Source organism: uncultured Ruminococcus sp. (genome assembly GCF_934476685.1).
In the GTDB taxonomy this organism is placed as follows: Bacteria; Bacillota; Clostridia; order Oscillospirales; family Ruminococcaceae; genus Hominimerdicola.
In genome coordinates this window covers 1-115343 of record NZ_CAKSNX010000005.1, presented here as the reverse complement: position 1 = coordinate 115343, position 115343 = coordinate 1, and the positions used below count along the sequence as shown (strand labels likewise).

Annotated in this window: 116 protein-coding genes, 1 other RNA gene, 1 pseudogene, 1 riboswitch and 1 other annotated feature (1 of these 120 running past the window's edge); of the genes and pseudogenes, 88 read left to right on the top strand and 30 right to left on the bottom strand. The window is 45.4% G+C overall.

Features of this window, described 5'->3' with window-relative positions; genetic code table 11:
• Positions 1-244, bottom strand: the start of a protein-coding gene (locus tag Q0E19_RS07245) for a class I SAM-dependent DNA methyltransferase (protein ID WP_294408505.1). 1262 nt of this gene lie to the left of the window's left edge; the window shows 244 of its 1506 coding nt (coding positions 1-244); its start codon is at positions 242-244; the stop codon falls past the left edge of the window.
• Positions 245-723: 479 nt separating this feature from the next.
• Here Q0E19_RS07245 and Q0E19_RS07240 point away from each other — a divergent pair, with 479 nt between their 5' ends.
• From Q0E19_RS07240 to Q0E19_RS07225, 4 genes are all read left to right on the top strand, one after another.
• Positions 724-951 carry an AAA family ATPase gene (locus Q0E19_RS07240; protein ID WP_294408504.1) on the top strand — a complete coding sequence of 76 codons (228 nt, stop codon included), beginning with the start codon at positions 724-726 and terminating at the stop codon, positions 949-951.
• Between the two features lie 45 nt (positions 952-996).
• Positions 997-1725: a hypothetical protein gene (locus Q0E19_RS07235; protein ID WP_294408503.1), complete on the top strand. Its 729-nt coding sequence runs from the start codon at positions 997-999 to the stop codon at positions 1723-1725.
• Between the two features lie 826 nt (positions 1726-2551).
• The gene (locus tag Q0E19_RS07230) at positions 2552-2716 is read left to right on the top strand and encodes an AAA family ATPase (RefSeq protein ID WP_365904810.1); all 165 of its coding nucleotides are present in this window, start codon (positions 2552-2554) and stop codon (positions 2714-2716) included.
• Positions 2717-2911: 195 nt separating this feature from the next.
• Entirely contained in the window at positions 2912-3451 is a 540-nt protein-coding gene (locus tag Q0E19_RS07225; RefSeq protein WP_294408502.1) for a stage V sporulation T C-terminal domain-containing protein, read from the top strand.
• Positions 3452-3520: 69 nt separating this feature from the next.
• Here Q0E19_RS07225 and Q0E19_RS07220 read toward each other — a convergent pair whose 3' ends face one another.
• Complete coding sequence (locus tag Q0E19_RS07220) at positions 3521-3964, bottom strand: thioesterase family protein (RefSeq protein ID WP_294408500.1); 444 nt, start codon at positions 3962-3964, stop codon at positions 3521-3523.
• A 285-nt stretch (positions 3965-4249) separates the two neighbouring features.
• On the opposite strand from Q0E19_RS07220, the gene Q0E19_RS07215 reads away from it, so the two are divergent.
• The 9 genes from Q0E19_RS07215 (at position 4250) to Q0E19_RS07175 (ending at position 20126) form a co-directional block, all read left to right on the top strand.
• Entirely contained in the window at positions 4250-6817 is a 2568-nt protein-coding gene (locus Q0E19_RS07215; RefSeq protein WP_294408499.1) for a right-handed parallel beta-helix repeat-containing protein, read from the top strand.
• A gap of 376 nt (positions 6818-7193) precedes the next feature.
• Positions 7194-7385, top strand: coding sequence for a hypothetical protein (locus Q0E19_RS07210; RefSeq protein WP_294408497.1), 192 nt, complete (start codon positions 7194-7196; stop codon positions 7383-7385).
• Positions 7386-7387: 2 nt separating this feature from the next.
• Complete coding sequence (lepB, locus tag Q0E19_RS07205; protein ID WP_294408496.1) at positions 7388-8005, top strand: signal peptidase I; 618 nt, start codon at positions 7388-7390, stop codon at positions 8003-8005.
• Positions 8006-8089: 84 nt separating this feature from the next.
• The gene (locus tag Q0E19_RS07200; RefSeq protein ID WP_294408495.1) at positions 8090-14416 is read left to right on the top strand and encodes a Cna B-type domain-containing protein; all 6327 of its coding nucleotides are present in this window, start codon (positions 8090-8092) and stop codon (positions 14414-14416) included.
• A 20-nt stretch (positions 14417-14436) separates the two neighbouring features.
• Complete coding sequence (locus Q0E19_RS07195; RefSeq protein WP_294408494.1) at positions 14437-15990, top strand: isopeptide-forming domain-containing fimbrial protein; 1554 nt, start codon at positions 14437-14439, stop codon at positions 15988-15990.
• Positions 15991-16149: 159 nt separating this feature from the next.
• Positions 16150-17106: a class C sortase gene (locus Q0E19_RS07190; protein ID WP_294408493.1), complete on the top strand. Its 957-nt coding sequence runs from the start codon at positions 16150-16152 to the stop codon at positions 17104-17106.
• The gene (locus tag Q0E19_RS07185; protein ID WP_294408491.1) at positions 17081-18085 is read left to right on the top strand and encodes a Cna B-type domain-containing protein; all 1005 of its coding nucleotides are present in this window, start codon (positions 17081-17083) and stop codon (positions 18083-18085) included. Before Q0E19_RS07190 ends, Q0E19_RS07185 begins: the two co-directional genes overlap by 26 nt.
• 35 nt (positions 18086-18120) lie before the next feature.
• The gene (locus tag Q0E19_RS07180) at positions 18121-18759 is read left to right on the top strand and encodes a sortase (protein ID WP_294408490.1); all 639 of its coding nucleotides are present in this window, start codon (positions 18121-18123) and stop codon (positions 18757-18759) included.
• Between the two features lie 191 nt (positions 18760-18950).
• On the top strand, positions 18951-20126 hold the full coding sequence (locus Q0E19_RS07175; RefSeq protein WP_294408488.1) for a glycosidase: 1176 nt from the start codon (positions 18951-18953) through the stop codon (positions 20124-20126).
• 182 nt (positions 20127-20308) lie between these two features.
• Here the strand turns inward: Q0E19_RS07175 and thiE are convergent, their stop codons facing one another.
• From thiE to Q0E19_RS07135, 8 genes are all read right to left on the bottom strand, one after another.
• On the bottom strand, positions 20309-20965 hold the full coding sequence (thiE, locus tag Q0E19_RS07170; protein WP_294408487.1) for a thiamine phosphate synthase: 657 nt from the start codon (positions 20963-20965) through the stop codon (positions 20309-20311).
• Positions 20965-21435 (bottom strand): GNAT family N-acetyltransferase, encoded by a 471-nt coding sequence (locus Q0E19_RS07165; protein ID WP_294408485.1) that lies wholly within the window; start codon positions 21433-21435, stop codon positions 20965-20967. Before Q0E19_RS07165 ends, thiE begins: the two co-directional genes overlap by 1 nt.
• Positions 21432-22229, bottom strand: coding sequence for a hydroxyethylthiazole kinase (thiM, locus tag Q0E19_RS07160; RefSeq protein WP_294408484.1), 798 nt, complete (start codon positions 22227-22229; stop codon positions 21432-21434). Before thiM ends, Q0E19_RS07165 begins: the two co-directional genes overlap by 4 nt.
• Before the next feature lie 72 nt (positions 22230-22301).
• The gene (gene thiW / locus Q0E19_RS07155) at positions 22302-22841 is read right to left on the bottom strand and encodes an energy coupling factor transporter S component ThiW (protein ID WP_294408482.1); all 540 of its coding nucleotides are present in this window, start codon (positions 22839-22841) and stop codon (positions 22302-22304) included.
• Positions 22842-23820: 979 nt separating this feature from the next.
• Complete coding sequence (gene thiC / locus Q0E19_RS07150) at positions 23821-25134, bottom strand: phosphomethylpyrimidine synthase ThiC (RefSeq protein ID WP_294408480.1); 1314 nt, start codon at positions 25132-25134, stop codon at positions 23821-23823.
• Positions 25135-25152: 18 nt separating this feature from the next.
• Positions 25153-25965, bottom strand: a complete 813-nt coding sequence (gene thiD / locus Q0E19_RS07145) for a bifunctional hydroxymethylpyrimidine kinase/phosphomethylpyrimidine kinase (protein ID WP_294408479.1) — start codon at positions 25963-25965, stop codon at positions 25153-25155.
• A gap of 60 nt (positions 25966-26025) precedes the next feature.
• Positions 26026-26132: riboswitch (TPP riboswitch) on the bottom strand.
• Between the two features lie 139 nt (positions 26133-26271).
• The gene (locus Q0E19_RS07140) at positions 26272-28680 is read right to left on the bottom strand and encodes a glycogen/starch/alpha-glucan phosphorylase (RefSeq protein ID WP_294408478.1); all 2409 of its coding nucleotides are present in this window, start codon (positions 28678-28680) and stop codon (positions 26272-26274) included.
• A gap of 455 nt (positions 28681-29135) precedes the next feature.
• On the bottom strand, positions 29136-31043 hold the full coding sequence (locus Q0E19_RS07135) for a leucine-rich repeat domain-containing protein (RefSeq protein WP_294408477.1): 1908 nt from the start codon (positions 31041-31043) through the stop codon (positions 29136-29138).
• A gap of 331 nt (positions 31044-31374) precedes the next feature.
• Here Q0E19_RS07135 and Q0E19_RS07130 point away from each other — a divergent pair, with 331 nt between their 5' ends.
• From Q0E19_RS07130 to Q0E19_RS07090, 9 genes are all read left to right on the top strand, one after another.
• Entirely contained in the window at positions 31375-31875 is a 501-nt protein-coding gene (locus tag Q0E19_RS07130) for a terminase small subunit (protein ID WP_294408475.1), read from the top strand.
• 3 nt (positions 31876-31878) lie between these two features.
• Entirely contained in the window at positions 31879-33216 is a 1338-nt protein-coding gene (locus Q0E19_RS07125; protein ID WP_294408474.1) for a PBSX family phage terminase large subunit, read from the top strand.
• A gap of 5 nt (positions 33217-33221) precedes the next feature.
• Positions 33222-34400: a serine/threonine protein phosphatase gene (locus Q0E19_RS07120; protein WP_294408472.1), complete on the top strand. Its 1179-nt coding sequence runs from the start codon at positions 33222-33224 to the stop codon at positions 34398-34400.
• Between the two features lie 39 nt (positions 34401-34439).
• Positions 34440-35336, top strand: coding sequence for a hypothetical protein (locus tag Q0E19_RS07115; RefSeq protein ID WP_294408470.1), 897 nt, complete (start codon positions 34440-34442; stop codon positions 35334-35336).
• Positions 35337-35451: 115 nt separating this feature from the next.
• Positions 35452-36438, top strand: coding sequence for a hypothetical protein (locus tag Q0E19_RS07110; protein ID WP_294408469.1), 987 nt, complete (start codon positions 35452-35454; stop codon positions 36436-36438).
• A 628-nt stretch (positions 36439-37066) separates the two neighbouring features.
• Positions 37067-37447 (top strand): hypothetical protein, encoded by a 381-nt coding sequence (locus Q0E19_RS07105; protein WP_294408468.1) that lies wholly within the window; start codon positions 37067-37069, stop codon positions 37445-37447.
• Positions 37447-37854, top strand: a complete 408-nt coding sequence (locus Q0E19_RS07100; RefSeq protein WP_294408467.1) for a hypothetical protein — start codon at positions 37447-37449, stop codon at positions 37852-37854. The genes Q0E19_RS07105 and Q0E19_RS07100 overlap by 1 nt, the downstream gene beginning before the upstream one ends.
• The gene (locus Q0E19_RS07095; RefSeq protein ID WP_294408465.1) at positions 37851-38216 is read left to right on the top strand and encodes a hypothetical protein; all 366 of its coding nucleotides are present in this window, start codon (positions 37851-37853) and stop codon (positions 38214-38216) included. Before Q0E19_RS07100 ends, Q0E19_RS07095 begins: the two co-directional genes overlap by 4 nt.
• A complete protein-coding gene (locus Q0E19_RS07090) occupies positions 38217-39164 on the top strand; it encodes a hypothetical protein (RefSeq protein WP_294408463.1) in 948 nt (315 codons plus the stop codon).
• 81 nt (positions 39165-39245) lie between these two features.
• Here Q0E19_RS07090 and Q0E19_RS07085 read toward each other — a convergent pair whose 3' ends face one another.
• The 4 genes from Q0E19_RS07085 to Q0E19_RS07070 form a co-directional block, all read right to left on the bottom strand.
• Entirely contained in the window at positions 39246-40130 is an 885-nt protein-coding gene (locus Q0E19_RS07085; RefSeq protein WP_294408461.1) for a carbohydrate ABC transporter permease, read from the bottom strand.
• Between the two features lie 15 nt (positions 40131-40145).
• Positions 40146-41093 carry a sugar ABC transporter permease gene (locus Q0E19_RS07080; RefSeq protein WP_294408460.1) on the bottom strand — a complete coding sequence of 316 codons (948 nt, stop codon included), beginning with the start codon at positions 41091-41093 and terminating at the stop codon, positions 40146-40148.
• Positions 41094-41237: 144 nt separating this feature from the next.
• A complete protein-coding gene (locus tag Q0E19_RS07075; protein ID WP_294408459.1) occupies positions 41238-42659 on the bottom strand; it encodes a carbohydrate ABC transporter substrate-binding protein in 1422 nt (473 codons plus the stop codon).
• Positions 42660-42724: 65 nt separating this feature from the next.
• Positions 42725-43735, bottom strand: a complete 1011-nt coding sequence (locus Q0E19_RS07070; RefSeq protein ID WP_294408457.1) for a LacI family DNA-binding transcriptional regulator — start codon at positions 43733-43735, stop codon at positions 42725-42727.
• Positions 43736-44576: 841 nt separating this feature from the next.
• Here Q0E19_RS07070 and Q0E19_RS07065 point away from each other — a divergent pair.
• Positions 44577-44789 (top strand): hypothetical protein, encoded by a 213-nt coding sequence (locus tag Q0E19_RS07065; RefSeq protein ID WP_294408456.1) that lies wholly within the window; start codon positions 44577-44579, stop codon positions 44787-44789.
• Positions 44790-44882: 93 nt separating this feature from the next.
• Here Q0E19_RS07065 and Q0E19_RS07060 read toward each other — a convergent pair whose 3' ends face one another.
• The gene (locus Q0E19_RS07060; protein WP_294408454.1) at positions 44883-46385 is read right to left on the bottom strand and encodes a hypothetical protein; all 1503 of its coding nucleotides are present in this window, start codon (positions 46383-46385) and stop codon (positions 44883-44885) included.
• Between the two features lie 444 nt (positions 46386-46829).
• On the opposite strand from Q0E19_RS07060, the gene hpt reads away from it, so the two are divergent.
• The 4 genes from hpt (at position 46830) to rnpB (ending at position 50291) form a co-directional block, all read left to right on the top strand.
• Positions 46830-47387, top strand: coding sequence for a hypoxanthine phosphoribosyltransferase (gene hpt, locus Q0E19_RS07055; RefSeq protein WP_294408453.1), 558 nt, complete (start codon positions 46830-46832; stop codon positions 47385-47387).
• 35 nt (positions 47388-47422) lie between these two features.
• Positions 47423-48787, top strand: coding sequence for an NCS2 family permease (locus tag Q0E19_RS07050; protein WP_294408452.1), 1365 nt, complete (start codon positions 47423-47425; stop codon positions 48785-48787).
• A gap of 37 nt (positions 48788-48824) precedes the next feature.
• Complete coding sequence (locus tag Q0E19_RS07045; RefSeq protein ID WP_294408450.1) at positions 48825-49250, top strand: N-acetyltransferase; 426 nt, start codon at positions 48825-48827, stop codon at positions 49248-49250.
• A 694-nt stretch (positions 49251-49944) separates the two neighbouring features.
• Positions 49945-50291: RNase P RNA component class A (gene rnpB, locus Q0E19_RS07040), an RNA gene on the top strand.
• Positions 50292-50362: 71 nt separating this feature from the next.
• Here the strand turns inward: rnpB and Q0E19_RS07035 are convergent.
• Positions 50363-51346, bottom strand: coding sequence for a YegS/Rv2252/BmrU family lipid kinase (locus Q0E19_RS07035; protein ID WP_294408448.1), 984 nt, complete (start codon positions 51344-51346; stop codon positions 50363-50365).
• A gap of 150 nt (positions 51347-51496) precedes the next feature.
• A complete protein-coding gene (locus Q0E19_RS07030) occupies positions 51497-51961 on the bottom strand; it encodes a DUF4830 domain-containing protein (RefSeq protein ID WP_294408447.1) in 465 nt (154 codons plus the stop codon).
• A gap of 840 nt (positions 51962-52801) precedes the next feature.
• Between Q0E19_RS07030 and Q0E19_RS07025 the strand changes: the two genes are divergently transcribed.
• From Q0E19_RS07025 to Q0E19_RS06940, 18 genes are all read left to right on the top strand, one after another.
• Positions 52802-53539, top strand: coding sequence for a P-loop NTPase (locus tag Q0E19_RS07025; protein WP_294408445.1), 738 nt, complete (start codon positions 52802-52804; stop codon positions 53537-53539).
• A 37-nt stretch (positions 53540-53576) separates the two neighbouring features.
• On the top strand, positions 53577-53984 hold the full coding sequence (mgsA, locus tag Q0E19_RS07020; protein ID WP_294408443.1) for a methylglyoxal synthase: 408 nt from the start codon (positions 53577-53579) through the stop codon (positions 53982-53984).
• 41 nt (positions 53985-54025) lie between these two features.
• Positions 54026-54333: a binding site (T-box leader), on the top strand.
• A 19-nt stretch (positions 54334-54352) separates the two neighbouring features.
• Positions 54353-54976, top strand: coding sequence for a YdcF family protein (locus tag Q0E19_RS07015; protein ID WP_294408442.1), 624 nt, complete (start codon positions 54353-54355; stop codon positions 54974-54976).
• 17 nt (positions 54977-54993) lie between these two features.
• The gene (gene hisS, locus Q0E19_RS07010; protein WP_294408440.1) at positions 54994-56322 is read left to right on the top strand and encodes a histidine--tRNA ligase; all 1329 of its coding nucleotides are present in this window, start codon (positions 54994-54996) and stop codon (positions 56320-56322) included.
• Positions 56323-56326: 4 nt separating this feature from the next.
• Positions 56327-56668 (top strand): hypothetical protein, encoded by a 342-nt coding sequence (locus Q0E19_RS07005; protein WP_294408438.1) that lies wholly within the window; start codon positions 56327-56329, stop codon positions 56666-56668.
• The gene (locus Q0E19_RS07000; RefSeq protein WP_294408436.1) at positions 56668-57225 is read left to right on the top strand and encodes a hypothetical protein; all 558 of its coding nucleotides are present in this window, start codon (positions 56668-56670) and stop codon (positions 57223-57225) included. Before Q0E19_RS07005 ends, Q0E19_RS07000 begins: the two co-directional genes overlap by 1 nt.
• 79 nt (positions 57226-57304) lie before the next feature.
• Positions 57305-59068 (top strand): aspartate--tRNA ligase, encoded by a 1764-nt coding sequence (gene aspS / locus Q0E19_RS06995; RefSeq protein WP_294408539.1) that lies wholly within the window; start codon positions 57305-57307, stop codon positions 59066-59068.
• 89 nt (positions 59069-59157) lie between these two features.
• The gene (locus Q0E19_RS06990; protein WP_294408435.1) at positions 59158-59691 is read left to right on the top strand and encodes a GNAT family N-acetyltransferase; all 534 of its coding nucleotides are present in this window, start codon (positions 59158-59160) and stop codon (positions 59689-59691) included.
• A 438-nt stretch (positions 59692-60129) separates the two neighbouring features.
• Positions 60130-61491, top strand: a complete 1362-nt coding sequence (locus Q0E19_RS06985) for an MATE family efflux transporter (protein ID WP_294408433.1) — start codon at positions 60130-60132, stop codon at positions 61489-61491.
• 1 nt (position 61492) lies between these two features.
• Positions 61493-62230: a 16S rRNA pseudouridine(516) synthase gene (locus tag Q0E19_RS06980; RefSeq protein WP_294408431.1), complete on the top strand. Its 738-nt coding sequence runs from the start codon at positions 61493-61495 to the stop codon at positions 62228-62230.
• A 188-nt stretch (positions 62231-62418) separates the two neighbouring features.
• Positions 62419-63561 (top strand): sn-glycerol-3-phosphate ABC transporter ATP-binding protein UgpC, encoded by a 1143-nt coding sequence (gene ugpC, locus Q0E19_RS06975; protein WP_294408430.1) that lies wholly within the window; start codon positions 62419-62421, stop codon positions 63559-63561.
• 110 nt (positions 63562-63671) lie between these two features.
• Positions 63672-64925 (top strand): SGNH/GDSL hydrolase family protein, encoded by a 1254-nt coding sequence (locus tag Q0E19_RS06970; RefSeq protein WP_294408428.1) that lies wholly within the window; start codon positions 63672-63674, stop codon positions 64923-64925.
• 914 nt (positions 64926-65839) lie between these two features.
• Positions 65840-67171 carry a 30S ribosomal protein S12 methylthiotransferase RimO gene (rimO, locus tag Q0E19_RS06965; RefSeq protein ID WP_294408427.1) on the top strand — a complete coding sequence of 444 codons (1332 nt, stop codon included), beginning with the start codon at positions 65840-65842 and terminating at the stop codon, positions 67169-67171.
• A gap of 18 nt (positions 67172-67189) precedes the next feature.
• Positions 67190-67768, top strand: a complete 579-nt coding sequence (gene pgsA, locus Q0E19_RS06960) for a CDP-diacylglycerol--glycerol-3-phosphate 3-phosphatidyltransferase (RefSeq protein ID WP_294408425.1) — start codon at positions 67190-67192, stop codon at positions 67766-67768.
• A gap of 352 nt (positions 67769-68120) precedes the next feature.
• Complete coding sequence (locus Q0E19_RS06955) at positions 68121-69284, top strand: acyltransferase (protein WP_294408423.1); 1164 nt, start codon at positions 68121-68123, stop codon at positions 69282-69284.
• Positions 69256-69945: a serine O-acetyltransferase gene (cysE, locus tag Q0E19_RS06950; RefSeq protein WP_294408421.1), complete on the top strand. Its 690-nt coding sequence runs from the start codon at positions 69256-69258 to the stop codon at positions 69943-69945. The genes Q0E19_RS06955 and cysE overlap by 29 nt, the downstream gene beginning before the upstream one ends.
• A 25-nt stretch (positions 69946-69970) precedes the next feature.
• Positions 69971-71392 carry a cysteine--tRNA ligase gene (cysS, locus tag Q0E19_RS06945; protein ID WP_294408420.1) on the top strand — a complete coding sequence of 474 codons (1422 nt, stop codon included), beginning with the start codon at positions 69971-69973 and terminating at the stop codon, positions 71390-71392.
• 74 nt (positions 71393-71466) lie between these two features.
• Positions 71467-72327, top strand: a complete 861-nt coding sequence (locus tag Q0E19_RS06940) for a peptidylprolyl isomerase (RefSeq protein WP_294408418.1) — start codon at positions 71467-71469, stop codon at positions 72325-72327.
• 78 nt (positions 72328-72405) lie between these two features.
• On the opposite strand, the gene Q0E19_RS06935 is transcribed toward Q0E19_RS06940, so the two are convergent.
• Both Q0E19_RS06935 and Q0E19_RS06930 read right to left on the bottom strand, forming a co-directional pair.
• Complete coding sequence (locus Q0E19_RS06935; protein ID WP_294408417.1) at positions 72406-74481, bottom strand: glycoside hydrolase family 3 C-terminal domain-containing protein; 2076 nt, start codon at positions 74479-74481, stop codon at positions 72406-72408.
• Between the two features lie 22 nt (positions 74482-74503).
• Positions 74504-75571 carry an asparaginase domain-containing protein gene (locus tag Q0E19_RS06930; protein WP_294408415.1) on the bottom strand — a complete coding sequence of 356 codons (1068 nt, stop codon included), beginning with the start codon at positions 75569-75571 and terminating at the stop codon, positions 74504-74506.
• 356 nt (positions 75572-75927) lie between these two features.
• On the opposite strand from Q0E19_RS06930, the gene Q0E19_RS06925 reads away from it, so the two are divergent.
• Entirely contained in the window at positions 75928-77232 is a 1305-nt protein-coding gene (locus Q0E19_RS06925; protein ID WP_294408414.1) for an alpha-amylase family glycosyl hydrolase, read from the top strand.
• A gap of 320 nt (positions 77233-77552) precedes the next feature.
• Here the strand turns inward: Q0E19_RS06925 and Q0E19_RS06920 are convergent, their stop codons facing one another.
• Positions 77553-79205, bottom strand: a complete 1653-nt coding sequence (locus tag Q0E19_RS06920) for a GGDEF domain-containing phosphodiesterase (RefSeq protein ID WP_294408413.1) — start codon at positions 79203-79205, stop codon at positions 77553-77555.
• Between the two features lie 446 nt (positions 79206-79651).
• On the opposite strand from Q0E19_RS06920, the gene Q0E19_RS06915 reads away from it, so the two are divergent.
• Both Q0E19_RS06915 and Q0E19_RS06910 read left to right on the top strand, forming a co-directional pair.
• The gene (locus tag Q0E19_RS06915; RefSeq protein WP_294408411.1) at positions 79652-80290 is read left to right on the top strand and encodes a phosphoribosylanthranilate isomerase; all 639 of its coding nucleotides are present in this window, start codon (positions 79652-79654) and stop codon (positions 80288-80290) included.
• 307 nt (positions 80291-80597) lie between these two features.
• Positions 80598-81866, top strand: coding sequence for a hypothetical protein (locus Q0E19_RS06910; protein ID WP_294408410.1), 1269 nt, complete (start codon positions 80598-80600; stop codon positions 81864-81866).
• A gap of 151 nt (positions 81867-82017) precedes the next feature.
• On the opposite strand, the gene Q0E19_RS06905 is transcribed toward Q0E19_RS06910, so the two are convergent.
• The 5 genes from Q0E19_RS06905 to Q0E19_RS06885 all read right to left on the bottom strand — a co-directional run bounded on the left by Q0E19_RS06905 (position 82018) and on the right by Q0E19_RS06885 (position 87064).
• Complete coding sequence (locus tag Q0E19_RS06905) at positions 82018-82401, bottom strand: cupin domain-containing protein (RefSeq protein WP_294408408.1); 384 nt, start codon at positions 82399-82401, stop codon at positions 82018-82020.
• A 41-nt stretch (positions 82402-82442) separates the two neighbouring features.
• Complete coding sequence (locus tag Q0E19_RS06900) at positions 82443-84194, bottom strand: 1-deoxy-D-xylulose-5-phosphate synthase (RefSeq protein WP_294408407.1); 1752 nt, start codon at positions 84192-84194, stop codon at positions 82443-82445.
• 185 nt (positions 84195-84379) lie between these two features.
• Entirely contained in the window at positions 84380-85498 is a 1119-nt protein-coding gene (locus Q0E19_RS06895) for a hypothetical protein (RefSeq protein ID WP_294408406.1), read from the bottom strand.
• A 152-nt stretch (positions 85499-85650) separates the two neighbouring features.
• A complete protein-coding gene (locus Q0E19_RS06890) occupies positions 85651-86493 on the bottom strand; it encodes a hypothetical protein (protein WP_294408404.1) in 843 nt (280 codons plus the stop codon).
• A 112-nt stretch (positions 86494-86605) separates the two neighbouring features.
• Positions 86606-87064: an MmcQ/YjbR family DNA-binding protein gene (locus Q0E19_RS06885; protein ID WP_294408402.1), complete on the bottom strand. Its 459-nt coding sequence runs from the start codon at positions 87062-87064 to the stop codon at positions 86606-86608.
• A 198-nt stretch (positions 87065-87262) separates the two neighbouring features.
• Between Q0E19_RS06885 and Q0E19_RS06880 the strand changes: the two genes are divergently transcribed.
• From Q0E19_RS06880 to Q0E19_RS06870, 3 genes and pseudogenes are all read left to right on the top strand, one after another.
• Positions 87263-87520: a spore coat associated protein CotJA gene (locus Q0E19_RS06880; protein WP_294408401.1), complete on the top strand. Its 258-nt coding sequence runs from the start codon at positions 87263-87265 to the stop codon at positions 87518-87520.
• Positions 87504-87767: a spore coat protein CotJB gene (locus Q0E19_RS06875; protein ID WP_294408399.1), complete on the top strand. Its 264-nt coding sequence runs from the start codon at positions 87504-87506 to the stop codon at positions 87765-87767. Before Q0E19_RS06880 ends, Q0E19_RS06875 begins: the two co-directional genes overlap by 17 nt.
• A pseudogene (locus tag Q0E19_RS06870) lies at positions 87767-87865 on the top strand (manganese catalase family protein); the annotation flags it as partial. The gene Q0E19_RS06875 and the pseudogene Q0E19_RS06870, both read left to right, overlap by 1 nt.
• A gap of 15 nt (positions 87866-87880) precedes the next feature.
• Here the strand turns inward: Q0E19_RS06870 and Q0E19_RS06865 are convergent.
• The 4 genes from Q0E19_RS06865 to Q0E19_RS06850 all read right to left on the bottom strand — a co-directional run bounded on the left by Q0E19_RS06865 (position 87881) and on the right by Q0E19_RS06850 (position 92355).
• Positions 87881-89350 carry a recombinase family protein gene (locus Q0E19_RS06865; RefSeq protein WP_294408398.1) on the bottom strand — a complete coding sequence of 490 codons (1470 nt, stop codon included), beginning with the start codon at positions 89348-89350 and terminating at the stop codon, positions 87881-87883.
• A complete protein-coding gene (locus Q0E19_RS06860; RefSeq protein WP_294408396.1) occupies positions 89347-90282 on the bottom strand; it encodes an Abi family protein in 936 nt (311 codons plus the stop codon). Before Q0E19_RS06860 ends, Q0E19_RS06865 begins: the two co-directional genes overlap by 4 nt.
• A gap of 198 nt (positions 90283-90480) precedes the next feature.
• On the bottom strand, positions 90481-91551 hold the full coding sequence (locus Q0E19_RS06855) for a zinc ribbon domain-containing protein (RefSeq protein ID WP_294408395.1): 1071 nt from the start codon (positions 91549-91551) through the stop codon (positions 90481-90483).
• Between the two features lie 162 nt (positions 91552-91713).
• The gene (locus Q0E19_RS06850) at positions 91714-92355 is read right to left on the bottom strand and encodes a S24 family peptidase (protein ID WP_294408394.1); all 642 of its coding nucleotides are present in this window, start codon (positions 92353-92355) and stop codon (positions 91714-91716) included.
• 171 nt (positions 92356-92526) lie between these two features.
• Between Q0E19_RS06850 and Q0E19_RS06845 the strand changes: the two genes are divergently transcribed.
• Both Q0E19_RS06845 and Q0E19_RS06840 read left to right on the top strand, forming a co-directional pair.
• Complete coding sequence (locus tag Q0E19_RS06845) at positions 92527-92739, top strand: helix-turn-helix transcriptional regulator (RefSeq protein WP_294408393.1); 213 nt, start codon at positions 92527-92529, stop codon at positions 92737-92739.
• A 47-nt stretch (positions 92740-92786) separates the two neighbouring features.
• Positions 92787-92939 (top strand): hypothetical protein, encoded by a 153-nt coding sequence (locus Q0E19_RS06840; RefSeq protein ID WP_294408392.1) that lies wholly within the window; start codon positions 92787-92789, stop codon positions 92937-92939.
• A 19-nt stretch (positions 92940-92958) separates the two neighbouring features.
• Here the strand turns inward: Q0E19_RS06840 and Q0E19_RS06835 are convergent, their stop codons facing one another.
• Positions 92959-93546 carry a hypothetical protein gene (locus tag Q0E19_RS06835; protein ID WP_294408391.1) on the bottom strand — a complete coding sequence of 196 codons (588 nt, stop codon included), beginning with the start codon at positions 93544-93546 and terminating at the stop codon, positions 92959-92961.
• Between the two features lie 46 nt (positions 93547-93592).
• Between Q0E19_RS06835 and Q0E19_RS06830 the strand changes: the two genes are divergently transcribed.
• The 35 genes from Q0E19_RS06830 to Q0E19_RS06660 all read left to right on the top strand — a co-directional run.
• Positions 93593-93808, top strand: coding sequence for a hypothetical protein (locus tag Q0E19_RS06830; protein ID WP_294408390.1), 216 nt, complete (start codon positions 93593-93595; stop codon positions 93806-93808).
• Positions 93809-93858: 50 nt separating this feature from the next.
• Positions 93859-94095, top strand: coding sequence for a hypothetical protein (locus Q0E19_RS06825; protein ID WP_294408389.1), 237 nt, complete (start codon positions 93859-93861; stop codon positions 94093-94095).
• A gap of 4 nt (positions 94096-94099) precedes the next feature.
• Positions 94100-94225: a hypothetical protein gene (locus tag Q0E19_RS06820; protein ID WP_294408388.1), complete on the top strand. Its 126-nt coding sequence runs from the start codon at positions 94100-94102 to the stop codon at positions 94223-94225.
• Positions 94212-94487, top strand: coding sequence for a hypothetical protein (locus Q0E19_RS06815; protein ID WP_294408387.1), 276 nt, complete (start codon positions 94212-94214; stop codon positions 94485-94487). Before Q0E19_RS06820 ends, Q0E19_RS06815 begins: the two co-directional genes overlap by 14 nt.
• Positions 94488-94499: 12 nt before the next feature.
• On the top strand, positions 94500-94853 hold the full coding sequence (locus Q0E19_RS06810; protein ID WP_294408386.1) for a hypothetical protein: 354 nt from the start codon (positions 94500-94502) through the stop codon (positions 94851-94853).
• 1 nt (position 94854) lies between these two features.
• A complete protein-coding gene (locus tag Q0E19_RS06805; RefSeq protein WP_294408385.1) occupies positions 94855-96819 on the top strand; it encodes an ATP-binding protein in 1965 nt (654 codons plus the stop codon).
• Complete coding sequence (locus Q0E19_RS06800; RefSeq protein ID WP_294408384.1) at positions 96820-97626, top strand: recombinase RecT; 807 nt, start codon at positions 96820-96822, stop codon at positions 97624-97626.
• Positions 97626-98312: an MBL fold metallo-hydrolase gene (locus Q0E19_RS06795; protein WP_294408383.1), complete on the top strand. Its 687-nt coding sequence runs from the start codon at positions 97626-97628 to the stop codon at positions 98310-98312. Before Q0E19_RS06800 ends, Q0E19_RS06795 begins: the two co-directional genes overlap by 1 nt.
• Positions 98306-98524, top strand: a complete 219-nt coding sequence (locus tag Q0E19_RS06790; protein ID WP_294408382.1) for a hypothetical protein — start codon at positions 98306-98308, stop codon at positions 98522-98524. The genes Q0E19_RS06795 and Q0E19_RS06790 overlap by 7 nt, the downstream gene beginning before the upstream one ends.
• On the top strand, positions 98484-98978 hold the full coding sequence (locus Q0E19_RS06785) for a single-stranded DNA-binding protein (protein ID WP_294408381.1): 495 nt from the start codon (positions 98484-98486) through the stop codon (positions 98976-98978). Before Q0E19_RS06790 ends, Q0E19_RS06785 begins: the two co-directional genes overlap by 41 nt.
• 47 nt (positions 98979-99025) lie before the next feature.
• Positions 99026-99805 (top strand): DUF4373 domain-containing protein, encoded by a 780-nt coding sequence (locus Q0E19_RS06780; protein ID WP_294408380.1) that lies wholly within the window; start codon positions 99026-99028, stop codon positions 99803-99805.
• Between the two features lie 4 nt (positions 99806-99809).
• Positions 99810-100220 carry a hypothetical protein gene (locus tag Q0E19_RS06775; RefSeq protein WP_294408379.1) on the top strand — a complete coding sequence of 137 codons (411 nt, stop codon included), beginning with the start codon at positions 99810-99812 and terminating at the stop codon, positions 100218-100220.
• 17 nt (positions 100221-100237) lie between these two features.
• Complete coding sequence (locus tag Q0E19_RS06770; RefSeq protein ID WP_294408378.1) at positions 100238-100603, top strand: hypothetical protein; 366 nt, start codon at positions 100238-100240, stop codon at positions 100601-100603.
• Positions 100604-100614: 11 nt separating this feature from the next.
• On the top strand, positions 100615-100896 hold the full coding sequence (locus Q0E19_RS06765) for a DUF3850 domain-containing protein (protein WP_294408377.1): 282 nt from the start codon (positions 100615-100617) through the stop codon (positions 100894-100896).
• Positions 100896-101213, top strand: a complete 318-nt coding sequence (locus tag Q0E19_RS06760) for a hypothetical protein (RefSeq protein WP_294408375.1) — start codon at positions 100896-100898, stop codon at positions 101211-101213. The genes Q0E19_RS06765 and Q0E19_RS06760 overlap by 1 nt, the downstream gene beginning before the upstream one ends.
• On the top strand, positions 101210-101668 hold the full coding sequence (locus tag Q0E19_RS06755; protein WP_294408373.1) for a hypothetical protein: 459 nt from the start codon (positions 101210-101212) through the stop codon (positions 101666-101668). The genes Q0E19_RS06760 and Q0E19_RS06755 overlap by 4 nt, the downstream gene beginning before the upstream one ends.
• Positions 101669-102019: 351 nt before the next feature.
• Positions 102020-102304 (top strand): hypothetical protein, encoded by a 285-nt coding sequence (locus Q0E19_RS06750; protein ID WP_294408371.1) that lies wholly within the window; start codon positions 102020-102022, stop codon positions 102302-102304.
• An 86-nt stretch (positions 102305-102390) separates the two neighbouring features.
• The gene (locus tag Q0E19_RS06745; RefSeq protein ID WP_294408369.1) at positions 102391-102831 is read left to right on the top strand and encodes a hypothetical protein; all 441 of its coding nucleotides are present in this window, start codon (positions 102391-102393) and stop codon (positions 102829-102831) included.
• Complete coding sequence (locus Q0E19_RS06740) at positions 102828-104117, top strand: PBSX family phage terminase large subunit (protein ID WP_294408368.1); 1290 nt, start codon at positions 102828-102830, stop codon at positions 104115-104117. Before Q0E19_RS06745 ends, Q0E19_RS06740 begins: the two co-directional genes overlap by 4 nt.
• Positions 104118-104141: 24 nt before the next feature.
• Positions 104142-105494: a phage portal protein gene (locus Q0E19_RS06735; RefSeq protein WP_294408367.1), complete on the top strand. Its 1353-nt coding sequence runs from the start codon at positions 104142-104144 to the stop codon at positions 105492-105494.
• Positions 105481-107031 carry a minor capsid protein gene (locus tag Q0E19_RS06730; RefSeq protein WP_294408365.1) on the top strand — a complete coding sequence of 517 codons (1551 nt, stop codon included), beginning with the start codon at positions 105481-105483 and terminating at the stop codon, positions 107029-107031. The genes Q0E19_RS06735 and Q0E19_RS06730 overlap by 14 nt, the downstream gene beginning before the upstream one ends.
• A 1-nt stretch (position 107032) precedes the next feature.
• The gene (locus Q0E19_RS06725; protein WP_294408363.1) at positions 107033-107287 is read left to right on the top strand and encodes a hypothetical protein; all 255 of its coding nucleotides are present in this window, start codon (positions 107033-107035) and stop codon (positions 107285-107287) included.
• A 32-nt stretch (positions 107288-107319) separates the two neighbouring features.
• Positions 107320-107454 carry a hypothetical protein gene (locus tag Q0E19_RS06720; protein ID WP_294408361.1) on the top strand — a complete coding sequence of 45 codons (135 nt, stop codon included), beginning with the start codon at positions 107320-107322 and terminating at the stop codon, positions 107452-107454.
• A 126-nt stretch (positions 107455-107580) separates the two neighbouring features.
• Positions 107581-108183, top strand: coding sequence for a DUF4355 domain-containing protein (locus tag Q0E19_RS06715; RefSeq protein ID WP_294408359.1), 603 nt, complete (start codon positions 107581-107583; stop codon positions 108181-108183).
• A gap of 21 nt (positions 108184-108204) precedes the next feature.
• Positions 108205-109203, top strand: a complete 999-nt coding sequence (locus Q0E19_RS06710) for a major capsid protein (RefSeq protein WP_294408357.1) — start codon at positions 108205-108207, stop codon at positions 109201-109203.
• Between the two features lie 16 nt (positions 109204-109219).
• A complete protein-coding gene (locus Q0E19_RS06705; protein ID WP_294408355.1) occupies positions 109220-109537 on the top strand; it encodes a phage head-tail connector protein in 318 nt (105 codons plus the stop codon).
• The gene (locus Q0E19_RS06700) at positions 109518-109844 is read left to right on the top strand and encodes a hypothetical protein (RefSeq protein WP_294408353.1); all 327 of its coding nucleotides are present in this window, start codon (positions 109518-109520) and stop codon (positions 109842-109844) included. Before Q0E19_RS06705 ends, Q0E19_RS06700 begins: the two co-directional genes overlap by 20 nt.
• A gap of 4 nt (positions 109845-109848) precedes the next feature.
• Complete coding sequence (locus Q0E19_RS06695) at positions 109849-110280, top strand: HK97-gp10 family putative phage morphogenesis protein (RefSeq protein ID WP_294408352.1); 432 nt, start codon at positions 109849-109851, stop codon at positions 110278-110280.
• Complete coding sequence (locus Q0E19_RS06690) at positions 110281-110649, top strand: hypothetical protein (RefSeq protein ID WP_294408350.1); 369 nt, start codon at positions 110281-110283, stop codon at positions 110647-110649. It begins immediately after the preceding gene.
• A 4-nt stretch (positions 110650-110653) separates the two neighbouring features.
• Positions 110654-111094 (top strand): hypothetical protein, encoded by a 441-nt coding sequence (locus Q0E19_RS06685; protein WP_294408349.1) that lies wholly within the window; start codon positions 110654-110656, stop codon positions 111092-111094.
• Positions 111095-111113: 19 nt separating this feature from the next.
• The gene (locus Q0E19_RS06680) at positions 111114-111470 is read left to right on the top strand and encodes a DUF6096 family protein (protein WP_294408347.1); all 357 of its coding nucleotides are present in this window, start codon (positions 111114-111116) and stop codon (positions 111468-111470) included.
• 98 nt (positions 111471-111568) lie between these two features.
• Positions 111569-111799 (top strand): hypothetical protein, encoded by a 231-nt coding sequence (locus Q0E19_RS06675; RefSeq protein WP_294408346.1) that lies wholly within the window; start codon positions 111569-111571, stop codon positions 111797-111799.
• On the top strand, positions 111796-114645 hold the full coding sequence (locus Q0E19_RS06670) for a hypothetical protein (protein WP_294408344.1): 2850 nt from the start codon (positions 111796-111798) through the stop codon (positions 114643-114645). Before Q0E19_RS06675 ends, Q0E19_RS06670 begins: the two co-directional genes overlap by 4 nt.
• 12 nt (positions 114646-114657) lie before the next feature.
• Positions 114658-115020: a hypothetical protein gene (locus Q0E19_RS06665; protein WP_294408341.1), complete on the top strand. Its 363-nt coding sequence runs from the start codon at positions 114658-114660 to the stop codon at positions 115018-115020.
• Between the two features lie 12 nt (positions 115021-115032).
• Positions 115033-115343 (top strand): hypothetical protein (locus tag Q0E19_RS06660; protein ID WP_294408339.1); only part of this gene is annotated, 311 nt, incomplete at its 3' end.

The window sequence follows — 115343 nt, the reverse complement described above, 5'->3', positions numbered from 1 at the left end:
GTGCATCTTCAGGCACGAAGAAAATATTCTCCTCAGCATAAGCATCTTTATCATCTTCAAAACCGTCGCCCTCATCCACTAGCTGCTGGTATCTTTTTTCAAAAGCACTTGAGATATATCTCAAAAAAATCAGTCCTACGATTACTTTCCTGTATTCAGCCGCTGGAATATGTCCCCATAATACGCAAGCAGCATCCCAAATCTGTTTTTCAAAGCCAATATTGGCATTATTCTTTTCGGCCATAGCATTCACCTCATCAAATCTATAATAACGGAAAGGCATTATTTGTCATATTATATCACATTTTGTGCAATCAGTCAAGTTAAAATGCGGAATTTCCGAACTTTTTGCAAAAATCGAACAAAAAATCTACCAGCATAATAAAGCTATACATAAATAGTCTTCAACTAAAACAATATAAATTTTATTTTTCTGTTCTAAATTTTATTTTTCAGTTCTAAATACATTGACAAACCTACCATTATGTGTTACAATGTACCAGTAATAATTAGTATAATAAGTGTGCCTACCACATACATAAAAACATAATCAAACACTTAGAGCTATAAGCTCGTACATATTATCAGGCACGATTTAAAACAACGGGATCACTATATCCTGTTGCCGAATCGTGAATCTGAAATATGTGCGAGCTTTTTTTGTTTGTATAAATTACATATATAATAACGGCAACTTGAAAACAGAATAGGAGGAATGATAATTTGAAAAAACTTAGCACAAGATCCTGTGAGGAGATCATGACCACTGTGTATAAGCCTGTTGAGTTCGTTGTGGACGGCTTGATCGCACAAGGTTTGTATATCTTAGCAGGAGCACCAAAAGTCGGAAAATCGTGGTTGGCACTTGATATGTGCTTGTCAATAGCGAAAGGAGAAAATGTTTTAAGTCAGAAAACATTGCAGGGCACAGCATTGTATTTGTGCTTATAGGATAGCTACGTTCGTATTCAAAATCGCTTGTATGAAATAACTGATGTGCCGACTGAAAATTTATACTTCTCTGTTATGTATGAGTCAATAGGCAACGGACTTGAAGAGCAAATCGAAAGTTTTAAAATCGAACATTGCGATCTGAAGATCGTGTTCATTGACACTCTGCAAATGGTTCGCAGCGATACTGATTCAAGCTATGGTTCAGATTACAAAGAGCTGTCTATGCTGAAAGCACTTGCGGACAAGCTTGAAATCGCAATAATAGTTGTACATCACACCAGAAAATGCAAGGATACCGACCCATTCAATATGATCTCAGGAAGTACAGGAATCAGCGGTTGTGTTGACGGAAGTTTGGTGCTTATTGAAAACAAGCGTGGCAGTCGCATTGCTAAATTGTTCTGTGTTGGACGTGATATTGAAAACGCAGAAATTAATTTGCAGTTCGATAGTGATTTGAAAAAGTGGGTCGTTACCGATGAGCCGACCGCTCCAAAAAGTAAGGACAACATTTTTCTTGCAGCGTTGTATGTTTATCTTCAAAGTCAAATTGATTTTGTTGGTACGGCTTCGGAATTAGTAACTGCTTTAAAAACTGTATCTGATGAAAGATTTTATCCCAACAGAGTTACAAGAGATTTTGTTCAAAACGGCTATACTCTCAGGAAATATGGGATTAATTTTCAGTACAAGAGAACTAGAAACGGCAGGCTGATAATTCTTCATTACGACCGTGAGCGTGACAGTAGTGACAGTAAAAACACTAACTAAGTTACTGTCAACAAGCTGATTCAAAAAGCCTGAAAACCTTGTTAAATCTTGATTTGCAGAGTGTGACGGTAAAATTCAAATAAAAGTTTTACTGTCAACCCAAATCAGCAAACGTGTGGCGATCTGTGGGCTTTAGTTTTCAATCGGGTAAGTTTAGCAAAGCCAAAGGGAAAACCCACACAAGCGATTTGTGAGCCGGTGTGGGCGATAGAATCAACCAAAATAAATTGTCAAAGCGAATAATCAGTTTGAGGCCTTCGGCAATCTGCACAAATACCCGATATGCAGAAATTAAAGTAAACCGAATTATTCTCTTGCAAGTTAAAGTTTCGGGGTCGCAGCCCCCGAAACACTCACAGCGGACGAGCAAAGCTCGCCGCAAAAGTGCCGAAAATACACAGTTTTTGCAAAGCCTTTGTGCATATTTTTTATGGGGTCAAGATACGGCTTTCAAAGGAAAATAGGGGTCGCAAGTTACAGAAATCACGCTCAAAGGGGCGTAAATACGAACTTTGCAATAGAAGTCACAGGGCAGTCAATCAAAAGCACAGACAATAAAACCATATAGAAACGAGGCGATAAAGCAAAATGTGCAAATTGATTAACACTATACAAAAAGGGCAAAAATCGTAATAAGGAGTGTTGCTTTTGCAGATAATCAAGAACGAGAAATCAGGCATCGCTCAGATCTGGCTGAGCAATGCTGAACAACATGAGAGAATTATGAATACTACGTTTTAAGTGACAGTATCTAAAAGTGAGCCCAAAAATTCAAATAGGCTCTTAACAAGTGTTCTAATGCTATAATAGAACTGTATATAATCCAATAGAAATTTTAATCAACAGGTTTATCGCACAAGGTCTGTATATCTTAGCAGGAGCACCAAAGGTCGGCAAATCGTGGCTGGCACTTGATATGTGCTTGTCAATATCAAAAGGAGAAAGTGTTTTGGTCAAAAAACATTGCAGGGTACGGCGTTGTATGTTTTAAGATGAAAAACTTATGACCAAGTATATTTTAACTGTAAAATACTCGAACGTTTATCAAAATATGTATAAGCACTTGCTCTAACTTTAAGCTGATTCATAGATGTAACTCCAAACGAAAACTTACCATATTTGCATAATAAAATTTTTTTTGCAAATAATATTACTGCAATTTTGAATTTAATTTGGAGGTATAAATATGAAAGCAACAGGAATTGTCCGCAGGATCGACGATCTCGGCAGGGTAGTTATCCCAAAGGAGATCCGCCGCACCATGCGTATTCGTGAGGGCGACCCCCTTGAGATCTACACAAACCCCGACGGCGAGGTCATTTTTAAAAAGTATTCGCCTATCAACGAGCTTTCCGACGGCGCTTTGCAGGCTGCCGAGGTCATATCAAAGCTGGGCGGCGCACCTGCCGTCATATTCGATAAGGACCATGTCGTGGCGGTTTCGGGCGCTCCGAAAAAGGAGTATTCCCAGCGCAGGATATCTCCCGCACTGGAGGAAATGCTTGAAAGCAGAAAAAATTATGAGTATACCGATACAGCCGAGCGTGTCCGTCCGGTCGAGGGACTTACCGCCTGCGCACTTACTATCTCGCCTATTATTTCCAATGGGGATATCTCAGGCGCAGTTGCGTTTATGGCGGCGGACGATTCTCAGCACGTTTCCGAAAACCAGTCTATGCTCTGCAAAGCGGCAGCAATGTTCCTCGGCAAACAGATCGAAGAATAAAGCATTAAAATCGAAAAAACAGGGCGGTATATTTTCACCGCCCTGTTATTGTTTCTCACCCTGCTGAGCTTATCCTTTTTTATCTTCATTTTCATCCGAACTGACCGCAGCAAGCAGCTTTTCGTATATGTCTGGATAGCTGCGCTTTAATCTCACAGGCTTCAGATCTGCGCTTGTGAAACAATGTGACGTGTGCGCAACGCAGGAAATTTGCCCTGTGGTGACATTGAATATCTCATAGTCAAGCTCAAAGGCGCAGCCGTTGAACTTCACCAGTCTGCACCTTACTTCAAATTCATCTCCGAACCTGACAGGAAATTTGTAGTGCGTTTCCACCGACAGAACAGGTGATACAATGCCCCTCTTCTCTATCTCGCAGAATGGACAGCCTATCTGTCCCAGAAAATCCACCCTCGCTTCCTCCAGCCAGCGTACATAGTTTGAGTGGTGAACAATATCCATTCGGTCTGTTTCGTAGTAGTATGCCTTTCGTCTGTATGGTACTGTATCCATTTTTTATCATTCCTTTTTATTTTTATGTATTTATACTATTATAATAGTATAACACTTGTGTGTACCAAAATGCCAATGTTTTGTACTATTGTTTACACTTTTTTCACATTTTCTCTGCGTCAGTATAAACAGCGGAAAATCTTAAGATAGTATCTTTTTAGTTGACATCGCCGCCGAGATTTGTTATAATTAATTTGTGTAAAAATTATATATAGAAATATAAAAATAAATATTAAAATTTCATTGGAGCAAAAAAGGTAAAGACAACGAAAGGACAGATGAGTTTTGATTAAATTGAAACGCACTTTGCTTTCAGCTGCTGCTGCGCTATTTTTAGCCTGCACATTCCTGTCAGTAAGGTGCTTTGCTTTTGATTATTCCAAAATAACAGGCTCTACCGCCACAGGTGCAAATATTTCGGGATATTCTACTGCAATAGAAGTCAACGTCAAGGATTTTGGCGCAGACAGTTCAGGCAAAAAGGACTCCTATCAGGCTATACAGGACGCACTTTATTATGCCGTCGATAATGCCAGCGATACGGTCCAGCTCAAAGTTGTGATACCGGAGGGTACATATCTGATAAAACGTCCTCTGAAAATATACTCAAATACCTGGCTGTATATGAAAGGCGCAACTATCGTCCGTGGCTATTCAAAAGGCTTTATGTTCAAAAATGCCCTCCAGAACCCGTCGGGCGGATATAACGGTGAAAGAAATATCATTATCGAGGGCGGCTGCTTTGACGGCAATACAGATTCAAATTCAACAGCCTTTTCAAACGTCCGCCTCGGTCATATAAATAACCTGTGGATAAAGGACGTTGAGTTCAGGGATAACTATAACGGTCATCTTCTTGAAATAGGCGGCGCAAAGAACGTTACTATCGAGAACTGCTCCTTCCATGAGTATTACGGCGAAAAGCAGAAGGAAGCTATCCAGCTCGATACAATGAACAACAGCAACGTTTTCGTCCATTTTGCACCATTTGACGATACAAACTGCGAAAATGTTGTTATAAGGAATAATAAGTTCTATGACCTTATGCGTGGCTTTGGCTCACATTCCGCAACTATCGGCGTGTACTATAAAAATATACTTATCTCAGGCAATACCTTTGATAATATCACCGACTGCGCTATGATCCTGCAAAACTATAAAAACTGCCTTATCGAAAATAATACTATCACAAATACAGGCAGCGGAATAGATTTCAAGAATATGACAGAGTTTGAGTATGTCGGCTATAACCCGCCTGTGGCAGGCTATGACGGCATATATGACAGACTTAACAATAATGCCAATACTATTATAAGAAAAAATACTATAAAGACCCGTGTCACAAGCTATGTTCCCCAGCCTTTTGCTATCCAGCTCTACGGTAAAAAGCTTCAGGCAAGCATCTACCCCGATTTCGACTATAAGGTCGAGGGAGTAAAGATAAGCGACAACGATATAACTACCGTCGGCACAGCAATACTTCTTAACGATACCAAAGGCATACAGATAAGCTCAAATAATATCAGCTATGACGGCTCAGGATATCATTTCGATGCCGACCTCGTGGTGCTGCGTGGCTCGTCCGATTGTTCTGTCATAAAGAATAAAATAAACGGCGGACCTCAGAGCGCAATTTATACAGGCACAAGCACAAATATTACAGTAAAGGAAAATACCTGCTCTTCACCTGGAGCGTCTGGAGTTTTCGTTTCCCTCAGCTCAAATAAGATAAAGGTCACCTCCAATAAAATAACCTCACCGTCGGGCAACGGCATAAAGGTAACGAAAGATGCCTCCGCCGACCTTGAAAGCAACGTTATAGAAAACTCAGCCGCAAGAGGTATAATCTTTACCTCAGGTTCGGGCAGCGCAAAGAAAAATACCATAACAGGCTCGGCAAAGGACGGCATTATGGTAGAGGGCGAAGTGGAAGTCACCGTCAGCGGGAATACAGTCAGCGGCGGCGAACAGTGGGGACTTCACGCAAAGGATAAGGGCGTAGCCGTTGTAAGCGGCAATAACTATTCGGATAATAAATCGGGCAGCCTTACAGTTTCGGGCGGAGGAAATATCGCCGCCGCAGCGACCGAAAAGCTTACCGCCGATGAAGTTTATCAGGAGCATATCCAGCTTTCATGGACTCCTGTATCCGAGGCGGACAGCTATGTGATAGAAAGAAAGCTCCGTGATTCGGAGGAGGACTTCTATCAGATCGCAGAGGTTTACAGCGCAAGCTATGTTGACCTCGGTCTGACAATGAAAACAAGATATGAGTACAGAGTAAAAGGCATAATAGATGCAAACGGTACAAAGTGTTCGGGCAAAAATTCAGCCGTCCTCGATGTCAGAACAAAAGCGTCTATCGAAACTGCCACAGTCGACTTAACTCCAGTTATGAGATACAGCGGCAGAGAGATAGTGCAGAATTTCAGCCTTACCCTTGACGGCGATGTGCTTATCCCCGAAATAGACTATAAAACACGCTATTCAAACAATACCTCTGTCGGCACAGCCTCAGTCATAGTCACAGGCTGCGGTCAGTTCTGCGGAATAAAGGAGTTTACCTTTGAGATAAGCTTTTCCGACGGCGCATATGAAAGCGTCTATGCCGCAAATTCCTCACCTCTCAGAACAGGGGACAGCATAGTTTCCGAAAGCTCCTCCGCACAGGTGAAGATATTTACCGAGAGCAGTTTCGGCAAAAATGTGAAGAGCCAGAATATCCAGCCGCCTGAAAGCGGTTCAGCCGTTCAGAGATCAATGCTCGAAAGCAAGAAGAAAAGCGGTATGCTTATCCGTTCAAGACGTGTTTCGGGTTCAGCTCAGGGCAGGACATATGGTCTGTGGGTGTAAGTACAGTCCATTATTAGGCTTATCATTTTTTACAAAATGTTCACAAATCAAAAGCGTAAATTGTTTATCAGAGTAAACAAAATAATAAAGCCGGACATGATGTTCATATGTCCGGCTTTTGTTGTAAGATCGAAAACGTTTTGCCTGCGTAAATAGGCGGATTTTGAAATGCGCATTTTTGCGGTTATTGAAAACTTATGTTGATAGTGCTTATTAACAGTAATATATCTTTTTGTTAAAACTTCACATTTTACTGTGCTAAAGTGGGGTATTATGGAAGGAGGAAGGGTTAAAACTATTGACAATCAGAAAAGATAATGCTATAATGTTCATAAATTCAGTACAGTTTAAGTGAAAATAAATTTTGGAGCAGATTATGACTGAAAAGGAATTGCACAGACTTTCCAAAAGCGAGCTTTTAGAACTTATGCTCGCCGTAAGAAAGGAATATGACGAGCTGAAAAAAGAGAATGATGAGCTTAAAGAGAAATTAGCCGATAAAGAGGCACTGCTCAGCAGACTCGATTCCATAGAAAAGAAAGTCGCTGCCCTTGTCGGAGGTGTCTGACAGTGAGCGGCAAGAATTCAAAAATAACAACTGACAGCAAAATAGAAAAAGCATATGAACTGCCTCAGACCGAAGTGCTGGAAAGTGCGGTAAAGAAAATAAAAAGCCGCCGTGAGTATTTCAGGATCCTGAGAAGTACGGTGGCTTCTCTTATGGTAGTGGCAGCCGCAGCGGTTATCATATCAATGCTGTTTCTGCCTGTACTCAGGGTAACGGGTACAAGTATGACGCCGACCTTGCAGAATGACGAGCTTGTGGTGTGCCGCAAGCGTGGCAGCTTTGAAAAAGGCGACGTTATCGCATTCTATTATAATAATAAAATACTGCTGAAGCGTGTTATCGCCGTGGCAGGGGATATAGTGGATATAAAGGAAGACGGTACAGTGCTTGTGAACGGCAAGGAAATAGACGAGCCGTATGTAGACGAAAAAGCGCTGGGCGAGTGTGATATCACTCTCCCGTATCAAGTACCTGACGAAAGGGTGTTCGTTATGGGCGACCACCGCTCAACTTCCGTTGACAGCCGTACAAAGCGTATAGGCTGCGTGGCGGAGGAATCCGTGGTGGGACGTGTCGTTCTGCGTATATCACCGCTGAAAGAACTCGGCTGGATAAAATAACAGCAAATTTGTAACAGTATTGAAAGTATAAAACTAGAATTATGAATATATCGGATAAAATCTGTCCGAAGGGAGGAAACTGTTTTGCAGAATTTTGGAACTAAAGTTCAGCAATACTTGAAAGAAGATACGAAAAAGCGGCGGAGCAGAGTATGCGCCTTGCTGCTTGCGGCAGTTGTGGCTGTATCGGTGTTTGCCAGCCTCATTATGCCTGCTATAAGTGCCACGAGCGGAAGTGACGTTGTGGCGACCTCGTCAGAGCCCGTCGATTATGATTCAAAGACTTTTGTAGAGGTATTTAACCCGTCCAGCGTTGAGATAAAGGATGGAGAAAACTATCCCGGCACAGGTACAGGCGCTGACGAAACAAGACGTGTAAACCTCGGCATAAATTTTGAGTTTCCTAAAGGTGAGCTTAATTCAAGATTTATTTACTGTAAGCTTGGAGATAACGTTTCAATACCTGAGGGCGGACTTCCCGAAAACGACTGGGGCGAAATAAAGGATAATGAGAGCGGCTGGTCAGACCCGGACGAAACAGATCCGGATCAGCAAAAAGTTTCGGGTTATTATAAGATAATCAATATCAACGGCGAGAACTACATACTTATCGAATTCAAGGAAAAGTATGCTGCGAAGAACAATACTACTCTTATCAAGGGTCAGATCGAGTTCGAGGCTGATGTAAAGCGTAATGACGATGACCTTGATGAAACAGCAAAAGTTGTTATTGGTGATAAGACCCTCGTAGTCGATAAGTTTACTCCTCTTAAAGCGAATATGACTAAGGACGGCAAGGACCTCCAAGACGGAAATGTTGAGTGGACTTTAAAAGTCACTAACCCAAGAAGTGAAGTCCTTGACGAGATCACAGATACGGCCTTTGATGAAAATACAACGGTAACAGTAGATCCTGCCGATGCAGGTAGCTATGATCCCGCTTCAAAGAAGTTTATCTTTGCTGATGATTACAAGGGAAAAGAAATAACTATCAAGTATACATCGGCTTATCCGAAGGACGATCCTAACTTCTTTATGGACGGCAAGATAAAGAATAATGCTTCTCTTAAAAAGAAAAATGACAGCACTACGATCGATCAACAGAAAGAGCTGTATGTTTCAACAGGCGGTATAAAGAAAACAGGCAGCGTCGATTATAAAACAGGCGTAGTTACATGGACTATCGAGATAGAAAATAAATGCGGCGTAGACCTTAAGGATTATATCCTCAAAGATGAAGAGTTCAAGAACGCTATCGGCAGTATCACAATAAAAGATGATGGCGGTAATACTCTCTCCTATACAAAGGACGCTGATAACAGACTTACTATCGGCGAAAGCACAACTGCCTCAAAGCTGACCGTAGAGTATAAGACTCAGATGGATATTACTAAGGACTATATAAATGAAGTCCGTCTTCAGAAACCAGGTTCTCCTGAGAACAGCTGGGAAGGCAAGTATAGCAACTGTACAGTAAAGAAAGCCTATACTGTTGATAAGAACGCAAATGTAAATCAGGCAAGCGGAGTTTTCAGCTGGACTATCAACATCACAAGAAATGACAGCAGCCAGCCTCTACCGGGCGAAACAGTAACAGATAATATGTTCCAGTACGCAGGCGGCAAGGTAACTGTTGAGATCGGCGGAAAGACATATGACGTTACAGTAAATGCAGACGGCACGATAACTCTTCCTGATGCTGATACAGCAGGTGATTATTCCAGCGTAAAGATAACATACAACACCAATGCCTCAGACTATAATATCACAGAAGCAGAAAAGCAGAATGGTGTGAATGTAAAGAATACCGCAGGCATCAACGGCTATACAGATTATGCAAGCCCTTATTATAAGGTAAAAAATGAAATAAGCAAATATTACGATACAAATTCTGTAACACAGGCAAACGGCAAGGTAACATATAACTGGACAGTTGATCTGAAACAGTATAACGGTCAGTTCAAGGGTCAGACCCTCAACGATACAATGACCGCAGCTGATTCATCAAACAACAGCCTGTCACATACTATCGTAAACGGCAGCTTTAACCTTTATTATGATACAGACGGCGGAGAGAACTATTCAAATGTCCTCGATGACAGCCTGTATACAATAACAGTTTCCGCTGACGGCACACACTATGAGATAAAATTTGCCAATGATGCCGCTCTCGATAAGATAAGCAATATCAGAGTTACATATTCATCTCAGATAGATGTTTCTTCCCTTAACGCAGGCGACAAGGTAACATTTAATAACAAGGCTGAATATAACGGCAAAACAGGCGAGCCGGAGGCAAGTAAGAGAACATATAACGTCAAGGACGAGGGACAAGCTCCTTACGTTAAAATGGATCCTGCTACCGACTCGACAGAAACAACTATAAAGGATCTTGACGAGCTTACGACCGTTGAGTATAACGGCAAAACATATTATAAGTTCGACTGGAAAGTCAAGATCAATGAAAACGGCGAGTATAAAGCGGATGTAAATATAGTCCTTAAAGATACTCTTCCTGACGGAATGATACTCTATGAGGATTCAAGCGCACTGAAATTTACCAGCAACGGCGGTGCGTCCCAAGAGCTGACAAAGTATTCAGACAGATGGGGTGCATATTATACTTACTCCACCGACGATAATACAGTACAGTTTACTGTAAAGAATAACCAGCAGTATGTTACAGTGCTCTATTACAGCACACTCGCTGAGGTAAGCGCAGTAAAGGATCATATCAATAAGTACGGCAGCATAACATTCTCCAACTCTGTAAAGGACACTTCTGGTAAATATCCTGAAAGCTCACAGACACAGACCGTTAAGGAGAAAAACCTTACAAAGTCCTCATGGACGAAGAAGGAAGGCTGTGAGATAACCTATACTGTCGATGTAAACCCGAAGGGTCAGAACCTTTCAAACGGCGACACAATAAACCTCACAGATAAGATCACCTGCGGCAATACTGCTACAATAAAAGTCAAGGACGCAAATGGTAAAATAGTCGAAAAGACCGTAAATATCAACGGTAATGCGGCGGTCGATATGACGCTTATGACCGTTTCCGTTATCGACGCAGAAACGGGAAATGAGCTTTCGCCGAACGAGTACAGCTATCAGCTGACAGATGCAGAACCGACTACTGTTCAGTATCCGTGTACAAACACATTAGTGGGATATAACAAGTATAATTCTAAGGCAATATTCGTTCAGTTCAATATTAAGCCGAAAGCAGGCGCAGGCGGAGCAAGCGGAGATCTTGTTCTTAAAGTTCCTGACTCACTTCCTGACGGAGTTATCACAGGATATAGGATACTTTCGAGATGTGAAAAGGCAGACGGCAATTATCAGGATACAGGCACAGTTGTTAACTGGACAGAAGTAAAAGCCGATGATCATATCAGAAACATAACCATTCCGCTGACAGTGGACAATAATACTTATGAAACTGATAATAAGTATTATTATGTTGAATTCAGATACAGAAGTGATGACGGCAAAAGCGGCTCAAATACAGCAGACGTTATCGTTCCTACTGACAGCAACCTTTCTCTCATTGCAGATACACCTGTCTTTGAGAAAACCGAAAAGGAATATGTAAAGAAACTTGATATTACCGTACCTGACGAAAGACATCTCAAGATAGTCTACAAGTACAAAGGTCGCCCAGCCTCCAGCGAAGATTCAAAGAACGAAAGCTTCATTGTCGATTTGCTGAACAATGTTGCCTTTGAAACAGGCGCAACCTTTGAACAGGAAGATGCGGATAATAAGACGAATTTCGAGCTTATCGACCAGACAAAGGGTTCATCTACATATGTTGCACCTCTTAAAGTCGAAAAGGTCGACGGCGGAAACTACGTCGTAAAGCTTTCTGCAAAGTTCGAGCTTTATAAGTTTGCAAATACAGGCACAGAGGAAAATCCGAAGTACAAGTGGGTACCTGCGGTCAAGTTTGAACCAAGCTCCGACGGCGAACAGACAGTCGTAACTTGGGGAAATGCAGGCGACAGCGCAGCATCTTTCAATACTACCGATTCCGCAAATATCGGACTCCAGCTTGAACCTGCCGTAAAGGACGGCGAAACCGAAAAGGGCTGGCTCTACTATGTAAAGGAGATCGAAGCTCCGAACGGCTATCAGCTTGATGAAACCCCGATCTACTTCTCCTATCGTGTAAGACCTGAAGCATCTGCTCTCCCTTCTGGATTTACCGAGAGCAGCTATCAGTTCATCGAAAACGGAAATACTTTCAGAATAACAAACCTTCTGCAAAATATCTCTATTACAGCGAAAAAGATCTGGAGCGACGGTGATGCGAACCACGCTAACGATAAGGTAACATTCACCCTTTACAGATCTTTCACCAAAAAGACTGACGGCCTCCCGTCTGACGCAGAGGAATTCGACAAGAAAACTATCACAGCCAACAATGATTGGTCATACCTCTGGCAAAACCTCGCAGGCTGTGCAAGGGATTCAAACAACGTTTGGAAACCTTACTACTACTACGTTGTTGAAACGCACTATGACGTTGAAAACAACAAGACCTATGAATCCGTATATCAGGGCAACGCAGCCAGCAGAGACGGCGAGATCACAGTTTCAAACGCAGCTGATCTGACTATCGAAAAGCTGTGGCGTGACGAACTGGGTAAGGAGCTTGACGATAAGGATATCCCGCAAGATAGCCTCAAAGTTGAGATCTACCGCTCACTCACCGCACCGAACAGCCCGAACAGAGTGAATAACGATAAGGGGATCCCGCAGGACTGCACAACACCTTATGATACTATCACTTTGAAAAAATCGGAGAACTGGGTAAAAACTATCGAGAACCTCGATAAAAAGGATGCCGACGGAAATCCGTACTATTATTACATCGTAGAAAAGGATATCCCAGACGGATTCAGCGTTTCCTATACCTATTCAAATGATGCCTCCTATACAGGCAAGGATACGATAACGAACCGAAAAGTTCCTGTCAATATCAGCAAAGTTGACGTTAAGCTGCAAAAAGCCTGGTCTGACGGTGACAGCGTGAACCATTCGGGCGACACAGTAAAGTTCAATATCTACCGCTCAACAAATCTCAGCGACGTTCCTCAGAACTTCAACAGATTTGACGGAACACTTCCGACTGGCTCAAAGGTCAAGTTTGAAGTAGTTGATAAGGACGGAAATGCAGTCGCAGCTGACGGAACATTTGATACCGAGTATACTGTTGAGGGCTCTGCATCATTTGACTTTGCACTTGAATATGCATGGTTTAAGGGCTATGAAGGAAAGGTCACACTTGTAAAGAGTGACGGCACAAAACTTGCCGAAATTGAGTGTACAAACAAGAATGGCGATACTCTGACATGGAATCCGTCAAGCAGTGATTATGTAAGCGTTACAGATTATACGGAGTCATCTGATTGGCAGTATCCAAGCTTTAAACTGAACCTTACAAATATTAATGAAGATATCATAGTCAAAGTGCTTATCGAAGCTAACAGCAGTTCAAAGTACAAAATAACAGGCACAACAGCATCAAGCAGCGGCTCAGGTTCAACATCAGGCGGTACATCTGCCGAACTTTGGAGCGGCAGCAGTAACATCTCATCATGGGGCAGCACACAGGTGGTAAGCACCACTAAAGACGGCGGCTCTGTTGATGCGTCACAGTTCACGGACGGCGGTTATTTCTACGTTGAGCATACGGGAGATATCCAGCTTATACTTAAGGGTACAGCCAATGGTGCTTGGGACGATACAAACGTACTTAACTGGTGCAAGGTCGAGCCGACAGAAACTGGCACAGCCGCTAACGGCAATACATACAGCAAGTTCAGCTATGCTGATTGTATGAGTGCATTCCAGAATTATGACTTCGCCGATTATCTCTATAAAGTGTATGTCGGCGCTAAGGATAATTCAGCAACAGTTTACAGCGTTCAGTATGTATCAGCAAGCTCAGGTTCAGGTTCGTCAGGTTCAACATCATCTGATATCACCCTAAAACCTAGCGCAAACCCCGATACAAATAATGCTGACCTCCTCTACAACACCATAACCCTCACAGGCAGCGACAACTGGTCAAAGACCTTGACCCTCGAACAGAATGACGCCAAGGGCAATACATGGTACTATTGGATCGAAGAGGTAAGCTATAATAATCAGCCTGTGGACAAGTCATCATATAGGGTTTATTACAGGTATAACGGCGATGTTAATTCGCTGTATATAAACGCATCTGCCGACGATCAGTATGTGCAGGTGTACAACAACGTTCAGAAGAACACAGGCTTCCTGCCTGAAACAGGAGGCAGCGGAACACTTCCGTTCACAGTCGCAGGCGCTGCTGTATCGATTTCAGCAGCAGTAATGTTAGTTATTGATCGCCGCAAAAAAGGCGAACATAATAAATAATCAGAAAGGGAAAGATTAGTATGAAAAAAATGAAAAGAACAGCAGCTATTGCAGCTGCAGCAGTAATGGCAGTTTCAGCTATGGTAGCAACAGCAACAATTACAGGATCAGCTTCAGCAACTACAGCTAAATCAACTGTAAGCATCGAGAATGCAAAGGCTAGACATACCTACTATGCATATCAGGTGTTTAAGGGTACATCTTCAAACGGTATCCTTTCAAACGTAACATGGGGCGATTCTATCGACACGAGCAAGCTTGGCGACCTCGTTGCTGATATTCAGGCTGACGCAGACCTCAACGCTCTGACAGGTGCTTCTGCTCTTACAGCTTCAAGCAGTGCTCAGGATTTTGCTGATGTTTTTTCAAACATCACAAACGGCAAGTCAACAACTGATTACACAGTAGCTGATAAGCTCGCAGCTATCCTCTCAAATTATATGTCTACATCATATGCAGATGTTGACACACATGGCGGAACAACTGCTTCATTTGATGTAGAGAATGGTTATTACCTCTTCGTTGATACATCATATGATTCATTCACAACACTCAGCAAGCACATTCTTGCAGTAGAGGGCGACACAAATATAACACTCAAGCAGGGTGAAGTTTCCCTCGAAAAGAAGGTAAAGGACGTTAACGATACAACAGGCGTAACTTCTGACTGGCAGGATGCAGCTGATATGGATATCGGCGATAAGGTAGAGTTCAAGCTCACAGGTACACTTCCTCAGGACTATGCAGTTTATGACTCATATCAGTACAAGTTCACAGATACATTCAGCGACGGTCTTACTTTTGATGAAACTTCAGTAGAAGTAACAGCCGGCACAGTAACAGTAGATCCAGCTACGTATACGATCACAAAGACAGCTAACGGCTTTGAGCTTAAGTTTACTAACCTTAAGACAGCTGTTCCTAGTCTTACAAGTGCTGATAAAGTAGTTGTTACATATAAGGCTACTCTCAATGATAAGGCTGTTATCGGTGCAACTGGTAACACAAACAAGGCTAACCTTGAGTATTCAAACAATCCTAACAAGGGTGGTTCAGGCACAGCTAAGACACTTGACGATCAGGTAATTGTATTCACATACAAGACTATCGTAAACAAGGTTGACGAGAACGGTGATCCACTTGAGGGCGCTAACTTTACTCTTTCTAAAAATGTAAATGGAAGCTGGGTCGCAGTTAAGGAGATCACAGATCTTGATAAGGACGCATTCGAGTTCACAGGTCTTGATGCAGGCGAATACAAGCTTGAAGAAACAAAGACACCAACTCCTGAGTACAACAAGATCGACGATATCTACTTCACTATCACAGCTGACTATGAAGTACTTGCTGATGCTCCACAGTTCAATGATCTTTCTGCAACTGTAACAGGCGGCAATGCAAGTTTCAACGCAAATGCGACAGACGGAATACTCACAACTGACGTAGAGAACAAGAAGGGTTCACAGCTTCCTGAAACAGGCGGAATCGGTACTAAGATCTTCTACGCAACAGGTGCATCTATCGCCCTCGGCGCAGGCGTTCTTCTTATCACAAAGAAAAGAAAGAAGGATTAATAAAATCCTTCTTTGAAGGACTAATGTCTTTCTTTAAAGGACTAATCCTATCTTTGACTGACTAACGTCTATCAAAAAAACAAACTGATATCGTATCAGAAAAAATAACCTTTATATCTGCCGGCAGAACCCCTGTCGGCAGGCATTAGGGAGGACTCCATGAGGAAAAAAAGCGGTAAATTATCTACAATTTTATTGGTCTTTCTTTTGCTGGTGGGGCTCTCCGTAATGTTTTATCCTATGTTCAGTAACTGGTGGAACTCGAAAACCCAAAGCCGAGCCGTCGCAACCTATCAGAAAGCGGCGAACGACCTCTCCGATGAGGAGAACGAACGGCTGCTTGAACGTGCAAGAGAGTATAACGAGCAGATCGCAAAGCTGGATTTCCCTTTCGTCGAATATGACGAAGTACCCGACTACGATAAAATACTCGATATCACAGGTACAGGCATTATGGGATATATTTCTATCCCCCAGATAAGAGTTCAGCTGCCGATATATCACGGAACAAGCGAAAGCGTTCTGAATATCGCAGTGGGACATCTTCAAGGCTCAACTCTCCCCGTAGGCGGAAAAAGCACACATTCCGTTATCTCCGCCCACAGAGGACTTCCCTCAGCGGAGCTGTTCAGCAACCTCGACCAGCTTACAGAGGGCGATGAGTTCACTATAACAGTGCTGAAAGAGGTCTATACCTATGAGGTGGATCAGATCTCGATCGTGCTGCCAAACCAAATGGATAAGCTGAACATTGTCGATGGTGAAGACTATGTTACCCTCACCACCTGCACCCCGTATGGAGTAAATTCCCACAGACTTCTCGTCCGTGGACACAGGATCGAAAACCCTGAGGCTGTGGCAAAGTCCAAGATCACAGCCGACGCAGTGCAGCTCGATTCACTTTCAGTAGTGCCGTTCATAGCAGTGCCTATGTTCGTTGCCCTGCTCGTATGGTGGTTCGTCGGTGCGAAGAAAAAGCCTTTCCCACATGACGATCCAATGTCACTGCTTGCAAAGCAGGAAAAAGAACACGAAGATAAAAGTAAAAATGAAGAAAATGCAAAATCTCAGAAAAAGGAGGGCAAAAAAGATGAATGTCAGGACCGCAAAAATTAGCGGCGCATTGCTTTGCGTTATCGCAATGCTGATGTGTATGATAAATTCTTTTGCCATATCGGCTGACGCAGCTGATTGTAATGTCAATATAGTCTGCAAACGGCAGGACGCTCCTATCGCCAATGCCGAGTGGAGAATATATAAGGTGGGGGAGGAGAGTGCAAACGGTGAGTATAAGCTCACAGGTCAGTTTGCAGATTACCCTGTTTCCCTTAAAAATCTCACCGAGGCTTCCGATATGCAGGCGGTGGCAAATACCCTCGAAAATTATGCCGAGCTTGACGGGCTTACCCCAGTGGCAACAGGCGTGACCGATGAAAATGGCGAAACTACCGTTAAAACAGACGGCGCAGGACTTTACCTTATCATAGGCAAAAGATTTGTTTCCGATGAAATGAAGTTTATCCCGTCACCAATGATAATAAAGCTTACCGATGAGCAGATCGCCGACGGCGAGATAACAGTTTACCCTAAGTACACTATCGAGGCTTTCCCCGATGAGGATACAGCCGAGTACGGCGTGAGAAAAACATGGGATATGTTGGGTCAGTTCGATAAGTTCAAGCCAACCTCTATCACAGTCGGCATCTATCGTGATAACGAGCTTGTTGACACCGTTACCCTTGATGAGTCCAACAACTGGGAGCATTACTGGATAGGCGAAACAAAGTATGACTGGCGTGTAAAGGAGATAGATATCCCCGAAAACTTCACAGTCATCTATGAGAACAACAATACTCTCTATCAGATCGACAATACTTATACCATAACATGGAATGACGGCGACAGCAGCAGTAATACCGACAGCAGTTCGTCAACACCTGACAGCAGTTCAGAAAACAGCAGTTCGCCAAGCAGCGACAGCAAAGGCGGAAAACTTCCGCAGACAGGTTCACTCTGGTGGCCTGTACCTGTCCTCGCAGGCTGCGGAATCGTACTCCTTGCAGCAGGCTGGAGAGTAAGCAGAAAAAATAAGTAAAATAGGTAAAAATAATTTGCGAAAGCGAGAAAATAATGACTAAGAAAAACGCAAAAGGCCGTTTTTTGATAGTTCTGGGGGCAGTGCTGATAGTAGTGGCATTGTCCCTTACCTTTTATAACTTCTATCACGAAAACGAAAGTCTTGGAAAAATGAATACCGCCCTGACGCAGCTTGAAAAGGAGATACCCTCAACTCCGCAGAACGACAGCTCGCCCTTTGATGTTTTCGATAACAGCAGCACCGCCGAGGAGGAAGAGGACGATTCTATCGAGCTTGACGGGAATATCTATATGGGTATGATAACCCTCCCCACCCTCGGTCAGCAGTTTCCCGTTATAAAAGGCTGGAATTATCAGGATATGAATGTCGCCCCCTGCCGCTATGACGGCACAAGAGCAAGACGTGACCTTATCATATGCGCCCATAACTATGCAGGCTTTTTCGATAAGCTGGATCAGCTTTCCACAGGCGACGAGGTCATCTTCACCGATATTCACGGCAGAACTTTCCACTACACAGTTTCCTATGGCGAGCTTATAAACGGCTGGGACGTTGACTCGATGTATAAAGGCGCAAGACAGGATTGGGATCTGACTTTGTTCACCTGTACATGGAGCGGATACAGCCGTGTCACGATCCGCTGTACCCTTGATGAGAATAATGACCGGTAAGCATAAATGTAGATTAATGTACAAAAAATAGCTGTAAATTTGTGCATATCACAAAATTTTTTATGTAAACGTTACACCGAACAAATGTTTCTTGAAATTGTATAGCCGATATAGTATACTTGAATAGTGATTTGTTAAGACAATAATGCACAGCTGTGTGCTTTGATCCAACATTATGAAAGGGTGCTGTTATGACAATTTTTGAAACAAATAAGGCTCGTGAGGAGCAGAAGTACGAAGCTCTCCTCGCTAAGAAAAATAAGATATCCGAAAGATATAACGGTGTTTACGACAGATATGAAAATCCTGTCCTGACCGCCGACCACGCTCCGCTCATCTGGAGATATGATTTTAACCCCGAAACAAACCCATATTTTATGGAAAGACTGGGCATAAACGCAGTCCTCAATTCGGGCGCTATCTACCTCAATGGCAAGTATTACCTCGTAGCAAGAGTTGAAGGTGCAGACAGAAAGTCATTTTTCGCCGTTGCCGAGAGCGAAAGCCCTGTTGACGGATTCCGTTTCTGGGATTTCCCTGTTCAGCTCCCTGATACAGAGCCGGAGGAAACCAACGTTTACGATATGAGATTGACTCAGCACGAGGACGGCTGGATCTACGGCGTTTTCTGTTCCGAAAGCAAGGACAAGTCTACAAACGACCTCTCCGCTGCTATCGCACAGGCAGGTATCGTAAGAACAAAGGACCTCAAAACTTGGGAAAGACTTCCTAACCTCAAGTCCGCATCACCTCAGCAGAGAAACGTTGTTCTCCACCCTGAGTTCGTTGACGGCAAGTACGCTTTCTATACCCGTCCGCAGGACGATTTCATTCAGACAGGTTCAGGCGGAGGAGTTTGCTTTGGTCTTTGCGAGGATATCACAAACCCTGTTATCTGCACAGAAGAAGTTGTGGTTTCTCCTAGACTTTACCACACTATCACAGAGTCAAAGAACGGCGCAGGCGCAGTTCCGATCAAAACTCCAAAGGGCTGGATACATATTGCTCACGGCGTAAGAAATACCGCCGCTGGTCTGAGATACGTTATCTACGTTTTCGCAACCGACCTCAACGATCCTAAGAAGCTTATCGCCTCACCTTCAGGACTTTTCATCGCACCTCACGGCGAGGAAAGAGTGGGCGACGTATCAAACGTTTGCTTTACAAACGGCGCAGTTGTCCGTGAAAACGGCGACGTTTATATCTACTATGCGTCCTCCGATACAAGAGTTCACGTTGCGTCAACAACTATCGACAAGCTTATGGACTATACTTTCAATACACCGTCCGATCCGCTGCGTTCAGTTGACTGCGTAAAGCAGAGATGCGAGCTTATCAGTAAGAACCTCGAATTCCTCGGCAAATAAACGAATGTAGGGGCGACCTGCGGTCGGCGGCTGCTTATTAACTGCTATTTATCGGATACATTATAATTCGATATGGCAGCACATCATATTTACTACATCGCTTGAAAAATTTTTCACATAATAAAAACTACGGTCACCGAAAATGACCGTAGTTTTTTTGTGTCCATGTGTCCATATGAAAATTATGATCCGCAGGCAAGTATCTTCCTGCGCAGTTCCTCAGCCGCAAGCCTTACGTCCGCCTGCGCCACCACAGCCGAAACAACCGCAAAGCCGTTTATTCCGCTGCCCTCGAAGTCCGCAAGCCTGTCTGCCTTTATGCCGCCGATAGCAACTATCGGTATTTCCACCGAACCCCTTATCTCACGCAGAAGTTCCTGCGAAACGGGTCTTGTGTTGGCCTTTGTGGAAGTTGCGTACATTGCGCCAACGCCGAGATAGTCCGCTCCGTCCGCCTGCGCCTTTACAGCCTCATCTACCCTCGCCGCAGATACGCCGATAATAAGATCTTCACCGGCAAAACGTCTTACCTCATCGCATGGCAGATCACTCTGACCAAGATGCACTCCGTCCGCACCAGCCAGCATAGCAATGTCAAAACGATCGTTTATTATGAGCGGCACTCCGTAATGCTCCGTAATAAGCTTTACCCTCTTCGCCAGCGCAAGAAAATCCCTCGAACTTGTGTCCTTTTCTCTCAGCTGAACCACCGAACAGCCGCCGTCAAGCGCCTGCGTTACAGATTCTTCAATAGTGCTGCTGCTCATAAGCTGCCTGTCGGTGCATAAATACAGGGTATAATCTACCTTGCTTTTGTCAAATCTTGCCGTTTTATCCATTATAATATGATCTCCATTCCCGTCTTGTATGGCACAAGACCAACTTTCTGATAGAACTTCATAGCCGAGCTGTTGCATTCCCATACGTTCAGCGTAACATTGTAACAGCCGCTTTCCTTCGCAAACTTCTTAACAGCCTCGTACAGCAGAGTTCCAACGTGCTGTCCACGGCAGTTTTCGTCCACGCACAGATCGTCAATGTAAAGTGTCTTTATGTCCGTAAGTACGTTGTCATTTTTATGCTCCTGAAAAATGCAGAAAGCATATCCCTGCATAACGTCATCATCATTCGCCGCCGCAAGGATAGGTCTTGTGCTGTCCTTCAGCATCTCTTTAAGCTGCTCGTCATTGTATTTCTTTGCGCCCTCTTTAAAAAGATCAGGTCTGCCCTGCTGATGAACACGCTCTACCTGATACAGCAGACTGTTTATCTGCGGAATATCCTTTTCCTGTGCCATTCTTACTTTCATAGCTTTACCTCCCATATTTTGTCGGCTTTGAGCCTGCCGATTATTTGTTCTCTGCTTATCTGCGACATCATATCCATAAGCTTCACTCTGAATGTGCCTGTGCCGCAAAATCCCTTAGCAGCAATTTCGCCGCATATATCCATTAAACTCACACCGCATAATGCGGCGGTCAAGCCGTCCGTAACAGTGGAAAATGCCCCGATGAGCGCTCCTGTCATACAGCCTGTCCCAGTGACTTTCGACAAAAGGGGAGTGCCGTTCTCAATGCGGTATGTACACATTCCGTCCGAAATGTAGTCACATTCCCCCGTCACAACGCCTACCGAATTTGTTCCCCTCGCCGCAAGAAGTGCAGTTTCCTGCGGATCGTTGGAGTAGCATTGTGCCACATAGCTCATCTCGTTGAGATTTCCCTTTATGACAGTGAATTTCACCCGCCCAAGCAAGGCCTCAAATGTGAGCCGTCTGTACTCAGAGCCTTTCACACCCACAGGGTCGAGTATGCATGGGATCCCCGCTTTGTTAGCCGCAACTCCCGAACTGAACATAGCGTTTTTTCTGTCCTCGGATAACGTTCCCATATTTATAACAAGAGCGGCAGCCTGCGAAGTTATCTCCCTGCTTTCCGCAGGTGACTGCGCCATGCAAGGCTTTGCCCCCACCGCAAGCAGAGCGTTTGCGCAGTCGTTCTGAGCCACCGTGTTCATTATGCAATGCACCAAAGGCGACGGTTCAGCATTTCTTAACCGCTCGATATTCCCCCATAAAACCTCACTTGAAAACTCCGCTGCCATTGAAAAAATCTCCTTATCTGCACTAAAGGCGACCACGCAGGCCGCCTTGATCTCTGTAAATATTATATCACATTAGTTTTTTGCTGTCAACGGCTTGCTTTCAGAGGTTTTCAGCCCTAAAAATCCGTCAAAGACCTTAGCCTTTTTCAGTGCCGTAACAATAACTATCGCAAGCACAGTTCCTCCTGCACAGCTGACAAAAAACGGAACAATGTACATAGTCAGCGCAGCCACAGACGAACCCACAAGATATTTAGCCACAGGATAAGCAAGCAGTCCGCCCAAAACAGAAGTTCCGAACAGCTCGCCAACGTATGCCGCAGGCAGCTTTCTGCTGTACTTGTAAAGCATTGCCCCCACAAATGCACCTACCATCGAACCGGGGAACGCAAGCAGAGAGCCTATCCCCAGCAGATTTCTAAGCAGCGAAGCGGCAAAAGCTATCCCCACGCCCCAAGCAGGGCCAAGAAAAACCGCCGCAATAATGTTCACAAGATGCTGAACAGGAGCGCATTTAGAAGCCCCGATAGGGAAAGAGATCAGCGAACCTGCCACAGCCAAAGCGCAAAGCACCGCCGCAAAAGTCAGTTTGTGAATATTAACATTTTTCACAGTATCACTCCAATATAAATTCCGCAAAGCGTTCGCCCTGCCGAACAAAATAATAAACAGCATAAAAGTAAGGTATAGAAAAAAGTGCGTAATTTCGGACTATCAAAGCAAACATAACTGTCAATAGCGGTTGTATCTGCATAGCTTTGAAGAGTCATAAAAGACATTACCCAATTTGTTTTGAGATAGTGCAAAAAGTTTGCAGGCAACCACAAGTCGTTCATACGCAAATTTTCCAAAACCGAGATATGACCTTATCTAAAGTTGAGTTTGGTATAAGCAGGCGACCACAGGTCGCCCCTACGCAATTTTCCAAAACCGAGATAAGACCTTATCAAAGTCATTTTCAGTAAAAGCCATATCTTGGTTTCTTCCGAGCACAAAAGTAAAAGCCCCGACAGCAGACAGCGAGCTTGCGAGTGTCCCGAATTACCCCGTCTGGGAAGACCCGCCCGAGAACGTGCAAGGGGCAAGCCCTTGCAGGGGAGTTTGTGCGGTAGGCAAGTAAGGGGCAGCCCTCTATCGCAGGGCATGCCTAAGTCAACTGCCGTAGGTGTTGACTTTTCACCCTGTGCGGAGCTCCTCCGATGGGGATTTCGCTCCTGCGGGAGCGACAAAGGGGCGCTGCCCCCTTTGAGCCTCTGAAAGCCCTTTTGGAAAAGGGCTTTAGCCTAAAACTTGCTTTGTGCATTTGATAGTTTGCGGGTGCTTTTGCTTTGTTTGGTGTTTAAAGTTTTATGCAAACTTTTAAAGCAGAGATAAGAGTTTAGCGAAGTTAGTTTTGGTGTAAACTGGCGACCACAGGTCGCCCCTACACAATTTTTCCAAAGCCGAGATAAAACCTTATCAAAGTCGGTTTTAGTAAAAGCCATATCTCCGTTTCTTCCGAGTGCAAAAGTAAAAGCCCCAACAGCAGACAGCGAGCTTGTCGAGCGTCCCGAACCGAGCCGCCCGCCCGAGGGCGCCCGTCCGGCGAGGACTATTTTTCAGTGCAGAATTTTACTTCTTTGCCTTCTAGGATCATGTTTGTCGTCCTTACAGCACACATCTTTCCGCACATTGAGCAGGTGTGCCTGTCAGCAGGAGGTGTCTGCTCGAAAAATCTTCTCGCCTTTTCTCCGTCAAGCGCTATGTCAAACATCTCGTCCCAGTCAAGCTTGTGACGTGCAGCAGCCATGGCATTGTCCCTGTCCATTGCGTGCGGTATTCCCTTTGCAATGTCAGCTGCGTGTGCTGCGATCTTGCTTGCCATGATTCCTTCCTTAACATCATCAACGTCAGGCAGCCTGAGATGTTCAGCAGGCGTTACATAACACAGGAAATCTGCACCGTTAGCCGCAGCAATAGCTCCGCCGATAGCAGATGTGATGTGATCGTATCCCGGCGCAATGTCTGTTACCAAAGGTCCAAGTACATAGAATGGTGCGTTGTGGCAGATCTTCTTTTCAAGCTTCATGTTGGCTGCGATCTCGTTCATTGCCATGTGTCCCGGACCTTCTACCATTACCTGTACGTCCTTCTCCCATGCCCTCTTTGTCAGATTGCCAAGCTCGATAAGCTCTGAGATCTGTCCTGCGTCAGTTGCGTCAGCAAGACAGCCGGGACGAAGTGCGTCGCCAAGTGAGATAGTAACATCGTATTCTCTGAGAATTTCAAGTACATCATCGTAGAACTCGAAGAATGGGTTCTCGTTTCCTGTCATCATCATCCATGCGAAAAGAAGTGAACCGCCTCTTGAAACGATGTTCATCTTTCTGCCCTCACGTCTGAATGCCTCCACAGCACGTCTGTTTATGCCTGCGTGAATGGTCATAAAGTCAACGCCTTCTTCTGCGTGCGCCCTTACTACCTTGAGGAAATCCTCTGCGGAGATCTCCAGCAGATCCTTGTCAAGATAACCGATAGCATCATACATAGGTACTGTTCCGATCATAGCTGGGGACTTTGCAATAAGCTCTTTTCTGAATGTGTTTGTCTTTCCGTAGTTTGAAAGATCCATTATAGCCTCAGCACCGAACTTTACCGCCATGTCTACCTTCTGCATCTCAATGTCGTAGTTCTTTGCGTCACCCGAAATACCGAGGTTTACATTGATCTTTGTCTTTAATCCCGAACCGATACCCTCAGCAGAAAGTGCCTTGTGGTTGATGTTCGCAGGGATAGCTACCTGTCCGCAGGCAACAAGCTCTCTCAGCTTGTCAGCGTCCATGTATTCCTTCTTTGCAACTACTTCCATTTCAGGTGTGATAATGCCCTTTTTTGCGGCTTCCATCTGTGTCTTGTAATTTCTCATCTCAATGATCCTTTCCAATTAAAGTGAATTGTAAAATTTATAAAAGTGATTAACAGGTCCGTGACCTTTTCCTACCATAAATGAATTTTCAATGGCGCAGGTTATGTACTGCTTTGCATTTTCCACAGCCGTTTTCATGTCCGCACCGTTAGCAAGCTCCGCCGTGATAGCCGAGGAAAGTGTGCAGCCTGTGCCGTGAGTGTTAGGGGAATCGACCCGCCGTCCGCTGAAACTGTAACTTATGTAGTTCCCATCATTGTCCTTTTCGGAGGTGTAAAGTATGTCGATGCAGTCCCCCGAAGAGTGACCGCCCTTTATAAGAAGATTTTTTACACCCATATCCATTATGACTTTTGCAGCCTTGTCAAAATCCGTCGTCCTGTTTATCTTTATCCCAGAAATAGCCTCAGCCTCAGGAATGTTAGGCGTAAGCAGATCGGTTATGGGGAAAAGCCTTTCTTTTAGTACACCAACAGTGTCCCCGTCAGAAAGTGCGTCGCCGCTTGTGGCTACCATAACAGGATCGCATACGATAAAAGGCGGCTTGTATTCACGCAGCTTGTCCGCAACCGCAGAAATTATCTCCGCCGTCGGCAGCATACCAAGCTTAACTCCGTCCACTTCAATGTCTTCAAAAACAGCGTCTATCTGCTTTTCTATCTCATCAGTCGGTACGTTGAAAACCGAGATAACACGGCTTGTGTTTTCCGCAACTACCGAGGTTATAACGCTCATTCCGAAAACTCCGTTGGCAGAAAAGGATTTAAGGTCAGCCTGTATGCCCGCTCCGCCGGAACAGTCCGAGCCTGCAATAGACAGACATTTTTTCAAATCAGTCACTCCTTTAAAAGTCTAATAAAAAATGCGCCCACCGAAAGGTGAACGCACAAGATCAATCAAGCAACTGCTCCCTACAACGGTGTTAGCCGACAGGTTCAAAGGGTCAGATCTAATCTTCTCAACTCGGCAAAAAGCCCTGAGTTCCCCTGCAAATCGTCATATTCATTTGTATACATTTTATCACATTACACCCCTAATGTCAAGAGCCTAAAGCGCTGCAGCCATAATAAAAAAATGCGGCACATTTATAAAAATGCACCGCATCAAATATCTTAAAATTTTGATATCGTTATATCTTTACTTTGAAAGTCCCCAGATATCTCTAGCGTAATCTTCAACAGATCTGTCAGCAGAGAAGATGCCTGCGCCTGCGATATTTGCAAGGCTCATCTTCTGCCACTTCATCTTGTCCTCATAGCACTCGGAAGCGTACTTCTGTGCCTGCTGATAAGAATCGAAATCCTTAAGAGCCATGTATGGGTCAGAATTTTTAAGGCTGTCTGCGATCTCGCTGAACTGCTGACCGTTTATACCGTACTGAAGTGTGTCGATAGCCTGCTTTACAATGTCATTTGAGTTGTAGATATCCATTGGCTTGTATCCTGCCTTGCAAGCATTTACTTCGTCAACGTTCATACCGAAGATGATGATGTTCTCGTCGCCGACCTGCTCGTGGATCTCAACGTTTGCTCCGTCAAGTGTACCAAGAGTGATAGCGCCGTTTATCATAAGCTTCATGTTGCCTGTACCGGAAGCCTCTGTACCTGCAAGAGAGATCTGCTCGGAGATGTTTGCAGCAGGCATAAGGATCTCAGAAAGTGAAACGTTGTAATCTTCGAGGAAGATAACATTAAGCTTTTCGTTGAGCTTCTTGTCCTTCTTAAGCTCTTCTGAAATGTTCCAGATAAGCTTGATGATCTGCTTTGCCATATAGTATCCAGGGGCTGCCTTTGCTGCAAAGATGTATGTCTTTGGTGTGAAAGGTGCGTCAGGATTTGCCTTGAGGTAGTTGTACTGAGCGATGATGTTCAGAGCGTTGAGCTGCTGTCTTTTATACTCGTGCAGACGCTTAACCTGAACGTCGAAGATAGAATCTGTGTTGAGAACAACGCCGTACTGATTCTTTACATACTTAGCGAACTTCTTCTTGTTGTCCATCTTGATGTCAGCAAGTCTGTTGAGAACTTCTTCATCGTCCTTGAAAACAGCAAGCTTGCTAAGCTCAGCAGCGTTTTTGAGGAAGCCGTCGCCGATCTTTTCACGGAGCAGGCTTGTAAGTCCCTCGTTTGACTGATAGAGCCATCTTCTGTATGCGATACCGTTTGTAACGTTCTTGAACTTTGTTGGAGTGTCAAGGTACTCGTCCTTGAATGTTTCCTTCTTGATGATCTCTGAGTGGATCTTTGCAACGCCGTTTACGCTGTGTGATGCGTGAACGCAGAGAGTAGCCATCTTGACCTTGTTGTTCTCAACGATAGACATATGAGAAACCTTAGCCTCGTCCTTGTATCTCTCCCAGAGGTCACGGCAGTATCTCTCGTTGATCTCGATGATGATAGAGAAAATTCTAGGGCAAACGCTCTTAAGCAGATTGCAGTCCCACTTTTCCAGAGCCTCAGGCATAACTGTGTGGTTTGTGTAAGCGAATGTATTCTGAACGATGTGCCAAGCCTTATCCCATGAGAATCCGCAGTCATCGAGGAGAACTCTCATAAGCTCAGGGATAGCAAGCGTCGGGTGAGTATCGTTGATGTGGATAGCCACCTTTTCGTGGAGGTTGTCAAGTGTGCCGTAAACTGACATATGCTGGTTTACGATATCGCCGATAGATGCAGCGCAAAGGAAATACTGCTGTCTGAGTCTGAGTGACTTACCTTCTGCGTGGTTATCGTTAGGATAAAGTACCTTTGTGATAGCCTGTGAGATGATGTTCTTGCTGAGAGCCTTTGAGTAGTCGCCCTTGTTGAACATTGACATATCGAATGACGCAGTTTCAGCCTTCCAGAGTCTGAGCTTTGAAACAGCCTCGCTGTCATAGCCTGAAACGAACAGGTCGTATGGAACAGCCATAACAGAAGTATAGTTTTCGTGAGTTACGCAGTGGTACTGATTATCCCAGTATTCCTTAAGCTCGCCGTCGAAACGTACTTCGATAGCCTTTGAAGGAACAGGAACGAGCCATACTGAACCGCCCGGCAGCCAGTTATCAGGAAGCTCTGTCTGCCAGCCCTCTTCCAGCTTCTGCTTGAAGATACCGTACTCATAGCAGATTGAATAGCCTGTTGCGTGATAGCCGTCAGCAGCGAGTGCGTCAAGATAGCAGGCAGCAAGTCTTCCAAGACCGCCGTTTCCAAGACCTGCGTCAGGCTCCTGCTCGTAGATACCGTTGATAGAGATGCCGAAATCCTTGAGGACAGAAGTAGCCTGCTTAACCATTTCGAGGTTATAGAGTGATGTTTTCAAGGAACGTCCCATAAGGAATTCCATTGAAAGATAGTAGATCTTCTTCTTGCCTTCGGACTGTGTTTTTACTGTAAATTTTCTTCTCTTAGCTTTGAGAATATTTACCACGATCTTAGAGAGTGCCTCATAGACCTGACGGTCGTCAGCCTCTTCAGGAGTAGTCTGAAAATCGTTATGGAGAATGTCCACAAACTGATTTTTAAGGTCCTCTTTGGAGATCGTTTTCTCGATTGCCTTTGACATTATACATTCCTCCTAATTCTTCGCTTTTTGTAAAAAAATAAAACTCAGTTTTTCAAAAATATTAATTTACAAATCGTCCTATAAATTATACCATATTCCCGAACTTTTTTCAAGAAGAAAAAAGCAGTATCTATAAATTTTCGGTAAATTATGCGCTCAGATATGGAAAACGTGGAATTTAAAGAACAGAAAAACCAAGCAAATTTTTCAGAATGGCAGATATGGGCGGAGTTGTTTTAGAACAAATTTTTAATTATGTCATTATAAATTTGAACTTTCTGAATACAACTGCACCTTTTATAATTATATGGTATTTATAGCTAAATGTCAATAGATACATTTGTTTAAATTGACATAGCGCAGCAGGCGGCGGACGGACACAATGCACAATTTTGATCCCCCTGCCGCAGAAAAAGCGACAGAGGGATCGTAGTCAATATTATATTTTGGAGGAACTATTGAACTGTGTAAGTTTTTGTTACCGAGCCTGTAAGGTTCTTCTTGCCTGTGAGTGTGACATTAACAGTCTTATTGTCGGCTGAGGTAGTGTACTTTACAGTGTAGTTTTCGCTGTCGATAGTGTTTGAGTCTATCTTTACGGCTGCTGTTGGCTGATATTCGTTATCTGAATTTTTTGTCAGCTCAACTGTGCATTCAGCAAGGGCTCTCGGCTTTATCTTGAAGGACTTTCTGAATGTGCCTTTAAGACTTTTCTGACCCTTGATAATGACCGTAGCTGTGCCTGCGGAAAGGTTATTGCTGTAAGAAAGGGTATAGTTTCCGTCATACAGCTCTTTTCCGTTGGCGAATAACTTTACAGAAGGAAATACCTCTGTTCCGTTATAGTAATAGCTGTCAGAATCCAGTTTGACATCGCAGTTTGCAACAGAACGCTGAACTATCATGTAATTTTCGACAGTTGTTCCTATGTAGTCGCCCTTGCCTTTTATAATGACGGAGGCTTTACCTGCAACAAGGTTATCTTTATATATTGCGGTATAATCTGTTCCGCATTTCAGTACCTTGTCACCATCTTTTACGGTAACTATCGGCTTGATTCTTGTACCTCTGAAATATTGGGTTACTGGTGGGAGCGATACGTCACATGAGAAAGCATATTTTGCTGTACTTGGATCAAATGTGAAATTGTAGTTTTTAGTGGCATTCTTAAAGTTTATGGTTTGATTATTATTAGAATAAAAGGTTATTTTGTTCCATTCCTCTTCTGATCCTTCGTAGTAAATGTCAGTTAATTTATCACAATTCTCGAACGCTTTCGGATCAATTAGTTTTACGCTTTTAGGGAGGAAAAGGCATGACAAATCATCGCATGAATAAAATGCGCTATCCTTAATTTCTGTTATGCTGTCAGGGATAATTACGTGTTTCAAGCTGTCACAAAATTTGAACGCTTCTGGTTTGATTTCTGTTACGCTGTTAGGAATGGTGACATTTGTAAGGCTGCTGCAACCGCTAAACGTTTCATAATCAATGGTCGTTATACCATATGGAATGCTTATGCTTGTAAGACTTTTACAGCCATCAAAAACGGAGCTACCAATACTTGTTAAAGTATCCGGAAGAGTTATGTTTTTTAAACTTTCGCAATACATAAATGCTGAGTCCCCAATGCATGGGGTATTTTTAGGCCAATTTACAGTTTCGAGTTTTTTACAGCGATAAAATGCCAAATATCCAATATTTGCAACACTGTCAGGGATGGTTAGAGTTTTAAGATTTACAGCGGACGTAAAGGAACGTTCATTAATACTAGTTACACTATTTGGAACAGTGTATTCCGTTCTTTTACTACCGAGAGGGTAGGCTAATAGTTCTGTTTGTTTCTTATTGAACAATACACCATCTTTTGATGCATAGTACTTATTTCTGACATCAACACTTATTTTTTCAATACCTAAGCTATAAAATGCACACAAACCAATACTTTCGACATTCTTTGGGACAGTTATACTGGTGATATTATCACAATGGTAAAACGCATCTTGTCCAATGTTTGTAATACTTTCCGGTATGGTTACGCTTGTAACGGCTTTATTGTAATAAAATGTATTTTTGCCGATACTTGTAACTGCTTTGCCGTCAATAGTGCTAGGAATATCGACTGCTCCGTTACTTCCGGTATACTTTTTTATCTCGATCGTTCCGTCATCAAGGATATCATACTGAAAGTCCTCGTAATCGAATTCACCGTACCGATATTCATCATCATTGTCATCGTAGCTTTCTGCACCCGCTGAAACCGCAAATTTATCTGCTATGCAGACGCCGCTTTCGGCTGCGGGCAGAGCGAATGTACCGAATGTGAGTGTGAGCGCCAACGCTGTGGCTAAAATTTTTTTCATAAGTTTTCCCCCTTATTTTTACTTCTATTTTATATTTTACAACAAATATTTATTTTGTCAATACTTTTTAATGGATAAATTTTCTCTGTGATTTTGTGGCAGTTTCACAAATGTTTTGAAATTAATACTAATTCACGAATGGTGTGCGGCTGTTTGTGGGTCATGCACAGGAAATGGTGTAATAGATTGTGCAAGTATATGATAAATAATTTAATTTAGATATATTTGAGTAATTGTTGTACGTTTTAGTGCAACTTTCGGGCGGTTTTTCGATGTTAGTGAAAGGACTTGCTGAGTGATCGGCGGTCGAAAAAAAGAACGGAGGGCAAACATGAATTTTAAATTTTCTATGAAGGATTTTGCGAGAATGTTCGTGAGGACGAGGAACGGCGCTGAAACGGCGGTGCGTTTAGGGGTAAGACCTGATGAGGCAAGGCGTGCGGAGGCTGATCTTCTGTCACGGCAGGCGGTGCAGAATGAGATAAGGCGTTTGGACAGCGGAGATCAGCAGAGCTTATGCTACGTCAAGACGGGGCTTTCAAGGCTTGCTTTCGGGGCGGTCAACGACGCTGTTGCGCTGGCTTTTGATGATGAGCCTGAGGCGGAGAGGATAATGAGGGCGGATCTTTTCAATGTTGCGGAGATAAAGCGTCCGAAGGGCGGCGGTATAGAGATGAAGTTTTTCGACCGTCAGAAGGCTTTGGAAAAGCTGGTGGAGCTTGATCCGCAGCTGCGGGAGATTTCTGCGGCGGAGGCTTTTCTTGAGGCTTTTTACAGGCAGGCGCAGGATATTGACGGCGCAGAGGACGCTGACGAAAGGGAGGCGGACTAGCCGGTGGGGAAAATAGAGAAAATAGAGAAAATAGAGAAAATAGAAAAAGCTCCTTTAAAGCTGTCGGACAAGCAGGCATTTGTGCTTGGCTGGTGGGCGAACAGGAGATACAGGCGGTATGACGGCATAATCTGCGACGGGGCAGTAAGGTCGGGCAAGACCTTTTCAATGGGCATTTCTTTCGGCATATGGGCGATGAGTCTGTTCGACGGTAAAAATTTCGGCATATGCGGCAAGACTATCCGCTCGGTGAGGAGAAATCTTGTGACGGATCTTCAGCGTCAGTTGGAGAGTTTCGGCTGTTCGGTACGGGACAGCATTTCAAAGAATTATTTTGATATTTCATACGGCGGAAGGTGCAACAGGTTTTACATATTCGGCGGAAAGGACGAGGGTTCGGCTTCGCTTATACAGGGAATAACGCTGGCGGGGATACTTATGGACGAAACGGCGCTTATGCCGAGAAGTTTTGTGGAGCAGGCTGTGGCGAGATGCTCGGTGGCGGGGTCAAAGCTATGGTTCAACTGCAATCCGGACAATCCGTTCCACTGGTTCAAGCGTGAATGGATAGACAAGGCGGCGGAGAAGAATATGCTGTACAGGCATTTTTCATTGGAGGACAATCCCAGTCTTACTAGGTCGGTGATAAACAGATATGCAAGGCTGTACACGGGGACGTTTTATCAGAGGTTCGTTTTAGGCAGATGGGCTGCGGCGGAGGGGTTGGTTTACCCTATGTTCAGCAGTCTTGAGCATACATTTAATGACGGCGACATTATCGGCGGAAGAAAGGCGGCGGAAAATAACTATGAGCGTTTTGTGGTGAGCTGTGATTACGGGACGGTCAATCCGTCAAGCTTCGGGCTTTGGGGAAAGCTTGGAGAAAAGTGGCTGAGGATAGACGAATACTATTTCGACTCGGCGAAAGAGGGGAAAAGGCGGACGGACGAGGAGCATTACGAGGCTTTATGCGGTCTTATAGGCGGCAGGGAGATAGATTACATCGTATGCGATCCGTCGGCGGCTTCATTTATCGAATGCATAACGAGGCACAGGCGATACTGTGTAAGGCAGGCGGACAATGATGTTGTTACGGGGATAAGAAAGGTTTCCGACTACATTCGTCAGGGAAAGCTTATGTTCAGCAAGAGGTGCGAAGATACACTGAGGGAGTTCGCTCTTTACCGTTGGGACGAAAATGCAGGAAGGGACTGTCCTGTAAAGGAGCATGACCACGCAATGGACGATATGAGGTATTTTGTAACGTCGCTGAATGGCATCGGGGACGATGGATTTTCGGTGATATCGCTGGATAGAACGATTCAGACAGAGAGGGGGTGAAAGGAATGGCTGTATTCGGAAGAAGAAAGGCAAAGGAAAATGCTTTGAAAACTCAGGCGGCGCAGAGGACAGTTTACTGTTCACAGCCGATAGCTTCGCCGTTTCGGCTTGCCTGCTGTACAGATATGCTGGAGAGCGGGCTTTATGACAGGCTGAGGGCGGAAGTTCCCATGATCGACGCTTGTTTCGGAAAGATAATAAGACTGGTGGGGGATTTCACGGTCAAGGCGGAGGACGAGGCTTTTCAGCGTGAGCTGGACAGATTTTGCAGAGAGGTAAGGGTAGGCGTTTCGGGAAAGTCAATATACACTTTTGCGGATATGTACCTTGACTCGCTGCTGACCTACGGAAAGGCTGTGGGAATGATAATCGCAGATCAGAGGTCACGCTCGATAAAAGGCTTGGCGGTGGCGGACAGTTCGCTTTACCACATCAAGCAGGGGAGAGGTCCGCTGGATATGGAGGTATACTTCGACAACGGCGGAGTGAACGGGACAAAGATGAAAGTCAGAGATCCCGAAAGACTGCTTTACACGGCGCTCAACCCTAGTCCGAAGCATCCGGAGGGAGTATCGCTGCTGAGGGGACTGCCTGCCATAAGTTCGGTGCTGATGAGGATATATCAGTGCATCGGGCAGAATTTTGACAGGGTAGGAAACGTCAGATACGCTGTGACATACAAGCCAACGGCGGACGGCGACAGGATATTCGCAAAGGAGAGGGCGAAAGAGATCGCTGCGGCATGGTCGGACGGAATGCAGAGTGCAAAGAATGGCATTGTAAAGGATTTTGTGGCAGTTGGCGACGTTGATGTAAAGGTCATCGGAGCGGAAAATCAGATAATCGACACGGAAGTACCTGTAAGGCAGCTTTTGGAGCAGATAGCGGCAAAGCTTTCTGTACCGCCGTTTTTACTGGGACTCAACTGGTCAACGACGGAGAGGATGTCGGCTCAACAGGCGGATATTCTTACAAGTGAGCTAGAATATTACCGCAGGCTGCTCACACCTGTGTTGGAGGAGGTATGCTCGGCACATTTAAGGCTTTGCGGCTGCGGCGGCAGGGCACAGGTAGAATGGGCGAACATAAATCTTCAGGACGAGGAGGCTTTGGCGAAGTCACGTCTTTACAATGCGCAGGCGAGGGAGATTGAGTTAAGGCTTGAGGCTCAGGAAAATAAATAGAATTATGAGAATAAAAAGTAACGAGAGGGAGGAAAGAGAATGGACAAGTCCATAGAGATAACGGACGAGGTAATGGAAAAGATCAATGTTCACGCTGTGGGGGAGCTGAAGGCGGAGGACGTATACTGTTTTTCTGTACTGCTTTGCGACAACGAGGTGGACAGGGACAACGAGAAGTTTTCGGTGGATTCGCTGAAAAAGCTTGCGGAGCTTTACATAGGCAGGACGGGGATATTCGACCATGATCCGAGGGGAGAAAATCAGACGGCGAGGATATACGACACGCAGGTAAAGGAATACACTGACAGGCTGACCTGCGACGGGGAGAAATACACTGCGCTTATGGGGTACGCATACATGGTGAGGACGGAGGACAACCGTTCGCTCATTGCGGAGATAGACGGAGGGATAAAGAAAGAGGTTTCCGTCAGCTGTGCAGTGGAGAGAAAGATATGTTCTGTATGCGGGGCGGACGTAATGAAAGAGCCTTGTATGCACATGAAGGGGAAGAGATACGGTGAAAGGCTTTGTTTTCACGTTCTTGAATCACCTGCGGACGCATATGAATGGAGCTTTGTGGCTGTGCCTGCTCAGAGAAATGCAGGGGTGGCGAAGAAGTACGCCTGCGGCGGTTTCGGCAGTTCTGAGGGAGAGCTTATGAAAAAAGTTGAGAGTGCCTGCGGAGAGATGAGAAAGGAGATAATGAGGTTAAGCTACTTCACAAAGCCTTTTGTTTCGGCGGAGGCTATGGCGGAGCGGACGAAGGAGATGGACTTTTACGAGCTTATGGCTTTGAAAAAGCGTTTGGAGCGTCAGGCGGCTGAGAGCGAGGACTTTGAATGCAGGGCGATGATATACTCTGAGGACGCAGATGAAAAGGAGGGGAAAGATGACGGCGGATTCAGAATGAGGCAGAGGACACGCAGGGGGAAGTAGGCGGAAAAGTTGGTTACCGGATAAAAAACTATGGGACGGCAAACGGACAATAAGAAAAGAGAAAAAAGAGAGAAAATAAAAAACAATACTAAAAATGAAAAGGAGAAATTTATTTATGTACAACAACATTAAACTTGACAAGTCACTTTATTCTATCACAGGAAAGACATTCACACAGGCTCTGACGGAGCTTGACCCTGACGAGGGATACGAGAACACGGAGCTGAAAGGCTTTGACGCATTTGAAAGACAGCTGAAGCGTTTCGGCATACGCATAAACGGAGCGGGTTCGGACATGGTGGAGAAGTTCTTTATTTCGGCTGAGTCGGCTGTACTTTTCCCTGAATTTATCAGACGATGCATAAAGGAGGGAATGGACGAGGCGAGCATAGCGGCAGAGGTATGCGCAGCGGTATCATACACAGACGGAGTAGATTACAGGGGACTTTCCATTGTAAAGACGGGGGCGAGCGACACCTGTGCGGAGGGTGCGGCACTTCCTGAAACAAGGGTAACGCTTGCGGCGGAGTCAAAGAGGCTGGTGAAGTATGCGAGAAGACTTTCCTGCTCATACGAATCTATCAGAAAGCAGAGGATAGACACATTTGCGGTAGTGCTGAGAAATCTTGGTGCGGTCATTGGAAATGCGGTGAATGGTGCGCTTGTTACTGAACTGAAGAGGGACATTTCGGCTATGAAGAACAGCGGAGCAAAGATGACATACGATGATCTTGCGGCATTCTGGGCATCTATGGACAGTTACAACATGAACACGATGATATGCAGTCCTGCGGTAATGGCGAAGATACTTGCGCTTGATGAGATGAAGTTCGTAGTAAGTGATTACATGGCGAACGGTGCGGTAAAGACTCCATACGGGGTAACAATTATAAAGTGTTCTGCTTTAGGGGACAACACTATTATTGGAGTTGACGCAGATTACGCAGCGGAGATGATACTTGGAACGGACGTTATCGTAGACTACGACAAGCTTATTTCTGCGCAGTGCGAGGAGATATCCTGCTCGATACTTGCAGGTTTTTCAAGAATGTCTGATGCGGCGGTAAAGGTTTACGACTGCACAGCTGCTAATTTAGCGTAAGATGAATTTGGGGTGTGGCGGGTGGGGAATTGTTTTGTGAGGTGGTGTAAGGGTTTGGCAAAGTTTTAGGGGAGCGATCGTGGGTATTTGGGGAACGGTGGAAACTTGGGGTTAGTGGGAATGATATAAGCGGGCGACCGCAGGTCGCCCCTACGGAAACATTGAGAAAAATTCCACATTAGACATTAGCAAAGTAGGTTTTAGTAAAAGACATATCTCGGTTTCTTCCGAGCACAAAAGTAAAAGACCGCACAGCAGACAGCGAGCTTACCGAGCGTAGCGAATTACCCCGTCTGGGAAGACCCGACCGAGGACAGCGCAAGGGACAAGCCCTTGCGGGGGAGTTTGTGCGGGAGGCGAGTAAGGGGCAGCCCTCTATCGCAGGGCTTGCCCCTCTTTGAAAACAGTCCGCTGGACTATTTTCAAATTCACCCTATGCGGAGCTCACGCTGTGGGGGATTTCGCTCCTGCGGGAGCGACAAAGGGGCGCTGCCCCTTTTGAATCCCTGAAAGCCCTTTTGGAAAAGGGCTTTAGCCTAAAACTTGCTTTGTGCGTTTGATAGTTTGTGATTGCTTTTTCTTTATTTTGTTTTTTCAATTTTGATTTTATTACTTAGGAGGGGATAGATTGGATTTTAACAATATTCTTTTGATTTTTCAACAGTTGAGCGGTTGTGATGTTGAGAAGATGAACGATCAGATGCCGCTTATCAAAAATGCTGCGGACAGGCTTACGGCTCTTATTGATGAGGACAAGCTTTTAGCAGGCGGCGGTGATCTTATTGCTCGATGTGAATATGCGGCGGCTTGCTGTGCGGTTTACGATCATGTTTGCGCTTTACAGGCAAGAGAACGGCTCATCTGCACGGCTGACGGCAAGGCTAGTATGTCGGAAGATCTCAGTTCGAGGATAGATGCGGCGCAGCGTTTGAAGATATCTGCTTTAGGCGGTCTTGGGGAGATATTCAAGGACGAGGAATTTTTATTTGAAACTACGGGAGGGGCATAATGGACGAACTTTTTGATGTGATAACGGGGTTACTGGAGAAGTGCGGATTTTCGGCTTTCGGTGAATTTACGGCGGTGGACAGTCTTATCCACAAGGACGAATACATTGGTTTTTACGCTTTGAAGGACTGTCAGCTTGTGGGGACGGCTATGGGGTGTACTTCTAAAAAGCTGTCGGCGGAGCTTGACTGCTGTATGAGCATAAGGCTTATGGGGAAGTCGTGCGATCACGCTGATGTGGAGGAATTTACGGCGAGATGTGATGATCTGTACGGGAAATTCATTGTGGACGGCGGTTTGCTCATACGCAGCATGAAGCTGGGGAAGATATATCTTTCATCTCCGCTGAACAGGCTGACCAGGGAGCTTACGCTGAACGCAAGGATATGTTTGGAGGAAGATGAATGAGGGCGGAATATGCTTTGCCTGCGCACACGCTTGAACGCAATGGGACGGAGGCTGTAAAGATATATTTTGATGAGATATCCTATTCCAAAAAGGGGACAACGGCGGAAACTGCCACGCTGGGGAGCGGGATATTTTCAAGATACGTTGGCTCGCATGAGGGTGAAGTTACTGTGCGGGGGCATTTTTCACCTGAGGACAGGGGATACTTTATGAAATTTATCGAGGGGTTCAATGATGAGGCGGGTGCGCTTATTATTGACGGTGAGGAGATAAAGAAGTCGCCTGTAATGCTAGCCGGGACGGCGGAGATAAAGGCAGGCTGCCGTCTTGGTGAATTTGAATTCAGATTCGGAGGGGATTAAATGGAGATAGATATGAGATGTTATCTTGAGGTACAGCTTTGCGGCGGAGGATCTATAAAAATTTCCGACTGCATAAGTTTCAGCATATCAAAGAGGTTATACTACTGTTTTGCATATGCGACGGGAAAATTTTATATGCCGAAAACGCCCACGTTCAGTGCATTTGACATCAAGAGGATAAGGCTTTATGTAAACAATGTGCTGAGTTTTGACGGGCTGGCGGATTCGGTGGAGATCAAAAGGGAGAAGTCGGGGTGGATAATTGATTTTACGTCACGGAGTTTTACTGTACTGTTGGCGCAGAACGAACCTTATCCGAAGATAAACTCGGACTGTGATCTGAACGGGCTGATAAAGAAAAATCTGAACATATCGGAGATAGTATGCGAGTCGGGGACGCCTGTGGTGGGGTACATTTACGTTAAGGAGAAGTCGAACATATGGGACGCTGTGAGGGCATATTCGCTGAAGGCGACGGGGAATTTTCCGTACATACGCAGGACGAACACGGTATGCGTGACCATGAACGACAGTGTGATGAGGGATTTTTCGGGGGTGAAGCTTATAGAGCAGGGGACAAGGCTAATGACATCTTCCCTTTTATCGGGGGTACACATGGCGGACATAGACGGCGGATACAGCTATGAGAAGTCGGACGAACTTGCGGGGGAATACGGGATAGTGAGAGAGAAGTATGATCCACTTGATATGCAGTGGCTTTACTCCACTGATGAGGGACTTGACGCAAGGATAGGTTATGCGGCAAGGCAGGTAAGGACACGTTTTGTGACTTATGCAGGATACAGGGGCGAGGAGCTTATGGACAAGGTAAGCGGACTGAGTTACATGAATGCGATGAGGATAAACAGCATAAGGATAAGCGGCTCAAAGGGCGGCATATACACGCAGATAGGCTGTTACACGGACAGATACGGACAGAGGGGATAAACATTAACAAAAAAAGAACCGACACAAAGGAGCGTCGGTTCTTTTCGTATATGTGATATTTTTTGATTTTACTGACAAATCTTATCCCTTTACGCTTCCGAGGGCGATACCACGGATAATGAACTTTGAAAGGCAGAGGTAAACAATAACAACAGGGAGGATAGCAAGAACCATATAAAGGCTCATTACGCCGGCGTGTGCTACCTGTGGGTTACCGAGGATCTCGGCTTTCATTGTCTGGAGAACCAGAGGGATCGTTTTCTTCTGCTGGAGGATCATTCTTGGCATGAAGTAGTTGTTCCAGCTTGCTACGAACTGGAAGATACCCTGTACTGCGAAAGCAGGCTTAAGGATAGGAGTTACGATAGAGTTGAATGTTCTGAACTCTCCGCAGCCGTCTATTCTTGCGGCTTCCACGATCTCCAGAGGGAGCGATGAATCCATATATTGCTTCATGAAGAAGAATACTGCAGGAGCTGCGATAGCCGGAACGATGAGAGGAATGAAGGAATCGATAAGACCCCAGCTGATCATCATTCTGTAAAAACCGATTGCAGATGCCTGTGTTGGAACCATCATGATGAGAAGAATGAATGTGAATGCGAATTTCTTGAGCTTGAAGTCATATACGTGGATAGCATATGCTGTCAGAGCTGAGAAGTATACGGAGATAACGCAGCTTACGCCTGAAATGATGAATGAGTTCAGGAATGACTGGAGGATATTTCCGTAACGAGCGGCGGAATCGTCGCTGAAAAGTTTCTTAAAGTTGTTCATCATATTTCCGCTTGGCAGAAAATCGATACCGTTCTGAATCTTACCTCTTGTAGCGTTTATTATCAAAAGGTAGAATGGGAAAAGTGAAATGAAAACTAATAAGATCAATACTACATAGGCAACTATTCTTCTGATGAGAAGAGATGTGCCGCTTGTTTTCTGACCTACTACGTCAGGTGTTCTGCTCATATACTTTTCCCTCCTTTACTTAGATTTTTTCTTTTTCTTCTTGCCGCCAGGCTGCTCATTCATAAAGTGGAATGCAAGCAGGCCGAGGACTGCAGAGATGATGAATATGAGTACGCTGATAGCACCGGTCTGACCGATATTGGAATCCTTACCTGTCTGGATAACCATTACGAGGGTCTTGACTGCGCCTGACGGGTTACCTGAATCTCCTGCGAGGAGCTGAGGTACGTCGTACATCTGGATACCACCGATCATAGATGTGATAAGCACATATGAAAGAAGTGGCTTAATAAGCGGGATAGTGATCTTCCAGAAAGTCTGTGACGCTGTTGCGCCGTCGATCTGTGATGACTCATAGAGTGACGGGTCGATACCCATGATAGATGACATAAGGATAATGGTGGTATTTCCGTACCACATCATAAAGTTGATAAATCCTACGATACTTCTTGCGCCCCAGACGTTGTTAAGGAGCGAAACATCGGTAGATGTGAAGTGATCGAAAACTGTATAGAGTGCGCCGCCCTTTGTGAAGAGGGAGTAGAACAGAAGTGATATTGCTGACGCCATGATAACGTTTGGCAGATAGATAACTGTCTTGAAAAATCCCTGTGCTTTGATCTTCAGTCTGAGGTCGGTGAACCATACGGCGAGGATAAGTGAGATAACTATCTGCGGTATGAAACCGATGAGCCAGATTATTGTTGTGTTTTTGAGAGTTGAGAAGAATTCGCCGCCTTCGCCGAGAACTGCTTTGAAGTTCTCAAGGCCGCAGAATCCGTTGTTGATTATGTTTCCCTCTGGATTAAGAATTGAGATCGAACCTGTATCCTTTTTATAATCAAGGACGCTGTAATAGAAGGTCTGAATCAATGGAGTCAGAGAAAAAACACAGTATGTAATGAAAAACGGGAGCAGGAAGATATAGCCCCATTTTGCATAGCTGATACTTTTCTTTTTCATATTTCCACCTTTTGCAAAGTATGAGTTTAATTGCAATCCTTTCCGACCTGTCTTTTTAGATAAAAATGGGAGGAGGGGAATTTCCCCACCCCCCGATTTATATTTGTTGACAGATCAATGTGTAATCATGCGACTAGCCACAGATTAGTCCATTGTAAGGTTTCCGTAGAGGTTTGTGATCTCTGTCTTGAATGCTGCGAGAGCATCGTCATAAGAAGCTGTGTTGCCGAGGAAGTAGTCCTTCATAGCAGCCTGGAACTTCTCGTTGCAGCCCTGGTCATAAGCAGAAAGCTTGTTGGAGAGGTCGATCTTATCAGCAGCTTCTGTAAGAAGTGCGAGGTGATCCTGTCCGCCGAGGAATGGGTTTGTATAACCGCCGTCGATAAGCTCCTGAATAGCAGCCTTGTTGTTTGTGTAATCCTGCTCGCCCTCTGTGATAGCCTTCATTGTAGCTGTATCGCAAGTCATCTTGAGCATGATATCCTTTGTGATCTCTACGTTATCAGATGTAGCGCATCCGCAGAGCCATGTGCCGCCCCAGAAGTATGACTGAGGACCTTCAGTAGCTCTCCACTCGCCGTAACCGCCGTTACCTACTTCTTCCTTACCGCCGTCATCTACTGCAGTATCAAGTGTGTTTGGAAGAAGTGTGAAAGGAATGCCCCATGTTGAGAAGAAGTAACCGAATACCTTACCGTCGATCTTCTGTCCAGCCTTCCAGTCATCGTCCCAGAGGGAAGTCTTGTTGTTGTAGCCGGCGTCTGTGTATTCCTTAGTCTGGTCAACCCAAGCCTTGATCTGTGGGTCTACTGTGATCTTGCCGTCAGCGTCGACCCATGGTGAAGATACTGTGTTGGAGAAGCATCTGTATGTATCGTCGAAACCTGATACCATGTAGATACCTGCATCCTTCATCTTCTGAGCTGTTTCCTTGAATGCATCCCAGTCCTTAACATATTCCTGAACTTCAGCAGGATCATCTGTGCCGAGGACATCTCTTGCATACTTAGCGTTGTACATGAACAGACCTGGTGTTGCCTGCCATGAAACACCCTTAACGCTTCCGTCAGAAGCTGTCATAACGTCCTTTGTGTACTGATACATATTAGCTGTATCGTCATCTGTAAGTCCGATATCAGCGATGTTCATTGTAGCGTCTGAGTTACAATACTTAAGAGCGTAGTCAGCCTCAACGAGGAACATATCGATCTTCATATCGTCTGTTGTCTGAGTCTTGAGAGCTTCGTCGAGCTTTGTCTGGTAAACGTTACCTTCGTTAGCGTTGATAACCCAGTTAACTTCTACGCCATCCCAAAGATCCTGATCTCTCTGATCCCAGTAGTACTTTTCAAATCTGCTCTTGAACTCGTCGTTCCAGCAGTAGATGTTGTAGACTTTCTTGGAATCCTTGCCGGAAAGGTCAGCTGAACCGCCGTTGTCAGAAGTAGCAGCGTCGCCGCCGGACTTCTTTGAAGATGAATCAGAATCGCTTCCGCAAGCTGTGAGCATTGAACCTGCCATGCAGAGACAAAGAGCGCCGGCAAGCATTTTCTTAAGATTTGTCATAATAATTTTCCTCCTTAATTTGCATTATTTATGATTGTTGTACCGCTGTGCGGCTAATTAATGCCTTATGTTATATCTCTGACTGACGCACCTTTTATTATGCGTCCGTCAACCGTGATGACTTCCGTAAAAGTCGTCTGCGGATTTTCTATCAGCGAGATGAGTTGTTTTGCGGCAGCCTCGCCGATCTTTGCCGTATCCTGAAGATAGGTCGTAAGTTTTGGCGACAGCAGCTGTGAATAAGCTATGCCGTCATATCCCACTACTGAGATATCCTCCGGAACTGAAAGTCCCGAATCCTTGATCGCATTGAAACCGCCCATTGCCGAATAATCGTCCGGCATAAATATACAGGTCGGTCTTTCATCCTTTTCAAGGAGAAGCTTTGTAAGCTCATATGTTTTATCGGGGTTATGATAGTCGCCGGGGATCATCCACTCGGGATTTATCTCAACGCCCTTATTCATACACGCTTTACAGAAACCTGCCTGACGTCTTTCAGCTACTGCTGATCTATTGCCCTGTATATAGGCAATTTTCTTATGACCGAGGTCGGTCACATAATTCACAAGCTCTTCTATGCCTTTTTCGTTATTCGACATGACCGCTGTGCGGCAGTCAAATATATGGTCGATAGTGACAACGGGTATATCGCCGTTGATTATCTCATAGACATCCTGCGAAGTAAAATCAGTACAGGCAATTATCACTCCGTCAACGTTGCGGTATTTGCAGTGTTCGTAGGTAGACATCTTCTGTCTTCCGATATCCTTATTTATAAAGGTTATATCGTAGCCGGAAGACTCAGCCTCGATCTTGAAACTGTTAAGGACTTTTGCGAAGAACTCGTGCGTAAGTCCGCTGCCTGCTTCATCGGAAAACATAACGCCCAGATTATAGGTCCTGTTAGTTTTCAGCGCTCTTGCCTGAGAATTTGGGAAGTAGCCCATTTCCTTGGCGGCTTTTATCAGGCGCTCTCTCGTAGCCTCGCTTACATCCTTATGGCCGTTTAACGCTTTGCTCACCGTGGCAACTGAAACGCCGCAGCGTACGGAAATGTCTTTTAATGAAACCACCGGATATTTCCGCCTTTCTTTTCAAGTTAAACGTTTAAGCCGTTTCCATACCGACTCAAATATTTCAAACGTTTCCGTTAATAAGAATATACAATACTTTATCAAAAAATTCAAGAGTTTTTTCGCAATTTTTTGCCCAATGTAATAATTTATGTAGCAATGAATAAATTTTCAACACTCCTTTTATGCAATTTGACCATATAATTATCACAAATATTACAAAAATATAATGACGGACATAATTTTTCGGAATGGGGGACACGAAAACGGGTGAAAGTTTCTGTGGCGATCTTTATGGTGATGTACAAATCATACATAAAATTTTATTCATTAACTGAATTATATTTTAAACTGCACAAATAAGAAAGCTGAAAAATGCCAGAAAATACAATTAAACGTTTTCGATGGGCGGCAAGTCACTTTGGGATATGAAATGTCGAAAAATGAAACATTCCGTACAATTTTCTGAAATTATTTCGATATACAGAAAAGATTTTATATGTGATGTAATGGTTTACCCTTTATTGTCAAACGTTTTCGCTTTTTCGGGTTTGTGCAAAATCACTATTGGGCGGATATTTGTTGTGGGAGGGCGGAAAACAAGGCTTTGGAGGGGGATATTCGCCGGATACAATATTTATGCCTGTGGGGAGGGGATCATGTAAAACGGCTGTAAAATTTTCTGCGTTTAAGCGGTGAGACGGCGGAAAAGTGGGAGATCTTCGTTGACACTGCGGTGAAAGGGTGATATGATGTAAATAAATTAAACCGAAAAAAATAAGACAAAATAATATATCAAAAAAATGATAAATTGAGAACATGAAAATCGGGGGGATTTAAAATGAGGTACAGCATATTTTTGCCTATGTGCAAGGGCGGATACAAGATAGGTGAGGCTCAGACGGTGGAGCAGGCGCTTTTTGTCCTGCACGAGAGCAATCAGAGGTACAGGGCGAGATGTGTTGTATATGACACGGAGAAGAGGACGACGGATCTGAGGAGGATAATTTCCAGCGCTGTATCGGTCTGTTCAAAGGCGGAGCGCATGGTGTGAAGAGATCGAGTGCATAACTATATCTATATATCTATTACTACGAAGAAACAGCTGTATACCCTCAAGTATGCAGCTGTTTCTTTTGTTATTAAATTAGAGGAGCGGGAAGAGCATGAAGAAGCTGACGAGGTAGCGGCAGCGTGCTTCCCAGATAAGCAGGAAAACTGTTATGCCGATGAACATAAGTTTAAGCACAAAGTTGTCTGCTATGACATCGGTTTTTGAACGGACTTTTGCGGCGAAGGAGCTGAGGACGGAGAAGAGCAGGGTGAAATGGCAGAGGGCGGTTATGATATAGAAGACTTTATTATGAAAGACAGCGGAGTCAAGGTAATAGTCAGCCATATAGCCGCCGTTTTTCCATGTATAGGAGGCTTTATATGCGAGGTGGGCGGCAAAGCCTCCTGCGCCCTGTTCGGATATTTTATCGCTCAGACGGGTGATATCGGCGCTGACTTTATGGTCGTAGCCTTTATAGCTTTTGGTATAGTAGAAGTCATTGACGTTATATCCGCCGTTTCCGTCGGCGCTCATCATTACCCAATGGATAAGGGGGAACTCATAGTCATAAAGCTCGTTTTTGTCGATCTTTAGGACGCTGTTCACGAGGGTGCTGAGGAGCAGGCAGGACAGGCAGAAAACTGCTGCGATGGTGGCGGTGGGGGCAAACTTTTTCACTATGCCTTTTCTGCGGAAGATAAGGTCGAGGAAAATTGCGGGGAGGAGGATAGCGTTGCTGCCTTTTATCTTATATGCTATGGCGGTGAAAATTCCGCAGAGGAGGAGATAGAGGCAGGAGCGGAGGATATAGGATCTTCTGCTTCCTTTATTATTTATACTATTATTAATATTATCTTCTGAGTTATGAGCGTTATATGCGTCGGAGGACTTTCTCCATTTAAGGTAGACATACACTGCGGCGGTAAGCCATGGCATGGATATGGAGTCGGTATAGAATATCTGCGAATAGGTGAAAAGGGGAGTGAACAGCAGTCCTTTTACTGCGCAGGTGAGGGCCTTTTCGGGGGAATAGATAAGCTTGGCGGACTTATACATAAGGATATAGGAGATATCAAGTCCGATGATGTTTACAGCTATGGGGAGGAAGTTCGTTATATTCCCTGTGAGGGCAAACTCTATTTTATAAAGGGCAAGGATAATAAGATAGAGCATATGGTTATTTGGATAGACGGCGAAATAGTGCTGGTGGCGCTGGGGAAGTCCGTCATAGAGGTGGTCTGCGCCGTTACGCAGGACGTTTTCTGCGCCCTGACAGAGATAGGAAAGGTCATTCTTTGGGGTGAAATCTGTAAAGACTGCGACGGCGGTCTGGACGGCGATGAGAAAGAGGGTCATTATCACAAAGGCGGTACGGTATTTCTTTTTATCGCTGCCGAATTTATTGGCGAAATATTTTTCAAGCTTTCCTGTAAGCAGGAAGAGTCCGAAAGCGGCTATGGCGAGCAGCAGGACAAGGCTTACGGAAACAAAGCGGCTTTCGCTTATATGAAAGCTTGCTCCGCCCAGCGCAAGTATTATTATCAGACCGAAAAACAGCGTAAAGCCGCCGTTTATCAGTTTTCCTATGGCATTCATTTTTTGTATCTCCTTTTTTGTTCATATCTTTTTATTCTTTATTTTTAACACGAGTTGTATTATATCATCATTTGCTTAAATTCTTTTATAGGTTTTTCTTAAAAATATCTTAAGCGGTTTTGGTAAATTACGGCTGTGTTTGGGGGCAGAATGTTACATAATGTATATATGATTTGAAAATTTAAAAAATATTTTGTCTGAATAGGACAATTTTCAAGGGTATGGAAGATGAAAGTAAGCAATTTTGACACAGAATGGCAATGGAAAATTAACAAAGTTTTTGCTCATAGTGAAAATTTTATGGGAATTTACTGAAATAATTGACTTTAGGATAAAAGTAGGGTAAAATATATTAAACGGTCTGCACAGGGGGAAATATTGTGGCTTTGTGCAGCATTTATTTTTTATAATTTACATATCAAAATTTCAAGTGAGGTTGGGAGTATGAACAGCACAGAGTACAGAGGCAAGATCAAGAGAGTATTGATAACAAAGGAAGAGATCGACAGCAAGATAGCTGAGGTCGGTGCGGACATAAGCCGTGAATATGAGGGCAAGCCGCTGCTTATCGTAAGCATTCTCAAGGGTGCGTTCGTATTTATGGCGGACCTTTGCAGGGCGGTGGACATACCTTGCGAGATAGGTTTTATGTGCGCTCAGAGCTATTACAACGGCACGTCATCTTCGGGAATAGTAAACATCACTATGGATCTTGCGCAGGACATAAGCAAGTATCACGTTATAATCGCAGAGGACATTATTGACACGGGAAGGACGCTGGCGGACGTTATAAAGCTGCTGAAGGCGAGAAACCCTCTTTCGCTGAAGGTGGTAACGCTGCTGGACAAGCCTGACAGGAGGCTTGTGGATCTGAAGGCTGACCGCTCGCTTTTCACTATACCTGATCTTTTTGTTATCGGATACGGACTTGACTGCGGAGAGATGTACAGAAATCTGCCGTACATAGCTGAATACGATCCTGAGGGACAGGCTGAAAAGTAATTTTATGGAGTTTATCAAGGAGAAAAATACAAGATATGTTTGAAAAGATCTTTAAGCTGAAAGAGAACGGCACTAACGTAAGGACGGAGATAATGGCGGGCATAACAACGTTTATGACCATGGCATACATTCTTGCGGTAAATCCGAGCATACTTTCATCAACGGGAATGGACTCTACGGCGGTACTGCTGGCGACCTGCATAGCATCGGGGATAGGCTGTGCCTGCATGGGATTTATGGCAAATCTGCCTTTTGCGCTTTCGGCGGGAATGGGACTGAACGCATTTTTTGCGTACACGGTAGTAGACAACTACGGATACTCATGGCAGGTAGCACTGCTGGCGGTATTCATAGAGGGAATAGTATTCATAATACTTTCGCTGACGAATGTGCGTGAGGCTATATTCAACGCTATACCTGCGCAGCTGAAAAAGGCTGTATCGGTGGGAATAGGAATATACATTGCGTTCATAGGATTACAGAACTGCGGCATATGCACAAACAGCGACAGGACGCTTGTGGCTATGACTAGCTTTACGGAGAATTTCAACACGGCGGGAATATCCGCTTTACTGGCGGTCATAGGAGTATTTCTGACGGCGATACTTTATATAAAGAATGTAAAGGGCTCAATACTCATAGGCATACTGGGAACATGGGTGCTGGGAATGATATGTCAGCTTATCGGGTTATATGTACCTGACGCTGAGGCAGGATTTTACACGCTTTTCCCGTCAATGCACATGACGGATTTTTCAAAGCTTGGGGAAACTTTCGGACAATGTTTCAAGGCTGATCTTGGCAGTGTGGGAATATTCAATTTTATAGTAGTCATATTCTCGTTCCTGTTCGTAGACCTTTTTGACACGCTGGGGGTACTTATCGGAGTAAGCTCCAAAGCGGGAATGCTTGATGAAGAGGGCAGGCTGCCGAACATAAAGCCTGCGCTGCTTGCAGACGCAGCTGCGACGACGGCGGGAGCTGTACTGGGAACTTCCACCACAACGACATTTGTTGAGTCATCGGCAGGAGTAGCGGCAGGAGGCAGGACAGGACTTTCGACCATATCGACGGGAGTACTTTTCCTTATCTCAATGTTCTTTGCGCCGATATTCACATCTGTACCGTCATTTGCGACGGCGCCTGCGCTTATAATGGTAGGATTTCTTATGATAACCTCGATAACGGACATAAGCTTTGCGGACGAAGATTACACATCTGCGATACCTGCATACTTATGCATAATTTCCATGCCGCTGTTTTACAGCATTTCGGAGGGCATATCCATTGGAGTTATTTCATACGTTGTGATAAATCTTATCTGCGGAAAGTCAAAGGAGATAAAGCCTTTGATGTATGTACTGGCGGTATTGTTCGTGCTGAAGTATATTTTCTTGTGATGTGAGGGGTAAACAGGGATTTTGCGGAGAGAACGTTATGATAAGAGAGTTAAGGAAAACAGATATAAACAGGGTCGCTGATATATGGTTAGACACCAATTTAAAAGCACATTATTTTATTCCTGCTCGATACTGGAAAAGTAATTTTGAATTAGTGAAAGAAATGCTATCGCAGGCAGAAGTTTATGTGTATGAAGATGATAAAGAGATACACGGTTTTATAGGCTTGAGCGGCGAATATATTGAAGGGATCTTTGTTTCTGACGAAAAGCAGTCGCAGGGCATAGGCAAGTTTTTGCTGGATCATGCAAAAGATAGAAAGCCTAAATTACGATTAAACGTATATAAGCAAAACACACGGGCGATATCTTTTTACCAGAGAGAGGGTTTTGAAATTCAGGACGAAGGCTTGGATAATGCTACCGGTGAAAAAGATTATGTGATGACATGGCAACAGAAGTAGAGATACCGTTTTAACAATTAAAAATCAAACATAAAAGAGCCGCTGTGAAAATGCGGCTTTTTTGTGTTTTGGGGGAGTTTGGCGAGTGTTCCTAACCGAGCCGTCCGCTCGAGAACGTGCAAGGGGCAAGCCCTTGCAGGGGAATGAGTGCGGTAGGCAAGTAAGGGGCAGCCCTCTATCGCAGGGCATGCCCCTCTTTGAAAACAGTCCGCTGGACTATTTTCAAATTCACCCTATGCGGAGCTCACGCTGTGGGGGATTTCGCTCCTGCGGGAGCGACAAAGGGGCGCTGCCCCCTTTGAGCCCCTGCAACCCCTTTTGTAAAAGGGGTTGATCCTAAAACTTGCTTTGTGCGTTTGGTGGTTTGTGTGCGAGCGTGAAAAGCCGAGATAAGATTGTGACAAAGTTGGGATAAGAAGTTGGTTTAGCGAAGTTGGGATAAGCGGGCGACCGCAGGTCGCCCCTACGGAAACATTGAGAGGAAATCCACAATAGACCGCATCAAATTGAAAAGTGCCGATACAAGACCTTATCAAAGTGTGTTTCAGTAAAAGACATATCTTGGTTTCTTCCGAGCGCTATGTAAAAGCCCCGACCGCAGACAGCGAGCTTGTCGAGCGTAGCGAACCGAGCCGTCCGCCCGAGGACAGAGGACCGTTGACAAATGATTTTGGGTGTGGTATAATCTTTTTTGTGAGCAGACTGTACGGTAGCGTGAACGTTTTATGTTTATGAGGAAAGTCCGAGCATCACAGAGCAGGATAGCTGATAACGTCAGCCGAGGGCGACCTCCGAGCTAGTGCAGCAGAGATATACCGCCGATTTATTTCGGTAAGGGTGGAAAGGCGAGGTAAGAGCTCACCGGAGCGTCAGTGATGACGCTGCCATGTAAACCTTATCCGATGCAACACCAATGGTGGTCTAACGGTCAATGGCTGCTCGTCAGACCGCAGATCATAGGTGGCTAGAGCCGTGCGGCGACGCACGGAGTAGATAGATTACCGTACTCGACAAAACTCGGCTTACAGGTCTGGTCACAAAAAACGGAACGATGTTTTATTGCATCGTTCCGCTTTTTTTCGGTCATTTTTTATTTTTCACTTTTGGTCTTTTCAGGTTTCGATATCAGACTGATCTTCCATTACTACGGGGCGGTACTCCTCCGTTATAGCGGACTGTCTGACGGATTCCTGCTCGGCGGTTATTTCGCTGAACTGCATTCTCAGTCTTACTGCCTGTTTCATATTGATTATCTCGACTTCTGTATGGCTGCCGCCAGACTCGCCGTCAAGCGTCCATGCTATGCTTTCCTTACTCTTTATAGTGAGCCTAGAGGTCTTGAAGGTGACGAAATTCTTGTTTGTGAGCTTGTTCAGCGCAGCTTCTGTCAGCAGGCTGTTAAGCTCCAGCATATTTTTCGGCGTTTTCACAAGGCAGACTTCAAAGAGTCCGTCGTCAAAGCACACTCCGTCGGCAATAAGCTTTTTCATTCCGCCGATAGAAACGGTGTTGGAGATAAGTCCGAGGATAAAGTTGCCGCTTATGGTTTCGCCGTCATGCTCGACGGTGACTTCCTGTCCTCTTATTTTGCTTATGCGTTTAAGACCTTCGGCGACATAGGCTGCGTGGCCGAAGATGTTTTTATAGTTCTGAGGGGTTTCGTAGGAAACGTCGGTGAATGCGCCGAATCCTGCGACGTAGACGAAATACTCGCCGTTAAAGCAGCCCACGTCATAGTCGAAAAAAGTGCCGTTCATAATAGAGCTTGCGCAGTCGGTGATCTTTTTCGGTATGCTCAGGGACTGGGCAACGTCATTTGTAGAGCCGGCGGGGATATACCCCAGAGGTATTTTTTTATTGAGGGTCATCATAGCCTTTACAGCCTCGGAGAGAGTGCCGTCGCCGCCGCAGCAGCAGATAAGGTCGTACTGACTGCCCTCGGTGACTATTTTATTATAGCCGTCACGGGGTGCTTGGGTAGGGTGGACTACGGTATCGTAGCCGCCTTTTGTGAAGATATCCACAACGTCGCAAAGGTTATTTCTTATCTGACCTTTTCCCGCATAGGGATTGAAAACAAAAAGCAGTTTTTTCATTATAATATCCCCTTTATACATATTCCTATAAGTTTTTATATTCCTTTAGTCCATACACAGATCTTACAATTTACTGCTTTTAATTTTACCATAACGTTTGAAAAAAGTCAATAGAATTTATTGCTTGGTGTACGTTATTGCGGTCGGGGGTCAGCCTTTGCGGAGACCCTGCATAAAGCCGTCGAGGGCGGTACTGCACACGTCGCCGCCGATGAGCTGATCCTCGCAGACGATGAGGTTACAGATGATGCCTTCCTCATTTTCGTGCTTGGGGTAGTTCTTTATTTTATATGTATAGACTTCGGCGGTCTTGCCTTTGAATTTCGTGAGGTCAAAGCCTTGCTCCTTCTGGAGTTTGTTATAATTTTGGTAGACCTCGTTGAAGTCTTCGGGGATAGTGATGACCTTGCACTCGTCGTACTCGTCGGAAACTTCCCAGCCCATTTCGGTGAGGAAATTCTGACGTTTTGTTTCGCTGTTCAGCTCACGGATATCGTTTTTAGATGACAGTCGGCAAGCTGCGATGACAAGCAGCACGGCGCAGATAATGCCTGCGGCGGCAAGAATGGCTGCAAAAATTTTCGGTTTTCTGACCTTGATAGTTTTAATAAACATAATATGTCCTCCTTGTCCTTATAAGGTTTGTACATATATATGTGTAACTTTTTTAATTATGTCTTGCCCTCGGGCGGGTCCTCCCGGACGGGGTAATTCGGGACGCTCGGTAAACTTGCTGTCTGCTGTACGGTCTTTTACTTTTGTGCTCGGAAGAAACCGAGATATGGCTTTTACTTAAACCGACTTTGATAAGATTTTGTATTGGCTCTTTTCAGTTTGATTAGGTCTTATCTCGGCTTTAAAAGTTTGCACACGAACTATAAACACCAAACAAAGCAAAAAGCAATCACAAACTACCAAACGCACAAAGCAAAGCGGTCGATCAGCCCGCCGCTAGAGGGCTGCCCCTTACTTGCCTACCTCGCTCATTCCCCTGCAAGGGCTTGCCCCCTGCACGTCCTCGGGCGGGTCGCTATATTCACCTCGGTGGGGAAAACTAATATATGGCTTTTTGTTAAAAGGTTTTCGGGCGGAGGAACCGGCTTTAATGTAAACTGTTGATTTTTATTAACTGTATCTTGTGCATTATAAACAAAAGATTTGTAGTGAATTAATATGAATTAACGATTTTAAACTTTTTTAAAAGAATTGCTTTGACAATTTTAAAATCTGTGGTAAAATATATATTAGGTAACACCATATTGAGTTTTGAATAATTGAACTTCCTCTATGGGGAAGTTATGAACGAAAGTTAAAACATATGACGAAAGCGTATGATCGGCTTTTTATAAAAGCGGGTGTTTATCATTTTTGAATTATCATGTTTCGTTTGTTCCGTCTGTTCTTATGGCTCAGACTTGACGGACGGAATGTATATTTGAAAGGAGTAATGGGTTTATGTCAAAAATTATTGCAGTTACTTCAGGCAAGGGCGGCACAGGCAAATCTTCTATCAGCGCCTGCCTCGGATATGCGCTTGCAAAGCAGGGTAACAGAACCCTTATAATTGAGCTGGACTTCGGTCTGAGATGTATGGATATCATGCTTGGTATGCAGGGAAATATAACTTACGATCTGGGTGACGTTCTTGAGGGTACTTGTGATGTTTACAAGGCTACCACTACGGTAAAGCTTGCTTCTAACCTCAGCGTACTTTGCGCACCTTCCGATCCGTTCGTACAGCTGAAGGCTGAGGATATCGAAAAGATCACTCAGGAAATGAGAAAGTATTTTGAATACATAATCATTGACACCTCCGCAGGTATCAACGGCTCTGTATTTGACATAGTTACAAATTCTGACCTTATCCTCATCGTTACTACTCCTGACCCTGTTTGTGTAAGAGATGCGCAGATGATGTCGGACGAGTTCTACAAGAGAGGAAATCAGAAGCAGCGTCTTGTTATCAACAAGGCTAACAAGAGAATATTTGAGTTTGACGAGATGGACGATCTGGACGCTATCATCGACACGGTAGGCGTACAGCTGCTGGGCGTTATCCCTGAGGATTCGGCTATACCGCTTGCAACAGGAAAGGGTGCGCCGCTTTCTTCAAGCTCTATGGGATTCCTTGCATTCTCCGCTATTTCCAGAAGGATCAAGGGAGAACATATCCCGCTTTCGATAAAGATGTAAAAAATAACTTAATAATTTTTGATCGGGGGTACTGTCATTGAACATAGCACTTATTGCTCATGATACTAAGAAAGAGCTTATGGTGCAGTTTTGCATCGCATACTGCGGCATACTGAGTAAGCACAGACTTTGCGCTACGGGTACAACAGGAAAAATGGTGGCTGAGGCTACAGGATTATCCATTCAGCGTTATCTCAGCGGTTCACAGGGCGGAGATCAGCAGATCGCTGCTAGGATATCATGCAATGAGATAGATCTGCTGTTATTTTTCAGAGATCCTATTTCGGCTAAGCCGCACGAGCCTAACGAAATGAATCTGCTTAGATTATGCGACGTACACAACATTCCTGTTGCCACAAACATTGCTACGGCGGAAGCGCTCATCCACTCGCTGGAGAGAGGCGATCTTGACTGGAGAGATATTGTAAATCCGACCAGAGTGTAACGGTCACAGGGGTAAATTAGTAAAAGTTCAAAGTGAAAATGCAACAGGCTTTGATGAGGAGAGTAACTGTTTTCGGCTGTTTTCAGCGAGAGCCATACGGTGAGAGGGCTCAGCGGCGATGGCGGTGAAGGACACCTCGGAGCTTCCGCTTGTTCAAGGGCGGACGTACATCTGCGTTAAGGATCTTGAGTGACAGAGGATCTTTTGTTCGGGACGTTTTGTTAATGGGCGTTCGGTTAAAGGGTTGGAAAGTTCCAAGGACTGAGAAACTCCAAGAACGATAAGGTTTCGAGAACTAGGGAATTCTTTGTAATTAGGGTGGTATCACGATTTTTTAGTCGTCCCTTTTATGGGGGCGGCTTTTTTATTTGCGTAAATCAAGCGGCAGGGGCGGTATGATGAAGGTCAGCGAGATCACAAAAGATAATATATCCAATGAGATAGTTGACAGGCTGCTGTTCGAGGGGCTTGAATATGACGGCAGGGCGGCAGATATAATTATCGTTCTTGGCAGCCGTACTGCCTGCAATTATCGAGTGCCTTTGGCGGCGGAGCTTTTTCATAAGGGGAAAGCGCCGAGGCTCATATTCTGCGGCGGAAAGGTACAGATGACCATGCTGGGGGAAATGGCGGAGTACAAGGCTATGCTTATGGCGGCGGAAAAGTGCGGCATTCCCAGAGAGAGGATATATGCGGAAACGAGGTCGCAGACTACTGCGGAAAATCTTATGTTCGCAAGAGAGATAATAGAGAGGGAATATCCCCAATGCGGCAGCGTTATTATTGTGACGACGGCTTATCATATGCGGCGGGCGCAGAAGCTTGGAGAGAAAATTCTCAGGCAGGAGATAATAACCTGTCCTGCCGGCAGGGGCAGCACGCAGAGGGGAAATTGGTACAAGACCGAAAAAGGTCGCATGACAGCTCTTGACGAATGCTTGAAATTCGGTTATTATATTAGAAACGGACTAATTGATGATTTTGAAATTTGATACATGGAGGAATAAAAATGGCATTGATAACTAAAAGACCTAAGGGTACGTTTGATATTGTTCCGTCGGAGGCTTACAGATGGCACACGGTGGAGAAGATAGTTTCTGAAACGGCTGAACAGTATGGTTTCAGAGAGATAAGGATACCGACTTTTGAGGATACGGGACTTTTTGTACGTTCGGTAGGCGAAACTACTGACGTGGTACAGAAGGAGATGTACACTGTTTCGGCAGGAGGAAAGTCAAACTTCACTCTGCGTCCAGAGGGTACGGCAGGCACTATGAGAGCGGTTTTGGAAAACGGAATACTCAACGAGGGATTTCCGCAGAAGGTATACTATATCCTTTCATGTTTCAGACACGAGAACGTTCAGAAGGGCAGACAGAGAGAGTTCCACCAGTTCGGCTGCGAAATGGTAGGAACGGAGTCGCCGAGGGCGGACGCTGAGGTCATCTCGCTGGCGAAGAGCGTACTTGACAGGGCGGGGGTAAGGAACATTGAGCTGAACATCAACTCAATAGGCTGTCCGAAGTGCCGTGCGGAATACCACAAGGCGCTGAAGGAATTTTTCTCGGCGAGAAAGGACGAGCTTTGCCACACCTGCGGAGAAAGACTGGAAAAAAATCCGATGAGGATACTTGACTGCAAGTCGGAGATATGTCAGGAAATAGGAAAGGACGCTCCGCTGATAATAGATTATCTTTGTGACGACTGCAGAGAACACTTTGAGCAGCTGCAGAAAAATCTTCAGGTCATGGGGATAGAATACAAGATAAATCCGAAGATAGTAAGAGGTCTGGACTACTACACAAGGACGGTATTTGAGTTCGTGACGACGGATATCGGCGCACAGGGAACTGTATGCGGCGGAGGAAGATATGACGGACTTATCGAGCAGCTGGGCGGTCCGAAAACTCCTGCACTTGGTTTCGCCATGGGTCTGGAAAGACTTATCATCACGATGAAAAATCAGGGCTGCGATTTTATGGAGGAAAAGACCTGCGATCTGTACATCGCTTCGATGGGTGAGGCTGCTGCGGCAAAGGCGATGGCGCTCACCATGCAGCTGAGGGACGAAGGATTTTTCGTTGAATACGATCTGGTGGAGAGAGGCATCAAGCCGCAGATGAAATATGCGGACAAGATCGGCGCAAAGTTCGTTATGGTACTGGGCGACAACGAGATCGAAACGGGTGACGCAAGGTTGAAGAATATGGCTGACGGAAGTCAGACGGACATAAAGCTTGACGACAGCTTTACAGACAATTTCTCAAACGCTCTTGTGGCAGAGATGTTCAAGGGACTTGATGATGAGATGGTAAGTCTGTTCAGCGGAAAGGAGTAAGATCATGAGATGTGAACAGTGTTCAATGGTGCCTGTTACGGATATACACACACCGCAGGAATATATACTCTGCGTAGGCTCTATGGCGAGAATGGTGCTTTCGGGGGACGCTGAGATAGTTTATCAGAACTGCCCCATAGATCAGCTTATGGACAAGGACAACAAGTGGGTGAAGGAGAAGTTCTTCCACCAGTTCAGATGCACGAAATGCGGCACGATCTACGGTATGCTTTTCAACACGAAGGTGGGCGGTCAGATAAAGATAAACGACAAGGTATTTGATCCGTCGCAGTATCCTGACGTTGAGAAAAAGGCGGATAATGGAGATATTGGAGAGAAAAAATAATGTTTGTTATTTTTCCGAAAAAGTATGAGTTCGACACAAGGCTCACTCCTAAAAAGGTCATGCGCAGGATAGAGGGCGATCTGCAGGAATACAAGCCGACCATAAACATTCTTTCCACCGCAAGGTTCATGAAGATGCACAGGCAGGAGAGCGTTTATTACGGCAGGCATGACGCAGACAGCTTTGAAGTATATTTTCACAGAATGAAAAGACGTGACGGAGGTTCTACGGGATTTTACGGCAGGGTATCAAAGACGGAGAGCGGCGCACACATAAAGGGCTGGTTCAGAAAGCCTGTATATGCGTATGTTATCGCTGTGCTGTGGGTACTCATATGTCTTTTCTGCGCTGTGGGAACGTATGCGGCAGGTTCTCAGAAGGGAGCGTATATTTTCCTCGGCATAGGTGCGGCAGGATTTCTGCTTATGCTGTGCGACGGGAACGAAAAGTACATCAGGGCATATCTTGATGAATTTCCTGAGCCGGAGATACGTGATCGGGGCGTGGAAGAGATAAGGGACGCTGAGGTCACGGACTGTGGGGACGATACAAAATAATGTTTATTATGAAAAGCCTGACGTGGAAAATGCTTGGTCAAGGCTTGAAAGGAAGGTCAAATAAATGAAACTCGACACAATGAAAGGTATGCGCAGGACGCATTACTGCGGAGAAGTACCCGAAACGGAGCAGGAGGTCGTTGTATGCGGCTTTGCTGACAGGGTAAGAGATATGGGAAACCTTATATTCATCAATCTGCGTGACAGGACAGGTCTTGTTCAGCTTGCGTTCAATGATGAAACTGACAGAGCGGTATTTGAGAAGGCTCAGCTGGTAAAGAGCGAATATGTTCTTATGGCAAAGGGTATGGTACGCCCCAGAGAGAGCGTGAACAACAAGCTGAAAACAGGTAAGATAGAGGTTGCGGTAAGCGAGCTGAGAATACTTTCAAAGGCGGAAACTACTCCTTTTGAGGTAACAAATTCTGACAAGGTAAATGATGAGCTAAAGCTGAAATACCGTTATCTTGATCTGAGAAATCCTAAGCTTCAGAAGAATATAATCACAAGACACAAGATCGCAAAGACGGCGAGGGATTATTTCTACGAGAACGGTTTTCTGGAGATAGAGACACCTATGATGATGAAGTCAACTCCTGAGGGAGCGAGAGATTATCTTGTTCCGTCGAGAGTGCATAAGGGAAAGTTCTACGCTCTTCCGCAGTCGCCGCAGATATACAAGCAGCTGCTTATGATATCGGGTTATGACAGATATGTTCAGCTGGCAAGATGTTTCAGAGATGAAGATCTGAGAGCGGACAGACAGCCTGAGTTCACACAGATCGACCTTGAAATGTCATTTGTTGACGTTGATGATCTGCTTGAAATGGGCGAAGGTCTTGTACACAGACTTTTCAAGGACGTACTGGGTGTTGATATCCCGCTGCCGCTGCCGAGAATGACTTTTGCGGACGCTATGAACAGATACGGTTCGGACAAGCCTGACACACGTTTCGGCATGGAGATACAGGACATCACAGAAACGGTAAAGGACATTGATTTCGTTGTATTCAAGTCTGCTATCGAGAACGGCGGTTCTGTTCGTGCAATAGTTGCAAAGGGCGGCGCACAGACATACACAAGAAAAGAGATAGACAAGCTGACCGAACACGCAAAGGGTATCGGTGCGAAAGGTCTTGCATACATTCGCTGGGCAGACGAGCCGAACTGCTCATTCAAGAAGTTCTTAGGCGAGGGAGATCTGGAGAAGATAACAGCTGCTCTTGGTGCGGAAAAGGGAGATCTTGTACTTATCTGCGCAGACAGGAACAAGATAGTGCTGAACGTACTGGGTGCGCTCAGACTTATCTGCGGAAAGCGTCTTGGAATGATACAGGAGGGTTACAACTTCCTTTGGATAACAGAGATGCCGTTCTTTGAGAAGGACGATGAAACAGGCGAATGGCTTGCGGCTCATCACCCGTTCACTATGCCTATGGAAGAGTGCATAGAGTATCTTGACAGCGCACCTGAAAAGGTAAGGGCGAAGGCATTCGACCTTGTACTCAACGGCACGGAGCTTTCATCGGGTTCAATGAGAATAACAGATTATGAGCTTCAGCAGAAGATGTTCGAGTCGCTTGGAATGAGCGATGAGGAGATAGAGGCTAAGTTCGGATTCCTTGTGGACGCATACAGATATGCTGCGCCTCCTCACGGCGGAATGGGAATAGGACTGGACAGAATTTCCATGATAATGTGCGGAGCGGAGTCGCTGAGAGATGTAGTAGCGTTCCCGAAGGTACAGAACGCAAGCGAACTTATGAGCGAGTGTCCGTCTGTTGTAGACGAGAAGCAGCTTGATGAGCTGTCCATTGCCATAAAGGACGTTAAGGAAAACTGATAGGATAATATGTGCGGCACTTCGGGGGAAACTTTGGAGTCCGCACATTTTTTTTGCGTTGTAAATTTTGGTGAAAAAGGGTGACAGTTATGGGAAAAATAGAGATAAGGGACGCAGCAGTGGGGGACGCAGGACGTTTTCTGGAGATATATGCGCCTTATGTGGAAAAGACGGCGATAACCTTTGAATATGATGTACCGTCGGTGGAGGAATTCAGCGGACGGATAGAGGGGACTTTGAGGGAATACCCATACATTGCGGCGGAATATGACGGCAGGGTAGTGGGGTACGCATACGGCGGACGTTTTCACCCTAGGGCGGCATACTCGCACTGTGCGGAGATGAGCATTTACATAGAAGATGGTATGCATGGTTTAGGCATAGGAAAGGCATTATACTGCGAATTGGAGAGGCGTTTGGCGCAGCAGGGGATAACGAATTTTTACGCCTGCATAGCATACCCGGTGGAAGAGGACGAATATCTGACGTTGGGCAGTGTACATTTTCACGAGAAGATGGGGTACAGCATATGCGGCAGGTTTCACAAATGCGGAGTGAAGTTCGGGAAGGTATATGATATGGTTTGGATGGAGAAGCTGGCTGGGGGAGAGGATATGGGATAGGCGGATAGTTTGAGCGGGGGTGGTGATAGCAGGTAATTGGGGATAGCGATAGGTTTTAGCAAAGTGGGTTTCAGTGAAAGCGGGCGACCGCAGGTAATTTGAAAATTGCAGCAGGTATAGGAAAGCTAGGATTGGTATAAGCGGGCGACCGCAGGTCGCCCCTACGGAAACGTTGAGAGAAAATCCACATTAGACCGCATCAAAGTGAAAAGAGCCGATACAAGACCTCATCAAAGTGGGTTTCAGTAAAAGCCATATCTCGGTTTCTTCCGAGCGCAAAGTAACAGACCGCACAGCAGACAGCGAGCTTGTCGAGCGTAGCGAATTACCCCGTCTGGGAAGACAATAGTTAATAGTTTTTTAACTATTATTGTGTCGGAGTGTGCTATAATAAAAAGGTTAGAGTAAAATTATAGCTATAAGTGAGGAAATGTATTTATGGAACAGGCAAAAGAAAATAAAATGGGTACTCAGCCTGTCGGCAGTTTGCTGATCGGCATATCTTTACCGATCATGATATCTATGCTGGTACAGGCTTTATACAACATCGTTGACAGCATCTTTGTTGCGAAGATAAGCGAGGACGCTCTTACGGCGGTTTCTATGGCTTTCCCTATCCAAAATCTGATGATCGCTATCGGTGCTGGTACGGGTGTTGGTATCAATGCGCTGCTGTCGAAATCTTTGGGCGAAAAGAATTTCAAACGTGCTAATCAGGCGGCAAACAATGGTATTTTTCTTATTCTGGTGGCTTTCGTCATCTTTATGGTGTTCGGTCTATTCTTTACTGAAACGTTTTACCGTGCGCAGACAAGCGACCCTGCAATAATCAAATACGGTGATGAATATACTACTGTTATAACTGTTTTCGGCGTTGGTTTGTTCTCGCAGATGACCTTTGAAAAGCTTTTGCAGGCTACGGGAAAGACTGTTTACTCCATGTTTACTCAGGGATTGGGTGCTGTGGTGAACATCATTCTTGACCCTTGCTTTATCTTCGGAGTAGGATTTTTCCCTAAGATGGGTGTTACAGGTGCGGCGGTCGCAACCGTTATCGGACAGTTCTCTGCGGCGGTGCTTGGACTGGTTTTAAACATAAAATTTAACAAAGAGATAACAATTAATTTAAAGCAATATAGTCCTAATTTGTCTATCATAAAGAAGATATATGCGGTGGGTCTGCCGTCGATAATCATGCAGTCCATAAGCTCGATAATGAATTTCGGCTTCAACAAGATACTTATTGAGTTCTCGAAAACTGCCGTTGCGGTGTTCGGTGTATACTTCAAGCTTCAGAGTTTCATCTTTATGCCTATCTTCGGTCTGAACAACGGTCTTATACCGATAATGGCTTACAACTACGGTGCGAGAAAGAAACGCCGTATAATGGCGACGATGAAGTACGCTTTCCTTATTGCGGCGCTCATTATGTTCGTTGGTACGCTGGTTATGCAGATATTCCCGAAACAGCTCCTCGGTATGTTCGAGGCAAGCGGCAAAATGCTTGAAATAGGCGTTCCTGCGCTGAGGATAATCAGTCTGCACTTCGTTATTGCGTCCGCAGGAATCATTCTTTCATCATCTCTTCAGGCGCTTGGACACGGCGTTTACGCTATGATAATGTCATTCGCAAGACAGCTCGTTGTGCTGCTGCCTGTGGCTTATCTGCTGTCGAAAACTGGCAACATCGACGCTGTATGGTGGTCATTCATCATTGCGGAAATATGCTCTGTAACGCTTGGAACCATATTCTTCCTTAATGTAAAGAAAAAAGAGATATCGGTCATGGAGGACGTGTAAAATGGGCGGAAAAGGCAGTATGATGCGCCTTGACAGGCTGGTTTCTTCGCAGATATACGGCATTTCGAGGGCGGACGTGAAAAAGCTCTGCTTAAAGAAAAAAGTCATGGTGAACGGCAAGCTTATGGCTCGCTCGGACGCTAAGGTGAGCGTTGACGATGAGATATTTATAGACGGAAAAAGGCTTGTTTACAGGGAACACGTTTACATAATGCTCAACAAGCCGCAGGGCGTGGTATGCTCAACGAAGGATGGAGAGTCGAAAACGGTGCTGGAGCTTGTGCCGCAGGAGCTTATGCGTGAGGGGCTTTTCCCTGCGGGGAGGCTCGATAAGGACACGGAGGGTTTTGTGCTTATCACTGACGACGGGGAGCTTTCACACAGAATGCTGTCGCCAAAAAGCCATGTGCCTAAGACTTATTTTGTAAGGCTGGAAAAGCCGTGGGAGGAGAGCTACGGCGAGATAATGGCTGAGGGAATGACCATTGACGGCGACAACGGCAGGGAAAAATGTCTGCCGGCGGAGTTCAAAGGCTCGGACAGTGACCCTTACGAATGCACGCTTATTCTTCACGAGGGAAAGTTTCATCAGGTCAAAAGAATGTTTGGAACGCTGGGCAATAAAGTGATATTTCTCAAGCGGACGGCTATCGGAGATATGCAGCTGGACACAAATTTGGCACTGGGCGAGTGTTTGGAGATTATGCACAAAGATGTTGAAAATTTATTGGCACGATAGCTTCCAGATTGTATTTTTATGGTAACGCTTAGTTATTTTTCGTCAATATACATAATGAGATATAGTAAAGTTTAGTTAAAAAAACTCTTGCGGTTACCTGTAAAATTTGTTATTATATTATTGTAGCTAATGGATATTTTGATGTTAGATATTATATTAGTAAAATTTCAACAGGGAGGTTCTTTTTAATGGCAAGTGTATCATTAAGAGAAATTTATAAGAAGTATGCCGGCGGTGTTATCGCTGTATCAGACTTCAACATCGAAATCAAGGATAAGGAATTCATCATTCTCGTAGGCCCTTCCGGATGCGGTAAGTCTACAACACTTAGAATGATCGCAGGTCTTGAGGAAATCAGTGAAGGTGAGCTTTACATCGGCGACAAGCTCGTTAATGATATTGCACCTAAGGACAGAGATATCGCAATGGTATTCCAGAACTACGCTCTGTATCCTCATATGACAGTTTTCGAGAACATGGCATTTGGTCTTAAGCTCAGAAAAGTACCTAAGGATGAGATTGCTAGAAAGGTTGAGGAAGCTGCTAGAATCCTCGACATCGCTCACCTCCTCGACAGAAAGCCTAAGGCTCTTTCAGGTGGTCAGAGACAGCGTGTTGCTCTGGGTAGAGCTATCGTTCGTGAGCCACAGGTATTCCTTCTTGACGAGCCTCTGTCAAACCTCGACGCTAAGCTGAGAGCACAGATGAGAACTGAGATCTCAAAGCTCCACAAGAAGCTCGGTACTACATTTATTTACGTTACACATGACCAGACAGAAGCTATGACAATGGGCGACCGTATCGTAGTTATGAAGGACGGTTATATTCAGCAGATCGACACACCTACTAACCTTTATCAGAACCCTGTTAACCAGTTCGTTGCAGGATTCATCGGTTCACCTCAGATGAACTTCATCGACGCTAAGCTGCTCAAGATCGACGGCAAGTATGTTGTTGAGTTCGGTTCAGAGGATACAAAGACTTCAAGAGGCGTTAAGTATCAGGTTGAAGTTCCTGAGGCTAAGGCTGACGCTGAGGCTCTTGAGCCACTGGTAGATCAGGAAGTTATTCTTGGTGTTCGTCCGGAGTGCATCCACGATGAGGAGATGTTCCTTTCAGCTGCTAAGACAGGCGTTATCAACGCTACTGTTGAAGTAACAGAAATGATGGGTGCTGAAACATATCTGTATCTTACTTGCGAGGGTATCAACCTTACAGCTAGAGTTTCACCTAGATCAACAGCTCGTCCACAGGATGAGATCCAGGTTGCTCTTGATCCTAACAGAATCCACATCTTCGACAAGGAAACTGAGAAGGCTGTTATCAACTGATTTTAGGAAAAATTTATATTCACATAGCAAAAAGTACGGTTTCTTACCGTACTTTTTGTGTTTTACGGGAATTGAAACCGTTTACGTTATGACAGAGAGGAAAATTTAAGATGAAGATGAAAAGATTTGCGGCTATGCTGACTGCCTGCGCTATGGCGATTTGCTGCATGGCAGGCTGTGCAGGGGGAAGTGAGAGCGAGAGCAGTTCGGGCAAGGCGGATAGTTCTGCTGCGGAAAGCTCGGAGGCTGAGAAGCTCCCTGAAACTGATGAGGAATGGAATCAGGCTATGCTGGACAAGGCTATGGTATCCTATGGAAACACCTCGATGATGCAGGACGTTATAAAACGTGCGCAGGCAGGGGAAGATGTGACCATTGCATACTTAGGCGGTTCGATAACGGAGGGCATTTCGGCTGGTCCTGATGACTGTTACGCAAAGCTGACGTATGAGCATTTTGCGGAGAAGTTTGGTACGGGGGACAATGTAAAGTATCACAATGCGGGGCTGAGCGGAACTCCGTCAAAGCTTGGAATTTTAAGGCTTGACAGAGATGTGCTGGCATATGATCCTGATGTGGTATTCATTGAATTTGCGGTAAATGACGGCAGTGAGCCTGACTATCAGAACGCATACGAATCTATTGTAAAGACGTTGCTGGAGAAGAACATAGCGGTAGTTCTGCTGTTTTCTGTGACGGCGGAGGATCACTCTGCGCAGGATTACATGAAGGAGATAGGCACGGGGTACAATTTACCGATGATATCTTACTGTGATGCGCTGAGGTATTTATTTGCCAACGGACGAATGAAGTGGGAAGATTTTTCTGACGATCAGTCGCACCCGAACGTTGAGGGACACAAGCTTGTTGCGTCGATGGTAGATTATTACTTTGACACGGTGATGGACGTTGAACCTGAGGGTGAATATGTGATGCCGATGGAGGACGTATACTCGCCGAGGGAAGTTGACGCACACATGGTGGAAAATGACGGAATAGAGCCGATAGAGATGGGCAGCTGGGAGAAGGGAACGGACATAGCGACGTTCACCAACGGCTGGACGCATCAGCGTGACGCAGGAAATGACCCGATAGTATTTGAGATCGAGGCAAAGTTCCTGTACATGATATACAAGGAGGTACAGGCGGGATCATACGGTGGACTGCACGTTAAGGTGACGGCAGACGGAGAGGAATATGATGACAGTGTATACGAGGCGGTAAGTCCGAACGGTTGGGGAAATGCGCAGGTGCAGAACATTGCGATGATGCCTGAGGACACGAAATACAGGGTAGAGATCTCCATGGCAGACGGAGATGAAGAAACCATGGGACAAATATTAGCATTTGGCTATACGTCCTAGTCTTCCCAGACGGGCGCCCTCGGGCGGGCGGCTCGGTTCGGGACGCTCGGTAAACTCGCTGTCTGCTGTCGGGCCTTTTACTTTCGTGCTCGGAAGAGTCCTCCCGGACGGGGTAATTCGGGACACTCGACAAGCTCGCTGTCTGCTGTCCGAACTTCTCATTTGCGCTCGGAAGAAACTGAGATATAACTTTTACTAAAACCAAATTTGATGAGGTCTTGTATTGGTTCTTTTCGGTTTGATTAGGTCTTGTTTTGGGTTTTTAAGGCTCAATGTTTCCGTAGGGGCGACCTGCGGTCGCCCGCTTTTACTGAAAACCACTTTGTAAAGACCTTATATCGGCTTTTTTCGCTTTGATGCGGTCTAATGTGAATTTTTATCTCATTGTTTGCGTAGGGGCGACCTGCGGTCGCTTGCTTATGTAAAATTTGTTAAGGCTTTCTACTGCCCTCAATGTTTGCGGCCGTAGGGTAATGCAAAATTTTAGGTCGGCTTTTCACGGTTCGATGTTTTGGTGGGCGGTTTGCATTGTGTGAAATGCGGCTGGCTTTAGGGTATGGCAGGTTTCGGATAAGTTTTATATTTGCTCGGTAAAAGAGGTGGTTTTGGACTGCCTCTTTTTTGATGTGCGGAATGTGGTGAGGGTGGAATGGGGGAGTTTTACGGGCAGGTGTGGGGGATCTCTTTAGGTGTATTTTTTGACAATTTGGCTGCGTTTTGCGGGGAGGACGGCGTTTTTTGACGTTTCATAGTCGATATGACAAGGGGAGAGTCTTTGGTCGGCTGTTTTTTAGATATTTGATAAAAGTCAGTTTAATATATTATGAAAGGTCTTGACAAATCGGGGGAAAAGTGAGATAATAATTAGGATTAAGATATTTGAATTTTTATTGTCTGATTGGAGTTAGTTTTATATGGCTACAAGAGTAGGAATGGTATCGCTGGGATGTCCGAAAAATCAGGTGGACGCTGAGCATATGCTCTTCAACCTGAAAAAAGAAGGCTTTGAGATCGTTTCGGACGCTGCGCTGGCAGATGTGGTTATCGTCAACACCTGCGGCTTTATTGAGTCCGCTAAGCAGGAGGCTATCGACACCATTCTTGAATTCTGCACCCTTAAACAGGAGGGCAGGATAAAGGCTGTTATCGCTACGGGATGTCTTGCTGAGCGTTACAGAGATGAAATGAAAAATGAGATACCTGAGCTGGACGCTGTCATCGGTCTTGGTGCCAACGATCAGCTGGTGGATATCATAAGGCAGATATACTGCGACGGAAAGCCTGTCTGCGCTTACGGTGCTAAGACGGATCTTTCTATGGAGGGCGGAAGAATTATTTCTACCGAGCCGTTCTACGCTTATATCAAGATAGCTGAGGGCTGCTCCAACTGCTGCACATACTGCGCTATACCTGCTATCAGAGGCAAGTTCAGAAGCCGCAAGATGGAGGATATCGTTTCGGAGGCCAGGTGGCTTGCGGAAAACGGTGTTACGGAGCTTGTTGTGGTGGCGCAGGATACAACACGATACGGCGAGGACATTTACGGAAAGTCCATGCTGCCGGAGCTGCTCAGACAGCTTTGTCAGATCGACGGATTCAAGTGGATAAGAACGCTTTACTGTTACCCTGAGAGGATAACGGACGAGCTTATAGATACTATCGCTTCGGAGGAAAAGCTGGTGAAGTATCTGGATATGCCTATCCAGCACTGCAACGGCGAGATACTGAAGGCGATGAACAGGCAGGGCGACAGAAAGTATCTTACGGAGCTTATCGCAAAGATAAGGGCGAAGATACCGGACGTTATACTGAGAACTACTCTCATTGCGGGATTCCCAGGGGAAACGGAGGAGCAGTTTGAGGAGCTTTGCGAATTTGTAAAGGAAATTCAGTTTGAAAGACTTGGCTGCTTTGCATTCTCACCGGAGGAGGGTACAAAGGCTTATGATATGCCCGATCAGATACATCTCAAGACGAGAGAACACAGGGCGGAGATCATAATGGAAGAGCAGATGATAATTTCCGACAGGCTCAATGAAAAATGCATGGGCAAGACTTTTGAGGTGGTCTGCGAGGGATTTGACAGATACGCTGAATGTTATTACGGCAGAAGCGCAGCGGACGCACCTGAGATAGACGGAAAGATCTTTTTCGACAGCGACAAGAAGTTAAGAACGGGCGAATATGTCAAGGTGCTTGTTGATGACACACTTGATTATGACCTTATCGGTTCGAGAGTAGATTAACTGCGGAGGAAAAGTAAGATGAATTTACCTAATAAACTGACTGTGATGCGTGTTATTCTGATACCGTTCTTTATGCTGTTCATACTGCTGTTCAAGATACCTTATCATATGGTATGGGCACTGGTGGTATTTGCTATTGCATCTATAACGGATTTTCTTGACGGAAAGATAGCGAGAAAGAATAACCTTGTGACGACTTTCGGAAAGTTCCTTGACCCTCTGGCAGACAAGCTGCTGGTAATGACGGCGCTGATATGCTTTGCTTTTGAGCGTTGGATAGACCCTGTGGCGGTAATAATAATACTTGCGAGAGAGTTTATGGTGACGGGACTAAGGCTTGTGGTAGCAGGCGAAGGCGTTGTTGTGGCGGCAGGAATATGGGGAAAGCTAAAGACGGCTTTCACTATGGTCGCACTTATTGCCATAATGGCTTTGCAGATATTCTTCCCAGGCGAAAAGGGAAGCCCTGACCTTACATGGGGTTCGCCGATGTTCATAATCAACGAGGTACTCATATGGGTGGCTGTTGTGCTGACGGTGATATCGGGCGGAATTTATCTGAAGGCTTACTGGAAGTATATTGATTCAAGCAAGTAACCCACGGGCGGTATTTTCATATAATATAAACATAATACAATAGATATATAAATGCGTATCAGCAAAAGTAGCGCAGATGTAATTTTCAGAGAGAAGCCGTTTGGTGCGAGGCTTTAAGGATTTTGTGTGAAGTGCGGCTGACAGCAGGGAGAGAGGAACGGTCAAAGGCTCAGTATTCCTCCCCGCAGATCTGCGTTAAAGATACAGAGCCGATGCGGACGGAGAGGTCTGCACGGAAGATCGGAGTGGAACCGCAGCGAAGCTGCCTCCTGAATGCTTTGGCATGGGAGGCAGCTTTTATTTTGCCGGCGGTGCTGCAAAAAAATTTGGCGGATAAAACGAGATGACATTAATGACCGGATCTATCGGAAAGATAATAGATACAGAAAAGCGAGATAGGATAAAAAACCAAATAGAACAGAGCAAAAGACGATCGAATTTCGAGCTGCTGAGGATAATCGCTATGGTGATGATAATTTTTCATCATCTGGCGTATCACACGGAGTTCGATGATGAGAAGTTTTCGCAGATAAATCTTTATGCGAAGCAGATAATGACCATAGGCGGAAAGGTAGGGGTGAACCTCTTTCTGCTCATAACGGGATATTTTATGTCGGTGAAAAGCACGTTTTCGGTGAGGAAGGTGCTGCGGCTGCTGGCGGAGATGTGGTTTTACACATTTGTGACGGAGGTGATACTGGATCAGAGGGGAGAGCTTGACGAGGAGTTCTTTGAAACAGGCTCGGTATTTTTCCCTTTTATGAGGGGGGCGAACTGGTTCAGCGTTACATACATATGCCTGTATGTTTTTTCGGGAGCGATAAATCTTATTTTTGAGAATTTCTCGGAGAAAAAGCTGCTGGGACTGATAGGGTTCATGCTGTTCATGTCGGTGCAGTTCCCGATAGTGTTCCACAACTGGAACGACCCTGTTATCGGGGAGAGCGGCGGCGGAGCGGTGTTCAGGTTTATCACGATGTACCTTATCGGAGGGTATCTGCGGCACTACCCGCACAAGATACTCAGAAGTATGCCTGTGCTGTTTACTGCGGCGGCAGGGGGATTTATCGGGGCATATATGGGACTTCACTATGAGCTGGAGAATTTTTCATTCGAGCAGAACAATTTTTTCATAGTGCTGTGGTCGGTGGCGATGTTCATGATATTCGCAAATATCGAGATAAGCTATAAGCCTGCGGTGAATATGATAGCCTCATGCGTTTTCGGGGTATATCTTTTTCACGACAACGAATATGTGCGGCGGATACTGTGGGAGGATATCTCCACGGCGGTCGAACGGGTGGGGGATAAGTCATTCATACCCTACTGCATCGGCTTTGTGCTGGCGGTGTTCCTTGTGGGGACGGCTATCGACATGGCAAGACAATACATTTTATTCAAGCCTTTTAAGCTGCTCAACGACAGGGTGGTAATACCTTACTTCGGTCGGCTGAGAAACGTAATTAACGGAAAGGGGACGGCAGATAATGAATCTGATCGAAAACATCAAGCATGATATACAGACAATAAAGGACAGAGATCCTGCGGCGACGAGCGTACTGGAGATACTGACATATTCGGGACTTCACGCTGTGGCATTTTACAGGGTATCACACTGGTTCTACACCAAAAATCACAAGGTCATCGCAAGAGTCATATCTCAGTTCGCAAGAATGCTTACGGGCATAGAGATACACCCGGGCGCAAAGATAGGCAAGGGACTGCTTATCGACCACGGTTCGGGAGTAGTTATCGGAGAAACTGCGGAGATAGGCGATTACTGTCTGCTGTATCAGGGCTGTACGCTGGGCGGAACGGGCAAGGATCAGGGCAAAAGACACCCTACCCTCGGAAACAACGTTATGGTCGGCTGCGGCGCAAAGGTACTGGGTCCGTTTACGGTAGGGGACAACGCAAAGATAGCGGCGAACGCTGTGGTGCTTGAGCCTGTGCCTGCGAACTCAACGGCGGTAGGCGTTCCTGCAAGGATAGTCAAGCAGAACGGAAAGCGCACCTGTGATCTGGATCAGATACACATACCCGACCCTGTGGCGCAGGAGCTTTGCCAGACGAGAATGAAGCTGGAAAAGCTGGAGAAGAGGGTGGAGGAGCTGGAAAAGCTGGAGAGCCTGACAGATCCCGAACCACTGCAAGACGTTGAAAATACAGAGGAATAAACTTAAAAAGAAGAGGTAAAAAGCTATGAACATTTACAATACGCTCACACATAAGGTCGAGGAATTTGTGCCGAACGAGGCGGGCAAGGTGGCAATGTACACCTGCGGTCCGACGGTATATCACTTTGCACACATCGGAAACCTCAGAAGTTATATAATGGAGGACGTGCTTGAAAAGTACCTCCGATATGTGGGATATGATGTGAAGAGAGTAATGAACATCACGGACGTAGGACACCTTACTTCCGACGGCGACACGGGCGACGACAAGATGTTAAAGGGTGCAAAGCGTGAGCATAAGACGGTCATGGAGATAGCAAAGTTCTACACTGACGCTTTCTTTGAGGACTGCAGAAAGCTCAACATCAAGCGTCCTGACGTGGTTGCGCCTGCGACGGAGTGCATAGACGATTTCATCAAGGTCATTTCTGCGCTTATCGAAAAGGGATACGCTTATGAGGCAGGCGGAAACATTTATTTCGACACTTCAAAACTGGAGGACTACTATGTTTTCCACAACTTCAATGAAGAGGACCTTGAAGTCGGCGTTCGTGAGGGCGTTGAGGAGGACTCAAACAAGAGGAACAAGGCGGACTTTGTACTGTGGTTCACAAAATCGAAGTTTGATTCGCAGGAGCTTAAATGGGAGTCGCCTTGGGGCGTGGGTTATCCGGGCTGGCACATTGAATGCTCATGCATTTCGATGAAGAACCTCGGCGAGTATCTTGACATACACTGCGGCGGTGTGGACAACATTTTCCCGCACCACACCAACGAGATTGCGCAGTCGGAGGCTTACCTCGGACACAAGTGGTGCAACTACTGGTTCCACGTTCATCATCTTAACACCAACAGCGGAAAGATGTCGAAGTCAAAGGGCGAGTTCCTTACGGTCTCACTGCTGGAGAGCAAGAATTATGCTCCGCTGGTTTACAGATTTTTCTGCTTGCAGTCACATTACAGAAAGTCGCTCGTATTCACATATGAAAATCTCGACAACGCAAAGACGGCTTATGACAAGCTTGTGGCAAGGGTAGCGCAGCTTGTAAAGGCGGCTGACAAGGGCGAAGTTGAGCAGGCTGAGTTCGACAGGCTGAAAGGTCTTTTCACTGCGGCTATGGACGAGGATATAAACACTTCAAATGCTATAACTGCTCTTTATGACGTGCTGAAGGCTGATGTCAATGCGGCAACTAAGCTTGCGCTCATCAATGATTTCGACAGGGTGCTTTCACTTGATCTTGTGAAGTCGGCTGAGGCGCTTGCGGCGGAGGAAGAGAAGAATGCGGCGGATATCCCTGCGGAGGTAACGGCTCTGGTGGAGAAAAGACAGGCGGCAAGAAAGGCAAAGGATTTCGCTGAGGCAGACAGACTGCGTGACGAGATAGCTGCTCTCGGATATTCCGTAAAGGAAACAAGACAGGGTACGGAGATAACAAAGTTATAAACATAACTTTGCTGTAAATACAGCTTTGTTATAAATACAGCTTTGTTGCAATAGAGAGGAAAAAGATAGTAAAAATGAAAGAAACGAATTATATCGACAGGAACAAGGGAAAGCGTTTCCGCACATATTTTCAGTTTTCGATGATAGCTGTATGTTTTGTTCTTGTATTTGCGCTGTTCTACGCTTGTCAAGGCAGGTCAAATTCCGCAAAGCTAAATTCTGAGGACGTTAAGGTTATACAGTATGATCTGCCGTCGGACGATGCGGCGGTAGCGGTGTTTGAAACTTCAAAGGGAACGTTCAAGGCGGTCATTTACGAGGACGAAGCGCCGAAAACTGCAAAGTATTTCAGAGAACTTGTGGATTCGGGATATTATGACGGCACATATGTGTTCGCTGTGCAGGACGGAGTTTACTTTATGGGCGGCTCGAAATCGGAGAACGGAACGGACACGGACGACACAAACAAGGAAACTATCGACCCTGAGATAACGCCTGACCTTTGGCCGTTCAGAGGTGCGCTCATCTCATACGGCGACAAGGGCGGAACGGTGTTCAATCAGAAGGTCATGTCGGGAAGCAGAATGCTTTTCGTGGACACTGTGGAATTTACGGACGAATTTGTGGAGGAACTTGATTCCGCAGGGGGAAATGACGAGCTGGTGGAAACCTTTAAGGAAAAGGGCGGAATACCAAATTTTGCTCAGCAGTACACTATTTTCGGACAGATATATGACGGCTATGACGTTTATGACGAGATATGCTCGGCGGACGTTGTGAACTCGGAAAATCTTACGCCGAAGTCAAAGATAACTTTCGACAAGGTGTATATGTCCACCTACGGCGAGAACAGGAACGATGAGTTCTTTACGGCGAGCGTAGTTCCGGCGGAAAGTGCTGTGGATACGGACACGGAAAGCTCGCAGGAAAATTAAAGGATAAAATAAGCGAATATAACAAAGACCGTCTGCATGGAGTGTGCAGGCGGTCTTTGTGTGTTGATGTACGCTGTACTATATTTTGATATTCAGCTGAACGAAATCTGAGCCGCTGAGTTTACAGCTGATGGGGTCGGGCTGGTGAGTTGAGGCATAGACGGTAAATTCACTGCTGTATCTGCGGCGCTCACCTGTTTCGGAAACGGAGGTAAAGGCTTTCGGGGAGATAGGTATTTCAACGGTCTGCTCCTCATTTTCGCCTAGGGTGATACGTTTAAAACCGCAGAGGCTTGGGAACGGTGTGGAGTTTTCGGTATTATCCGTTATGTACAGCTGTACAACGTCCTCGGTGGCTGAGCCGCTGTTATGGACTGTGACGGAGAACTTGTCATTTGCGAATGAGATATCTGTGACCTTGACTGCGCCGTAGGTCAGACCGTAGCCGAATGGGTAGAGGATATTGCGGTCTGTGTATCGGTAGGTTCGGTCTTTCATTGAATAGTCGGTGAAGTCGGGGAGAAGGTCGGTATTCTCATAGAATGTAACGGGGAGCTTGCCAGAGGGGGAGATATCGCCGAAAAGTATTTCCGCAAGAGCCTTTCCGCCCTCTGCACCTGCATACCACACATGGAGGAGTGCATCGGGGGTACATTCGGTATTGATCGAACTTCCTGCGGCGCAGACTATGACAACAGGTTTGCCCACTGCCATTACACGCTTTATAAGGGTGCGCTGGCTTTCGGGGAGAAGAAGTCCGTTTTTATCTCCCGACGAAAACTCGTTGCCTGTGTCGCCCTCTTCGCCCTCGATAGTTGCGTCAAGTCCCACGCAGAGGATAACTGCGTCGGAGTTTGCGGCGGCTGCTTCGGCTTCGGCATAGCGGTCGCCTGCCTGCGCAAGTCCCGAAACTCTGTCTTTGTAGAGGTGACAGCCTTCTGCGTAGAGGACACGTCCCTTAAATCTGTCCTCGATACCTTCGAGGAAGGTCACATATCTGTCGGCTGTGCCGTTATAGTTGCCCTCTAGGGCGGCTCGGCTGTCTGCATTCGGTCCTATGACGGCGAGGGTCTTTATGCTGTTCTCGTTGAGGGGGAGAATGCCGTTGTTCTGGAGCAGGACCATTGACCTTTCCGCACAGGCGAGGGAAAGCGCTTTATTTTGTGGGGCGCAGACCTCGGTATAGGGGACAGCGTCATACTCGGTGGACTTATCGAACATACCCAGTCTTATGCGTGTTCGCATAAGATGAACGCAGGCACGGCGGATATCATCTTCGGTCACAAGACCTTTTTCCAGTGCGGAAAGCAGGTGGACATATGTACAGCCGCAGTTCACATCGCAGCCTGCTTTGAGCGCCATTGCCGCCGACTCGACGGGGGAGGAGGTCACCATATGATGCTCGTGGAAATCCCTTATCGCCCAGCAGTCGGAAACGAAATAGCCGTCAAAATCCCACTCTTTCAGCTTTTTCATAAGAAACTCGCTTGCGCAGGAGGGTTCGCCGTTCACACGGTTGTATGCGCCCATAACGCTTTCGACCTTTGCGTTCTTCACAAGCTCTTCAAAGGCATAGAGGTAGGTTTCTTCCAGATCTTTGGGACTTGCCTCGGCGTTGAACTCATGGCGGAGGGATTCGGGGCCGCTGTGTACAGCAAAATGCTTTGCGCAGGCGGCTGTTCTCAGGGTCGATGATGTGCCTTGAAGTCCTTTTACATAGGCTTTTCCGCACTCTGAGGTAAGGTAGGGGTCTTCGCCGTAGGTTTCATGACCTCTGCCCCAGCGTGGGTCACGGAAGATATTTATATTTGGCGCCCATAGGGTAAGGCCTTTGTATATATCCCTGTCGCCACGCTTTGAATACTCGTTGTATTTTGCTCTCGCCTCGGTGGAGGTGACTTCTGCGGCTTTGTTTACAAGGTCGGTGTCGAACATTGCGGCAAGACCGATAGCCTGCGGGAACATTGTGGCTGTTCCGCTGCGGGCAAGTCCGTGTATGCCCTCGTTCCACCAGTTATATGCGGGAATGGAAAGACGCTCGACAGCCGGTGCGTCATATCTCAGCTGTGAGGCGGCTTCCTCGATAGTCATTTCGCTTACAAGAGCCTCGGCTCTTTCCTGCGCTGAGAGGGATATGTCAAGATATTTTTTCATTGTGATTGCTCCTTTTTTTGTATTATTGTGATATTTTTTCGCCCACTATTTCAAAGTAGAGATTTTTCTTCAAAACCTCCGAGGGGTAATATTCTTTTTGATTATATGCGATGAGAAGTTTCATATAGGCTGCCACGTCGCTTATGGAATACATTGGTATACAGCCTGTTTTGATAATTTTGCTGAGGGTATCGTACATAGGCCGGTCTTTTTTTATGCCGCAGATATAGACTCTTATATCGTTGACAAGGCATTTTTCGATAAAGCGGCAGAACGAATAGTTATCGCCGAATTTCGTTTCGGTGCAGGCTGTGCCGCTGTGGTATGGGGAAAAAAGCACTGCGGCAGGCTTTCCGTCGAGGCTGTAATTTGAAAAATCCATAGACGGGTAGCCGTCTATTTTCATTATATTTTTCTCGAATTTCAGGGGGTTGCGGAAGAGTTTTTCTTTGGGCTGTTTGAGCCATTTTTCGTTTATGCCTTTATGGACGGTGAAGTCTGCGTGGGGGTCTTCGCCGTAGGCTGTGAACCTGTCGAGGCAGGTATCAGCGGGGAGAAGTCTTGTGGAGATATAGACCTTTTCATAGAGGGTGAAAACGCCTGCGTACTTATTTTCAAGGATATTTTTTACGGCGCAGGAGAAGTTGTAAAGTCCGTTGCTGCCTGCTGAACCGATGGGTTTATTGGCGGCTATGATATACAGAGGGATATCTATATGGCGGAAATACATTCCCAGCAGGGCGGAGGTATAGGCGAGGGTGTCGCTGCCGTGGGTGAGGATAATGCCTGCATAGTTGGAGGTATCGACGTTTGACAATATCTCGATAATTCTTTCCCAACAGGCAGGGAGCATATTTTCGCTGAGGATATTAAGTATCTGTCTGCACTCAAAGCTGACATCGCTGCCGAAGGCTTTGCGGTAGGCGGCGATAAGCTCGAAACGTCCGTCCCCTGCGACGCTGATTATGCCGTCACTGCTGAGGGTACTGCCGATAGTGCCGCCTGTGAAAAGCACGAGTATTTTTTTTGAAGGTGTGCTGCTGTTAGTTGGTTTTTCTAGGTTTTCTATATTTTTTATGTTTTTTTCCATAGATACGCCTCCCTGCATAGTTGGATACATTATAAATATTGCCGCAATGGTGGAATGATATACCTTTACGAACATATTTTATTTGTTATAAATATAATATCACAACAGTTTGCTTTTGTCAATAGTTGTGCAAGATGCACAAAAGTTTGCGAAATATTGATTTAAAATGAGAATTGAGTATAAGAAGAAAATTTGATATAATAATAAGGCAGTATTGAAGTGGACAGAAGACGGTATTGAAAGTTTTATAAGGAATATTGCAAAACGGCGGCGGAAACACCGCTGTTTTGCGGTATTGCGGAACATACCAATGTCACTTCGCAGTTTTTTGTTTTGGAAAGGATGAATAAATTATCATGTGGGCTTACGAAAGCGTTTTTTATCAGATATATCCATTAGGTTTCTGCGGTGCGCCTTTTGAGAATGACGGTGTTCAGGAGAGCAGGATACTGAAGGTCAAGGAGTGGATACCGCACATTCAGAAGTTGGGTGCGAATGCGATATACTTCTCGCCTGTATTTGAATCGGACACGCACGGATACAACACGAGGGATTACGGCAAGATAGACTGCCGTCTTGGCACGAACGAGGATTTTGCAGAGGTCGTAAAGGCTTTGCACGAGGCGGGCATAAAGGTGGTCATTGACGGTGTATTCAACCATGTGGGCAGAGGTTTCTGGGCATTTCAGGACGTACTGAAAAACAGGGAGAACTCGCCTTACAAGGACTGGTTCAACATCAATTTCGGCGGAAACAGCGACTACAATGACGGTTTATGGTACGAGGGCTGGGAAGGTCACTATGATCTTGTAAAGCTCAATCTGAACAATCCTGCGGTAGTGGATCACATACTTGAAAATGTGACGAAGTGGGTGAGAGAGTTTGACATTGACGGTCTGCGTCTTGACGTTGCATACTGTCTGAGTTTTGATTTCCTAAAGCGTTTAAGGCAGCACGCAAACTGGGTAAAGGAAGATTTTGTGCTTATCGGCGAACTTCTTCACGGTGATTACGGTCGCTGGGTAAATGATGAAATGCTGCACTCATGCACGAACTACGAATGTTACAAGGGACTTTATTCCAGCTTTAACTCGATGAATATGTTCGAGATATGTCACTCGCTGAAAAATCAGTTTGGACCTGAGGACTGGTGCAGGTACAGGGGAAAGCACCTGCTTTGCTTTGTGGATAACCATGATGTTTCGAGAATTGCGAGCCAGCTGACAAATGAAAAGCATTTGCCGCTGATATACGGTCTGCTTTTTGCGATGCCGGGTATGCCTTGCGTATACTACGGTTCGGAGTGGGGAACAAAGGCGAGCAAGAGTGAGGGAGATCCTGCGCTGAGGGTATCTTTTGAGAAGCCTGAGTGGAACGAGCTGACTGAGCTTATATCCAAGCTTGCGGAGATACACAAGAACAGCAAGGCACTTTGCTACGGAAGTTTGTCGGTGCCTGTTCTCACGAACAAGCAGTGCATAATTGAGCGCTGCTGTGACGGAGAGAGGATAATGGTAGCGATAAATGCGGACGATCAGCCATACACTGCGCATTTTGACGCAAGATGCGGCAGGGCGGAGGAGCTGCTGACAGGCACGATGCACGATTTTGGCGGCGGCAGCGAACTCAAACCATACTCAGTAGAAGTCTGGAAACTTTAGCCCTCGGTCCTCGCCGGACGGGCGACCTCACCGGTCGGGGTAATTCGGGACGCTCGGCAAGCTCGCTGTCGGCGGTCGGGGCTGTTACTTTGCGCTCGGAAGAAACAGAGATATGGCTTTTACTGAAACCGACTTTGATGAGGTCTTATGTGTTTTTTTTCTCAACGTTTGCGTAGGGGCGACCTGTGGTCGCCAGTTGATTGCAAATTCGCATAATGTCAGCTAATTGCAAACTCGCATTATGTCAGTTGACTGAAATTTCACATAATCACAAACAAAATATGCGGTGCAGAGGGAAATTCTGCACCGCATTGTTATTTTCAGTATATTTTCGCTTTCAGCCTTTTTGCAAATTCGTTGGCTGCAAGGGGTTTGTCGTATATATATCCCTGTATGCGGTTGCACCGCAGATTTTCAAGGTTTACTTTCTGCTCGTTGTTCTCGACGCCCTCGGCTACTATCTCTATGCCAAGTTCTACTGCCATATTGATGATGTTGCGCAGAATGATGTTCTCTCGGTTCTTTGTATCGTCGCTAAGCTCGTTTACAAAGGACTTATCTATTTTCAGCACGTCAACGTTCACAAAGTTGAGCAGCTGGAGTGAGGAATAGCCTGTGCCGAAATCGTCCAGCGCTACGGTAAAGCCGTTTGCGTGGAGTCCGTCAACGTATTTTTTCAGACGTGAGGAACTTTCGGGATCGACTGTTTCGGTCAGTTCCATTTCCAGATATTTATGATCTATGCCGTATCTGTCGGTTATTTCGGTTATCCTTTCCACAAGGTCATCTTCATAGAGATGCTCGTTGGAGAAGTTTACGGAAATTTTTGCAGGAGTGATTCCCTGATCTATCCACTCACGGATAGTCTGACAGGTCTTTTCAAGTACGAAATAATCCAGCGCACAGATAAGATGTTCCTTTTCAAGCACGGGAACAAATTCCGCAGGGGAGATAGTCTGTCCGTCATATACCCACCTTACAAGTGCCTCGCCGCCGTAGATACTGTTGCCGTCCGTAAAGACTTTCGGCTGATAAAGCACATAGAAGTCGCCGTTTTCAAGTGACCTTGCGAAACGCTGGGTATATTCCTTTCTCGCAATGAATTCTTCTTCGATCTGAGGGGTGTATGTGACAAGGGGAGTGCGTGAAAAGTTCTTTGCGTAGTTGGCTGTGGCAGAGATATAGTTCATTATCATACCGAAATCCTTGTTCGGCTCGTCTATATGATAGATACCTGCTCTGGCACTGAGGGAGAAAGTGAGCTTTCCTGCCTCGGTGTTGACGGTGATATCGGTGCGGTCGAGCCTTTTAAGGAACTCGTCCACCTTTACGTTCGGGATAAATGCGCCGAAGTTATCGCCGCCTATTCTTACGATAATGCCGTCGCTGCCTGCAAATTCGACAAGCTTTGAGCCGTACTGGCGGAGCATTTCTGTGCCGTACTTATAGCCTGCTTTGCGGTTCACATAGTTGAAGCTGATGATATTGAAAAAAAATGCGGTGTACTGGTCAGCTTTTCCAGCGGCAGATATCCTATGGCAGAACTTTTCAAGTGCGTTGAGATTATACAGACCTGTTGCTTTGTCGTAATGGTGATAGTGATCGACCATATCGGCGAGATAAAAGCGTATGGCAGTCGAACAGCAGGTGCAGCAGAGAAATTTGATATCGCTGACATCGTTTTCATTTAATATAACGTTTTCGTCAAGATACAGTTTTGCACACATATTTTTTTCATTGTCTATATCAAGTGAATACTCGACGGACTGCAAGCCGTCGGGGATAGTATCGGAATAGAAAAAGAACGTCTGATCTTTATTCGTCCTTTTGTCGTTAAGAAAAGCAGCAGCGCAGACGATGCCGTACTGTTCTGCGGCAGGCGAGAAAACCTCGCTGACAGTCCTTTTATCGCAGCTTTCAAGCCCCATAAGCTGTTCACAGACCGTTTTGATATTGATGATTTTTTCAGTCATATTAAGTCGCCCCCCAAGCAGCGAAAAATGTCGACCTAGGTATTGGATAGACACCGAGTTTTGTTCTTTCGTTTACATTTATCATTATATTATATCTTTTAGCAAAAATCAATAGTTAAGTTAAATTTTCTAAAGTTTACACATATAAACAGGTTAACGAAAACGTTTATTGTACTTATCTTACAAATAGAAAAGGCGGAAAATAGGCAGGTTTGCGAAAGTGTGGACTAAATATGATGAAATGTTAATTTTCTCAATGGTTATTAACAATCAAACGTTTTAGTAATATGATATTGGGGAAGATAAAGCTGATGTGGTTAATATAAAGTTCACAAATGTCGAAAATTGACGTTCAGATAGCGATCAACAGAAAAAAATATTGAAATTTTGCCTGAGAAGTGATATAATTTTTGTGAGAAATATGAAAACGGAAGGGAATGAGGTTCGTGACAGAAAATAGAGGGCGCACGCTGATAAAAATATGCGGCATAAGAAACAGGGAAGAGGTCGGATACCTTATAGAAAACGGTGTTGACTTTGCGGGAATGGTGATGTTTTTCCCGAAGAGCCGCCGATGCATTGATGAGGAAACGGCGAAGGAGCTTGTGAAGGTGCTTGGGGACGGCTCGGACATTAAAAAGACGGCTGTGGTGGTTTCCCCGACGGCTGAACAGGTGAGGAAGATAGCCGATATCGGTTTCGACTACGTTCAGATACACGGTGAGCTGACGGAGGAGGTAATGGAAAATTCGCCGCTGCCGATACTAAAGGCTTTCAACGTAAGTGATCTGGGGGAGATAGGGCGATGGAACGGCTGTGAAAAGATAGCGGGATATGTGTTCGACGCTGCGGATCACGGCAGCGGAAAGACTTTCGACTGGTCGCTGCTGGAAAATATAGATACAAAGGGCAGAATGTTCCTGCTGGCAGGGGGACTTTCTCCTGAAAACGTTATAGAGGCTGTGAAAATTGTACATCCTGACGGCGTAGATGTGTCCTCAGGTGTGGAATTTGACGGAGGTTCGGGCAAAGATCCCAACAAAATACGGGATTTCTGCCGCTTTGTCAGAATTGCCGATAAATGACAATAATTTTAGAAAATTTGATTTATTGGTGAAAAATAAGTATTTTGTCATAAATCGTACACCGATTAATAGTTTTTTTATAATATTTTTTGGAGAATCCTACTATTAATATTGACAATTAAAATTAAATATTGTATAATATATTTAGTTACGAATGTGACGCTGTTTATATGCTCTTTATTACAGTTTATGGCATAAGTGCGCTTTGGGTAAGCGAAATCGTTTTACATAAATTTCTTGGAGCATATTAGCATATATAAAAGGCACATATCGTAGTTTCAATTTCTGGTTGGAAGGACTGATTTCATTGGCAAGAAAAAAAGACGAAAGCACAAATGAAAAGATCGTTCGTTTATATAAGGAAGGATACTCTATCGACTCCATAGCGAGAACAATGGAGATCCCGAAGGGAAACATCGCAGGCATACTCGAAAGATATTTCCCTGAGTATCAGAGCTATGTGCAGCCTGATATACAGCAGCCTGCTGATAATGAGGAGAAGGAAAAGGCATCGAAGAAGAGCGTTCTCAATATGAACGTCAGCGACCTTTTCAAGAAGGGCAAGAAGGATAAGGCTGAGGAACACGTTGATACATCTAAGGTGAGCATAAATCTTGATATGGATGAAAACGGTTTCGAGGACAGATCTGTTGCAGGTATCGCACAGATGCTCAAGAAGGGCAGATCTATTGCGGACGTGGCTGAGTTCTTTAACCGTGAAAAGGCTGAGATAAAGGCGGTTTCAGAGGTAATGGACGAACATTTCCGCCGTCAGGAGCTTGCCGCTAAGCAGCAGGAAGAGCCTGAGGCTAAGGCTGAGCCGGAAAAGCCTGAGAAGCACGGATTCGGCAGGACGAACGAGTTCGCTACGGGACTTGAAAATAATACGGCAGCAGTAAAGCCTGCATATGCCGCTCCGACATATACTAAGAGGGACGATCCTAAGCCTGTTTCGGCAAGCTATGGACTTGCGGAGGACAGCAAGCCTGTTTCACTTTTCGACAAGGAAGAGCCTGCGGCACACGTTGATCTCGTGGGCGAGTCGGCAAAGGAAGAGCCTGCTCATGAAGTTAAGCTTGTTCCTGATGACGCAGAGATACCTGCACAGCCTGCTGCACCAAAGGCTGCGGCTGCCGCTGATGAGGAGATCCCTGAGATGCCTTCTATCGACCCGATAAGCCTTGACGCACTGGACAAGGAGCTTGGAAAAACACCAGATCCTGTTACGGATGATATTCCGGATATAGGATTCGATAAATTAGCGGCGGACGCCGACGATTCAAAGGAGGATTCGGGAATGAGCCCTATGGAAAAAATGAAGCAGTTTGCTCAGGAGCAGATCGCAATCAACAATCAGAAGATCGAAGAACTTAAGTCAAAGAAGGTTGACGCTGAGAACAATGCATTCGACTGCAACACAAAGGTAGAAACTATGAAGAAGCAGATCGAGGATATGCAGGCGCAGCTTCTTGTACTTATCGACGAGAAGAACAAGGCGGGAGAGATCGTCAGCGGTATAAATGATGAGATCGAGAGCATCAATCAGGAGAACGTTGAATTCGGCGCTTATCTTTAATAACTGATAAAAATTTATAGCATATAAACTCCCGACGCTTTAAATGAGTGTCGGGAATTTTTGTGTAAAAAAGGACGCTCCCGACGTGTTGGTACGATATCGGGAGCGTTTTTATAAAAATGAGGTATTAGAAATGTATGCGTGTGAGATCTTACAGCTTGCTGTATTCCTCATCGGAAACAGGTTCGAGCCACTCGTTGGAGGTTTCCTCACCAGGGCATTCTACTGCAAGGTGGCTGAACCAGCTGTCGTACTTTGCGCCGTGCCAGTGCTTTACGCCTGCGGGGATAGTTACTACATCGCCGACAGAAAGGCTCTGTGCAGGCTTGCCCTCTTCCTGATACCAGCCGCTGCCGTCAACGCAGATAAGGAGCTGCCCGCCGCCGCTCTTTGCGTGGTGGATATGCCAGTTGTTGCGGCATGACGGCTCAAAGGTAACGTTTGCGATGAAAACGGTCTTTTTAGGGTCGGTAAGAGGGTTAAGGAAGCTCTTTCCTGTGAAATACTGTGCAAAGCCTGTGTTTGGCTCGCCCATTTTGCATTTCTCCGTTAAATAAAATACTATTAATACTATTATTAAAGCGCTGCTGTGTCTTCTGCTATCTGCTCAGGGGTAAGGTGATTTTCTCTGAGCACGTCGGCAGGATCGTAACGGTCAAGGAACTCCTTTTTAAGACCGAAGCAGAGCGTTTTTACATCTGATGAGCCGTAGAAACGTGCTATCTTTTCGCCGAAACCGCCGTCAAGGATACCGTCCTCGATGGTGATGACCTTGCTGTGATCCTTTTTGAGAGATGAGAGCAGCTCTTCATCAATACCTGTGATGAAGTACGGGTTGATGATAGTGGGCTTTTCGCCTGTCTTTTCCTCTATGAGCTTTGCAGCCTCAACGCCCATATCGTAGAATGAGCCGAGGGCGATTATCGCTGTGCCGCTGCCCTGCTGAGTTACCTCGTATTTATTGAGGACGCTGAAATCTTTTGTAACTTCCTTGCCGCTTGAAACGCAGGCAGCAGGTACTCTTACTGCCACCGGGTGTTCGTTCTGATCCATTGCCCAGTCGAGTACGGCGAGGTATTCTTCCTTTGTGGTCGGGGCGATATAGACGAGGTTCGGGATATTTGACATCATAGGGATATCGTAGATGCCGAGGTGAGTAACGTCATTCATTCCGTAGACTGACGCTGCGAAAACCGCAATGGTAACGGCGCTTGAATTTACGCACATATCCTGCGAGAGCTGATCGTATGTTCTCTGGATAAAGGTGCTGTAAACGCCGTAGAAAGGCTTTCCGCCGTTGGCTGCGATACCTGACGCAAGGGCAACAGCGTGTTCCTCTGCGATACCCACATCAACAAACTGCTTGCCTGCAGCCGCTCTTTTATCGGGGGTAAAGCCGAAAACTGTTGGGGTTGCTGAGGTTATGGCGCAGACGGACTTATCCTTTTTCATTTTGTCGAGGAGATATTCTGCTGTGATGCTGCCGAGATCTTCTCCGCCGAAATAGTTCGCAGGAGTTTCACCTGTTTCTATATCGAAAGGCATATGCCAATGCCATGATTCCTTATCCTTTTCAGCGTAGGAATAACCCTTGCCTTTTTCGGTGACGATATGGACAACGACAGGGTGGTCAATATCCTTTACCTTGCCGAAAGCCTCGATAAGCTGTGAGAGGTCGTTGCCGTCCTTGACGAAAATGTAGTCAAGTCCCATTGCTTTGAAGAGGTTACATTCTGTCTTACCGTCAGTTTCTCTCAGAAGTCTGAGGTTCTTATACATACCGCCGTGGTTTTCGGCGATAGACATATCGTTATCGTTCACAACGACGATGAAGTTCGTATCCTGCTCCCCTGCGAAGTCAAGACCTTCGAGAGCCTCGCCGCCGCTGAGTGAGCCGTCGCCGATAACGGCGATTATATTTTCCTTGCCGCCGTTAAGATCTCTCGCCTTGGCAAGACCTGAGGCAAGGCTGACGGAAGTTGAGGTATGACCGATAGTGAAGTGGTCATGCTCGCTTTCTTCCGGATTTGAGTAGCCTGAAACGTCATCGTACTTATCCTCATAGAGGAAAGCGTCCTTTCTGCCTGTGAGCATTTTATGGCAGTAGCTTTGATGTGAAACGTCAAAAACTATCTTATCTGTTGGGGAATCGAAAACATAGTGGAGTGCGATAATAGCTTCGACCATACCGAAATTCGGACCGCAGTGACCGCCGTGGATACTGAGCTTTTTGATGAGCGCAGTTCTCATTTCGCTTGCGAGGGCGGAAAGTTCGGTCATATTCAGCGCCTTTACATCGGCTGGGGAGTTGATCTTTTCAATGTACATAATATTACCTCCGTTATTTTTTTTGCTTTTTTTCTTTTTTTGTCTTTCTTTTATGTTTGATATTATAGCACTTTGAGTTTACTCCAAGTCAATGATAAAAATGCACTTTTAACAGTTTGTTTACAAAATTATTCGGCAAAAAAGGCAGCACTTATCAAAGTGCCGCCGCAGTATTTGTTATTATATTAGGAATACATTCCCTCAAAGGAAGGCTTATTATTCCTCGATACCCATACATTGTCGTTATCGGGTTCGGTATCGGTATTGAAGGTCAGTGCGTTCTCATAAAATCCTAGATTTTCAAGCTCCTCGGCGGAAACCTGTTTTCCAAAGAGTGTACAGCCGTTCTTATTGGACTTTGACCACAGGATATCGTCCGTAAAGGCATCTTTGGCGGTAGTCTCAGAGCCGCTGACTGTCACTTTGCAGAGGTAATCCTGCTTTGTATCGGCATCGAACCACACATAGTAGGTAAGGGAATCGTCATAGGAATCGGGGAGGAAGATATCGCGGTCGGAGCAGTAGACCTGCTGGATATTGCTGCCGCTGTTCGATGTTCCTGCATAGAAAACTATGCTCTCCATATATCCGTCATGGTTGGGGTCGCATATTACGCCCATACGCTTTTCGAGGTATACAGTATCATCGGCGTCGCTGTCGAAGGAATATGACCTGCTGCAAATGGATTTAAGGGACTTTTTCAGTTTAAGTATGCTCTCCTCGTTTGGTGACACACGGGTATCTTTCAAGCTGATGGTGTACTCCACTGTATTGCTGACAGGGCGGTACTCGCCGCTGATAAAGCTTGTAAGGGTAATGGTATAATCCCCTGCGCCGTACCAGTCGTACTTGAAAGTAAGTTCGCTCTCCGCATTGCGTTCGAGGACGGTCTGACCGTTAAAGGTTATTTTCCATATAAGGTCATCGCCTATGCTGCCGCTCCTTGTGACGACGAAGTTATCGTCCATGGTGAGGGTATACATAGAGCGCAGTTCTTTTTCATACTCAGCTGCATTGGTAGTTGTGGTGGTGAAAGTCGTGGTAGTGGTGGTGGACTTTCGTTCGTGACCGAACAAGGCTCTGATATCGTCCTTTATGCCAAGGTGGTCAGCCTGCGTACCCACATTTTCGGGTGAGTTTTCGGCTGGAGCGGAGACTGTGACGGTGGTGGTGGTTTGGCTGTCGGAACTATGCCGTTTTTGTGCTGCGCCGCTGCCGGTTTCTCCGCAGGAGGAAAAACACAGCCCACAGGTCAGACAAAGGCAAAGGCACATAATTTTTGAGCGTCTGAAGTCTGATCTCATATAAGTTATCCCCTTTAATTATATTTTTTATTTTTATTAATTATATCACAGTATTTTGGAAATTGCAACAGTAAATGTAATTAAATTTATCAAAAAAAGACTGCAAAGCCTTTGAGCGATGCAGCCTTTATACATTATAATAGTATAGCCTTTTAAGCGTCCTCGTCGACAGCGTCCTCATCGAAATTCTGATAGAGGTAGGACATATAGAGTTCGACGGACTCCGCCCAATCCTCATCGGAATAGTTATTTACAGAGTCGATAGAAATTTCTATATCGCTTTTCAGCACGTTGAAATCGTCCTCAGCCTCGCCGTAGAGGTGCTTGATAAACTTTTTCATATTTTTGCTGAGCCTTACGATCTCCGAATCCTTTGCATACGGGTACTTTTCTTCGCCCCAGTATTCAAGCTTGCTTGCGGCTTCGTAAGCGTCCTCGGCGGCGGACTTATTGCTGTCGGTTATGCCGTCCTTAATTTTTTCGTAATCTGCGCTGAGCTTATCGGTCTGCTCTTTGAGGGTATCTTTGGTTATTTCTGAGGGGACAGTGCTGTCGTCCCTTGCGGAATTTTCTATCTGCTCATATGTACCCTTTACGTCCGCCCATTTTTCGGGTATTTTTCCCTCAAACACAGAAATTTCATCATCGGTCAGCTCGTCCTCGCTTTTTTCGGGTTCATAGACTATGACGTTGGAGTTATCGGGTGAAGGCTTTCCCTCCACTGCGGGATCGGCTGTGCTGTCGGCGGTGGAGGTATCGTCAGACTTTGCACTGTCGGCAGTGCTGCTGCTTTCCTCCGTCTTATCCGCAAGGCTGCTGTCTGCTGAGCTTGTTACGGCGGAAGAATTTTTAGCGGAAGAGCTTGCGTCCGATGAATTTTTATCAGAGCCGCAGCCTGCAAGCATTGTGCAGGCGAGTATGACTGCTACTGTAAGGGCAGCGGCAGAGCGAAGTTTTATGTTGTTTTTCTTTTTATAATTCTTAAATTTTTCCATAGTGGTATCTCCGTTTCTTTTGCATAAGGTCTGTATGCTTATACAATTTATTATATCATTAATTAAGTTAAATTTCAAGCTAATTTCTGAATTTTTGCGTATTTATTTGGCTTTATTTCAAATTATGGGGTTTTGTGCTTTTTTCTTTTTTTGATTTTTTTATTTTCGGTGCGGTAAGTTCAAAACTCATATCAAGCAGGGCGCAGACCTTTGACATATCAAGTCTGCCGTCAAGCGCAAGAGTTATCCAGCTTTTTTTATTCATATGGTATGCGGGGAAAATTCCTTCGTCCAGTATGAGCGAGCCTGTCATAAGTGGGTCGCACTTTATATTCATCACCCAGATTTTCTCCTCGCTGCTGACAGCGCCTATTTTTTCGGGGGATATTTTCATAATAAGGGCGAACCATTTTTTATTATCGGTATGGCGCAGCACTGCGTTATCGGGGGAGTCTGCCCAAGGGTAGTCGGGGGACACGCTGTAAACTTCTGCGCAGTAGGAAATTATATCCTCACGGAAAGCTTTTTTATCGGCGGGGATATTTACGGTATTTACGGGGATTTCATTCATAAAAAAACGTCCTTTGCATATTTTCGGGTAAAATAAATGCTCCGCAGAACAGGGAGCTTCTTAATAAGTATAGCACGGTGCGAAAATTCCGTCAAGACGGCACACGCAAATTATGTCGGCTGCATAGTATAAAGGGCGGGAGAAATCATGAAGATCATAAAGCGACAAAATAGATGAATGATTTAAGGAGTGGATAAATTGAACGATCTTAGCAGAACGGAGAGCCTGCTGCTGGGCAGAATGTTTGCCAAGGAGAATGATGACGGGGTGGAGAGCTGTCCTCTGCCGAACTCGGTATTCCCGAAAAGCACGCCCCTTGCCATGGCATATGTGCCGTATCAGCAATGGGAAACGCCTTACGAGAGTGATGTGGCGCTGGCGAGGGGAACTATTTTCCCAAGTCTTGATAAGCCGTTTATCGGAGAGGAGGCTGTAAGAAATGCCCATGCTGAATGAAAAGCAGAGGCTGATGCGCAAGGTGATGTCATGCAGTTTTGCGCTGGTGGAGGCTAATCTGTATCTTGACAGTCACCCGACCTGCAAAATGGGGTTGGAGTATTTCCGCAAGCACAAAGAGGAATACGACAAGGCGGCGGCTGAATACACGAAAAAATACGGTCCGATAACCGCAAGGCAGTCCCTTGCAGAAACGAAGTGGGACTGGGTAGCAGAGCCTTTTCCATGGGAAAGGGGTGAGAGCTGATGTGGCAGTATGAGAAAAAATTACAGTACCCTGTAAACATCAAGGACCCGAACCCTGCGCTGGCGAAGGTCATTATAAGTCAGCTTGGCGGTGCAGACTGCAAAAACCGATAGTCATACATAATAAAAAATCGTGACCTTCTCGTCCTCTCTGCGTGACCTCGGTCGGTCGGATCTTGAAAAGACGATACTGCTCACAAATGTTCTCAGTGTGCTGTTAAGGACGGCGGGGGTGACGTTGGGGTCGGCGGCAAGGATAAGGAAATCATCTATCATGGTCATAAGCGTTCGGCGAGCCTGCTCCTTTGTCATCGGCGGTCTGTTTTCCTCTGCCTTTGCCTTGACGGCTTTGAGCCTTTCTATCTCCTCATTGAGCCTGCGCTTGTTTTCCTTGTATTCCTCCAGAGTATCTATCCCTGCGGCATAGGCTTCACGGACACGCTGGAGCTTTTCGTACTCACGTCGGAGCAGCAGCTCTGTGTTCTCTGCGGCGGCAGTCTGCCTTTCCCTTGCGGAGCGTGTTTCTATATGTATATCCGAATCGGCGGCAGCCTCACGCAGACCTTTCAGCACCGCTTCGTCTGCTTTTGCCTTTGAGATATAATGCGAATGTTCGCAGAACCCGTGAGCATACCTGTGGCACTGATAGCCTGCCCCCGAATTGACCAGCACAGCGCCGCAGTCGGAACATCTCAGCAGTCCACGGAGCATAAAATCATTCTTGACGGCGCTGTCCCTTGCGAATTTCCCGTAATGCTGTTTCAGCTCGTTGGCACGTTCCTGAGCCTTTTCCCAAAGGTCGGGAGGGATAATAGGCTGGTGGCTGCCCTCTGTGACCATAACCTCCTGTGAGCCGTGATAATGGCTGCGTGAACCGCCTCCGCCGGGTGTCCAGCGGAGCTTTCCTGCGTAGACGGGGTTGCGGATAATGTACTCTATGGTGCGGTTTTCAAACCTGTTGCCCTTGAGTGTCCTGTACCCCTCGTCATTTAGCCTGCGGGCGATGTTGAGGTAGCCTATGCCGTCAAGGAAGTCGCTGAATATCCGCTTGATGAGGTCGGCATTTGCGTCGGGGACATATGTGCCGTCTTTAATGGTGTACCCGATAGGCGGAGCATTCACAGCCTTTCCACGGCTGAGTTTTTCCAGCATACCACGCTTGACCTCTTCGGCAAGATTTATGCTGTAATACTCGTCCATAGCCTCTATCATAGCCTCGATAAGCACAGACATTTTATCGTCGCCGACGTTCTCGGAGATAGATATAACGTCGATACCCAGCTTGCGGAGCATGGATTTGTAAACGATACTGTCCTCACGGTTTCGGGCGAAACGGGAGAATTTCCACAGCAGGATAGCGTCGAAAGGCTTAGGTTTGAGCTTTGCCGTACCTATCATCTGATTAAAGCCTGGGCGCTTTGCAGTAGTCCTGCCCGAAATGCCGTCGTCGTGAAAGATGAACTCATCGGGGAGAATATAGCCGTTTTTCTTAGCGTACTCACGGATAAGTCTGACCTGCGAATCGGGTGAAAGTTCGGTCTGCTCCTCAGTAGACACACGGATATAAGCTGCAGCGATCTTCATGGTTTGACCTCCTGTTCTAGTTTTAATAACTCTTCCCAGTTGTCGGGGAAACCCATTTTTTCAAGTATTTCACTTCTGTAATAATCATTCAGACGATCAAAGTATATATCTATTAATTCTTTCAATTCTTCTAAAAACATTTCAAAATCATATTTAGAAAGCAAGTATCTGAATGCAATACAGACGTTAAACAGATCCTTTTTACCTACGTTGTAAGAACCTCTGATCTTTTTATGCAGTGGCAGATCCGGAATAGCACTTTTGGTTTTAAAGTTGTACAATCTCTCACCATGAGCGCACACATTTCTGAATTTTGAGATAACATTGAGCATAGTTGATAATTTTTTGCCGTTAACATCTTTGAAATTGCGGGCTATCTTACTTTGCAAGGACTGCTGAGAGAATGAAAACATTTTAGAAATATTGCCAAATGTCAAAGTATTCATAATTACCCACAATGGCACTTCTTTTTTATGTTTTTTGACATAATGATTTACATAAGGATATTTTTTAGACTTATTTATATTTTCTTTTATAATTGAGATCAGCTCATTTATTTCTGCTTCGTATTTATTGCAATTATAATTCGTAACGTTAAGATAATCATTTTGTTTGTCACCATATGATTCGCAAAAGCTGTATGAGTAAAGTGATTTTATATTTTTTTCGATCTTTATTATAAACTGTAAAAACACGCTTCTCAAATTTTCATCAAATAAGTACAAACATACTATATGTTCAAATTCAGTACCTGATATGTAATTTCCGTTCGGTTTTTCTTTAAAGATATCTTTGTATCCTGAAATAAGGGAATAATAGCTGATCTTTTTCAGCCATTTTATTGTTGCTTCTTCATTTGTAACAGAAAGTCCTTTTTCTCTTAAAATTGCGATCTGTTCGTCATATGTTGCAAAAATTTTATCTTCAGGCATAAAATAAAAGCCTCCCGCATAAAGCAGAAGGCTTTTCATGGTTACGGTCCCGCAGGATACCGTAACGCGATCACTAATACATATTATAGCACAAAAAAATATTTTGTCAACAGCTATTTTGTACCAGCATTATATTTTTATGCACTTCTGCTAGATTTTATTCATAGTGTTCAGTAATTTTTTCTATTTAACTTTGTTTTATTCAACATTAATATTAAACACAGCCTCACGTTCGTTGAGGTTACTGTCATAGTCGGAGTAATTGATCGTAAAGCTGCCTGCATTATCTACGGCTATGCATGCCTGTGCGCTGCATTTTGCGCCTTTTGGAGTCATTTTAGGAGATGTTATATTGATAGGATATGAGTAACCCATTGTACCCTGATTATCCACTGCACAGTCATAGAAAGATACATACAGATCATCTTTTGCACCGAGGTTTTCATATGTATAGTTCACTATATAGACCGCAGCAGGGTCTTTATCCGAAAATTCATTGCGCTCATCGGTAACGGTTACGGAATCTATGGTTATGCTCCATTCGCCGTCAACTGTCCATGTTTCCCCTATATTGAAGGTCGGGATCACCTTTTCGGATTTTTCAAGATATGCGACTTCTATTTTCGGAACCTTAATATTACTGTTAAGTATGTTCGTTCCATTGAAAAATCCCACACTTTGTCCCCATATAGTCACATGATCGTCTTCAAGAAGTCTTTGACCTGGGTAGTCTATTACGATGAACTCTCTTGAATCATCGAGGGTAAGTCTGTAAAGTCCCTCTTCTATCTCCTGAGAGATCTCGCCGGAGCAGGTGAAATACTTTCCTTTGAATGCATTGCTGTTTCTTGACATTTCGTCATATGAGATAGGGTTACATTGCTCTTTGTATTCTTCCTGAGTGAACGCAGATTTATTTCCGCTGTTATCTCCCTTGTTGACCTCATGGCTGGCATAGATCGCAGAGCCTGCGAACACAACTACGATAATTATAAGTATAAGCAAAAGCCATGACAGACAGCCGCTTTTTTTCTTTGGCGGTTTAAAATTCTGGGGAACGTTCGGGATATAGTTTGGCGGAGTCTGATAACTGCCATTCATATTGTTCATATTGCCGTTCTGCTGAAAGCCGGACATATTCTGCCCGTTAGGAATATTTTGATTATTGTGCATATTGGGAGCAGCACCCATAGAAGGGAGCTGAAAGCCGCAGTTCGGACATACCCTGCTTGAATCAGGGATATTTTTACCACATCTCATACAAAACATACAATTTCCTCCTAAATGTCACATTTTTCGACGTTTGTAAACATTCTATGCAAATATTTACATTGTCATAATTTAGTGATATAATATATTTGTAACCACATGAGAGAAAATCTTGTGTGCTGTCCCCTTGTCGATATTAGCGGTATCGGCAGGGGGATTTTTTTATAGCTCACTCATAAAGCACACAGCTTTTCCGAGAATGCGAATAGAGTTTAGTTCCTCATTGATATAAACAAGTGGTTCATAAGCTGGATTCTCAGGATTAAGTATAAGCTTATTCTTTTCAGGATAATAATATACTCTTTTCAGCGTAGCCTCATCGTCAATGATAACAGCTGCAATATCTCCGTTCTCTACCATAGGCATTTTGCGGATAAATACAACATCACCATCGAAAATTCTTGCATTGATCATACTGTCGCCTTTAGCTTTAAGGCAGAAGTCAGCATGGATATCTGTATCAGCCATAACATAGCTTTCATGATCTTCGTCGGCAAAAATAGGTTTTCCGCAAGCTATTTCGCCCAGCAGTGGAAATCTTTTGAGTTGCAATGGCTTGATATTGTCAAAGTCATCAAAAATATCAGATGTATCATCAACTTCCTCTTCTCCTGTAATAAGAGAAACGGGGTTTAACTTAAGTACCTTTGCAAGTTCAGCTATTTTGTCACGCTTCATATTTGAAATAAAACCGTCTTCCCATTTCTTAACGGTACTTTTGCTTACGCCAACAGCATTACCCACATCTTCAAGAGTAAGTTCAAGTTCAGTTCTTCTTTTATTTATAAGTTTACCTATGTCCATGATCGACCCTCCTATCGGATTGATTACATTATAACATATAAGTTTCAAAAATGCAACTACTTTTTCTAAAAAAGTAAAAAAAGTTTCCTAAAGGGGTTGACAAGGCGATATTATTGTGCTATACTGTAAGTGTCCTAAAGGAAACAAGACGTGAAAGGACGGTGAAGAGTAATGAATATCAATGACCTTAATGCAGAGATCGCAAGATGTGGACTTACTATCCCTAAGCTTGCAGAACGTGTTGGTATGGACAAGAAAACACTGTATTCACGCATGAAAGGCGAAACTGCATTTAAGCAGCCTGAGATAGCAAGTATTTCAAAGATACTTAACCTGTCGCAGGACAAAATATTGTCTATTTTTTTTGCTGATTCAGTTTCCTAAAAGAAACTAACAATTAAACGGACAGGAAGGAGAGAGGGTGAGAAAAAATGACCAAAACATATCAGATCGAGTTCACGACTGAGTATAGCGAAACACGATTAGTCAGCGTGACAGCGCACAGTACAATAGACGCACTTCGCAAGGCAGGCTATGAATGCCGCACAGGTGAACATATAGCGTCAGTGAAGGAGGTGTCATAAGTGTATACAACAGAAGAAGTTAGTGGATTAACGAATCCTCATGTAGTGCGAATGTCTTTTGAATTGCCTTACCTCGATTGGTGCAGATTCGAAAAGTCAGAGCTGTTTCATCGTTTGACAAACTACCTCGAGGAACTTGAAACGACAGAAATCCCGATGAAGCTCCCAGAGAAGGAAGATTAAGGGGCGTGGAAGTTGATTTTATAGTATCTCTGTCGTAAACCACATTGTTTCTTTTGCGTTCTACTTCTTCGATTATTACGGGAAGACGCAAACAATCATAATACGTTCCATTAATCACAAGTTGCACACGAGTAATGGAAATCGGTAATTGAGATTTGTTTTCAAATGAAAACTGTACTTTTAACAAATCGTTTGGAGTGTAATATTCACGTACACCGATGTCACCGAAACGAATGTTGAGATTCTTCCGTCTGATTATGAAAAAGTACGCAAAATTTATTACAGAAATAATAAATCCCAAAACGCCAGTTATACTTCCGATCGTTTTTAAAGTTTCAAGCATCATAAAACTTCCTTTCGTATAATTTTCTACATTATACCACAAGAAGAAATGATTTTCAATAAGTGCAATATCAAAAAGCACATAGTACAACCCCGACCGCCCATAAAAATAAACAGGAGGTGAGAATATGGGAAGAGGCAGACCGATAAAAGTGGTGAATATGGTGTCCCTCAACGGACCCGACGGCGAATACAGACCGCTGGAGGAGCTGACCGATGAAGAGCTTAAATACTTCCGCTCAAAAATGAGCGAAAAGGTGAGCAAGTTCCTTTCGGATTATTACACTCAGCACCCCGACGAGTTTGAGATACTCTGCAGTAAGCTTGACAACACCACAGCCTAGAACATGGAACACCAAAACAAAGGACGTTAAAATGAAAGGAGCTGAACCCCATGATACTGAGCGACAGCGCATTTTTCCTCGCAATGCTGATAATATCAGTGCTGCTTCTGTGGGTATGCTGGGTGTACGATAACTTAAAGTACGAGGCAGACCAGAACGAGCGCAAGCGGCTTGCGGCGGAAAATGAGCAGCTAAAACAGGAGCGTGACCGACTGACGGACAAGCTGTCACATTCATACGGAGAGGTGACGTGTGTGGTCAGAGGGAAGATGTATAAGGAGGACTGAGAAAATGGACATCGTACTTATAGCGGGAGTGATAGTCGTCACCGCAGCAGCCGTGATAGCATTCTTCGCAGGCTCAAAGGACGATAAGGACAATGATAATATAGATAGGAGCGATAATGATGAACACTAATGTTAAACCGCCGCGCAACACACTTTCAATGCATTTCTGCACGTTTCTGACGGGCAAGAAAAAGCCTGAGTGCGGAGTGCTGAACGTAACACCCACAGAGGAATACTGCCGTAGCTGCAAGTTCTTCAAGACACACAAACAGTTCGAGGACGGAGTAAAGCAGGCTGAGAAAATGCTCAGTGACAAAGGTTTGCAGAGAATAGTGAAGTTCGATTACAACGGCGACCGCTATATCAGCGTTGAGCCTGTTCCAAAGATTTAAGGAGTGATAATAATGATAACGAAAGAGGAGTTTGAAAAGGCGGTGGATCACTGCAATGGTGACACTATCACTTGCTGTGGCTGCCCACTTTATGGCAAACAACATCATTGTGTTGTGTATTTAACTGAGTACATAAAAGAAAACGAGCCTGCACCTGCGGTAACAGATACAAGCTCGGAGGTATCGCTTGGCGATACGAAAAAAATATTAGCACACCTTGATGATAGCACATTGCTTGATATTTGTCAAGAGGCTCTGCGTAATATCGCCGACAGAGTGGCGGAGGTCAACGGCGGCGATGATTACATACAGGGTTATGCTAATGCCGTCACAGATGTGGTGGACAGGCTGAAAGGAGCGGACTGAAATGAAACTTCTGAAACTTAAACTTACAAACTTTGAGGGCATAAGTTCTTTTGAAATATCCCCCGAAGGAAAGTCAATGACCATTTACGGCGATAACGGCACAGGTAAGACTACTATCGCTGACGCTCAGAACTGGCTGCTGTTCGGTAAGGACAGCACATTTACAGCCAATTTTTCACCGAAAATGCGTGACGAGAACGGTGAAGAGATACATAACACAGACTGCTCTGTGCAGGCGGTATATGAGCTGGACGGTGTGCAGGTCACACTTGAAAAAACTATGCGTGAGGACTGGAAGAAAAAACGTGGAAGCAAGGAAACTGTCTTTTCAGGTCACACCATATCCTATTCCATTGACGGAGTGCCTAAGAAAGAAAAGGAGTTCAGCGATTTCCTTTCTTCTGTCGCAGATATGCAGACTGTTATGCTGCTGTCCGTGCCTAAGTATTTTCCGGAGATACTGGATATCAGAAAACGCCGTGCAATGCTTATGGCTCTCACTTCCGATATAAGCGACCTTGATGTTATCGGCTCAAATGAAGAACTTAAGCCCCTGCTTCACCTTATGCTCAAACCCGGTTCAACTCAGCTCTGGTACGGCATAGATGAGTTTATGAAGATATGCAAAGCTAATGCCGCCGAATCTAATGCAAGGCTCAAAGAACTGCCGGGACGTATCGACGAGGTGAACAGATCTGTATGCGAAAATACTTCCGACAGGACTTCGGAAGAGATAAGGACAGAGATATCAAAACTCAGCGCTCAGAAAACAGCCTTGCAGCTGAAAATGAATGCTTCGGGAAGTCAGATGATAAACGCCCTGCGCACAGATATCTCAAAGGCTGAACTTGAACTGGCTCAGCTGAAAACTCGGTATGCGGAAAATGCAAGAGCGGTAAATGAGAACGCTATGGAAAAGATAAGCAGCCTTACTGCTGAAAAGTACAGCCTTCAGGGCAAGGCAGACCGACTTAACGCTGAGAAACAAAAGACGGTGCTGACGCTGGAAAGGCTCAAAAAGGAACGCTGCGAGGTAATGGACGAGTATGTCAAAACACAGGAGGAAAAGTTCAGCGGCAGTACGGTATGCCCCACCTGCGGACAGGCTGTTCCCGAAGAGCAGATCAGAAATGCAATGGAACAGTTTTCTCTGCACAAGTCGCAGCGGCTTGAAAAGCTCAACGCTTACGGCAGGGAGCATTGCTCAAAGGATATGATACAGCAGGCTGAAAAACAGCTGGCGGAGCTTGACGATAAGATATCTGAGATATGCACAGCCATAAAAAAGACTGAGGCGGATATAGCCGAGGCAAACGCACGGATAATATATTCAGAGCCCTTTGAATGTACGGAGGAATACAAGGCTGCGCAGAAGAAAACAGAGGGCATAAGAGCGCAGATAGCAATGCTCGAAAGATCGGAAAATTCCGCAAAGGCTGAAACCGCCGCCCTCATATCCGAAACAGAGGATATGATATCAAAGCTCAACGCAGAGCTTGCGAAAAATGAAACTGCACAAAAGGGCAGAAAGCGTATGGAAGAGCTTGAAAAGCAGGAAAAGAACTTTGCGGAAAGCTATGCGAAAGCACAGCAGGGCATAACGCTGTGCGAACTCTTTTCAAGGGTAAAGGCGGATATGCTGACGGACAAGATAAACGGCAGATTTAAAAATGTTCGTTTCAGACTTTTCAAGACCCAGATAAACGGCGGTATCGCAGACGACTGCGAGGTAATGGCTCTGACTTCAAACGGATATATCCCATACAGCACAGCCAACAATGCCGCAAGGATAAACGCAGGGCTTGAGATAATACGGACTTTCTCAGCGCAGACAGGTGTGTCTATGCCTGTGTTCGTGGACAATGCCGAGAGCATTACAAAGCTTGATCCTAACGGCTTGCAGGTCATAAGGCTTGTAGTGTCGGAGAATGATAAAACACTCAGATCTGAAAGGGAGGAATTTTAAATGAACAACACTCAGCTTACACCTGTGGACAACTTCAAGCAGGTGCTTAATTCAAACGACATAAAGGCAAGGCTGAAAAACAGTCTTAAAAACAACTGGACGCAGTTTTCAACGTCAATGCTCGACCTCTATTCGGGGGACAGCTATTTGCAGAAATGCGATCCTTATGCTGTTGCAGTGGAATGTGTAAAAGCGGCAACGCTTGACCTTCCCATATCAAAAAGCCTTGGGTTCGCCTATGTTGTGCCTTACAAGAGCGTCCCGACATTCATTATCGGATACAAAGGACTTATACAGCTTGCACAGCGCACAGGTCAGTACAAGACTATCAATGCCGATATAGTTTATGAGGGAGAACTTGCAGGCTATGACAAGCTGTCGGGAATGATAGATATATCGGGTGAAAAGATACTTGACGATGAAGGAGAGCCTGTTCCCGTAGGATATTTCGCATATTTCAAGCTTGTGAGCGGTTTTGAAAAAATGCTGTATATGTCTAAGGAAGAGGTCGAGGAATGGAGGGACAAGTATTCGCCGTCAGGAAAATCGGGGTACAGTCCATGGAAAACTGAGTTCGATAAAATGGCTTTAAAGACCTGTCTGCGCCGCCTGCTTTCCACCTACGGCATTATGTCAACGGAAATGACCTCCGCTCTTGCGCAGGACAGTTTTGAGATCAACGCACAGAAAAGGGCTGAAGAAAAGGTGCAGTCCAATGCAAACAGCACAGTGATAGATCTCGACCGCAATACAGGCGAGGTAGTGGAAAAGCCGACAGAGACCGTTCGGACAGGACCTGATTTCTGATGAAGATAGATATATACGCTTCGGGTTCGGGCGGCAACTGCTACCGCCTGAGCGACGGAGAAACCACAGTACTTCTCGAATGCGGCATACCATGCAGGCAGATAATGCAGAATATACGCTTTGAGATACGCAGCATAGCAGGGGTGCTGCTCACTCATGATCATATGGATCACGCAAAGGCGGCAAAAGACCTTGCTGGGTTCGGCATTGATATTTACAGCAGCGAGGGAACGTTCAAAGCACTGGGGCTTAGCGGCTATCATTTCAAGACGGTCAGAGCACTGCAAAGCTTTGATATCGGTACGCTCAATGTTTTCCCTTTTGATGTTCAGCACGATGTTCCCGAACCGCTTGGGTATGTCATAACAAGCAGAAAAACAGGCGAAAGACTGCTGTTCTTCACCGATACATACTATTTAAAATATGTTTTCAACGGGGTGGATATCATAATGGGCGAGGTCAATTACAGCCTTGACACCATTAACAAGGATATCAGCAAAAGCCGCAGGGACAGGCTTTATGAAAGCCACATGAGCCTTGAACATTTTATGGAGTTCCTTAGAGCAAGTGACCTTTCAAGGCTGAAAAGGGTGTATCTTCTGCACCTTTCGGACGATAACAGTGATGAGGTGTATTTCAAGACAGAGATACAAAAGCTGACAGGAGCGGAGGTGACAGTATGCTGACCGATCTTCAAAAAGAATACGAATCCCTGACCGCAGCGGTAAAGGTGATGAAAGCCACCGCCATAGAGCTGCGGAGCAAGGGCGGAGAACCAAGCAATAATTTCAAAAAGCTGCTTTGCGAAAAGGCGGCAAGGCTCAAAGAGGTAAGGAAAAAGATAGAGGAGGTACAAAATGCTCAACAAAGCGATCATCATGGGCAGGATAACCCATGACCTTGAAGTCAGACAGACCCAGAGCGGCACAGCGATGCTGCGGTTCAATGTGGCTGTGGACAGAGGATATTCAAAGCAGGGCGAGGAACGCAAGGCGGATTTTATCAGCTGCGTCGCATGGGGACAGCGAGCCGAATTTATCGGAAAATATTTCGGCAAGGGCAGAATGATAGCCCTTGTCGGCAGCCTCAGAACAGGCTCATATGAGGACAAAAACGGCACAAAGCATTACACCACTGACCTCTTTGCGGAGGACGTTTCGTTCACAGGGGAAAAGTCCGAAAGCAGCGGTCAGAGCAGTTATGGCGGCAGTTACAGCGGACAGAACAGCGCAGGCAGTACACAAACTGCGCCGCAGACGAACGTACAAAGTAACGAGTTACAAAGCAACAAGTTACTTGGAGATCTGTCCGATTTTGAAGATATCCTCAGCGACGACGGAGTACCGTTTTAGGGGATAAAGAATAAACAGAATAAGGAGAGAATATGGCAGGATATAATATGCCTGCAATTTTGATACCCACCGGAGATTGGAGCAGGGTATATCCCGATAAAGTTTCGGAATGTGTTGAATATATCGAGGCGGCATATGGATTAAAAGGATATGCTATCCTCGAAAAGCTGTGGAAGAAAGTCTGCGGCAGTGCCGAAGGGTACTATTGTGAATGGAATGACAGGGTATGCACTTTGTTTGCGAACAAGGTACACGCAGGTAAAGGGCTTGTTCTGGAAATATTGAATGAACTTCTTAAAGAGGATTTTTTTAATAAAAATTTGTATAAAAAATACGGCATACTGACAGCCGACTGGATACAGGAAAACTGGCTGAAATATATGAGCCGCAGAAAAAATGCAAAAATTTTAAAAGAATACCTCTTGGTCAACTGCGCCCAAAATTCCGAAACTGTCAGCGATTCGGGCAAAATTGCAAGCAAAAATGATAAAAATGCAAGCAAAAATGAAACAACAGAACTTAACTTAACAGAACATAACTTATCTATGTCTGACTGCAAAAAGACTGCCCTTGAAGCTCTTTCGCAGGAACAGTACAGAAAGTTAGCGTCTATGTCGTCTGCGTCTGTCACAGATACATATATAGATAAGATAATCGAGTGGCAGAAGAAAAGCGGAAAGCATTGCAGAGATCCTTTTAAGCTTATCTCAAAGTGGATATCAGAGGACAAGCCAGCCTCATCGCCCGACAGCGGTGCAAACTACGACCTTGATGAATTTGAGGACTTTGCAATGAATTTCTCGCTGAGTGATGATATGGGGAGGTGAGCGGGTGATAAGCTTTAAGATACCGTTCAGACTGCCGAGCCTGAACGAATATATCGACAAATGCAGGGGAAACCGCTACGGCGGAGCAGGGTTCAAGAAGGCAGTGGAGAATGACATAATGCTTATTCTCAGCACAAGGCGTTTTCTGATCTGCTCCCCTGTGCATATGACCTTTGTGTGGCATGAGCCGAACAAAAGACGTGACAAGGACAATGTGGCATTTGCAAAGAAGTTTATTCTTGACGCTTTGCAGAAGTCGGGGCGGTTGAAGAATGATAACAACAACTTTATTGCAGGGTTTAGGGACGAGTTCGTTTATGACGGGGACGAGGGGTTGGAGGACGTGTCAGCACAGAATGTACGAGGCACAAAAGGGCGGTATGATACACTCGTACACTGTGACGGAATGTCCTGAGTTTGAGGAGGGGTAACATGGCAAAGAGTAAAACGCCCGAAGAAATGTTAAAACAGTATTCGGCAGAACTTGTAAAGTCGATAGAGCGGTACAAGTCCATTATCGAGCATGGCTGTAGTGACCCGTCATGGCCTGACGGCTGTAATGCCAATTTGTGCAGAAATCACGTTCTGGCGTATAAGCGATATATTCTGGATATCTGCACGGCTAACGATTTGGAAATCCCACAGGAGTATTACCTGCCAACTCCGCCTGAGCAGGACAATAGCTTTATGGCTGACAAGACCAGCGAAAGGTACAAAAGGTTGAACAGCTACCCTGATTATAAAGGCAGGCTGACAACAAGGAAAGTTGACTATGATGATAGTCAGATGAGTTTATAGGAGGGGTAAAAGTGAAAACACATGATCTGAAACTTAACACAGAATTCTGTGACGCTGTTCTGAGCGGTGAGAAGAATTTCGAGGTCAGGAAGAATGACAGAGGATTTCAGACGGGCGATCTGATAAAATTCACACCGACTGACGGAAAGATTTATCGTAGTTCAGACGGCACAACAAGAGAAGAATACGCAGAACACGAGATATCAGGGCATACATACAAGATAACATATATCCTCAATGGCTGGGGAATAAAGAATGGGTATGTTGTACTAGGAATCAAGGAGGTAAGATAATGGCAAGATATATTGACGCTGAGAAGCTAAAGGATTCTATCGACTCGCAAACAGACAGTATATTTAATTGGGGCAAGACCACAGAGGAACTTTATCATGATCTGTGTGAACTAGTCGACGACGAACCTACCGCAGACGTGCAGGAAACAAGGCACGGAAAGTGGGAAGCCACAGAATTAATGTATGAAAACGGCTGTACAAGATGTAGTGAATGTAAAACAGAATATTATGCAAGCGATTTAGAAGAAATATGCGGCGATACGTTCCCGACTTATTGTCCACTTTGCGGAGCTAGAATGGACGGTGACAGCAAATGACTCCAAAAGAATATCTTAACCAAGCATACAAAATAGAGCGGCGCATAAATATCATCGGCGCAAAGGTCAGCAAGCTGCGGTCACAGCTGGAGTATAAGGGCATATCCTATGACGGCTCAGGCGCAAGCCACAGCACAGCCGACAGCGACGGAATGTCAAGCACTATCGCAGATATAGCAGACTACGAACGCAGACAGCGAGAGCTTGCAGACGTGCTTATAGCAAAGCGCTTCGAGATAGAGAGCGTTATAGACAGCGTACCAAATGCCGCACAGCGAGAGGTACTGGAGCGCAGATACCTGCTCTATCAGCGCTGGGAGAGCCGATTTGACGAGCGCACAGGCGAGTATGTTAAGGGCATTGCGGAGGAGATGGGTTACTCGGCACAGCATTTGTACCGCATACATGGTGCAGCTCTGAAAGCAATAAAGATGAGAGTAAATGAGAGTGAATGAGAGTAACATATTATGATATAATTACAATAGCCGAAAAGGCAAAGAGATACACTGCGGAACCTCCATAAAAGTTGTTCCGACGGAGCGAAAGCTCCGTATGCAGGCTGAGAGGGAGATACTCAAAGCCTGCGCCACCATTTTAGATATGCTCCTTAATATTTTCGTGAAAGGCACTCCGTTCGGGGTGTCTTTTGCATGAAATATTTTATTCATAAACGTCGTAAAGCGTCGGTATTTTGAAATTCTGCATAAAAAAGGTATATGAGGTTTGTGTAGAAAAGAGAATTTAAGCACAGAAACTTGATTAGATTTACTTTTTGTGGTATTATATATGCGATAGGGAGTGATAAAATGGAAAAAAAGTTTATTCGAGTATGTATGTATCCTCACGATATTAATGGCAAAAAAATAGAATTTACGGACTATTCTTATCGTGCAGGAGATAAATATTGTACAACTTTAGATTCTGGCTTTTTTGAGGATTTAATTTTTGGTGAAGATGATTGCAAAATTAATATGTATAATTCTGCAATATATATATCAATGATGAATGGAAAGACTTATAAAGTCACGAAAAGAGTATTTCAACCCTGTATTCCGTGTATGTTAAAGTTATATATTCAAGAAATAGAATAAATATAAGTAATGTTTTCAGTAGGAGAGTACATTCGTGTGCTCTCTTTTTTGTTGCTAAAAATGATAATTACGATCGAGGTGATACAATGCCGAGAGGGCAGCCTAGAAAATTTAATAGCGGGACAAAGCTTATTGCTTTGTTCAGGGAATTCTGCGATAATATCATTGAGAATGATTTTGCCAGAGTTCCGAATCAGACTAATTTTTGCAGATGGCTTGCAGATAATTACTGCGAATGCGACAGAAAAACGATTTATAACGCCCTCAATAAATACTTCCCCACTATAAAAAGTGAGTTTGAGCAGATACAGAGCGACGTTATCGCAGAGGGCGGTATGCTGGGAAAATATCAAAGCACAATGTCTATCTTTGCTCTGAAAAACTGGTGCAGGTGGTCGGACAACCCTCGTGCCGAGGATACTTCTCAGCAGGCGGACGATAACTTCATAGCCGCCCTTGAAAATGCTGCGAAAAAGGTATGGGAAGACAGAGAGGACAGATCTAAACAGGACGTGAGGGGCGAATGATAAATACAGACCGGAAAAAAGCTGTGTTCCGCTTTCAGCCGTTTTCTGAAAAGCAGCTCAAAGTGCTTACATGGTGGAATCCTGCTTCTCCTTACTGCACAAGCAGCGGAGTCATATGTGACGGCGCTATCAGGTCGGGAAAAACAGTGTGCCTGTCGCTGTCTTTCGTTATGTGGGCAATGGAGAATTTTGAACACTGCAACTTTGCTCTCTGCGGAAAGACTATCGGTTCTCTGCGGCGCAACGTTGTGGGACTTCTCAAAACAATGCTCGCAAGCCGTAACTATAAAATAACAGATCATAGGGCGGATAATCTCCTTACCGTAAGTATGAACGGCAGGGAGAATTATTTTTACCTCTTCGGCGGAAAAGATGAAAGCTCACAGGATCTTATTCAGGGCATAACTCTGGCGGGAGTCCTGCTTGACGAGGCTGCGCTTATGCCGAAAAGCTTTGTGGATCAGGCAACGGCAAGATGTTCCGTGAACGGCTCAAAGTTCTGGTTCAGCTGCAATCCCGACGGTCCGTTCCATTGGTTCAGACAGGAGTGGATAAACAGGACAGACGAAAAGGATATGCTGTATCTTCACTTTACCATGGACGATAACCTCAGCCTTTCCGAAGAGATAAAAGCAAGGTACAGATCTCAGTGGACAGGAGTTTTTTATCAGCGGTATATCCTCGGTGAGTGGGCTGCCGCAGAGGGAATAGTCTACGATATGTTCGATCCGCAAAAGCATATCATACATACCCTGCCTGCAATGTCGGAGGGCAGCGCAAAGTACGTTTCCATAGACTACGGCACATTGAATCCTACTGTATTCCTGCTTTGGGAAAGGTCAGAGGACGGCAGGTGGATATGCACAAGAGAATATTATTATGACGGAAGAAAATGCGCAAGGCAGAAAACAGATGAAGAATATGCTGACGACCTTTGCGGATTTATAGGAGATAAAAAAATAAAATATGTGATCATCGACCCCTCTGCCGCAAGTCTGCACGAATGTCTGCGGCGCAGGGGTCTTAGTATTATAAAAGCAAAGAATAACGTGCTTGACGGCATACGGCTTACAGGTTCGCTGCTGCAGAAAGGCAGTCTGCTGTTTTCAGACTGCTGCGTCAATACAAGAGCCGAGTTCGGTTCATATATCTGGGACAGCAGAGCCTGCGCTTACGGCGAGGATAAGCCTGTTAAGGAACACGATCATGCTATGGACGCTGTACGGTATTTCTGCAATACGATACTGGGCGGACGCAGAGTGACTACTGGCAGGATAATTCTTTAGACAGGGAAAACAGGAGGGAAAATAATGTTTACTGCTGCGGTAAATACCATAATAACGGCGGAACTTGCTGCGAAATATATAGGCATACATAAAAACAAAATGACAGGACGGCTTGAAAAGCTGCGCCGATATTATGACGGTCATCATTCTGTGCTGCAAAGGGAAAAGGGCAGCGGGCTTGCAAACAACAAAGTTGTGGTCAATCACGCAAGCTACATTGCCGATATATCCGCAGGATATCTTGCAGGCACGCCATGCACATACAAGTCAAAGCATGATATCACAAAGATGACAGATGTGCTGAAAAGAGCAGATTCCGCTACGCAGGACAGCGATCTTGCCCTTGACCTTGCAATATACGGACGTGCTTTTGAACTTGTGTATATGAACAATGACACTGAGCCTGAACCACGTCTTGCAAAACTTGATCCGAGGAACGCTTTTGTGGTGTATGATGATACGGTGCGGCATGATCCGCTTTTCGGGGTGACATATTATCCTATCTTCAATGACAGCGGAAATGTTGAGCATTATGCCTGCTGCCTTTATACAGCCAGTTATGAGCAGCCTTTTGAAATGTCATCATCTCTTATATTTTCACAGGCGCAGCAGCCAAAAGAACATCATTTCGGAGCAGTTCCGCTCAATGAGATATACAACAACCAGAATTGTCAGGGAGATTTTGAGCAGGTCATATCACTTATAGACGCATATGATCTGCTGATGAGCGACAGAGTCAACGACAAGGAGCAGTTTGTGAATGCCCTGCTGCTTATAAAAGGTGCTGTGCTGGGCGACACCGATAAGGAGAGATCTGAAACATACCGTGCCGTTAAGAACAACGGTGTCCTTGAACTTCCTGAGGGTGCAGAGGCGGCATACCTTGCAAGGCAGTTTGACGAAAGCTCTGTGGAAATACTCCGCAGCGCTTTGAAAAAGGATATACATACTATTTCAAAAGTCCCCGATATGTCGGACGATAATTTCGGCGGCAACGTAAGCGGTGTGGCTATGGCATACAAGCTTTTCGGCTTTGAGCTTATGACAAAGACAAAGGAACGTTTTTTCAAAGAGGGACTAAGATACCGCCTCAGGCTTATCGACCATATACTTTCTATCAGAGGGCAGGGGACTGACACAGCGGATATAGAGATCATAATGACAAGAAGTCTGCCTGCGAATACGACCGAACTTGCGGATATGGTAGCAAACCTCAGCGGAACGGTTTCTTTACAGACGCTGCTTTCACAGCTGCCTTTTGTGGAAGATCCGCAGGAAGAAATGAAGCGTATCAGAAAGGAAAAGCAGGACAGCGCAGAGTATCAGCAGTCGCTGTTCAGTCTGAGAAGTGACGGTGATACAGTTGAGGGCGAATGAGGATTACTGGAAAGCCAGAGCGGAAAAGCGAATGGACAGCGCAATGCTCAAGGCTGATGAGTTGACGCAGAAAATAGGGGCGGCATATCTTGATGCAGTAAGATATATTCAGAGCGAATGTGAAAAGATATTCCGTAATTTTTCAAAGGGGATATCCGAAGCTGAAGCTGAAAGGCTGCTTGCGGCTGTCCCCTCAGAAGAGGTGATAAAAAGGCTCATAAAGGCAGTCGGCAGGATAAAAGACACCGAAGAAAGGGCGAAAGTAACGGCGCAGATAAATAGTCCTGCGTACAGGGCAAGGCTTGACAGACTTAAACAGCTTGCGGAAAATGCCCATAAGGTATGTATGGATATAGCAGGCGATACAAATGAACTTATGGACAGCGGACTTGCGGAGATAGTCAAAAACACCTATTATCGCAGCATATTTGACGCTCAGAAAGGGACAGGGGCAGCTTTCGGGTTTTCTCAGATATCGGAAAACACAGTAAAAGAGATACTCAGCACCAACTGGAGCGGCAAGCATTATTCCCGACGCATATGGGAAAACACAGAACGATTATCGCAGGAGCTTGAAGACTGTCTGCTCTGCGGAGTGCTTACGGGAAAGTCGGGCGGACGAATGGCGGAGGAGATACAGACAAAGATGCATTCTTCCTATTCTCAGGCGATGACACTTGTGCGCACGGAATCCTGTTATGTGAATGAACAGGCGGAACTAAAAAGCTATGAGCAGACAGGCACAGAGAAATATCGTTATACTGCAACGCTTGACAGCCGCACATCAGAGCTGTGCCGTTCTCTTGACGGGAAGTGCTTTCCCGTTGATGAAGCACAGGCAGGAAAAAACTATCCCCCTATGCACCCACGCTGCCGTTCAACGACTATTGCCGTAATAGACGAATCCTGCTGCGGCAGACTTGAACGTTCGGCAAGAGATCCGCAGACAGGCGAAATACAGCGTGTTCCTGCGGATATGACTTATGATGAATGGAAGAGAAAGTATGTTGACAAAAACGGAAAATATGGTATAATAAAGACAGAGGGAGTGAAGAAAGTGACGATAAATTCAATAGAAAAACCTATTGAGTTTCCTATTGAGCAGAAACATACAGGCAAGGGCAATCCAAATGCTGTGCTTACTTTCGGTATCGAGCTTAATAATCGTCAGAAGAATTTACTTGAACAGCTTTCTGAATTTGACAGCAGGATCATAGTCGATAAGAAAAGTGTGAATATGGCTGATCTTTCGGCGCTGACCGCTCATACAGGTGATGAGTTTGCAATGTTCACAAAGGGCAAAGACAGGCTCATCATTCGTGGCAATGAATATATGGTGCAGATCGATGTTGAGGACGCTGTTAAACTTGCAAAAGACGGATATCGTTGGAGTGGGCATACTCATCCGGGAACGGACTTTCTGTGCATGCAGCCCTCTGACGGTGATTACGCTGTGCTGAATTGTTTTGGTCATAGCAGTTCGGTCATTTATAATTCCAAGGGTGATTTCAGAACATTTGAGAAAAGGAGTGAGTGATATGTGTAAGTTGTTTTCACAATACGAAAATCAAATAAGAGAATACTGTATTGCAAATTCTCTCGACTTTGAAAAAGCTAAGAAGCTTCCGAAATGTTGGGGAAAAAATGATATCTGGCTTCAATATTACGACCACGAAAAAGGAAAAAACGGGTTAAAAGACGAAACTCCTGCGCCAATAGTTCTAAAAATAACTGTAAACAATGGCAAAGTGACTTTTGAAGAAACTGAGTATACAAGAAAATATCTTGCGTAATTTAAGTTTTTCAAATTTAAAGGTGCTTCACAATGAACGAAAAGAAATATTTTATTGACGACAGAGTTATCATTCCTGATGATATCAAGAATATGTCAAAGGAAGAACTTCAGAAGGAACTCGAAAAATTTGAGAACGAAGCAAAAAAGAAAAGAGAAACGGCATAAATAATTTTACCGCTTGACTAAGGTCGGGCGGTATTTTTATACCCAAAATCACTTTAATATCGGAACTAAGCACCTTAAAGGGTGCTTTTTTCATATACATTTATACATGAAAGAGGGAGGATCTTTATGTGCAGAAACATTATCAGGATACCAATGCAGTTTTTTGCTGAGGAAGGTACGGCACCGGACTGTGCTGACGCAGCTAATGCTCAGGGCAGCAAGCAGGAGGGCGGCGCTGCGGAATTTACGCTGGACGACGTTTTCAGCAAGTTTACTGCGGAGGATATTCTGGGGAACAAGGCTATGTCGAATGCACTTGAAAATGCAAAGACAAAATGGCAGAAGGAACAGCTGGACGCTGCGGACGAATCTAAAAAGCTTGAAAAAATGACGGCGGCAGAACGTGAAAAATATCAGCTCGAAAAGGACAAGGCTGATTTTGAAAAGAAAAGAGCCGATTTTGAACATTCACAGCTGGAGGTGTCCGTCGGCGCTGAACTTCAGAAGAGAGGCTTGTCTGCCGACTTCGCAAAATATCTTACAGCGGATAATGCGGAAACTTCAAAGGCAAATATAGACGCTTTTGAAAAGCTGTTCAATACCGCAGTTTCGGGTGCGGTCAATACAAGATTAAAGGGCGGAGATCTCCCGAAGGATCTTCACTCGGACGGCAGGAGCGAACCTGTAAGCCTTGCCGAGGCATTAAGAATGAGAAACGCAGGAAACTGATATTTTTAGGAGGAATAAATTATGGCTATTACACTTGCAGAAGCAAAGATCGGTATGTCAGATAAGGTAGATCAGCAGGTCATTGACACATTCAGACGTTCAAGCCTGCTGCTGGATATGCTCGTTTTCGATAATGCGATATCGCCTGGCACAGGCGGCTCTACCCTTAGTTACGGATATATGCAGCTTAAAACACCGTCAACAGCCAACGTGAGAACTATAAACAGTGAGTACACCGCAGGAGAGGCAAAGCGTGTGGAAAAGACCACAAAGGCTTGTATCATGGGCGGTTCTTTTGAGGTGGACAGAGTTATCGCAGGAACGAGCGGAGCGGTAGACGAGCTTGCTTTTCAGGCGGAGCAGAAGATAAAGGCTACCGCAAATTATTTCACAAACGCTGCTGTGAACGGAACGTCTGCGGCAAGCGGAACAGGTTATGTGACGGGGACTTTTGACGGACTGAAAAAGCTGCTCAGCGGTGCAGATACAGAGATCACTTCGGAAACCGACCTTTCCACTTCCGCCCTTACAGATCAGAACTACAATGCTTTCCTCGATGAGCTTGACAGTTTTATCTCGCTGCTTGACGGAAAGCCTTCGCTGCTGCTCATGAACAATAAGGTGCTTACAAAGCTGCGTTCCTGCGCCAGAAGGGCAGGCTATTATGACCGCACAAAAGACGATTTCGGCAGGACTGTCGAAACATATAACGGTATCCCGCTTATGGACTGCGGTCAGTATTTTGACGGCACAAATACGGTGGATATCGTTGAAACCAGCAAACCGTCATCGACCGATTACGGCACATCTGCCATATATGCAGTAACCATCGGCACAGACGCTTTCTGCGGTATCTCGCCGACGGGAAATAAGGTCATAACATCATATATGCCTGACCTTAACGCTCCGGGGACAGTCAAGAAAGGCGATGTGGAGCTTGTGGCAGGCGTTGCGCTTAAAAATACCAAAAAGGCAGGAGTGCTTAAAGGCATAAAGATACTGCCTAAGACGACAGGCTGATATGGGAGGATAAAAGATGAATGCTGAACGTGCGCTGGAGGCGGCTCTTGGCGCTGATGTGCTGTCGGAAGAGAAAATGGAATATCTTCTTGAAGCGGCAAAGGACATTATTCTTGATGAGATAGGACGTGACGAGCTGCCCGAAAGGCTGGTAAGCGCACAGGTGCAGCTTGCGGTCATAATGTTTGAAAGAGAGGGGGCGTGGGGCGAAAGCTCACGCTCCGAAGGCTCTGTTTCACGGAGCTTTATTGACGGACTGCCGGATGATATCAGATCCAGACTGAAAAATTATCCGAGAAAGGCTGGTGCGGTCTATGCGTTTGATGAGAGCTGATCTGCACAGCTTTGAACTTTACAGGTATGAAAAAGCTGACAGCGGATATGTTGGCACGGCAATAGAAAAACGCTTTGCGGGGAAATTCAGCGCAGCGGTAAAACCTGTTTCCGACAGCCTTTCCGCAGAGCTTTACGGTGAAAGAGTAAGGAATATGATACAACTGACAGTACTGAAAGATAAAGCAATGCTGTTATTCAGCAATGGCGACGGATTCAGAGATGAAAACGGCAGGCAGTACAGGATAATATCCATAGCGGAATACTCTTCACACATCCTTGTAACAGGCGAACTGGAGGGGGCGTAACACTATGAAAACAGTGTCTGTAAAAGGTCTTGATGATATCATAAAACGGCTCGACGGAATGGTTTCTGATAAGATCGTAGACAGTGGTGTGGCAAAGACAGCCGCTTTGATACAGGGGCAGGCAAAGCTTCTCGCTCCCGTTGACACAGGCGATCTCCGCCGCAGTATAAAGCTGAACATTGCAGAGGGGCATACCGCAGAGGTGTACACAAATTCAGATCATGCCATTTTCAACGAATACGGAACAGGCACAAAGGGTGATAAAGAGGTCGCCCACACCACAAAGGAAAGCTGGGTATATAAAGGTACGGACGGAAAGTATCATACCTCACATGGTATGATGCCCCGTCCTTTTATGCGCCCTGCGGCAGAGGAAGGTGCAAGACAGGCGGCGGAAATATTCAGCCGCATTATAAAAGAAGGGGAAGATAGGTAAATGCATGACATATATCCTCGGATACGCAAGGTCATATCATCTGCCTGTAAGAACGTGGAGATAGGGTTTCCGAAAGGCTCGCCGGAATTTCCGATTACAACGGTAACGGAGATATCCGATAATTCTGCGGTGGTGCTTGACGGAGAAGAAAGATTTTCACAGCTCACAGTGCAGCTCGATATATGGGATAACAGCCCCACAAGGCAGCGGTGTGAGGAAACAGCCTGCATGATATCTGCACTGATGATAAAAGCGGGTTTTCGCAGGCTAAGCGCAGCAGGTATTGAAGAGGACAGCCTGCACAGAAAGACAATGACATTCACCGGCGTAGTTGACGAAAAAACTCTCGCCGTATATGAAAGGAGTTAGGATCATGGAATACAGTTCACAGGGTACAGCACTTTGTGCAAGCGAAACAAAGGAAGGAACTTTCAAGAAGCTTTACGGTTTTTATCAGTTCCCCGATATGGGCGGAGATACGGATAAGCTCGATGTAACAAACTTTAATGACAAGAACAAGAGGACAATAGACAGCAAACTTGCGGATTACGGTTCTCTTCAGTTCAATTTTTACTACAACAGGGAAAGCGCTGACGACGCTTCCGAAACAGATGTGCTTGAAACATACAAGTATCTCAAAACAGCTCAGAGCGGCGGCAAGTCCCTTTGGTTCAAACTCACTTATCCTGACGGCTCTTATAACCGCTGGAAAGGCGGAGTTTCCGTAAAGCGTACAGGAGCAGGAGTAGCGGAGGCACTTAAATTCACCCTCACGACTACTGTTGAATCGGAAATGGAAGAAAGTTTTGAATAATATTTCGGAGGGATAAATTATGATAAATACACCTTTTGCAGTTATGACGGTCGGTTCGGAAACGTACAGGCTGAAAATATCGGCTGCGGCTGCGGTGGAGGCTGAAAAAAAGCTGGGCAGCTCTCTTGCCAGAGCATGGAGCAGGATAGACAGCGTGAATGTTCAGGTGACTATCCTCTGGGCGGCTTTGCAGAGATTTCATCATGGTACAGACTTTGATGAAGCAATGGAGCTGTACGACAGATTTATAGACGAAGGTCACGGACAGGACGAGCTTGCGGATATATTTATGGAGGTCTACCGCTGTTCGGGTTTTATGAAGAGGGAAGTTCCGACCCAAAAGGAAATTCCCGAAACAACAGAGAACAGACTGTAAGCGGAATACTGGACAAGCTGTATCCTGAGGCGCTGAAATGGGGCATATCATGCTTTGATTTCTGGGAGATGTCGCTGAAAGAGATATCCGAAACCATTATGGCACAAAGCGAAAACGAAAGACAGCGGCTTATAGAAAAGGCACGTTTTGACTATGCCGCCGCAAAGCTTATGACCTACGCTGTACACGCTCCTTCCGAAATGCCTTACATAGAGGAGATATACCCCATTACAGCAAGGAAGAGGGATATATCTCAGGACTGGAAAATAATAAAGGCGCAGGTCAGTGCAGCAGGAAAAAGTGCATATGAAAGGGGTGAAGAAAAATGACTGTTGAAGAGCTTAAAATAATAATTTCAGCACAGAATAATGATCTTAAACAAAAGGTCAGTCAGGCAAAAGGGGATCTGAACGATCTCGGAAGTAAGGCAGAGGAAGCTTCTGCACAGATATCAAAATCACAGAAACGTATAGATGAGATACTTGCCGACACTGAAAGAAATTGCCGTTCAAAAGCTGCCGCCATAGCTGCTGTCTTTCGTGAGCAGGGAATGGATCAAAGAGAAAGCATGAAAAAAGCTTGGACGGTCATTCATAATGAAGTTTCCGAAAAGGCAGAACAAGCCTCTCAGATCGTTTCAAAACGTGCAGCGCAGATAACGTCTGACGTTGTTTCAGCTGCTGATAAGATAACGGCGAAAACTGAAAAAGCGTCACAGAATGTTACTGAAAGTTCTTCCAAAACAGCAAAGAGCTTAAAGAAGAATAATGATGATACCAAAAGATCTCTGAACGACCTCGGCAAAGGTGCGGAACAGGCTTCTGATACGGTGATATCCTCATTTAAAAAGATATCCGCAGGAGTTGCCGCTCTCGGCATAGGAAGATTTCTGAGTGACAGTATTTCAGCCGCTATGGACGCTGTTGAAAGCGACAGCCTTTTTTTGACCTCTCTTGGAGCATATGCGGACAAGGCACAGAAATGGTCAGAGGAACTTTCGGAAAGTCTTGGACTAAATGCGGTGTCACTGCGCAAAAACACAGGTATACTGTACACCATGACTAAGTCCATGGGACTTGCGGACGAACAGGCTTATGAACTTTCGACCAGCCTTACGGAACTTTCAGAGGATATGGCGAGCTTTTATAATATCGACAGCGAGGAAGCTTTTACAAAGCTGCGCAGCGGCATTACGGGAGAAACAGAACCGCTGAAAGCTCTCGGCATACTGGTGGACGAAAATACCGTTAAGCAGTATGCTTATCAGTACGGCATAGCACAGACAGGCTCGGAGCTTACCAATCAGCAGAAACTGCTGGGCAGATACATAGCCATAATGAAACAGACCTCAACAGCACAAGGAGATCTTGCCAGAACCATAGACAGCCCTGCGAACCAGTTCAGACTGCTGCAAAATGAGGTGCAGAAAGCAAGGCTGGAAATGGGTACGGCTTTTCTGCCTTTTGTGCAGACTGCTCTGCCAATGCTGACGGCAGGGGTAAAGGCGGCTGTTCCGGTTATGACGAGTTTAGCGGACAAAGCAGCGCAGGCTGCGATGTGGTATGACAGCCTTAACCCCATATCAAAAACGTTTCTGAAAATATGCCTGCTGTCAGCGGCGGCTATACCTGTGCTTACGGTCAGCATAAAGGGACTTACTGTTGCAAAAACGGCTCTTCACGCTGTACAGGCTCTGCTCATTCCTCAGACCGTGACGCTGGGAGCGGTAATGAGATCAGCTTTCGGCTGGATAGCTCTTGCGGCAGGTGCGATAGCGCTTATTACTTCCCTCGGAAATGACGGCGGGATAGATAGTATAGATACTTCTGCGCAAAAGGCGGCTGATGGTGTGGCTGCGCTTGGTAATGATCTTGATTCCGTGTCAGATGTATCATCATCGGCACAGGAAAGTCTGAGCGGCGTATCAGATCAGCTTGACGACCTTTCGGAAATAACGGGCGAGCTTGCCTCTTTTGATGAGATAACCACCTTGGGCAGCGGAAATTCCCTGCTGGGAAACCTCATATCGGATCAGGATCTCAATGACCTTGACCTGTTCGCAGATGATCTCGAAGGACTCAGCGGTGACATATCCGATCTTCAGAACAAGGCGGCAAAGGGAGCAACGCTGAAAATGAGTGTGTTCAGCGACAGTTTTGTGGAAGGTCTTGAAAAGGCGGAGGGTGTTGTGGAACAGCTCTTCGGGACAAAATGGACAAGCTTCTGGGAGCGTGTCGGCGAGGATATGTATGAGGGGATAGAGAACGGCAACTGGCAGCCCTTGCTCAATGACGCAGACGCAGCAGTCCGCCTTGTATTCGGTGACAACTGGAGCGACTACTGGTCCGATGTGGGCGAAGCGATGTATGAGGGCATTGAAAGCGGCGAATGGTATCCGCTGATCGAAACCGCAGAAGGGGGAGTTGAAAAGCTTTTCGGTTCAGGCTGGACAAGCTTCTGGGAACGTGTCGGTGGAAACTGGAACGAATTCTGGGAGGACAAAGGCGCAAAATTATTTGACGTTCTCAGCGAAAAAAGTACGGACGTGAAAAACTGGTTCATCGACCGCTGGGACGATATAAAGACAGGTTATCATGCGTGGAACGAATTCTGGCAGGACAGGGGAGCAGAGGTATATGACGGCGTGTCATGGGCGGCAGGAAAGATATCGGAAGGCTTTTCTGCACTTGTTGGCGGTCTGGGAGAAACTTTCAGCGGCTGGTTTAACTTTTTCTATGATCTCGGTCAGAGTGCGGTAGATGGGCTGAACTCAGGTGTGTCAGCCTCGGATATAGCAGATGTTTATAATGAAAAAGGCGGCTGGTTCGGGTTCTGGAGCGGATTCGGAGAATATCTTGCTGATATGAACGGCTATGCAGACGGCGGCTTGCCCGACTACGGCGAGGTCTTTGTGGCAAGGGAGAAAGGTCCTGAAATGGTGGGCAGGATAGGAACAAAGACCGCCGTTGCAAATAACGATCAGATCACAGACGCTATTGCGGCTGCGGTGGAAAGCTCGTTCTATAATGCACTTATGGCAAGCGGTGATCGCAGCGGTAAAAATACAAGCATAAGCATAGAGCTTAAACTGGACAGCAGGGTAGTATCCGACAAGGTCATAGAGAACATAAACGACTACACAAGACGTAATGGCAGGTCGCCGATAAGAACGTAAGGAGGGCGGATAATGGGAAAACTTGAATTTGATGGTGTTGAAATGCCTGCGCCTTCCGAGGTCAGCTTTACGAACAACAAGATATGGTCGAGCAATACGGGGAGATCCGCTGACTGTCGGCTGGTGGGTGATCTTATCGGAATAAAAAAGACCATTACATTGAAATGGTTCGGTCTGACGGGGGAACAGACAGCGCAGATAAACAGTTTCATATCAAATATTGACAGGTCGTTTTTCGACGTTACCATACCCGATGAAACCTTTGCCGAAAAGACTTATACGGTGTACGCAGGCGACCCCACATATGAAGTGTGGGGGTGGACGGAAAACAGACGGCTGTGCAAGGGGATAGCTGTAAACCTCATTGAAGTATAGGGGGGCGGTACGATGTACAACACAAGCACAGCGGTTTCCGACCGCATAGAATCCTACTGCCGCACATTTCGCCTGTGGCTGGAGAGCGCTGACAGCGTCATAACAGGTGAAAAGATAATTTCAGCGTCAAGCACAGCGCAGTCTACAAGCCTGTCTGATGATATAGAGCTTGGGGCGGTATGCTCGCAGTCTTGGGATATGACCATAAGCGGCTCGGACACCGACTATCTCGGCGGAAGATATGAGCTGTATCTCTATCTAGCAGACTACGGACACGGTGATACGACCTATGCCGACCTCGAAAACTATACCTATGCTGAACT

Excerpts from the sequence above, each read along its gene's own strand:
- Q0E19_RS07115 (WP_294408470.1), top strand. The coding sequence starts at position 34,440 with ATGGACAAGTCCATAGAGATAACGGACGAGGTAATGGAAAAGATCAAT.
- Q0E19_RS07175 (WP_294408488.1), top strand. The coding sequence starts at position 18,951 with ATGACAATTTTTGAAACAAATAAGGCTCGTGAGGAGCAGAAGTACGAA.
- Q0E19_RS06900 (WP_294408407.1), bottom strand. The coding sequence starts at position 84,194 with ATGTACATTGAAAAGATCAACTCCCCAGCCGATGTAAAGGCGCTGAAT.
- rimO (WP_294408427.1), top strand. The coding sequence starts at position 65,840 with ATGGCTACAAGAGTAGGAATGGTATCGCTGGGATGTCCGAAAAATCAG.
- Q0E19_RS06865 (WP_294408398.1), bottom strand. The coding sequence starts at position 89,350 with ATGAAGATCGCTGCAGCTTATATCCGTGTGTCTACTGAGGAGCAGACC.
- Q0E19_RS06845 (WP_294408393.1), top strand. The coding sequence starts at position 92,527 with ATGAATATCAATGACCTTAATGCAGAGATCGCAAGATGTGGACTTACT.
- Q0E19_RS06685 (WP_294408349.1), top strand. The coding sequence starts at position 110,654 with ATGGAATACAGTTCACAGGGTACAGCACTTTGTGCAAGCGAAACAAAG.
- Q0E19_RS07225 (WP_294408502.1), top strand. The coding sequence starts at position 2,912 with ATGAAAGCAACAGGAATTGTCCGCAGGATCGACGATCTCGGCAGGGTA.
- Q0E19_RS07140 (WP_294408478.1), bottom strand. The coding sequence starts at position 28,680 with ATGTCAAAGGCAATCGAGAAAACGATCTCCAAAGAGGACCTTAAAAAT.
- Q0E19_RS07030 (WP_294408447.1), bottom strand. The coding sequence starts at position 51,961 with ATGTTTATTAAAACTATCAAGGTCAGAAAACCGAAAATTTTTGCAGCC.
- pgsA (WP_294408425.1), top strand. The coding sequence starts at position 67,190 with ATGAATTTACCTAATAAACTGACTGTGATGCGTGTTATTCTGATACCG.
- Q0E19_RS07165 (WP_294408485.1), bottom strand. The coding sequence starts at position 21,435 with ATGAAAGTAAGAATGGCACAGGAAAAGGATATTCCGCAGATAAACAGT.
- cysS (WP_294408420.1), top strand. The coding sequence starts at position 69,971 with ATGAACATTTACAATACGCTCACACATAAGGTCGAGGAATTTGTGCCG.
- Q0E19_RS06670 (WP_294408344.1), top strand. The coding sequence starts at position 111,796 with ATGACTGTTGAAGAGCTTAAAATAATAATTTCAGCACAGAATAATGAT.
- hpt (WP_294408453.1), top strand. The coding sequence starts at position 46,830 with ATGAACAGCACAGAGTACAGAGGCAAGATCAAGAGAGTATTGATAACA.
- Q0E19_RS07110 (WP_294408469.1), top strand. The coding sequence starts at position 35,452 with ATGTACAACAACATTAAACTTGACAAGTCACTTTATTCTATCACAGGA.
- Q0E19_RS06755 (WP_294408373.1), top strand. The coding sequence starts at position 101,210 with ATGACTCCAAAAGAATATCTTAACCAAGCATACAAAATAGAGCGGCGC.
- Q0E19_RS06860 (WP_294408396.1), bottom strand. The coding sequence starts at position 90,282 with ATGCCTGAAGATAAAATTTTTGCAACATATGACGAACAGATCGCAATT.
- Q0E19_RS06815 (WP_294408387.1), top strand. The coding sequence starts at position 94,212 with ATGATGAACACTAATGTTAAACCGCCGCGCAACACACTTTCAATGCAT.
- Q0E19_RS06725 (WP_294408363.1), top strand. The coding sequence starts at position 107,033 with ATGTGTAAGTTGTTTTCACAATACGAAAATCAAATAAGAGAATACTGT.
- Q0E19_RS06850 (WP_294408394.1), bottom strand. The coding sequence starts at position 92,355 with ATGGACATAGGTAAACTTATAAATAAAAGAAGAACTGAACTTGAACTT.
- thiC (WP_294408480.1), bottom strand. The coding sequence starts at position 25,134 with ATGAGAAATTACAAGACACAGATGGAAGCCGCAAAAAAGGGCATTATC.
- Q0E19_RS06780 (WP_294408380.1), top strand. The coding sequence starts at position 99,026 with ATGCCTGCAATTTTGATACCCACCGGAGATTGGAGCAGGGTATATCCC.
- Q0E19_RS06825 (WP_294408389.1), top strand. The coding sequence starts at position 93,859 with ATGATACTGAGCGACAGCGCATTTTTCCTCGCAATGCTGATAATATCA.
- Q0E19_RS06980 (WP_294408431.1), top strand. The coding sequence starts at position 61,493 with ATGGGCGGAAAAGGCAGTATGATGCGCCTTGACAGGCTGGTTTCTTCG.
- Q0E19_RS07050 (WP_294408452.1), top strand. The coding sequence starts at position 47,423 with ATGTTTGAAAAGATCTTTAAGCTGAAAGAGAACGGCACTAACGTAAGG.
- Q0E19_RS06785 (WP_294408381.1), top strand. The coding sequence starts at position 98,484 with ATGCTCAACAAAGCGATCATCATGGGCAGGATAACCCATGACCTTGAA.
- Q0E19_RS06935 (WP_294408417.1), bottom strand. The coding sequence starts at position 74,481 with ATGAAAAAATATCTTGACATATCCCTCTCAGCGCAGGAAAGAGCCGAG.
- Q0E19_RS06800 (WP_294408384.1), top strand. The coding sequence starts at position 96,820 with ATGAACAACACTCAGCTTACACCTGTGGACAACTTCAAGCAGGTGCTT.
- Q0E19_RS07130 (WP_294408475.1), top strand. The coding sequence starts at position 31,375 with ATGAATTTTAAATTTTCTATGAAGGATTTTGCGAGAATGTTCGTGAGG.
- Q0E19_RS06930 (WP_294408415.1), bottom strand. The coding sequence starts at position 75,571 with ATGGAAAAAAACATAAAAAATATAGAAAACCTAGAAAAACCAACTAAC.
- Q0E19_RS06770 (WP_294408378.1), top strand. The coding sequence starts at position 100,238 with ATGGCAAAGAGTAAAACGCCCGAAGAAATGTTAAAACAGTATTCGGCA.
- Q0E19_RS07065 (WP_294408456.1), top strand. The coding sequence starts at position 44,577 with ATGAGGTACAGCATATTTTTGCCTATGTGCAAGGGCGGATACAAGATA.
- Q0E19_RS07100 (WP_294408467.1), top strand. The coding sequence starts at position 37,447 with ATGGACGAACTTTTTGATGTGATAACGGGGTTACTGGAGAAGTGCGGA.
- Q0E19_RS07060 (WP_294408454.1), bottom strand. The coding sequence starts at position 46,385 with ATGAATGCCATAGGAAAACTGATAAACGGCGGCTTTACGCTGTTTTTC.
- Q0E19_RS06720 (WP_294408361.1), top strand. The coding sequence starts at position 107,320 with ATGAACGAAAAGAAATATTTTATTGACGACAGAGTTATCATTCCTGAT.
- Q0E19_RS06690 (WP_294408350.1), top strand. The coding sequence starts at position 110,281 with ATGCATGACATATATCCTCGGATACGCAAGGTCATATCATCTGCCTGT.
- cysE (WP_294408421.1), top strand. The coding sequence starts at position 69,256 with ATGAATCTGATCGAAAACATCAAGCATGATATACAGACAATAAAGGAC.
- Q0E19_RS06875 (WP_294408399.1), top strand. The coding sequence starts at position 87,504 with ATGCCCATGCTGAATGAAAAGCAGAGGCTGATGCGCAAGGTGATGTCA.
- Q0E19_RS07220 (WP_294408500.1), bottom strand. The coding sequence starts at position 3,964 with ATGGATACAGTACCATACAGACGAAAGGCATACTACTACGAAACAGAC.
- Q0E19_RS06750 (WP_294408371.1), top strand. The coding sequence starts at position 102,020 with ATGGAAAAAAAGTTTATTCGAGTATGTATGTATCCTCACGATATTAAT.
- Q0E19_RS07185 (WP_294408491.1), top strand. The coding sequence starts at position 17,081 with ATGAATGTCAGGACCGCAAAAATTAGCGGCGCATTGCTTTGCGTTATC.
- aspS (WP_294408539.1), top strand. The coding sequence starts at position 57,305 with ATGAAAGGTATGCGCAGGACGCATTACTGCGGAGAAGTACCCGAAACG.
- Q0E19_RS06710 (WP_294408357.1), top strand. The coding sequence starts at position 108,205 with ATGGCTATTACACTTGCAGAAGCAAAGATCGGTATGTCAGATAAGGTA.
- Q0E19_RS07180 (WP_294408490.1), top strand. The coding sequence starts at position 18,121 with ATGACTAAGAAAAACGCAAAAGGCCGTTTTTTGATAGTTCTGGGGGCA.
- Q0E19_RS07000 (WP_294408436.1), top strand. The coding sequence starts at position 56,668 with ATGTTTGTTATTTTTCCGAAAAAGTATGAGTTCGACACAAGGCTCACT.
- thiE (WP_294408487.1), bottom strand. The coding sequence starts at position 20,965 with ATGGATAAAACGGCAAGATTTGACAAAAGCAAGGTAGATTATACCCTG.
- Q0E19_RS06855 (WP_294408395.1), bottom strand. The coding sequence starts at position 91,551 with ATGTTTTGTATGAGATGTGGTAAAAATATCCCTGATTCAAGCAGGGTA.
- Q0E19_RS06920 (WP_294408413.1), bottom strand. The coding sequence starts at position 79,205 with ATGACTGAAAAAATCATCAATATCAAAACGGTCTGTGAACAGCTTATG.
- Q0E19_RS06940 (WP_294408418.1), top strand. The coding sequence starts at position 71,467 with ATGAAAGAAACGAATTATATCGACAGGAACAAGGGAAAGCGTTTCCGC.
- Q0E19_RS06745 (WP_294408369.1), top strand. The coding sequence starts at position 102,391 with ATGCCGAGAGGGCAGCCTAGAAAATTTAATAGCGGGACAAAGCTTATT.
- Q0E19_RS06925 (WP_294408414.1), top strand. The coding sequence starts at position 75,928 with ATGTGGGCTTACGAAAGCGTTTTTTATCAGATATATCCATTAGGTTTC.
- Q0E19_RS07195 (WP_294408494.1), top strand. The coding sequence starts at position 14,437 with ATGAAAAAAATGAAAAGAACAGCAGCTATTGCAGCTGCAGCAGTAATG.
- Q0E19_RS06705 (WP_294408355.1), top strand. The coding sequence starts at position 109,220 with ATGAATGCTGAACGTGCGCTGGAGGCGGCTCTTGGCGCTGATGTGCTG.
- Q0E19_RS06790 (WP_294408382.1), top strand. The coding sequence starts at position 98,306 with ATGCTGACCGATCTTCAAAAAGAATACGAATCCCTGACCGCAGCGGTA.
- Q0E19_RS06760 (WP_294408375.1), top strand. The coding sequence starts at position 100,896 with ATGGCAAGATATATTGACGCTGAGAAGCTAAAGGATTCTATCGACTCG.
- Q0E19_RS06675 (WP_294408346.1), top strand. The coding sequence starts at position 111,569 with ATGGCACAAAGCGAAAACGAAAGACAGCGGCTTATAGAAAAGGCACGT.
- Q0E19_RS06700 (WP_294408353.1), top strand. The coding sequence starts at position 109,518 with ATGCGTTTGATGAGAGCTGATCTGCACAGCTTTGAACTTTACAGGTAT.
- Q0E19_RS06735 (WP_294408367.1), top strand. The coding sequence starts at position 104,142 with ATGTTTACTGCTGCGGTAAATACCATAATAACGGCGGAACTTGCTGCG.
- Q0E19_RS06830 (WP_294408390.1), top strand. The coding sequence starts at position 93,593 with ATGGGAAGAGGCAGACCGATAAAAGTGGTGAATATGGTGTCCCTCAAC.
- Q0E19_RS06715 (WP_294408359.1), top strand. The coding sequence starts at position 107,581 with ATGTGCAGAAACATTATCAGGATACCAATGCAGTTTTTTGCTGAGGAA.
- Q0E19_RS06885 (WP_294408402.1), bottom strand. The coding sequence starts at position 87,064 with ATGAATGAAATCCCCGTAAATACCGTAAATATCCCCGCCGATAAAAAA.
- Q0E19_RS06840 (WP_294408392.1), top strand. The coding sequence starts at position 92,787 with ATGACCAAAACATATCAGATCGAGTTCACGACTGAGTATAGCGAAACA.
- Q0E19_RS07090 (WP_294408463.1), top strand. The coding sequence starts at position 38,217 with ATGGAGATAGATATGAGATGTTATCTTGAGGTACAGCTTTGCGGCGGA.
- Q0E19_RS06890 (WP_294408404.1), bottom strand. The coding sequence starts at position 86,493 with ATGGAAAAATTTAAGAATTATAAAAAGAAAAACAACATAAAACTTCGC.
- Q0E19_RS07095 (WP_294408465.1), top strand. The coding sequence starts at position 37,851 with ATGAGGGCGGAATATGCTTTGCCTGCGCACACGCTTGAACGCAATGGG.
- ugpC (WP_294408430.1), top strand. The coding sequence starts at position 62,419 with ATGGCAAGTGTATCATTAAGAGAAATTTATAAGAAGTATGCCGGCGGT.
- Q0E19_RS07005 (WP_294408438.1), top strand. The coding sequence starts at position 56,327 with ATGAGATGTGAACAGTGTTCAATGGTGCCTGTTACGGATATACACACA.
- Q0E19_RS06805 (WP_294408385.1), top strand. The coding sequence starts at position 94,855 with ATGAAACTTCTGAAACTTAAACTTACAAACTTTGAGGGCATAAGTTCT.
- Q0E19_RS06665 (WP_294408341.1), top strand. The coding sequence starts at position 114,658 with ATGGGAAAACTTGAATTTGATGGTGTTGAAATGCCTGCGCCTTCCGAG.
- Q0E19_RS06795 (WP_294408383.1), top strand. The coding sequence starts at position 97,626 with ATGAAGATAGATATATACGCTTCGGGTTCGGGCGGCAACTGCTACCGC.
- Q0E19_RS06820 (WP_294408388.1), top strand. The coding sequence starts at position 94,100 with ATGGACATCGTACTTATAGCGGGAGTGATAGTCGTCACCGCAGCAGCC.
- Q0E19_RS07210 (WP_294408497.1), top strand. The coding sequence starts at position 7,194 with ATGACTGAAAAGGAATTGCACAGACTTTCCAAAAGCGAGCTTTTAGAA.
- Q0E19_RS07135 (WP_294408477.1), bottom strand. The coding sequence starts at position 31,043 with ATGAAAAAAATTTTAGCCACAGCGTTGGCGCTCACACTCACATTCGGT.
- Q0E19_RS06810 (WP_294408386.1), top strand. The coding sequence starts at position 94,500 with ATGATAACGAAAGAGGAGTTTGAAAAGGCGGTGGATCACTGCAATGGT.
- Q0E19_RS06985 (WP_294408433.1), top strand. The coding sequence starts at position 60,130 with ATGGAACAGGCAAAAGAAAATAAAATGGGTACTCAGCCTGTCGGCAGT.
- Q0E19_RS06990 (WP_294408435.1), top strand. The coding sequence starts at position 59,158 with ATGGGAAAAATAGAGATAAGGGACGCAGCAGTGGGGGACGCAGGACGT.
- Q0E19_RS07120 (WP_294408472.1), top strand. The coding sequence starts at position 33,222 with ATGGCTGTATTCGGAAGAAGAAAGGCAAAGGAAAATGCTTTGAAAACT.
- Q0E19_RS06905 (WP_294408408.1), bottom strand. The coding sequence starts at position 82,401 with ATGGGCGAGCCAAACACAGGCTTTGCACAGTATTTCACAGGAAAGAGC.
- Q0E19_RS07080 (WP_294408460.1), bottom strand. The coding sequence starts at position 41,093 with ATGAAAAAGAAAAGTATCAGCTATGCAAAATGGGGCTATATCTTCCTG.
- Q0E19_RS06695 (WP_294408352.1), top strand. The coding sequence starts at position 109,849 with ATGAAAACAGTGTCTGTAAAAGGTCTTGATGATATCATAAAACGGCTC.
- Q0E19_RS07190 (WP_294408493.1), top strand. The coding sequence starts at position 16,150 with ATGAGGAAAAAAAGCGGTAAATTATCTACAATTTTATTGGTCTTTCTT.
- Q0E19_RS07035 (WP_294408448.1), bottom strand. The coding sequence starts at position 51,346 with ATGAAAAAACTGCTTTTTGTTTTCAATCCCTATGCGGGAAAAGGTCAG.
- Q0E19_RS06970 (WP_294408428.1), top strand. The coding sequence starts at position 63,672 with ATGAAGATGAAAAGATTTGCGGCTATGCTGACTGCCTGCGCTATGGCG.
- Q0E19_RS07075 (WP_294408459.1), bottom strand. The coding sequence starts at position 42,659 with ATGACAAATCTTAAGAAAATGCTTGCCGGCGCTCTTTGTCTCTGCATG.
- Q0E19_RS06680 (WP_294408347.1), top strand. The coding sequence starts at position 111,114 with ATGATAAATACACCTTTTGCAGTTATGACGGTCGGTTCGGAAACGTAC.
- Q0E19_RS07085 (WP_294408461.1), bottom strand. The coding sequence starts at position 40,130 with ATGAGCAGAACACCTGACGTAGTAGGTCAGAAAACAAGCGGCACATCT.
- Q0E19_RS06740 (WP_294408368.1), top strand. The coding sequence starts at position 102,828 with ATGATAAATACAGACCGGAAAAAAGCTGTGTTCCGCTTTCAGCCGTTT.
- hisS (WP_294408440.1), top strand. The coding sequence starts at position 54,994 with ATGGCATTGATAACTAAAAGACCTAAGGGTACGTTTGATATTGTTCCG.
- Q0E19_RS06895 (WP_294408406.1), bottom strand. The coding sequence starts at position 85,498 with ATGAGATCAGACTTCAGACGCTCAAAAATTATGTGCCTTTGCCTTTGT.
- Q0E19_RS06955 (WP_294408423.1), top strand. The coding sequence starts at position 68,121 with ATGACCGGATCTATCGGAAAGATAATAGATACAGAAAAGCGAGATAGG.
- Q0E19_RS07025 (WP_294408445.1), top strand. The coding sequence starts at position 52,802 with ATGTCAAAAATTATTGCAGTTACTTCAGGCAAGGGCGGCACAGGCAAA.
- thiM (WP_294408484.1), bottom strand. The coding sequence starts at position 22,229 with ATGGCAGCGGAGTTTTCAAGTGAGGTTTTATGGGGGAATATCGAGCGG.
- Q0E19_RS07045 (WP_294408450.1), top strand. The coding sequence starts at position 48,825 with ATGATAAGAGAGTTAAGGAAAACAGATATAAACAGGGTCGCTGATATA.